We start from the raw sequence: 115,343 nt of genomic DNA, 5'->3' as shown, positions 1-115,343 counted from the left end.
ATATTGACGGCACCTTTGGTCGTGGCGGTCACTCACGCTTGATTCTGGCGCAGCTTGGCGCCAACGGAAAGCTCATCGCCATTGACCGTGATCCGCAAGCTATCGCCGCGGCCGCTGAAATAACGGATCCGCGTTTTTCCATTGTTCATGGCCCCTTTTCCGCGCTGGCGGAGTATGTGGTAGAGCGTGAACTGGCAGGTCAGATTGACGGCATATTACTGGATCTGGGAGTGTCATCCCCGCAGTTGGATGATGCCGAACGCGGGTTTTCATTTATGCGCGACGGGCCGCTGGATATGCGCATGGATCCCACGCGCGGCCACTCTGCCGCCGAATGGTTGATGCAGGCAGAAGAGGCCGATATCGCCTTTGTGCTGAAAACCTATGGTGAAGAACGATTTGCGAAGCGGATTGCGCGGGCGATTGTGGAACGCAACCGGGATGAACCGATGACGCGCACGAAAGAACTGGCAGAGGTGATTGCCGCAGCAACACCGGTTAAAGACAAGTTCAAACACCCGGCGACCCGTAGTTTCCAGGCCATTCGCATCTGGATCAACAGCGAACTGGAAGAGATCGACACCGCATTAAAAGGTGCAGTCGATGTGCTGGCTCCGCAAGGGCGTTTATCTGTCATCAGCTTCCATTCGCTGGAAGACCGGTTAGTGAAGCGGTTTATGCGCGATCAGAGCCGCGGGCCGCAGGTGCCCCATGGCTTACCCATGACCGAGCAGCAACTGAATGCACTGGGTGGGCGTCAGTTGAAGCTGCTGGGCAAAATGGTACCTGGCGACACGGAGGTGAAAGAGAACCCCCGTGCGCGCAGTTCCGTTTTACGAATTGCGGAGCGAACTGACGCATGATTGGCAACGAACGGCACAGCTTACCCGCGGTCATCGCGGGCGACATTATGCGTAAAGGGAAACTCCCTTTTCTGTTGCTGATTGCTGTGCTGGTTTCTGCCGTGCTGGTCGTGACAACGACGCACAAAACACGCTTGCTGACTGCCCAGCGAGAGCAACTGGTGCTTGAGCGTGATGCGCTGGACATTGAGTGGCGCAACTTAATTCTGGAAGAGAATGCCCTTGGCGATCACAGCCGCGTTGAGCGGATCGCCACCGAGAAGCTGCAGATGCAGCACGTTGATCCTTCGCAGGAAAACATCGTGGTGCAAAAATAAGGACCTGTTACTGCTAATGAGCGGCGTAAAAAGAACGCTGAAGTTAAAAAAACCAGAAGATAAAGCCAGCTTTGTAAGCTGGCGTTTTGCGTTGTTATGCGGTTGCATTTTACTGGCCTTAGGTGGGCTGTTATCACGCGTGGCCTGGCTGCAGGTGATTAATCCGGACAAACTGGTTAAAGAGGGCGATTTACGTTCACTGCGCGTTCAGGCCGTGCCCACCTCGCGGGGGATGATCAGCGACCGCGGCGGGCGTCCGCTGGCGGTCAGCGTGCCGGTTAACGCCATCTGGGCCGATCCCAAAGAGCTGCATGATGCGGGCGGTGTCACGCTCGACAGTCGCTGGCGTGCGCTCTCAGATGCGCTTTCTGTTCCCATTGATCAACTGGCCGCCCGCGTGAATGCCAATCCTAAAGGCCGGTTCATCTATCTGGCCCGCCAGGTCAATCCCGCCATTGGTGAATACGTCAAAAAACTCAAGCTGCCCGGTATCCATCTGCGCGAAGAATCACGTCGTTATTACCCTGCCGGACAGGTCACCTCACATCTGATTGGCTTCACCAATATCGATGGTCAGGGAATCGAAGGCATCGAAAAGAGCTTTGACAAATGGCTGACGGGTGAGCCCGGCGAGCGTACCGTGCGTAAAGATCGCTATGGGCGCGTTATCGAAGACATTTCATCGGTGGACAGTCGTGCGGCACATAACCTCACGCTGAGCATTGACGAGCGTTTACAGGCGCTGGTGTACCGTGAGCTGAATAATGCGGTCGCCTTTAACAAAGCCGAATCGGGAACGGCGGTTCTGGTGGATGTGAATACCGGTGAGGTCCTGGCGATGGCGAACAGCCCTGCCTATAACCCCAATAACCTCAGCGACACGCCAAAAGATCTGATGCGCAACCGGGCCATCACCGACATTTTCGAACCCGGCTCGACGGTAAAACCGATGGTGGTGATGACCGCGCTGCAACGCGGCGTGGTGAAAGAGAACAGCGTTTTGAACACCGTGCCGTATCGCGTAAATGGTCATGAGATTAAAGACGTAGCGCGCTATAACGAACTCACGCTGACTGGCGTACTACAGAAATCGAGTAACGTCGGTGTTTCCCGACTGGCGTTAGCGATGCCCTCCTCAGCGCTGGTAGAAACTTACTCGCGCTTTGGTCTGGGTAAACCGACCAATTTGGGGCTGGTCGGGGAAAGCAGTGGCTTATACCCTAAAAAACAACGGTGGTCTGACATAGAGAGGGCCACCTTCTCTTTCGGCTACGGGCTAATGGTAACGCCGTTACAGTTAGCGCGAGTCTACGCAACGATTGGCAGCTTTGGTATCGCCCGCCCGCTCTCAATCACCAAAGTGGATCCGCCGGTGGGCGGTGAGCGCGTATTTCCTGAAGCTCTGGTGAAAACCGTGGTGCATATGATGGAAAGCGTTGCATTGCCGGGCGGGGGCGGCGTGAAAGCCGCCATTAAAGGTTATCGCGTCGCCATTAAAACCGGTACGGCGAAAAAAGTCGGACCGGACGGGCGTTATGTGAACAAATACATCGCCTATACCGCAGGCGTGGCACCTGCCAGCCGTCCTCGTTTTGCGCTTGTTGTGGTCATCAACGATCCTCAGGCCGGTAAATATTATGGTGGTGCGGTTTCTGCACCGGTGTTTGGTGCCATCATGGGCGGCGTACTGCGCACCATGAACATCGAGCCGGATGCGCTGCCGACCAATGACAAGAACGAGTTGGTGACAAACAGAAGTGAGGAAACAAGTGACAGATCGTAACCTGCGCGACTTACTCGGACCGTGGGTGCCCGGTGCACCTGCGCGCCCGTTGCGTGACATGACGCTGGACAGTCGGGTGGCGGCTGCGGGTGATCTGTTTGTCGCTATCGCCGGCCATCAGGTTGATGGACGCCGCTTCATTCCTCAGGCCATTGCCCAGGGCGTGGCCGCCGTGATTGCGGAAGCCGAAGGGGAAGCGAGCGACGGTGAAATACGCGAAATGCACGGCGTGCCGGTTATCTATCTTGCACAGTTACCCCAGCGTCTTTCCGCTCTGGCGGGGCGTTTTTACCAACAGCCGGGCGAAAGACAAAAACTGATTGGCATCACCGGCACTAATGGCAAAACGACCACGAGTCAGCTGCTGGCCCAGTGGGCTGAGCTGATGGGTGAAACCAGCGCGGTGATGGGGACGGTGGGAAATGGTCTGGTCGGCCAGCTCGTGCCTGCCGAAAACACCACCGGCTCCGCTGTGGACGTCCAGCATACTCTGGATGAACTGGCCAGGAAGGGCGCGTCGCTGACCGCCATGGAAATCTCCTCCCACGGTCTGGTGCAGCATCGTGTTGCAGCCTTGCCGTTCGCTGCCGCTGTCTTTACCAACCTCAGTCGTGATCACCTGGATTATCACGGCGATATGCAACAGTACGAGTCAGCTAAATGGCTGCTCTTCTCTGAACATCAGGTGGGCGTGGCCATCCTGAATGCCGACGATGAAGTCGGACGCCGCTGGCTGGCAAACCTGCCTGATGCGGTTGCTGTCTCGATGGAAAATAACCTGCAGCCTGGCTGCCACGGTCGCTGGCTTCGCGCAACCGAGGTGAACTATCACGACAATGGTGCCCACATTCGTTTCCGCTCCAGTTGGGGCGATGGTGAACTGGACAGTCGTCTGATGGGGGCTTTTAACGTCAGTAACGTGTTGCTGGCGCTGGCCACACTGCTGGCGCTGGGTTATGCACTGGATGATTTACTGCGCGTTGCCGCAAAACTGCAGCCGGTTACCGGGCGTATGGAAGTCTTCTCCGCGCCGGGCAAACCCACTGTCGTGGTGGATTATGCCCACACGCCCGACGCATTAGAGAAAGCACTGGCCGCCGCCCGCCTGCATTGTAAAGGTAAACTATGGTGTCTGTTCGGCTGTGGCGGCGATCGCGATAAAGGTAAGCGCCCACTTATGGGTGCCATTGCGGAACAGTTTGCCGATGTGGTCGTGATTACTGACGATAATCCGCGCAGCGAAGATCCTGCGGCAATTGTGCAGGACATTCTGAGCGGCCTCCTTGATCCGGGCCGCGCTCGCGTTGTCGCGGGCCGTGCACAGGCAGTCACCAGCACTATTATGCAGGCTCAGCCCGACGACATTGTGTTAGTCGCCGGTAAAGGCCATGAAGATTATCAAATTATTGGTCATCAGCGGCTGGACTACTCCGATCGTGCTACGGTCGCCACGCTGTTAGGAGGCATTGCATGATTCCGGTTTCATTACGCACCTTAGCGCAGGTCACCAGCGGTACGCTGCACGGCGACGATTTGACGTTCAACACCGTCACGACAGACACCCGCAAGGTCACCGCAGACAGTCTGTTTGTTGCCATTGTGGGTGAGCGCTTCGATGCACATGACTTTGCCGAGGATGCGATTGCCAAGGGCGCGAAAGCCTTGCTGGTAAGTAAGCATTTACCTGTGTCGGTGCCGCAGGTCGTTGTCAAAGACACGCGCATCGCCTTTGGTAAGCTGGCGTCCTGGGTGCGTCAGCAGGTCAGTGCCCGCGTTGTTGCGCTGACCGGCTCATCCGGTAAAACGTCAGTGAAAGAAATGACCGCGGCGATTTTACGCCAGTGCGGCGAAACGCTGCATACCGCCGGTAACCTGAATAACGATTTTGGCGTGCCCATGACCCTGCTGCGTCTCACGCCAGAACATCAGTATGCCGTGATTGAGCTTGGCGCTAATCATCAGGGTGAAATCGCCTATACCACCGACCTGGTTCGTCCGGAAGCGGCGCTGGTCAATAATCTGGCTGCCGCGCACCTTGAGGGTTTCGGATCGCTTGAAGGTGTCGCAAAAGCGAAGGGTGAAATTTTTTACGGCCTGCCCGCAAAGGGAACGGCGATTTTAAATGCTGACAGCAATGACTGGCCACGCTGGCAGGAGAACCTGCACGGTAAAACGGTATGGCGCTTCTCGCCGCAGGCCGCAGACTGCGACTTTGGTGCGCGCGATATCCGTATTCGCCAGGATGGCACCCATTTTGTCATGCATACGCCCCGTGGTGACATCGACATCATTCTGCCTCTGCCCGGTCGGCACAATATCGCCAATGCTCTGGCGGCGGCGGCGCTTGCGTTGTCAGTCGATGCACCGCTTAGCGCGGTGCAGACCGGGCTGAAAAGCCTGCAGTCCGTTCCTGGTCGCTTATTTCCTGTCCGGCTCTCAGATCATCAACTGCTCCTGGATGACAGCTATAACGCCAATGTAGGATCGATGGTTGCGGCGGCACAGGTGCTGTCTGAAATGCCTGGCTACCGTGTGATGGTGGTGGGCGATATGGCTGAATTAGGGGATGAAAGTGAACAACTTCATCGCGAAGTTGGTCTGGCGGCCAAAGCTGCGGGCGTTGACCGGGTATTAAGCACCGGGCAGTTCAGCCACTTTATGAGTGAAAGTAGCGAAGTTGGCGAACATTTCAGCGATAAAACGGCGCTGACTGAACGATTACGCCAGTTGCTGTCCGAACACAAAGAAATGACCGTATTGATTAAAGGTTCGCGTAGTGCCGCCATGGAGCAGGTAGTACAGAGCTTACAGGAGAAAGGAACATGTTAGTTTGGCTGGCCGAGCATCTGGTCGCATTTTATTCCGGTTTTAACGTCTTTTCGTATTTGACGTTTCGCGCCATTGTCAGCCTGCTGACCGCACTGTTTATTTCGCTGTGGATGGGGCCGCGTCTGATTGCCTGGCTGCAAAAGCTGCAGATCGGGCAGGTTGTCCGTAATGATGGTCCCGAATCGCACTTCAGCAAGCGGGGAACGCCGACGATGGGCGGCATCATGATTCTGACGTCGATTACGTTGTCGGTGCTGATGTGGGCTTATCCTTCTAATCCCTACGTCTGGTGCGTGCTGGTGGTGCTGGTGGGCTTTGGCGTCATTGGCTTTGTTGATGATTACCGTAAAGTGGTTCGCAAGGATACCAGGGGGCTGATTGCCCGCTGGAAATACTTCTGGATGTCGGTGATTTCGCTCGGTGTCGCCTTTGCGCTCTATCTGGCTGGTAAAGATACGCCTGCGACGGAACTCGTGGTGCCGTTTTTCAAAGATGTGATGCCACAGCTTGGCCTGTTTTACATTGTGCTGGCCTATTTCGTCATCGTCGGTACCGGCAATGCCGTCAACCTGACTGATGGGCTGGATGGTCTGGCCATTATGCCGACAGTGTTTGTTGCGGCCGGTTTCGCCCTGGTCGCCTGGGCGACCGGTAACGTGAAGTTTGCCGATTACCTGCACATTCCTTATCTGCGTCACGCAGGTGAGCTGGTTATCGTCTGTACGGCGATTGTTGGGGCAGGATTGGGCTTCCTCTGGTTTAACACTTATCCGGCTCAGGTCTTTATGGGCGATGTCGGCTCGCTGGCACTGGGCGGCGCGCTCGGTACCATCGCTGTCCTGCTGCGCCAGGAATTTTTATTAGTGATTATGGGCGGCGTGTTTGTGGTTGAAACGCTGTCGGTGATCCTGCAGGTGGGATCGTTCAAGCTGCGTGGCCAGCGTATTTTCCGCATGGCACCGATCCATCACCATTACGAACTGAAAGGCTGGCCAGAGCCGCGCGTGATTGTGCGCTTCTGGATTATTTCGCTCATGCTGGTGCTGATTGGCCTGGCGACGCTGAAGGTACGTTAATCATGGCTGATTACCGCGGGAGAAAAGTCGTCATCATTGGATTAGGCCTGACCGGCCTGTCCTGTGTTGATTTCTTTATAGCGCAGGGCGTAACGCCCCGCGTGATGGATACCCGTGTATCACCGCCCGGGCTGGATAAACTGCCTGAGCAGGTGGAACGTTATGTGGGCGGTCTCAATCGCGACTGGCTGCTGGCTGCGGATCTCATCGTGGCCAGCCCCGGCATTGCCCTGGCCCATCCCGCATTGTGTGAAGCGGCAGACGCGGGCATTGAAATCGTCGGCGACATTGAGCTGTTTTGCCGGGAAGCACAGGCACCGATCGTGGCGATCACCGGTTCAAACGGAAAGAGTACGGTCACTACGTTAGTCGGCGAAATGGCGAAAGCCGCCGGTTGGCAGGTAGGCGTCGGCGGTAACATTGGGTTGCCCGCGCTGAGCCTGCTGAAAGCGCCCGCTCAGCTCTATGTTCTGGAGCTTTCCAGCTTCCAGTTAGAAACCACCTACAGCCTGAAGGCCGCAGCGGCCACGATCCTGAACGTGACCGAAGATCATATGGATCGCTATCCGTTAGGTATGCAGCAGTATCGCGCGGCAAAACTGCGGATTTACGAGAACGCTCAGGTTTGCGTGGTGAATGCCGACGATGGCATGACCATGCCGGTACGCGGCGCCGACGCACGCTGTGTCAGTTTCGGTATTGATATCGGCGATTATCACCTGAACAAACAGCAGGGCAGTGTCTGGCTGCGGGCGAAAGGCGAAAAAGTCTTGAACACAGACGAGATGACGCTGGTCGGACAGCATAACTACACCAATGCGCTCGCCGCGCTGGCGCTGGCCGATGCGGTTGGTCTGCCACGCTCGACCAGTCTGTCCGCACTGGCGGCTTATTCAGGTCTGGCGCACCGTTTCCAACTGGTTCATGAAAGCCGCGGTGTGCGCTGGATCAATGATTCAAAAGCAACCAATGTGGGCAGTACGGAAGCGGCTCTGAAGGGATTACAGGTTGACGGTACGCTCTGGTTACTGCTGGGAGGCGATGGCAAATCTGCGGATTTCTCTCCACTGCAACCGTATCTGCAGGGCGATCGTATCCGGCTGTTTTGCTTTGGGCGCGATGGTGATGCACTGGCCGCGCTCCGCCCTGACGTGGCGGTCAGGACCGAAACGTTACAGGAGGCAATGACGCAGATTGCAAAACAGGTACAGCCAGGCGACATGGTCCTGCTTTCCCCGGCCTGCGCCAGCCTTGACCAGTTCCGCAATTTTGAACAGCGCGGCGATGTCTTCGCGCAACTGGCCAGGGAGTTAAGCTGATGCGTATTCCTGGAGCGGGCATTGTGAATTATCTGTCAGGTCGCCTGAGTAACTGGGTGATGGGCGCGCGTGAGAGCGACGATACCTCGCAGGTGCTCTATGACCGGACTTTGCTCTGGCTGACCCTGGGGCTGGCTGCAATCGGGTTTGTGATGGTCACATCGGCTTCAATGCCGGTGGGACAGCGTCTGAATGACGATCCGTTCTACTTTGCCAAGCGTGATGCGTTCTATATTGCGCTGGCGTTTGGTATTGCCCTGGTCACGCTGCGCGTACCCATGGATTTCTGGCAGCGCTACAGCAACGTGATGTTGATGGCGTCGGTCGTCATGCTGCTGATTGTGCTGGTCGTAGGAAGCTCCGTAAACGGGGCATCACGCTGGATTGCACTGGGTCCACTGCGTATTCAGCCAGCGGAACTGTCTAAGCTCACGCTCTTCTGTTATCTCGCCAGTTATCTGGTGCGTAAGGTTGAGGAAGTCCGAAATAACTTCTGGGGCTTCTGTAAGCCGATGGGGGTGATGGTCGTGCTGGCGGTGCTGCTGCTCGCTCAGCCCGATCTGGGTACGGTGGTGGTGCTGTTTGTCACGACGCTCGCGATGCTCTTCCTGGCGGGGGCGAAGCTGTGGCAGTTCCTGGCGATTATCGGTTCCGGCATCTTCGCGGTGGTGTTGTTAATCATCGCCGAGCCTTATCGTATGCGCCGTGTGACCTCTTTCTGGAATCCGTGGGAAGATCCGTTCGGCAGCGGCTACCAGCTTACTCAGTCACTGATGGCGTTTGGCCGCGGCGAATTCTGGGGCCAGGGACTGGGCAATTCGGTACAGAAACTGGAATACCTGCCGGAAGCACATACCGACTTTATTTTCTCGATTATCGGAGAAGAACTGGGTTACATCGGTGTGGTTTTAGCCCTGTTAATGGTATTCTTCGTGGCTTTTCGCGCCATGTCGATTGGCCGCCGCGCACTTGAACTTGACCAACGTTTCTCCGGCTTTCTGGCCTGCTCAATCGGCGTCTGGTTCAGCTTTCAGGCGCTGGTCAACGTGGGTGCGGCGGCGGGGATGTTGCCGACAAAAGGTCTGACATTACCGCTGATTAGTTACGGTGGCTCGAGCCTGCTCATTATGTCGACGGCCATCGTATTTTTGTTACGTATTGATTATGAAACGCGTCTGGCTAAAGCGCAGGCGTTTACCCGGGGTGGTCGATGAGCGGTAAACGATTGATGGTCATGGCAGGAGGAACCGGTGGGCATGTTTTCCCGGGGCTGGCTGTGGCCCATCATCTTGAGGCGCAGGGCTGGCAGGTGCGCTGGTTAGGCACGGCCGATCGTATGGAAGCCGACCTGGTACCGAAGCACGGTATCGACATTGATTTTATCCGCATCAGTGGATTACGCGGTAAAGGCAGTAAAGCGCTGTTGTTAGCGCCGGTACGCATCTTCAACGCCTGGCGTCAGGCGCGCAAGATTATCAAAGCCTGGAAGCCCGATGTGGTGCTGGGCATGGGCGGTTATGTATCGGGGCCCGGTGGTCTGGCCGCCTGGAGTTGCGGGGTGCCAGTGGTACTCCATGAGCAGAACGGTATTGCCGGGCTCACCAATAAATGGCTGGCTAAAATTGCCACCAAGGTCATGCAGGCCTTTCCGGGTGCCTTTCCGCACGCGGAAGTTGTGGGTAATCCGGTGCGTACTGATGTGCTGGCGCTGCCGTCACCGGCTCAACGGCTGGCTGGCCGCAGTGGACCGATTCGTATTCTGGTTATCGGGGGCAGTCAGGGCGCGCGCATTCTGAACCAGACGTTGCCTCAGATTGCCGCCAGGCTGGGCGAGACCATTACCCTCTGGCATCAGACGGGTAAGGGCGCCTTGCAAGAAGTCCAACAGGCCTATCACCAAGCCGGTCAGCCGCAGCATAAAGTGACCGAGTTTATTGATGATATGGCCGCTGCGTATGCCTGGGCCGACGTGGTGATTTGCCGCTCTGGCGCATTAACGGTAAGCGAAATCGCTGCCGCAGGCTTACCGGCGATTTTCGTGCCGTTTCAGCACAAAGATCGCCAGCAGTACTGGAATGCCCTGCCGCTTGAAGGCGCAGGGGCAGCCAAAATTTTTGAGCAGCCGCAGTTTACTGCGGAGGCGGTAGCGGAAACGTTGCGTCACTGGGACCGTCCAACATTACTCGCGATGGCAGAAAAGGCCCACGCGGTAGCGGTACCTGATGCCACCGAACGGGTTGCACAGGAAGTGGCTCGCGCCGCACGTTAAAGAATCAGGTCAGCCTGGCTGGCCCGTGCTCAACAACCTGAGCACAAACTGAATGAGTAGGTATAAGAAAGCGTAATGAATACACAACAACTGGCAAAACTGCGTTCAATCGTGCCCGAGATGCGTCGCGTCCGGCACATTCACTTTGTCGGCATCGGCGGTGCTGGCATGGGCGGTATTGCCGAAGTGTTAGCGAATGAAGGCTACCATATTAGCGGTTCTGATCTGGCGCCTAACCCGGTAACCCAAAATCTGATCAATCTGGGCGCAACGATTTACTTCAACCACCGCCCGGAAAACGTGACGGATGCCAGTGTCGTCGTGGTCTCCAGTGCGGTTTCTCAGGATAACCCTGAGCTGGTTGCGGCACGCGAGCAACGTATCCCGGTGATTCGTCGCGCTGAGATGCTGGCAGAACTGATGCGCTTTCGTCATGGCATTGCGATCGCCGGAACGCACGGCAAAACCACGACAACGGCGATGGTCTCCAGCATTTATGCCGAAGGTGGCCTGGATCCGACCTTCGTTAACGGTGGATTGGTGAAAGCGGCGGGCACGCATGCGCGTCTGGGCAGCAGCCGTTATCTGATCGCCGAGGCGGATGAGAGCGATGCGTCCTTCCTGCATCTGCAGCCGATGGTTGCCGTCGTGACCAATATCGAAGCCGATCATATGGACACGTATCAGGGTGATTTCGAAAACCTGAAGCAGACGTTTATCAATTTTCTGCACAACCTGCCCTTCTATGGCCGTGCGGTGATGTGCGTTGATGATGCGGTGATTCGCGACTTGTTACCGCGTGTAGGACGTCAGATTACGACCTATGGTTTCAGCGAGGATGCGGACTTCCGCATTGAAGATTTTGAACAGCGTGGCGCTCAGGTGCATTTCAACCTGATTCGTCAGGACAAGGCACCACTCGCGATCACGCTGAATGCGCCGGGACGGCATAACGCGTTGAATGCGGCGGCAGCGGTTGCGGTTGCCAGCGAAGAAGGCATTGAAGACAGCGCGATTCTGGCTGCGCTGGAGAGCTTCCAGGGAACCGGCCGTCGTTTCGATCAGTTGGGCGAGTTTGCTACCGAACCGGTCAACGGCACACCTGGCACGGCTATGCTGGTTGATGATTATGGCCATCACCCAACGGAAGTGGATGCCACCATTAAAGCGGCGCGCGCAGGCTGGCCGGATAAAAAACTGGCGATGGTCTTTCAGCCGCACCGGTATACCCGCACGCGCGACCTGTTTGACGATTTTGCTAACGTGCTGTCACAGGTCGACGTTTTACTGATGCTGGATGTGTATGCCGCCGGCGAAACGCCGATTCCGGGTGCTGACAGCCGTGCGCTGTGTCGTGCAATCCGCAACCGCGGTAAAGTCGACCCCATTCTGGTGCCGGAGCATGATGCGTTAGTCGAGATGCTGGCGCCGTTATTATCAGGTAACGATCTGATTCTGGTTCAGGGCGCAGGCAACGTCGGGAAAGTGGCGCGTAAACTGGCGGAATGCAAACTGCAGCCAGAGCGCAAAGTGGAGGGCCGTCATGTCTAAAGTGGCTGTTTTGATGGGTGGCACCTCAGCCGAACGCGAGGTCTCCCTGATGTCCGGGGCTGCCGTACTGGCCGGTTTACGTGAAGCGGGCATTGATGCGCACGGTATTGATACACGCGAGCAGTCTGTACTGGATCTGAAAGCGCAGGGCTTCGACAAAGCCTTTATCGCGCTGCATGGTCGCGGTGGCGAAGACGGCACGCTTCAGGCCGTGCTTGAATTCCTGCAACTGCCTTATACCGGCAGCGGGGTCATGGCGTCGGCGGTGACCATGGATAAGCTGCGTACCAAATTACTGTGGCAGGGCAGGGGACTGCCGGCAGGTAAGTTTGTCTGGATGACCCGTGCACAGATGCAGTCGGGTCTGGACGCCGCGACAGCGGCGGCGATTGCCGCACTGGGCTTCCCTCTGTTTGTTAAACCGAGCAGTGAAGGATCCAGCGTTGGCATCAGCCGGGTTAATCAGCAGGGTGATCTGCTGGCCGCGCTGGAAGAGGCATTTCGTCACGACGATAACGTGCTTATCGAGGCGTTTCTGAGTGGTGAAGAATATACCGTGGGCATTCTGGGCGATCAGATTCTGCCAGCGATAAAAATAAAGACTGCCAGCGAGTTCTATGACTATGAAGCTAAATACATTTCTGACGATACTCAGTACTTCTGTCCCGCAGGGCTGAGTGCAGAGCGTGAAGCAGAATTACAACAGCTGGTGTGGTCTGCCTGGCAGGCGCTGGGATGTCAGGGTTGGGGTCGTGTCGATGTGATGACCGATGGTGAGGGCCGCTTTCAGTTACTGGAAGCCAATACTTCCCCGGGCATGACCAGCCACAGCTTAGTGCCGATGGCAGCAAAGCAGGCGGGACTGACCTTTTCTCAACTGGTCGTACGCATTCTGGAACTGGCCGACTGATATGTCACAGGCGGCGATGAATGTACGCAATCGTGAGGCGCAGGAGCGGGCACGCACCGGCCGCAGTAACGGTGCCCGGCTGTTTGGCATCGTCTTTCTGCTGATGGTAATGGGCATAATGATTGCGGGTGGATTAGTGGTGCTGAAGTGGATGAATGATGCATCCCGCTTACCCCTGTCGAAACTGGTGGTCACCGGTGAGTTGCATTACACCACCCACGACGACATCCGCCAGGCGATTTTATCCCTGGGGCCACCCGGCACCTTTATGTCGCAGGATGTGAACATTATCCAGCAGCAGATTGAACGGTTGCCGTGGATTAAACAGGTCAGTGTGCGCAAACAGTGGCCTGATGAACTGAAGATTCATCTGGTTGAGTACACGCCGGTGGCACGCTGGAACGACGCGCATATGGTGGACAGCGACGGCGTGTCATTTAGCGTACCGGCCAATCATATGGGCAAAGAAACGTTGCCCATGTTGTATGGGCCAGAAGGCAGTGAAAAAGAGGTCCTGGCAGGCTATCACAGTATGGATGATGTGCTGAAGGCCAGGAAGTTTACCCTGAAGGTGGCGTCGATGACGGCACGACGTTCATGGCAGCTGGTGACCAGTGACGATGTACGTATCGAACTGGGCCGTACCGATACCATGAAGCGTCTGAATCGTTTTATTGAGCTTTATCCGGTGTTGCAGCAACAAGGCGAGAATGAACACAAGCGCATCAACTCCGTTGATTTACGCTATGACTCTGGCGCCTCCGTTGGCTGGACACCGATAGTGATGGAGCCACAGGACAGTAATCAGCAACAAAACCAGGCACAGGCTAAACAACAATGATCAAGGCAACGGACAGAAAACTGGTAGTTGGACTCGAAATCGGCACTGCGAAAGTCGCCGCCCTGGTTGGGGAAATTCTGCCCGATGGTATGGTCAATATTATTGGGGTCGGCAGTTGTCCGTCCCGCGGTATGGATAAAGGTGGCGTTAACGATCTTGAGTCGGTGGTGAAATGCGTACAGCGCGCCATTGATCAGGCTGAGTTGATGGCGGATTGCCAGATTTCCTCCGTCTACCTTGCATTATCGGGCAAACATATCAGCTGCCAGAACGAAATCGGGATGGTTCCGATTTCAGAAGAGGAAGTGACTCAGGATGATGTAGAGAATGTGGTGCACACGGCAAAGTCTGTGCGCGTTCGTGACGAGCATCGCATTCTGCACGTTATTCCTCAGGAATATGCCATCGATTACCAGGAAGGCATTAAGAACCCGGTCGGCCTTTCCGGTGTACGTATGCAGGCGAAAGTCCATTTGATCACCTGTCACAATGATATGGCGAAAAATATTGTTAAAGCCGTTGAACGTTGTGGCCTCAAAGTTGACCAACTGATTTTTGCCGGTCTGGCGTCCAGCTTTGCTGTACTGACCGAAGACGAACGCGAACTGGGTGTTTGCGTGGTGGATATCGGGGGCGGCACAATGGATATCGCCGTCTATACTGGCGGTGCACTGCGCCACACGAAGGTCATTCCCTATGCGGGCAATGTAGTTACCAGCGATATTGCGTACGCCTTTGGCACGCCGCCTACCGATGCGGAAGCGATTAAAGTCCGGCATGGTTGCGCGCTGGGATCGATTGTTGGAAAAGATGAGAACGTTGAAGTGCCGAGCGTTGGCGGACGTCCGCCACGGAGCTTACAGCGTCAGACGCTGGCTGAGGTAATTGAGCCGCGTTACACCGAACTTTTAAATCTGGTCAATGACGAGATTTTGCAGCTGCAAGAGCAGCTTCGCCAGCAGGGAGTGAAACACCATCTTGCTGCGGGGATTGTATTAACCGGCGGCGCGGCGCAGATTGAAGGTCTGGCCGCCTGCGCGCAGCGCGTATTCCATACGCAGGTGCGCATTGGACAGCCGCTGAACATTACTGGCCTGACGGACTACGCGCAGGAGTCTTACTATTCCACGGCGGTAGGGCTGTTGCATTACGGCAAAGAGTCACACATGAACGGTGACGCAGAGGCGGAAAAGCGGGTTTCAGTCGGCAACTGGTTTAAACGAATCAATAGTTGGTTAAAAAAAGAGTTTTAATTTTTGTAAAAGGGGATCATGCTGTTTTCTTTTGTGATCTCCAGGCGACAGGCACATAACGGAGAGAAATCATGTTTGAACCTATGGAATTAACCAATGACGCGGTGATTAAAGTCATCGGCGTCGGCGGTGGCGGCGGCAACGCCGTAGAGCACATGGTACGCGAGCGTATCGAAGGTGTGGAATTCTTCGCTGTTAACACCGACGCCCAGGCGTTGCGTAAAACAGCGGTCGGCCAGACCATCCAGATTGGTAATAACATTACCAAAGGGCTGGGTGCGGGTGCGAACCCGGAAGTGGGCCGTAACTCTGCAGAGGAAGATCGCGAAGCACTGCGTTCTGCGCTGGAAGGGGCAGACATGGTGTTCATCGCAGCGGGAATGGGTGGCGGTACCGGTACCGGTGCAGCGCCTGTTGTAGCTGAAGTGGCGAAAGATTTAGGTATTCTGACCGTTGCGGTCGTGACCAAGCCTTTCAACTTCGAAGGCAAGAAGCGCATGGCGTTTGCCGAGCAGGGGATCGCAGAGCTGTCTAAGCACGTCGATTCACTGATCACCATTCCTAACGACAAGCTGTTAAAAGTGCTTGGGCGCGGCATTTCGCTGCTCGACGCTTTTGGCGCAGCCAACGACGTACTGAAAGGCGCAGTGCAGGGTATCGCTGAACTGATTACCCGCCCTGGCCTGATGAACGTCGACTTTGCTGACGTGCGTACCGTCATGTCAGAAATGGGTTATGCCATGATGGGCTCTGGCGTGGCATGCGGTGAAGATCGTGCGGAAGAAGCTGCTGAGATGGCGATTTCCAGCCCACTGCTGGAAGATATCGACCTGTCTGGTGCGCGTGGCGTGCTGGTCAACATCACGGCGGGCTTTGACCTGCGTCTGGATGAGTTCGAAACCGTGGGTAATACCATCCGCGCCTTCGCCTCAGACAACGCCACCGTGGTTATCGGTACCTCTCTGGATCCAGAAATGAACGATGAACTGCGCGTCACCGTGGTGGCAACCGGTATTGGTATGGACAAGCGTCCTGAAATCACGCTGGTCACCAACAAACCGGCCAGCCAGCCAGTGATGGATCACCGTTACCAGCAGCACGGTATGTCGCCGCTGCCGCAGGAGCAGAAACCTGCAGCGAAAGTGGTGAACGATCAGAATGCGCAATCGAACAAAGAGCCAGATTACCTTGATATCCCGGCGTTTTTGCGTAAGCAGGCCGACTAGGAATAACCTTATAATTGGGTTTTCCCGCTCTTTGTGCTAAAGTGTTCGCCCGCTGGTAACGTATACTGGCGGTCGGAAAGTAATATTGCGAGATAATTACGATGATCAAACAAAGGACATTAAAACGTATTGTTCAGGCGACAGGTGTCGGTTTACATACCGGCAAGAAAGTCAGCCTGACGTTGCGCCCTGCACCGGCTAATACCGGGGTCATCTATCGTCGCACCGACTTGAATCCCCCGGTTGATTTTCCGGCTGATGCAAAATACGTGCGCGACACCATGCTGAGTACCTGCCTGGTGAATGATGAAGGCGTGCGTATTTCGACAGTTGAACACTTAAATGCCGCACTGGCGGGCCTGGGCATCGACAACATTATTGTGGAAGTCGATGCACCTGAAATCCCGATTATGGATGGCAGCGCAGCGCCTTTTATCTATCTGCTGATGGATGCAGGTATCGAGCAGCTCAGTAGCGCCAAGAAGTTTGTGCGCGTTAAGCAAACCGTGCGTGTTGAAGATGGTGATAAATGGGCGGAAATTAAACCGTATAACGGTTTTTCGCTTGATTTCACTATTGATTTCAAACACCCGGCTATCGATGCCAGCTCTCAGCGTTACCAGATGAAATTTTCTGCCGAAGCGTTTGTTCGTCAGATTAGCCGTGCACGCACCTTTGGCTTCATGCATGAAATCGAATATCTGCAGTCTAAAGGCCTGTGCCTGGGCGGTAGTTTAGATTGTGCGATAGGCCTTGATGATTTCCGCGTGCTTAATGAAGAAGGTCTGCGTTTTGAAGACGAGTTTGTCCGTCACAAAATGCTGGACGCTATCGGCGATCTGTTTATGTGTGGCCATAACATTATCGGCGCGTTTACCGCGTACAAATCGGGCCATGCATTGAACAACAAACTGCTGCAGGCCGTTTTGGCTAAGCAGGAAGCCTGGGAATGGGCGACCTTCGAAGACGAAGCTGAATTGCCACTGGCGTTTAAAGCACCAAATCTGGTTCTGGCTTAATTCCTGATCAGAACGTAAAAACGGCTGGTTGCGCTGACACTCTCTCCGGTCAGTCGCTCCGGCCGTTTTTTATTGCCCCGCCCTCGCTCTCTGTGTGTTGCGACACTCTTCACATGCTAAAGCAAACAATTGCTGAATTGCTGCACAATCAGGTGCGATTTCTTCCGTTGTCGCTTTAAACGCAGGTGTCGGCACGCCACATTAGTGTTACTATCTCTGGCGCTTTTACAGGCTGCATGCTGCTGAAAACAGCAGTGAATAATGAAATTGTTATGCGCAATGGAACAATTGTGATCGGAATCCTTCTACGCTGGCGACAAATAGGTAGACGCTATTTCTGGCCTCATTTCCTGCTAGGAATGGTGGCGGCCAGTCTCGGCTTGCCGGCGTGTGCGCAAACAGCGGAACTTAACACCGGATCCGAATCCTCAGCCAGCAGCCTGTTCATCGGCAATGCCGTTCGTTTCGATCATCTTATTCGTCTTCAGGAAGCCTCGCGACGTCCCAGTTTTACGGTTGACTACTGGCACCAGCATGCCATTCGCACGGTTATCCGCCACCTCTCTTTCACGCTGACGCCGCAGTCTCAGGCGGAAGAGCAGGTACATCCGCTGGCCGCGCAAAAGCTGGCGTTAATCGATTCACTTCATGCCTTATTGACCTCCCAGACAGCACAGACATACGACGCCTTTGGTTTGTCTCTGCTGCCTGTGTCTGACGCGCCTGCCCTGACGCGAGCAGCCTGGCATGGCAAAGTGCACGGTATCCGTGCTGGCCCCGCTTCATTGTTCTGCTAATCACTTTCATTACACCCTTTTAGATTTCGCAGTCCGACGATTCGGCTGAATTGAGAATATATTTATTATGTTAATCAAAATGTTAACCAAGGTTTTTGGTAGCAGCAATGATCGTACTTTGCGCCGCATGCGTAAAACCGTTGATATCATCAACAAGATGGAACCGGATTTTGAAAAGCTCTCTGATGAAGAACTGAAAGCGAAAACGGAACTGTTCCGTGAGCGCCTGAAAAAAGGCGAGTCGCTGGAGAGTTTACTTCCGGAAGCCTTTGCAACCGTGCGTGAAGCCAGTAAACGCGTCTTTGGCATGCGTCACTTTGATGTCCAGCTGATTGGCGGTATGGTACTCAACAACCGCTGTATTGCTGAGATGCGTACCGGTGAAGGTAAAACGCTTACGGCAACGCTGCCAGCCTACCTGAATGCCCTGACCGGTAAAGGCGTTCATGTTGTTACCGTCAACGATTACCTGGCCCAGCGTGATGCGGAAAATAACCGCCCGTTGTTTGAATTTCTTGGTCTGAGTGTCGGTATCAACATGTCAGGTCTGCCTTCCGTTGCCAAACGTGAAGCCTATGCAGCGGACATCACTTACGGTACGAACAACGAATATGGCTTCGACTATCTGCGCGACAACATGGCGTTCAGCCCTGAAGAGCGCGTACAGCGTAAACTGCACTATGCGCTGGTGGATGAGGTCGACTCCATCCTCATTGACGAAGCGCGAACGCCACTGATCATCTCAGGTCCGGCAGAAGACAGCTCTGAACTCTATACCAAAGTGAACAAAATCATTCCTCACCTGATCCGTCAGGAAAAAGAAGATTCTGACCACTTCCAGGGTGAAGGCGATTTCTGGGTTGACGAGAAAGCGCGTCAGGCGCACATGACCGAGCGCGGCCTGGTGAAAGTCGAAGAGCTGCTGGTGAGCCAGGGCATTATGGTGGAAGGTGAATCCCTCTATTCACCGACGAATATCATGCTGATGCATCACGTGACGGCTGCGCTGCGTGCACATGCGCTGTTCACGCGCGATGTTGATTACATCGTTAAAGATGGCGAAGTCATCATTGTCGATGAGCATACCGGTCGTACCATGCAAGGACGTCGCTGGTCTGATGGTCTGCATCAGGCCGTTGAAGCCAAAGAAGGCGTTGAAATCCAGAACGAAAACCAGACGCTGGCATCGATCACCTTCCAGAACTACTTCCGCCTCTATGAAAAGCTGGCCGGTATGACGGGTACGGCTGATACAGAAGCGTTTGAGTTCAGCTCCATCTACAAGCTCGATACCATCGTTGTGCCAACCAACCGTCCGATGGTGCGTAAAGATCTGGCCGATCTGGTCTACATGACAGAGAAAGAGAAGATCGATGCCATTATTGAGGATATTCGCGAACGTACCGCGAAAGGGCAACCGGTACTGGTAGGTACGATTTCGATCGAGAAGTCAGAAGTTGTATCAAACGAGCTGACACGCGCAGGCATTAAGCACAATGTTCTGAACGCCAAATTCCACGCCCGCGAAGCGGATATTGTTGCTCAGGCTGGTCAGCCGGGTGCCGTGACCATCGCCACCAACATGGCGGGCCGTGGTACCGATATTATGCTGGGCGGTAGCTGGCATGCCGAAGTCGCTGAGCTGCAGGATCCGACTGAAGAGCAGATCGAGGCGATTAAAGCGGCCTGGCAGGTTCGTCACGATGCCGTGCTGGCGTCAGGTGGCTTACATATCGTCGGTACGGAACGCCATGAATCGCGTCGTATTGACAACCAGCTGCGCGGTCGTGCGGGTCGTCAGGGGGACGCGGGTTCTTCACGTTTCTACCTGTCAATGGAAGATGCGCTGATGCGTATTTTTGCCTCTGATCGTGTTTCTAACATGATGCGCAAGCTGGGAATGAAGCCGGGCGAGGCCATTGAGCACCCGTGGGTAACCAAAGCGATTGCCAACGCACAGCGTAAAGTGGAAAGCCGTAACTTCGATATTCGTAAGCAACTGCTGGAATACGATGATGTGGCGAATGACCAACGCCGCGCGATCTATAGCCAGCGTAATGAGCTGCTGGATGTTTCTGATGTCTCCGATACCATCAACAGTATTCGCGAAGACGTCTATAAATCGATTATCGACAGCTACATTCCACCGCAGTCACTGGAAGAAATGTGGGATGTACCGGGACTGGAAGAGCGCCTGCGTAACGATTTCGATCTGGATCTGCCAATCAGTGAATGGCTGGATAAAGAACCGGACCTGCATGAAGAGACGCTGCGTGAGCGCATTATGAAACACGCTGCCGATAGCTATGCGGCGAAAGAAGAGATCGTGGGCGCGGAGATGATGCGTAACTTTGAGAAAGGCGTGATGCTGCAAACGCTGGACTCCCTGTGGAAAGAGCACCTGGCGGCAATGGATTATCTGCGTCAGGGCATCCACTTACGTGGCTACGCGCAGAAAGATCCGAAGCAGGAATATAAACGTGAATCGTTTGCCATGTTTGCCGCCATGCTTGAAACGCTGAAGTATGAAGTCATCAGCACACTGAGCAAGGTGCAGGTGCGAATGCCAGAAGAAGTGGAAGCGATGGAGCAGCAACGTCGCGAAGAGGCAGAGCGTCTGGCGCAGCAGCAGCATCTCAGCCATGTCAGCGAAGATGTGCTGGCGGCCGAGTCGCTTGCCCAGCAGGGCGGCGAGCGTAAAGTCGGACGTAACGATCCTTGCCCATGCGGTTCAGGTAAGAAATACAAACAGTGTCATGGTCGCCTGGCCTGATAACGTATTGACTGAAAAGGAGCCTCTGGCTCCTTTTTTTTGGCTTTTTGTCCGCTGAACGATGGCGCGGTTAACAACCCGCTTAACATGTTTTAGAATCAGCGCTCATTCACCCACTCTTCAGGATACCTTCATGAAGCACCTGCAGGTTGCCGTCGGCATTATCCGCAATGCCGATAAACACATTTTTCTTGCCCAGCGTGCGGCTTCCTCCTACATGGCCAATAAGTGGGAATTTCCCGGCGGTAAAATTGAAGCGGGTGAAAGCCCTGAGCAGGGTTTAGTGCGCGAACTGCTCGAAGAAACCGGCATTGAGGTGACTGATGCCCGCGCCATTAGCATCAAAGATCATACCTATGACGATCTGCGTGTGACGCTGCATTTTTTCCTGGTCGAAGGCTGGAAAGGTGAACCCTGGGGCAAAGAGGGGCAGCCACAGCGTTGGGTCGAACAGCGGGCGCTGATCGCTGAAGAATTTCCGGCGGCAAATCATGAACTGATAGCGCGTCTGGTGGCGGGCGAACTGTAACAGGGTGGGGCATTATGCCCCACCGCGTGACTTAGCGTTCTTCTTCACTCCAGTTGTCACTGTCGTTCAACTCATCGCTGCTGGGTATGCGCTTTTCTTCCGCAGCCCATTCGCCAAGGTCAATTAACTGACAACGTTTGCTGCAAAACGGCCGCCACGGGCTCAGTTCATCCCAGATAACCGTTTTACCGCACTGCGGACAGTTAACGGTCATAATTTCTTCCTGCATGTTCACCTCTAACAACAGGCCAGTTGGAAGTTGAGGCGCGCAGGGACTTCACCGCGCTCACTGTCCAGTGGCATAAAACGTATCGCAAAACGGCTCTTATGACCGGATACCTGAGGATAAAGTGCGTCCTCTATGTCCAGTTGCAGACGCAGAAGATCGGCGCCTTCGGCATTATCCTGATAAAAACCGTTCAGACTGGTTTGTAAACGGTAAGTGCCCGACTGACGGATTAAATCGAGCAACATGGCCAGTGTGCTGTGCAGCGGTATCAGGGTTTCCATCCAGCTTGTCACCTGCGCATCACGTGTTGTCTGCGGCAGATGCAGCCAGATGTGCAGACCAGGCAGATCGAAACTGCAGCACCCGCCCGGAATACTGAGCCGCTGACGAACCAGAGCAATCAGACGATCTTCCCTCAGTTGCTGCCCCATACGTGGCGCACTGTTAAGCAGAACAGATTGTGCTTTTAGTTTGTCGCGCAATGCATCCACCACGGACATATCGACGCCGGGCACATCTGCCCACGCGCGCAGTTTGGTTTGCTGACGCTCAAGCTCTTTCAGCAATTCGGTGCGCATGTCGCCGCGTTCAAAGATATCCAGCAGTTCGCCGATCAGACGAAAAAAAGTCAGTGCCGTGGCGGTATTTTCCAATGGCGTAACCTGATGCAACTGATCGATCAGGAATTCGACACGCAGCCAGGTGCGCATTTTTTCATTCAGTGGATGTTCAAACAGAACGACTGTACTCATGGATTAATCCTGTTTCGCTGCCGCAAGCTTCAGATAACGCTGATGAAGTCTGGCAACCTGGGGTAGCGCATTTTCAGGCGCGCCACTGTTATCAATAATATCATCGGCACAGGCGAGGCGCTGTTGGCGCGTCGCCTGTGCCGCAAGAATGCGTTTAGCCTGCTCAGGAGAAACGTTGTCGCGTGCGAGCGTACGTTTCAGCTGTGTTTCTTCATCGGTGTCGATAACCAAAACCCGATCGGCCTGATGCTGGAGCTGGTTTTCAACCAGCAACGGCACGACCCACAGGACATAAGGTGAGGTCGCCTGCGCTTTAAGCTGCTGTGTGCGGGCGTTAATCAGGGGATGAAGCAGCGCGTTTAGCCAGTTTTTTTCATCAGGTGCCGCAAAAATAATCTCTCTTAATCGCGCACGTTGCAGTGTTCCCTGATCGGTCAGAATACTGTCACCATAGCGTGCAACAATCGCCTGCAGAGCAGGCGTGCCCGGCTCGACGACCTCGCGGGCAATGACATCAGCGTCAATGATCGTCACGCCTTCTGCAGCAAAGTACGCGGCAATAGTGCTCTTGCCGCTGCCAATGCCACCGGTCAGCGCCACCGTGTAGGGCGTATCTCTCACTCTCACTCTCATAGTCGTTCAGTCACAGGTAAGCCAAAGCGTTACGACACGATCATGTTGCGCGTCCGATTTCGTTAGAAAGACGCCGTCGAATCTGATGGATTGTAGCGTAAATAAAGTGAAATTCGCACTCTTGTTGCGGTGCAAATGGCGCGTATCATGAGGTGACTGGCTTTGTGATAACGCCCTTCATGGCGATGAATAACCTCTTACCAGGACACTATGTATGCGCATTGAAGAAGATTTGAAACTGGGCTTTAAAGACGTACTGATTCGTCCAAAGCGCTCCACGCTGAAAAGCCGATCTCAGGTCGAACTGGATCGCAGCTTTACGTTCAAACACTCCGGCCTGGACTGGCGCGGCGTACCTGTTATCGCGGCCAACATGGATACGGTGGGGACTTTTTCAATGGCCGAGGCGCTGGCCAGTTTCAATGTCTTAACAGCCGTACACAAACACTACAGTGTGGAAGACTGGCGGGCGTTTGTTCAACGCGTACCGGCATCAGTACTGAAATATGTGATGGTATCTACCGGCACCTCAGACGCCGATCTCACCAAACTTATCGCGGTCATGGCCATTTGCGATGACCTGCAGTTCATCTGTATTGACGTTGCCAATGGTTATTCTGAGCACTTTGTCGATTTCCTGAAGCGTGCGCGTGAGATCTTCCCGGGCAAAACGATTTGTGCGGGTAACGTCGTCACGGGGGAAATGGTCGAAGAGCTAATCCTGTCCGGAGCCGATATCGTGAAGGTGGGGATTGGACCGGGCTCAGTCTGCACCACGCGCGTCAAAACCGGCGTGGGATATCCGCAGCTCTCTGCCGTGATTGAGTGCGCCGATGCGGCGCACGGCCTGAGTGGGCAAATCGTCAGCGATGGCGGATGCGCTGTGCCGGGTGATATCGCCAAAGCGTTTGGTGGCGGCGCGGATTTTGTCATGCTGGGCGGTATGCTGGCGGCACATGATGAGTGCGAAGGCCGAATTACAGAAGAAAACGGCGAGCGGTTTATGCTGTTTTACGGCATGAGCTCAGAATCCGCAATGAAACGTCATGCGGGAAGCGTGGCGGAATATCGTGCGGCAGAAGGGAAAACAGTGAAACTCCCCTTGCGCGGGCCGGTAGAAGAAACCCTTCGCGATATTCTCGGCGGGCTTCGTTCTGCCTGCACCTATGTGGGAGCTGAGCGGCTAAAAGAGTTAACCAAGCGCACCACGTTTATTCGGGTGGCCGAGCAGGAAAACCGCATCTTTTCCCGTTAACCCCGCCTGCTCAGCATGCAGTAAAGGAACGGAGCACCTTTACTGCATGGCCTCACCTAGCCCAAACACAGGCAGATACATGGCGATCACCAGTGTGCCGACAATGCCGCCAATCACCACCATCATCACGGGCTCCAGCGAGGCGGCCAGATTATCAGCCCGCGTCAGCGTTTCTCTTTCATGCCATTCAGCCAGACGCGCCAGCATCACATCCAGTGCGCCTGACTCTTCGCCCACACGAATCAACTGACGACAAAGTGGCGTAAACAGGGGATGCGCGTGCAACGCCTGATGCAGAGGATTGCCTTGCGCAATGTGCTGCTGAATAGCCTTGATGGCATCCTGCCACAGCCGCGATGACAACGTGACACAGGCCGCATCAAGACCCTGGAGCAGGGTTAATCCTGCCTGCTGGGTCAGTTGCAACACACTGTAGATTTGCGTCAGTTGACTGCCCTGCCATAGCCCGGCGATAACCGGCACACGCAGCAGGGCGCGTTGCTCACAGCGCTGCCAGTTTTCAGAGCACCGCCGCGCGTGGTACCAGCCCGTCGCCAGCAGGGCAATGCCCCCGATTAACGGCAATCCGCCCGCCTGTAATGCGTCGGACAGGGTGATAACGGCGGCGGTGAAGGCGGGTAAAGGCGCGTCAAACGAGGCATAGACGGAAACAAACTCCGGCAACACAAACAGCAACATACCGCAGGTGACTGCCAACGCCACGAACAGAATAAACAGGGGATAACGCAGGGCTTTCAGAACCTTAGCGCGCAAATGCTGCTGACGTGTTTGTTGCTGCGCCAGTTGTTCGCAGCAGATATCCAACTGACCGGTCAGCTCGCCGACCGCCATCAGCGCAGCAAAAAGTGGCGGAAAAACCTCTGGCCACTGGCGTAATGCCTGCGAAAATGGCTCGCCACGCAAGACGTGATGCTGTAAGGCCTGCATCAACGCCCGCCAGGCGGCATGCGGGTGACCTGATGCCAGCAGATCAAGGCTTTGCGACAAAGGAAGGCCCGCCTTTAGCAGGGTGGCGAGCTGGCGAATGAAATCAATTTTATGCTGTGACCGCCAGTCACGTCGGCGCATCATTTTTTCCCGCTTCTCGCTCACCGGCACTAAGTGCCGGCGCGAAAGGTCGTCAGACAGCGTCTCACTGTCGGGGGCCAGATGATAACCCGTTTGCAGTCTGCCCTGTGTATCTACAGCATACCAGCGATAAAGAAAAAGGTGCGTCATGATTCGAGCCCAATAACGCGCTGCATCTCCTCCAGAGAGGTTTCGCCGCGGCTGACAGCGTCCAGCCCCGAAGCCTGTAGCGTGCGCATCCCTTGCTGTTTTGCCAGCGCCAATACCTCCTCCAGAGGCATTTCGGCGGCGATAGCATTTTGCAGTTTGGCTGTAACGGGCAGGAGTTCGAATAAAGCCAGACGGCCAAAATAACCCGAAAAGCAGTGATCGCAACCCGGTGCCCGCCAGGTTTGTAACGTGCCTGGCCAGACTGACGTCGGGAGATGTGCCACGGCCTGTGCAGGTTCACGACAGTGCGGACACAGGCGTCTGACCAGGCGCTGAGCAATAATCAGGCGCAACGCTGAGCCCAGTAAATAACCAGGAATGCCCATCTGGCGTAAGCGCGTTAGCGTTTCAGCCGTTGAGTTAGTGTGCAAAGTCGAGAGGACAAGATGACCGGTTTGCGCGGCTTTTACGGCAATTTCAGCGGTCTCGCCGTCACGTATTTCGCCTATCATGATGACATCCGGATCCTGGCGAAGCAGCGCGCGTAACACACGATTAAAATCGAGCCCATACTTTGGATTAATTTGCGTCTGATTGATGCCCGGCAAAGGGATCTCAATGGGATCTTCCACACTGCAAATGTTCTTTCCGGGCTGATTAATCGCGCTCAGTCCGCTGTAAAGGGTAAACGTTTTTCCACTGCCGGTTGGGCCCGTGACCAGAATCAGGCCCTGGGGCTGTGCCAGCGCAGCCTTGAGCAGGCGCAGCGGTGCCGCGGGTAAGCCCAGCGAGTCCAGGGACAGTGTAGCGCCTTCCCGCTGCAGCAAACGTACGACGGCTTTCTCTCCGCCCTGCGTCAGCAACGTTGAGAGCCGAAAGGAAGCGACCTGACCGTCAATCTCATGGCTGAACTGACCGTCCTGTGGCAGACGACGTTCGGCAATATCCAGCCCGGCCAAAATTTTAAGCCGCGCCAGCAGAGCCGCTGGCTGTATGTCCCGTTGCAGGGGCAGGGGATGCAACACGCCGTCAATGCGCAGACGAATACGCAGGCTGTGCTGATAAGGCTCAATATGGATGTCTGAGGCCCGCCGCTGTGCTGCCTGATGCAGAAGCTGGCTGGCGGTATCGATTGCCGATTCTGTGGCGGCACCCTCTTTAGCACACAAGGGGCTATGCATCGCTTCAGCCTGTTCGAGCCGGGCCTGCGGCCAGCACTCAATAGCGATCTGACACGGGCTGGCAAATTGCAGGGCTTCGGCCAGTCCTGGCGGAACCTGCTCAGCGACAGCAAGACGTAAATGCGTCGCGTTGTGGTCGAGGATGATGGCGCGATAGCGCTGACAGATCAGCGCTATCGCATCGTCGGGTTTACTCATTTGTGCCCCCACGACTGTCAAAGCGGAATTGTTCCTGACAGTTGTCACGTAACGTGGTGTTAGTGCTGGTACAGGTACGCTGCCAGACGAGCGTGCCTTCGTTACTGTCCCAGACGGGCAGCATTTCTACGCTTAATCCATTCAGGCTCTCCTGCCCGGTCAGGGTAATCATGCCGTTGACCACGGTGATCGCCGACACGTAACGTGATGTTGTGCCCTGCGGAATACCGCGTTGCCCGGCCTGACACTGTTCAGGCCCGCCGCGTTCAATCGCGCAAAGCTCAACGGCCGTCTTAAAGGGCACCATGGTTTGCAGCATGTCGGTCAGCGCGGCGCGCTGCAGATAATTTTGATAGGCAGGCAGCCCGATAGCGCTGAGGATCGCCACGATGCCGACCACAATCATTAATTCAACTAACGTGAATCCTTGTTGATAGTGCATATTTGCCTCCTGAGTAAGAAGGCCGCAGTCTAGGAAGACGCTGTGGGTAATAACAGCAGGAAACCCGGAGAGTGGAAAAGGGCAGGCAATAAATCTGGAGGGTTACAGGAACAGGACTACGTCACTGGATGCTGGTGCACAAAACAGGCCGTGCCGGCGGCACGGCAACAGAGATTATTGCGCCTGAAAGCGCATCGACAGATCCAGAGCACGCACATGCTTAGTCAGCGCGCCGACAGAGACATAATCCACACCGGTCTCGGCGATGTCCCGAATCGTCGTTTCGGTGACGTTGCCTGACACCTCCAGTAGCGCACGACCAGCCGTGATCTTCACCGCCTCGCGCATCGCCTGAAGGGAAAAATTATCCAGCATGATGATGTCGGCCGCCGCAGCCAGTGCCTCTTCCAACTCTTTCAGCGATTCAACTTCGACTTCCACAGGGACATCCGGATAAAGCCAAAAGGCTTTTTCGACGGCCTGACGAATTGAGCCGCTGGCAATAATATGGTTTTCTTTAATCAGAAACGCATCGGACAGGCCGAGGCGATGATTACTGCCGCCACCGCACAGCACGGCGTATTTCAGCGCTGTTCGCAGGCCTGGCAATGTTTTGCGTGTATCCAGAAGCTGTGTCTGTGTGCCTTCCAGCAGCGCGACATAGCGGCTGACTTCCGTGGCGACGCCGGACAAGGTTTGCACAAAATTCAATGCGGTGCGTTCGGCCGTCAGCAACAGGCGGGCTGGCCCGTCAACCTCAAACAGGGGTTGATCCGGGATAACATGTTGTCCATCTTCCACATGCCATGTCAGGGCGGTGTGCGCGCCTAGCTGGTTAAACACCTCTTCGACCCAGCGTTTACCACAAAAAACACCGGCTTCACGGGTAATAACCTGAGCATGTGCCCGACTGTCGGCTGGCAGGAGCTGCGCGGTAATGTCGCGGTCGCTCTCTGTCTCACCGCCGAGATCTTCCTTTAATGAGCGTTCAACGGCCTCGGGGATATCATTTTCAATACGTTCAAGCAGCGCCTGATGGCGACTGTCAGGATCATAGCGACGCACAGACATACGCGTTCCGCTCCAGTAAATGTCAGGTAACAGAGGCGATTACCATAGCCTGAATAGCGCGAAGGCACCAGTCCTTAGTCACTTTTTGTTTAGTATACTTAACATGTGCGTTTATCAGCCCGATAGTGCAACGCATTTTGACGCAATAATCCCTTAAAATTCATGCTATTCTCAAACCGGTCCTGCGAAGAGAATCCAGCATGAAAGTAGAAAAAGGTTGGCTGTCCGGTGTGCGACAGGTGCCGTCCCCCCATTGTAATGATCGGCCGCATAATGAAGCGCCATCCCTTCTGGTCATTCACAATATCAGCCTGCCGCCCGGCGAATTCGGCGGCCCGTGGATTGATAAACTGTTCACCGGCACGCTGCCTGCCGACGCGCATCCCTACTTTGCTGAGATTGCTCATCTGCGCGTTGCGGCGCACTGCCTTATCCGACGTGATGGCGAAATCGTGCAATATGTTCCCTTTGATAAACGTGCCTGGCACGCTGGCATCTCGCAGTTTGAGGGGCGGGAAAACTGCAACGACTTTTCAATTGGCATTGAACTGGAGGGCACGGATATTGAACCTTATACCGAGGCACAATACGCCGCTCTGCATCAGGTCACGCAGACGTTGTTAGCCCATTATCCGTTAACGCCTGCGCGCATTACCGGCCACAGTGATATTGCACCGGGACGGAAAACCGATCCCGGCCCGGCGTTTGACTGGGACGATTTTAAACAGCGGTTACAGCAACAAAAATTGGAGTAACTATGACGTTATTTACCTTGTTACTGGTTTTAGGTTGGGAACGGCTGTTTAAGCTGGGGGAGCACTGGCAACTGGATCACCGGCTGGAGCCTGTGTTTCGTCGCCGTCAGCACTTTTCGGTGATGCGCACACTGCTGATGCTGATTATCGCGATGGGCCTGACCGCGCTGGTGGTCGGGAGCCTGAAAGGCATTTTGTTCGGTGTTCCTCAGCTTCTGTTCTGGATCGTGGTGGGGTTACTGTGCATCGGAGCGGGTGTGGTGCGTCAGCACTATCATACGTATTTGCAGGCGGCGAGTCGTGATGACGCCGCGGCACATCAGGCCATGGCGGCAGAGTTAACCCTGATCCACGGTGTGCCTGTTGAGTGCAGCGAACGCGAATTCCTTCGTGAGCTTCAGAATGCGCTCATCTGGATTAACTTCCGTTTCTATCTGGCACCGATGTTTTGGTTCGTGGTGGGCGGTGCCTGGGGACCGGTGTTACTCGTGGGGTATGCGTTTTTACGCGCCTGGCAAAGCTGGCTGGCAAAACACTGCACGCCCATGGCCCGCTCTCAGTCTGGCGTGGACAGCATTCTGCATGTGGTTGACTGGCTCCCGGTGCGGCTGGCGGGCGTTGCCTATGCGCTGCTGGGGCACGGTGAGAAAGCCTTGCCTGCCTGGTTTGCCTCGCTGACGGACAGGCACCACTCGCAGTACCAGGTTTTAACCACGCTGGCGCAGTTTTCGCTGGCTCGCGATCCGCACAGCGATAAGGTCGCAACGCCACGTGTCGCAGTGGCGCTGGCGAAGCGCATTTCGCTGGTGCTGGTGGTGGTTGTGGCGTTGCTGACCATTTACGGCACGTTGGTGTAGTCGGCAGGGGGAACCCCGAAGTCGGGTATGCCATCCTCACGCCAGTGAAAATATTTCAGACGCGTATGGCGATTACCGTCCCAAAGGGGATCGCCCTCAATTTCTGTATAATTGCGTGCGTGATAGACCAGCAGATCGCGCCCGTCCTCATCCTGAGTAAAACAACTGTGTCCCGGTCCATACTGGCGGTTTTCCCAACTGGTTGCAAAGACCGGACGCGCTGATTTCTGCCAGGCCATCGCGTTCAGCGGATCGGCATCACGCGGAATGGAAAGCAGGCCCATGCAGTAGTTTTCATCCGTTGCGCTGGCAGAATAGGTAATAAACAGCCAGTCACCATGCACTATCGCTGCCGCGCCTTCGTTGACGCTAAACCCCGCGCACTCCCATTCATATTCCGGACGGCTCAGCATCACCGGTTTGCCTTTGAGCGTCCATGGATTACGCAATTCAGCCAGATAGAGGTTGGAATTCCCTGGAATTGCAGGATCTTTCTGCGCCCATAAGTACCAGTTTTTCCCCTGGTGAACAAAGTGGGTGGCATCCAGCGCAAAACTGTCGAGATGACTTAACACCTGGCGCGGGGGCTGCCAGTGGCCACTGAGCGGGTCGTCATCGTTGCACACCAGCGCGTACATCCGGTGCTGAAACAAGCCATCTTTGATATCGCGCGAAGGCGCTGCGGCAAAATAGATAACCCAGTGTTCTCCAATACGATGCAACTCCGGTGCCCAGATCAGCTCACTGAACGGCCCAATATCGGGTTTACGCCAGACCACGACGGGTGTCGCGGTGCGTAAGGCCGTTAGCGTGCTGGCACGACGTAGCTCAAGACGATCATATTCCGGTACGGAAGCAATAAAGTAATAGTGTTCTCCGTAGCGCAGGATAAACGGATCGGCGCGCCGTTCAATAAAGGGGTTGGGCCAGTTTTCGCTCATTTCAACTCTCCAGTCGGAAGCTCGGTAGGGTGTTTTTCGTGCGCCTGAATCTGGCGGAGGGCAAGATCGCGTTGAATGGTTTGCATTAATGTGCGATCCACTTTCATCAGTCGCACCACGCCCGCGGTAATCAAATAGCCAGCCCCGGGGATAACGGTAAACAGCAGGACAATGCCGTTAAGCACGTGAGCCGATTGCTGTTTCGCACCTGCATCATAACCGTAAGCCGAGAGCAGAAAACCGACCATCGCCCCCGCGACGGCCAGTCCGACCTTGAGAAAGAACAGATTGCCTGAAAAGCTGATGCCGGTAATACGCTTACCGGTTTTCCATTCACCGTAATCGTCCACATCCGCCATCAAAGACCAGTGTAAAGGGGAGGGAATTTGATGAAGGACATTCAGCAGAAAGTAAGCGATAACGACTGTCACGGTGGCGTGGGGATCAAGCCAGTAGAAACCGCAGGAGAACAGGGCAAGGGCGATATTGGTCCAGAAAAAGACTTTCAACTTACACCAGCGCTCGGTGAGGACTTTTGCCAGCGTGCTACCCAGCATCATGCCAACCACGCCCAGGCTGATAAACAGCGTGGCAAAGTGCGCCGTTTGTCCCATGACCCAGGTCACGTAATACAGGGTTGCTGCCATACGAATAAAACCCGGGCAGACATTGCAAAGTGTCAACAGCAAGATGCGCACCCACTGATCGTTCTTCCACACATCACGCAAATCGTTTTTCAGCTCATCATGAGTAGGGACGGCAGGCTGAATACGTTCCCGCACGGTGGCGAAGCAGAACAGAAACATTGCCAGTCCCACCAGGGCCAGCACAGCCATCGCCATCTGATAACCCCGCGCCTTGTTCTCACCGCCAAACCATTCCGCCATCGGCAGCAACGACAGTGACAGAATCAGGGTGGCAATGCCGACCATGACAAACCGGTACGACTGGCAGGAGACACGCTCACCGGGATCGTTAGTCATGACGCCACCCAGCGAGCAGTAGGGGATATTAATGGCGGTATAGGCCAGGGACATGAAAAAGTAGGTGGTAAAGGCCCAGACGACCTTGCTGGGATAGCTCCAGTCTGGCGTGGTAAACATCAGTACACTGAATATAACGTAGGGCACTGACACCCACAGTAACCAGGGACGGAAACGTCCCCAGCGGCTTTTGGTACGGTCAGCTATCGCGCCCATTATCGGGTCGGTGATGGCATCCAGAATGCGCACCGAGAGTAACAGCACGCCCACTAAGGCCGGTGCTAAGCCAAAAACGTCGGTATAGAAATAGCTGAGGAACAGCATGACAGCGCCACCGATCATGTTGCACCCCGCATCACCCATGCCATAGCCCAGCTTTTCTCTGAATGAGAGGGGGTTATCTGTCATTGTTGTAACCTGCAGAGGAATTAAACATAAAAGGATTATTAATGTTTAATCCACAGACGACGCGGCAAGAAATTGTTGGGATGATGGACAAAACAGCCGTGCAAGGAGAAGTGTGAGCAGGGTCGGGTTTACCGAGCCAGCCCGCCGCTTTCTGTCGGCGGGCTGGCAATGCCGTCAGGCTTTTTGCGTCTTATTCTTGATGAAATAGCCAATAGCCAGGATGATCAGCCAGACAGGAATGAGCCATACGGAAATGGCCATGCCTGGCGTCATCGCCATCAGGACCAGGATGCCAGCCAGGAAGATCAGGCAAACCCAGTTACCCAGAGGGTACAGTACCGCTTTGAAACGGGTGGTAACGCCCTGCTGGTTTTTCTTTTTACGGAATTTCAGGTGCGCCAGGCTAATCATCGCCCAGTTGATGACCAGCGCAGACACGACCAGCGACATCAGCAGACCAAACGCCTCACCCGGCATCAGGAAGTTCAGCAGCACGCACAACGCGGTGGCGACGGCTGACACCAGAATACTCATCACGGGCACACCGCGGCGGTCCACGCTCAGCAGCGCTTTTGGCGCATTGCCCTGCTGTGCCAGACCAAACAACATGCGGCTGTTACAGTAAACGCAGCTGTTATAGACCGACAGTGCGGCGGTGAGGATCACCACGTTCAGCGCATTGGCAACCATGGCATCGCCCAGTTCGTGGAAGATAAACACAAAGGGGCTGGTATCTTCAGTCACGCGCGTCCACGGCATTAATGACAGCAGCACTGCCAGCGAGCCGATATAGAAAATCAGGATACGCCACAGCACCTGGTTGGTGGCTTTTGGAATCGTGGTTTCAGGATTGTCCGCTTCTGCCGCCGTAATCCCGACCAGCTCCAGACCGCCAAAGGAGAACATGATAATCGCCATAACCATCACCAGCCCACCGAGGCCATTCGGCATAAAGCCGCCGTGTTCCCACAGGTTACGCACGGTTGCCTGCGGCCCACCGGTACCACTGAACAGTAACCAGCCGCCAAACAGGATCATCGCAATCACCGCGATAACTTTAATAATGGCAAACCAGAACTCCATTTCACCAAACACCTTAACGTTCGTCAGGTTAATGGCATTAATCAGCACGAAGAAGATAGCGGCTGATGCCCAGGTGGGAAAATCGGGCGCCCAGAACTGAATGTATTTACCGACGGCACTCAGCTCCGCCATGGCGACCAGCACATACAGCACCCAGTAGTTCCAGCCAGAGGCGAAACCGGCAAAATTTCCCCAGTATTTATAGGCAAAGTGGCTGAAGCTCCCGGCAACGGGCTCCTCGACCACCATTTCACCCAGCTGACGCATGATAAGAAAGGCGATAAACCCGGCAATCGCATAGCCTAAAATAACGGCGGGACCTGCGGATTTGATGACCGACGCGCTGCCCAGAAACAGGCCGGTTCCCACTGCACCGCCCAAGGCGATCAACTGTATATGGCGATTTTTTAAACCGCGCTTCAGCGACTCACCGTGCTGTTGTTCCATACACACCTCATGATGTTGTTATTCTTCGCTTCAGAATGTGCTGACTGTAAAGAATTAAATACACTTAAGACTGATGTTTTTAAGGTGTCAGACTTGCGTAATGCCGCCAGCTGTAACCTGACCAACAGAATAGTGATAAGCGCAGGGCTTTGCACCTGCTTTCGCCAGCCCCGGTACGAGTTGGCTTAAAAAGAATCAAACGGTCTGCCGTCTTATCAACCCCCGATGAGAAAAACGGCAGCAAACCGCGCTGACCAGGCGCTGATGGCTAAATCGGTTTAGTCATACATGCTGTGTAATTTTTGGTAAAGGTTAAAAAAATTAACGTCCAGGTATGGCCTGATTCTCCACTTTTATCTCTGGATTTAACGCGCGCATCCCGCATTCCTTCACTGAAGTGTCACAGATGCCGTATAGACACAAGGTGAATACTTTGTTACTTTACGGGCACCTTTTTTGAATTGGTATTACCAATTTACTTTGTTTGACCGGCATACTTTAAGAAGGGAAGATGGCTTATAGCAAGATTCGTCAACCCAAACTCTCCGATGCGATTGAGCAGCAACTGGAATCCCTCATTATGGAAGGGACGCTGCAGCCGGGAGAGAAGTTGCTCCCCGAGCGCGAACTCGCCAAACAATTCGATGTTTCACGTCCGTCTCTCCGTGAGGCAATCCAGCGATTAGAAGCGAAAGGATTGTTACTACGCCGTCAGGGCGGCGGAACATTCGTACAAAAACATCTCTGGCAGAGCATGAGCGATCCACTCGTAGAGCTACTCGCCGAACATCCGGAATCTCAGTTTGATCTGCTGGAAACGCGCCACGCTTTAGAAGGCATTGCGGCTTACTATGCGGCATTGCGTGGCACAGAAGAAGATTTGCAGCGTATTCGCGACTGTCATCTTCATATCCAACAGGCGCAGGACAGCGGCGATCTCGACGCTGAAGCAGACGCAGTGATGAAGTATCAGATCGCTGTCACAGAAGCGGCCCATAATGTCGTGCTTTTGCATTTGCTACGATCAATGGGCCCTATGCTGGAACAGAATGTCCGACAGAATTTTGAATTGCTCTACTCTCGCCGGGAAATGCTGGCGAAAGTGAGCGGTCACCGCGCCAGAATTTTTGAGGCGATTGTGGCTCGTGAGCCAGAACAAGCACGCGAGGCATCACACCGTCACCTGGCGTTCATTGAGGAAATCTTGCTGGACAGAAGTCGGGAGCAGAGCCGTCGAGAACGCTCCCTACGTCGTTTACAGCAACGTAAGGAATAACGCGCGGCAAAGATCGTGCGGACATGTGCGACGAGCCTGTCTCCCTGACGTTAACAGGCTCCCGATTTTTCAACGTATTAGACACAGATAAGGAATACCCCCATGTCAGAACGTTTACACAATGACGTGGATCCGATTGAAACTCGTGACTGGCTACAGGCGATCGAATCGGTCATCCGTGAAGAAGGTGTTGAACGTGCACAGTATCTGATTGATCAGGTGCTGAGTGCAGCCCGTAAAGGCGGTGTGAAAGTTGCTGGCGGTGCTGCCGCTATCAGTAACTATATCAACTCTATTGCCGTTGAAGATGAACCGGAATATCCGGGCAACACCTCACTTGAACGTCGTATCCGATCCGCTATCCGCTGGAATGCCATCATGTCGGTGTTGCGCGCATCGAAGAAAGATCTGGAGCTTGGCGGCCACATGTCCTCCTTCCAGTCTTCTGCCACTATCTATGAAGTGTGTTTTAACCACTTCTTCCGCGCGCGCAGTGAGAAAGATGGCGGCGATCTGGTGTACTTCCAGGGCCACATTTCTCCGGGTATCTATGCCCGTGCTTTCCTGGAAGGCCGTCTGACCGAAGAGCAGATGAATAACTTCCGTCAGGAAGTCGATGGCAAAGGCCTGTCTTCTTATCCGCATCCAAAACTGATGCCGGAGTTCTGGCAGTTCCCGACCGTTTCAATGGGCCTGGGCCCACTCAACGCTATCTATCAGGCTAAGTTCCTGAAGTACCTGGAACACCGTGGTCTGAAAGACACCTCTGGCCAGACCGTTTACGCGTTCCTGGGCGACGGCGAGATGGATGAACCAGAATCCAAAGGTGCGATCACTATCGCGACCCGTGAAAAACTGGATAACCTGGTCTTTATCATCAACTGTAACCTGCAGCGTCTGGATGGACCGGTCACCGGTAACGGTAAGATCATCAACGAGCTGGAAGGCATTTTTGCCGGTGCTGGCTGGGAAGTGATCAAGGTTATCTGGGGCGGTCGTTGGGATGAACTGCTGCGCAATGACACCAGCGGTAAACTGATCCAGCTGATGAACGAAACCGTCGACGGCGACTACCAGACGTTTAAATCGCGTGATGGTGCCTACGTGCGTGAGCACTTCTTCGGTAAATATCCGGAAACCGCTGCGCTGGTGAAAGACTGGTCAGACGATGAGATTTGGTCACTGAACCGTGGTGGTCACGATCCGAAGAAAATTTACGCGGCACTGAAAAAAGCGCAGGACACCAAAGGCAAGCCGGTTCTGATTCTGGCTCATACCATCAAAGGTTACGGTATGGGTGACACCGCAGAAGGCAAGAACATCGCGCACCAGGTGAAGAAGATGAACATGGATGGCGTACGCTATATCCGTGATCGTTTCAACGTGCCGGTCGAAGACGACAAAATTGAGTCGCTGCCTTACATCACCTTTGAGAAAGGCTCCGAAGAGTACAACTACCTGCATGGTCAGCGCGAGAAGTTAGGCGGTTACCTGCCTTCACGTCAGCCTAACTTCACGGAAAAGCTGGAAATGCCGGCGCTGGAAGAGTTCAGTGCGCTGCTGGAAGAGCAGAACAAAGAGATCTCTACCACCATCGCGTTTGTGCGTGCGCTGAATGTGATGCTGAAGAACAAGTCGATTAAAGATCGTCTGGTGCCGATTCTTGCCGATGAAGCCCGTACCTTTGGTATGGAGGGCCTGTTCCGTCAGATTGGTATCTACAGCCCGAACGGTCAGCAGTACACGCCGCAGGACCGCGAGCAGGTGGCTTACTATAAAGAAGACGAGAAAGGTCAGATTCTGCAGGAAGGGATCAACGAGCTGGGCGCAGGATCGTCCTGGCTGGCGGCGGCGACCTCTTACAGCACTAACAACCTGCCGATGATTCCGTTCTACATCTATTATTCGATGTTTGGCTTCCAGCGCATTGGTGATTTGATGTGGCTGGCGGGTGACCAGCAGGCGCGCGGCTTCCTGGTCGGCGGTACCTCAGGCCGTACTACGCTAAATGGTGAAGGTCTGCAGCATGAAGATGGTCACAGCCATATCCAGTCACTGACCATTCCAAACTGTATCTCCTACGATCCAGCGTATGCCTACGAAGTGGCTGTCATCATGCACGACGGTCTGGTACGCATGTACGGTGAAGCGCAGGAAAACATTTATTACTACATCACTACGCTGAACGAAAACTACCACATGCCAGCGATGCCGAAAGGTGCCGAAGAAGGTATCCGTAAAGGTATCTACAAGCTGGAAACCGTAGACGGTAGCAAAGGTAAAGTTCAGCTGTTGGGTTCAGGTTCTATCCTGCGCCATGTGCGTGAAGCCGCGCAGATCCTGTCGGCTGATTACGGCATCGGTTCGGACGTTTACAGCGTCACCTCGTTCACCGAACTGGCCCGCGATGGTCAGGATTGTGAGCGCTGGAACATGCTGCATCCGACAGAAGCGCCGCGTGTGCCTTACATCGCTCAGGTGATGAACGAAGCACCCGCTGTCGCATCAACTGACTACATGAAGCTGTTTGCTGAGCAGGTTCGCAGCTACGTGCCTTCAAGCGATTACCGTGTGCTGGGCACCGACGGCTTTGGCCGCTCTGACAGCCGTGAAAATCTGCGTCACCACTTTGAAGTGGATGCAGCATACGTTGTGGTAGCCGCGCTGGGTGAACTGGCTAAACGTGGCGAAATCGATAAGAAAGTCGTGGCGGATGCGATCGTGAAGTTCAAGATCGATGCCGATAAAGTTAACCCGCGTCTGGCTTAAGAGGTAACAGAGTAATGGCTATTGAAATCAAGGTACCGGATATCGGGTCAGACGAAGTTGAAGTCACCGAAATTCTGGTCAAGGTTGGCGATAAGGTGGAAGCCGAGCAGTCGCTGATCACTGTAGAAGGCGATAAAGCTTCTATGGAAGTGCCTTCGCCGCAGGCCGGCGTAGTAAAAGAGATCAAAATCGCAACCGGTGACAAAGTGGAAACCGGCTCGCTGATCATGATGTTTGACGCAGAAGGTGCTGCTGAAGCGGCACCGGCGCCAGCTCAAGAGAAAAAAGCTGAGGCCGCCCCTGCCGCCGCTGCGTCTGCCAGCGCCAGCAAAGACGTTAACGTACCGGATATCGGTGGTGACGAAGTCGAAGTCACCGAAATTCTGGTGAAAGTGGGCGACAAAGTTGAAGCTGAACAATCGCTGATCGTCGTTGAAGGCGACAAAGCCTCAATGGAAGTCCCGGCACCGTTCGCGGGCGTGGTGAAAGCGATTAAAATCGCCACCGGCGATAAAGTGAATACCGGCTCTCACATCATGGTCTTTGAAACAGAGGGTGCTGCACCGGCTGCTGATGCGAAGCCAGAAGTGAAAGAAGAGGCTGCGACGGCACCCGCTGCGGCCGCAGGGGCAAAAGACGTTAACGTACCTGACATCGGCGGCGACGAAGTTGAAGTCACCGAAGTGCTGGTGAAGGTCGGCGATAAAGTCGAGGCTGAGCAGTCACTGATTGTAGTGGAAGGCGATAAGGCGTCGATGGAAGTTCCGGCACCGTTCGCGGGCACCGTCAAAGAACTGAAAGTCGCGACGGGCGATAAAGTCAGCACCGGTTCGCTGATCATGGTGTTTGAAGTGGAAGGCGCTGCCCCTGCCGCGGCACCGGCGGCTAAGAAAGAGTCGGCCCCTGCACCTGCGGCGGCGGAATCTAAGCCTGCCGCTGCCCCTGCACCAAAAGCAGACAGCAAAGGCGAGTTTGCTGAGAATGAAGCCTATGTGCACGCCACGCCGGTGATTCGTCGCCTGGCGCGTGAATTTGGCGTTAACCTGGCGAAGGTGAAAGGCACAGGACGCAAAGGCCGTATCCTGAAAGAAGACGTTCAGGCTTACGTGAAAGATGCAGTGAAACGCGCAGAGGCTGCGCCAGCCGCAGCCAGCGGTGGCGGATTGCCGGGCATGCTGCCATGGCCGAAAGTTGACTTCAGTAAGTTCGGTGAAGTTGAAGAAGTGGAACTGGGCCGTATCCAGAAAATCTCGGGTGCCAACCTGAGCCGTAACTGGGTGATGATCCCACACGTAACCCACTTTGATAAAACCGATATTACCGATCTGGAAGCTTTCCGAAAGCAGCAGAACGCCGAAGCCGAGAAGCGCAAACTGGACGTGAAATACACGCCAGTGGTTTTCATCATGAAAGCTGTCGCTGCAGCGCTTGAGCAGATGCCACGTTTCAACAGCTCCCTGTCTGAAGACGCGCAGAAGCTGACGTTGAAAAAATACATCAACATCGGCGTGGCGGTCGATACGCCAAATGGTCTGGTCGTTCCGGTCTTTAAAGACGTGAACAAGAAGGGCATCACCGAGCTGTCTCGTGAGCTGATGGCGGTCTCTAAAAAGGCGCGCGATGGCAAACTGACCGCAGGCGATATGCAGGGCGGTTGTTTCACCATCTCCAGCCTGGGCGGCCTGGGCACCACGCACTTTGCGCCTATTGTTAACGCGCCGGAAGTGGCCATCCTTGGCGTGTCCAAATCCGCAATGGAGCCTGTATGGAACGGTAAAGAGTTTGCACCACGTCTGATGATGCCGATCTCTCTGTCCTTCGATCACCGTGTTATCGACGGTGCGGATGGTGCACGTTTCATTACTATTATTGGCAATATGCTGTCAGACATTCGTCGTCTGGTTATGTAAAAAGCGCAAAAGGCCGGCAAATGCCGGCCTTTTTGTAACATTCAGGGCACCGCTGTTGGCAGTTTATTAACAATTCTGTAAACTCTTGCGGTGAACATGTCCCGGTGGAATAAGGACATTATGAGCCTATTCCATTAGGCATAATTGGCGCAGTCAGATTGAGTCACGGCAGGCAAATCCGATAGGGGAATGTTTGCAGCAGCAGACGCAATATGGCCAGTTAACTAGCCTAATGGGATAGGCTCAGCGTCTGACCCGCCGGAAATCCAATAAGAGGTCATGATGAGTACAGAGATTAAAACTCAGGTCGTGGTACTTGGGGCAGGTCCTGCAGGTTACTCTGCAGCTTTTCGTTGCGCTGACTTAGGTCTGGAAACCGTACTGGTTGAGCGCTACAGCACCCTCGGTGGTGTCTGTCTTAACGTAGGCTGTATCCCGTCTAAAGCGCTGCTGCACGTTGCTAAAGTGATTGAAGAAGCGAAAGCGCTCGAAGAACACGGCATTGTGTTTGGTCAGCCGCAAACGGATATCAACAAAATCCGTAGCTGGAAAGAGAAGGTGATTAACCAACTGACCGGTGGCCTGTCTGGCATGGCGAAAGGGCGTAAAGTGAAAGTGGTTAATGGCCTGGGCAAATTTACCGGTGCCAATACGCTGGTGGTCGAAGGTGAAGGTGGCGCAACCACTATTAACTTCGATAACGCCATTATCGCTGCAGGTTCACGTCCTATCGAACTGCCATTCATTCCTCATGAAGATCCTCGTGTATGGGATTCCACTGACGCACTGGAACTGAAAGAAGTGCCTAAGCGTCTGCTGGTTATGGGTGGCGGAATCATCGGTCTGGAAATGGCTACCGTTTACCATGCACTGGGTTCAGAGATCGACGTGGTCGAGATGTTTGACCAGGTTATCCCGGCGGCCGATAAAGACGTGGTTAAAGTCTTTACCAAACGTATCAGCAAGAAATTTAACCTGATGCTGGAAACCAAGGTGACCGCCGTAGAAGCCAAGGACGACGGTATCTATGTTTCGATGGAAGGCAAAAAAGCGCCGGGCGAAGCTCAGCGTTATGATGCGGTTCTGGTTGCGATTGGTCGTGTACCGAACGGTAAAGGCCTGGATGCTGACAAAGCCGGTGTCGAAGTTGACGATCGCGGCTTCATCCGCGTTGACAAGCAGATGCGCACCAATGTGCCACACATTTATGCGATCGGCGACATTGTAGGTCAGCCAATGCTGGCACACAAAGGCGTGCATGAAGGCCATGTTGCGGCAGAAGTCATTTCAGGTCTGAAACACTACTTCGATCCGAAAGTGATTCCTTCCATTGCCTATACTGAGCCAGAAGTTGCCTGGGTCGGTCTGACTGAGAAAGAAGCGAAAGAGAAAGGCATCAGCTATGAAACCGCCACGTTCCCGTGGGCGGCATCAGGCCGTGCGATTGCTTCTGACTGTGCAGATGGCATCACCAAACTGATTTTCGACAAAGAGACCCATCGTGTTATCGGTGGTGCCATTGTCGGAACGAACGGCGGTGAACTGCTGGGTGAAATCGGTCTGGCCATTGAAATGGGCTGTGACGCAGAAGATATTGCGCTGACCATTCATGCGCACCCAACCCTGCATGAATCCGTAGGACTGGCGGCTGAAATTTTTGAAGGCAGCATCACCGATCTGCCTAACGCGAAAGCGAAGAAGAAATAAGTCTCAGGACAGTCATAGCGGCCCCTTATGGGGCCGTTTTTTTATGCTGATTATTATGGAATAAGAAAATCAATAAAGGAAAGGGCGCCTGCGCTAACACATTTACACTGGCATATAGGGCGGAGTAAACTCCGCCACTAACGAAGTTTTACTGCCTGGTTTCGTAATTGAAGACAGCCGAAAGTTCAGCACTCATTATTCTGAGGCGAAGCTCACATAATGAACCTCGGTTTGATAAACTCAATCCTAAGAGAATTAACCCGCTAATAACAAGTAAACCGTATTTCGACTTCATGGTGGCACCTCTCTTGATTTTCATCGAGCGAGGAGCTACCCTGACAGTGTTGAGGTGTTAGGGTAGTGACCTCCGCTCGCATTAGTTGACTGATTAATGTGAGCGGTTCCTTCCTCTTTCCACCTCAGGTTCTTACCCAAAGCAGAAAGCTTCAGGCGCCCAACCGCAGTCTACGCATTTATTATTTTACTGTCCCCTGGTTTTTTATTTTTTCATAATGCTAATTAATAAAAATTTCTGTCTTTTATATTTTAAATGTTATTTATGCTGATTCTTTCATGACTATTTTAAAATAATTATTTCTCGGTTCTTATGTTGCTGTTAATTTTGATGGTTGATCACTTCGTTATTATTAACACGTAACCAGTCAATAAAATGACGTAATGGTGCAGAGACATAACGCCTGCCGGGATAGTAGAGCCAGAAGCCATCGGCATTCTCCGTATAGTGACTTAACAGCTCAACGAGTGAGCCACTTCGCAGACTGGCACTGACCACGGCCTCCTGCAGAAAAGCAATCCCTGCTCCCGCAAGGGCGGCCTGCAATATTCGTTCGTTGTTGTCCAGCACCAGAGAGCCACTGACGGCGACTTCCCGCTTTTTCCCTGCGTGCATGAATTCCCAGCGATAGCGTTGCCCGCTCGGGAAACGCCGCTCAATGCAGGGAAACTGCAGCAGATCGTCCGGTGTTTGCGGGGCACCATGACGTTCGATAAACGCCGGGCTTGCGACAACCAGTGTACGCATTGCCGGGCCAAAGGGCAGGGCGATCATATCCTGCGCCAGCACATCACCGTAGCGAATGCCTGCATCAAAACCGGCTTCAAGGATATCCACCAGCGCATCGTTGCTGTCAATTTCCAGCGTAATGTCCGGATAGCGCTGGAGGAATGGCAGGATCAGGCTGTCAAAAAACAGCGCTTCTGCAGAGCGGGGCATATTGAGTTTCAGCGTACCGTGAGGCCGGGCTCGCCAGTCGTTAAGTTCATCCACGGCCTGCGATAAATCGAGTAAGGCAGGCTGAATGCGCTGCAGAAAATGTTGTCCAGCCTGGGTCAGTGAGACACTGCGCGTCGTGCGGTTGAGTAATCTCACCCCTAGCCGTTGTTCGAAATGACGCATGGCGTGGCTCAGCGCAGACGGCGTCACGTTGCGTGCCTGTGCGGCTTTGCGGAAGCTCCGGTGGTGCGCAATGGCGCTGAACATTTCCAGTTCCTGCAGGGTGGCCCGCGAAAGTGTCATTGATGAATTTTCCTCACTGAATGGGCAAGAATAGCGCAATTGTTGTTGGTATTGATGAGGATTATAACAATAACACCGCAACAAAGAGGAAAACATCATGCAACAACGTCAATTGGGTAATCAGGGATTACGCGTTTCAGCACTGGGACTCGGCTGTATGGGCATGACCTTCGCCTATGGCAATCATGATGAGCAGCAGGCATTAAATACGCTGTCGCGCGCGTTTGAACTGGGCATCAACTTTCTGGATACCGCCGAAATCTACGGTCCCTTTACCAACGAGGTGCTCATCGCTAAAGCCCTTAAAGGCCGCCGCGACAATATCACGGTGGCCACAAAATTTGGTTTTGCGATTACTGGCGAAGGTCAGGGCTGGGAAAAGATGACGGGCGTTAACAGCCAGCCTCAGCATATTCGCCGCGCAGTCGAAGGATCGTTAACCCGTTTGGGGACCGATCATATCGATCTGCTTTACCAGCACCGTTTTGATCCGAGCGTACCGATTGAAGACGTGATTGGCACGATGGCGGATCTGATTAAAGAGGGAAAAGCCCGCTATATTGGGTTGTCTGAAGTCTCATCTGCTACGCTGCGGCGCGCCTGTGCCGTCCATCCCGTCTCTGCCTTACAAAGCGAATACTCACTCTGGACCCGCGATCCCGAGCAGGACATTCTGGCGACCTGTCGTGAACTGAATGTCGGTTTTGTGCCTTACAGTCCGTTGGGCCGGGGCTTCCTGACGGGCAAACTGACGTCCGTGGACGCGCTGGATCCGCATGACTTCCGCCGCAGTTTGCCCCGTTTTCAGGAGCAGGCACAGGAACATAACCAAAAGTTAGTCGCGCAGCTCACTGAGATAGCACAGAGTTATGGTATTACTGCGGCACAACTGGCGCTGGCATGGGTCATGGCGAAGGGGGAAGATATTGTGCCGATTCCGGGAGCGAGCAAGGTCCATCATCTGGAAGAAAACTGTGCCGCAGCGAATGTCGTCCTGACAGGGGCGGACAGTGACACGCTGGACAGGCTCTTTGCGCCGCAAAACGTGCGGGGTGAACGCTATGCGGGTGCAGAATATGGCATGATCGATCGTTAAGCTTACAGCGAAATGACTGGGTTAACCGGCAGGGCATTAAGCCCTGCGTTTTTTTCGTTTATCTCTGTTCAGGTAGCGCATTCTGCTGCAGAAAACCGCAATGTTGCTTTTTTGTAAACAGATTAACAAGCTGTTGAAATCCTGCTATGCTGCCCCACGCGGAACCGGGCACCTTACCCTACTCATGGAATGCGTTGTCATCAGGGTGCACCGGAAACCCATACAATGAGAGCGAGGAGAACGTCGTGCTAGAAGAATACCGTAAGCACGTTGCCGAGCGTGCTGCCCAAGGGATCGTACCTAAGCCATTAGATGCTTCCCAGATGGCCGCGCTGGTTGAACTGCTAAAAAATCCACCTGCGGGTGAAGAAGAATTTTTGACCGATTTGTTGGTCAACCGCGTACCACCCGGCGTCGATGAAGCGGCGTATGTCAAAGCAGGTTTCCTGGCTGCTGTCGCCAAAGGCGAAACAACCTCTCCTCTGGTATCTCCTGAAAAAGCCGTTGAACTGCTCGGTACCATGCAGGGCGGTTACAACATCCATCCTCTGATTGAAGCATTAGATGATGCGAAACTCGCGCCGATTGCGGCAAAAGCGCTTTCCCACACGTTGCTGATGTTTGACAGCTTTTACGACGTTGAAGAAAAAGCCAAAGCAGGCAACGCGCATGCGAAACAGGTGATGCAGTCATGGGCGGATGCCGAATGGTATCTGTCACGTCCAGAGCTGGCTGAAAAAATTACCGTAACGGTTTTCAAAGTCACTGGCGAAACCAATACAGACGATCTGTCTCCGGCACCGGATGCCTGGTCACGTCCTGATATCCCTCTGCATGCGCTGGCAATGCTGAAAAATGCCCGCGAAGGCATTGAGCCAGATGAGCCAGGCAACATCGGACCGATCAAACAAATTGAAGCGCTGCAGGCCAAAGGTTTCCCGCTGGCCTACGTCGGTGACGTTGTAGGCACCGGTTCATCACGTAAATCGGCGACCAACTCGGTGCTGTGGTTTATGGGCGATGACATTCCGAACGTGCCAAACAAAAAAGGCGGTGGCGTTGTGCTGGGTGGCAAGATTGCCCCTATCTTCTTCAACACCATGGAAGATGCAGGCGCGCTGCCGATTGAAGTGGATGTGAACAACCTGAATATGGGCGATGTCATTGATATCTACCCCTTCAAAGGTGAAGTCCGCAACCACGAAACCGGCGACCTGCTGGCCAGTTTTGAACTGAAAACCGACGTCCTGATCGATGAAGTCCGTGCTGGTGGTCGTATTCCCCTGATCATTGGCCGTGGCCTGACGACCAAAGCGCGCGAATCGCTGGGGCTGCCTGCCAGTACCGTGTTCCGTATCGCGAAAGACGTGGCTGAAAGCACACGTGGCTACTCGCTGGCACAGAAAATGGTGGGCCGTGCCTGTGGTGTTGACGGCATCCGTCCCGGTGCGTACTGCGAACCTAAGATGACCTCTGTGGGCTCACAGGATACTACCGGTCCAATGACCCGAGACGAACTGAAAGACCTGGCCTGCCTGGGCTTTTCGGCTGACCTGGTCATGCAGTCGTTCTGTCACACGGCGGCTTATCCTAAGCCGGTGGATGTGAACACGCACCATACGTTACCTGACTTCATCATGAACCGCGGCGGGGTTTCTCTGCGTCCGGGTGACGGGGTTATTCACTCCTGGCTGAACCGTATGCTGCTGCCGGATACCGTCGGAACAGGTGGCGATTCTCATACGCGTTTCCCTATCGGGATTTCGTTCCCGGCAGGCTCGGGCCTGGTCGCCTTTGCTGCGGCAACGGGCGTTATGCCGCTCGATATGCCGGAATCGGTGCTGGTACGTTTCAAAGGTAAAATGCAGCCTGGCATTACGCTGCGCGATCTGGTTCACGCCATTCCGCTGTATGCCATTAAGCAGGGCCTGCTGACCGTCGAGAAGAAAGGCAAGAAGAACATCTTCTCTGGCCGCATCCTTGAAATTGAAGGTCTGCCCGATCTGAAAGTTGAGCAGGCGTTCGAACTGACCGATGCGTCTGCAGAACGTTCTGCTGCGGGCTGTACCATTAAGCTGGATCAGGCGCCGATCAAAGAGTACCTGACCTCTAACATTGTCCTCTTGAAATGGATGATCTCTGAAGGCTACGGCGATCGTCGTACGCTGGAGCGCCGTATCGAAGGCATGGAGAAATGGCTGGCGGATCCACAGTTGCTTGAAGCCGACGCCGATGCGGAATATGCCGCGGTGATTGACATCGATCTGGCTGAGATCAAAGAGCCGATTCTGTGTGCGCCAAACGATCCGGACGATGCGCGTCTGCTGTCTGATGTGCAGGGCGAGAAGATTGATGAAGTCTTTATCGGCTCGTGCATGACCAATATCGGTCACTTCCGTGCGGCAGGTAAGTTGCTGGACAGCCATAAAGGCCAGTTACCAACCCGTCTGTGGGTTGCACCACCGACCAAAATGGACGCGGCTCAGCTGACAGAAGAAGGTTACTACAGCGTATTTGGTAAGAGCGGTGCGCGTATTGAGATCCCGGGCTGTTCACTGTGCATGGGTAACCAGGCACGTGTGGCTGACGGCGCAACGGTGGTCTCGACGTCAACCCGTAACTTCCCGAACCGTCTGGGTACAGGGGCTAATGTCTATCTGGCCTCTGCGGAGCTGGCTGCCGTCTCATCGCTGTTAGGTAAACTGCCTACGCCAGATGAGTATCAGCAGTTCATGGCACAGGTTGATAAAACAGCCACTGACACCTATCGCTATCTCAACTTTGACCAGTTGAGTCAGTACACGGAAAAAGCAGACGGCGTGATTTTCCAGACTGCCGTCTGACAGGTGACGATCGTTCTGTTTGAGAGGAGCGCCCCGGCGCTCCTCTTTTTTTATGCCTGAAAAGGGGCGTCCAGGGAATCTGGATAGGCGCGCTAAGCAGGTGCACGGCAATAAAAATAGCGGTATAACAGCGCGAGTAACTGACAAAGAGATAAGATCATGGAGTATGAATTTTTACGCGACATCACGGGCAAGGTAAAAGTGCGCATGTCGATGGGCCATGAAGCATTAGGCCACTGGTTTAATGAAGAAGTCGGGCATGACGCCAGCGTGCTGGATGAGGTTGAAGCCGAAGCCCAAAAACTTACAGGCAGTGAGCGCCAGTGGCAGCGCATCGGGCGCGAATATACGCTCTGGATGGATGATGAAGAGGTCATTGTCCGCGCGAATACATTGAATTTCGAAGGCGATGAGATGGAAGAGGGCATGAATTACTACGATGAAGAAAGCCTGTGCTTCTGCGGTAAGGAAGATTTCCTGGCCGTGATTGCCGCCTGGCGGCGATTTATGTCGGGCAAATGATTGAAAGCTTGCACACCGATCGCCATCTACCTCCTTTATTGATTGATAATGCTCAATTATCAGCGTTTTAATCTGAGATTCTCGCCGCATATTTTATTCTTGTGATTTAATATCATCATTGTGATTACAATTAATCATAAAGGTGGTGGTATGAAGATTAAGGAAACAATCGAAAAAGTGCCTGGCGGAATGATGATTATCCCGTTGGTGCAGGGGGCCGCCGCTAACACGCTGGCTCCCGACGCCTCAGGGACAGGGGGCTTTACGCCGGCACCGTTTAAAGAGGACGTGCCTGCGCTTATCGGTGTTTTTTTGTTATGCATGAGATCGGTTAAAGCGCTGCCCCAGGCGCGGGTTACGGGCGGCGGTATCACCGTGACGAAGTGTCTTGCTGCTGTCGCGCTGGGTCTGTCTGTCGATACGTTGTCTGGCCCTGAAGGCCGGTGGGGATTGTCATCCGTTGCGGTCATTGCGGCGATGGAGAACAGCAACGGCGGTCTTCATACGGTCCCGGCAGGGGCCGCGGCCAGGACAACTGCCGTCACGCCGGCTGCGCTGGCGCAGGCCGATCCGGCTCTGTCTTGTGTGGTCGCCGCGGCAACGCCGCTGATTGCGACATCGGTGATTGTCACCGCCCTTTTAACGCCGATGCTGACCTTCCTGGGTGGCAAAAGGTAATCAGCGACGGGTTGTCGCTTCATCTACGGAAAAATCACGATGAAAATGATCGTTATTGCCGACGACTTTACCGGTGCGAATGATACGGGCGTGCAACTGGCTAAAAAAGGGGCACGTACGGAAGTGATGCTGACGTCACAGCAAAAGCCCTCACGTCGCGCTGATGTGCTGGTGATTAACACAGACAGCCGGGCACTCAACGCTGAGCAGGCGGCGGTTGCGGTGAAACAGGCGCTGTCTCCCTGGGTGCGCCCTGGGCAAAACAGCGTGCTGATCTATAAAAAAATCGACTCTACCTTTCGTGGCAATCCCGGCGCAGAGATTGCTGCAGCTATGGCCGCCAGCGGAACCACGCTGGCGATTGTCGCCGCAGCCATTCCGTCTGCGGGGCGCATGACGCGCAATGGTGAATGCTGGGTTCACCAGCGCCCGCTGCTGGAAACCGAGTTTGCCAGCGATCCGCGCACACCGATTATCTCCTCGCGTATCCGCACGCTGATCGGCTTACAGACCGATCTGCCTGTCAGGGAGATGACGCTGGACGACGTCAGGCGTGGCGACCTCGCAGGCCGGCTTGAAAACCTGCGCCAACAGCCCGCCAGCATCGTCATTATTGATGCAGAAAGCGATAACGATCTGGTCCTGATTGCCCGGGCTGCTCTCTCAATGGCTGCGCGCCCTTTGCTGGTTGGGGCGGCGGGACTGGCCAACGCGCTTCCGACCGACAGCTATATGGACAGCGATCAAACGCTTCCGGTTCTGGTGGTGGCGGGCTCGATGAGTGAAATGACCCGGCGTCAGGTAGCCCAGGCACAACGTCTGGGGCGGGTTGACGTGGTCAGAATCGTGGTTGAAACCCTGCTTGCTCCTGAGAAAGAGCAAAAAGAGATCGTAGAGCAGGCGTGCCAGATCCTTGCACAGAACAGGCACTGTGTTCTGCAGACCAGCAGCCACGGGGACGACCGTAACCAGATTGCAGCGCTGACCGGAAAATATGCATTGAGTCGCGAGGCGTTGGGCGAAACGCTGAGTCGGCGAATGGGGGATATCACCTTAGCGATCCTGGATCGTGCCCGTACGGGTGGGCTGTTCCTGACGGGCGGTGACATCGCGATCGCGGTGGCGAATGCTCTCGGCGCAGAAGGTTACCGCATCCACGGTGAAGTGGCGCCCTGTATCCCGTGTGGCACCTTCGTAAACAGTGACATCGATGATTTGCCCATTATCACTAAAGCAGGGGGATTCGGGACGGATGATACGCTCTGTGATGCGCTGCATTATATTGAGGAGCTGTATCTGAATGCGTAAATCTGAGCCTGCAGATGTGCAGGCCAGAATTGCGTTTCGACAGGATAAGTCAGGGGAAATTTGGAGGAATGATGAGAATAGCTGTGCCCTGTTTAATAAAGGGCGCGATATTCTCCATTATTAAAATATAATAAATCCTTACGCTCCCTGTTCGATGTGTAATGCTGTACTCCCCAATGGTGCTGTTACATTTCGTTACCTGAATGCAACTGCTCGCTTAAGTCAAATTTACTGTTCGGTAAAACGAAACAGGCTTCACTGTCCTTTTTGAATGCTTAATCTGTTTGATTTTTCAGTTATTTATGACCACGCTCACCGTGAAAACAGGGCGATAACAGGAATTATCCTCCTCCCTGTTTTATCATTATTTCCGCTAACGCTAATTTAAATTGTAACGCAGTGGAAATTTCCGCGAGAGCGCTAATAATCAACTTAACATTGATGCGTTCACTTCTACGTCACTCACCGATCGGTTGAGTGGTCAGGCTTTTCATTAAATTTATATGCCTGATTTATTAATGTGCCTTGCCATTATTCTCGTGAATTAATGGAATTTAATTATTCTCTTTCCACTCGCGGAGATATTATGTTCAGCAATACATCTATCAGAACCCGCCTTTATATGGCGTTTGGTGCCATGACGCTTGTTATGATTGTGGTATGCAGTCTGTTTTATATGGGGTTTAATCGCGTCACGCAGGCCAGCAAACTTAACGTTCATACCTATCAGGTGGTTGAAGGCCTGAATAAGGTGACTGAGAGTCTGCTGAATATGGAAACCGGCCTTCGGGGTTATGCACTTAGCGGTCAGACACAAATGCTGGCACCCTTTAATCAGGGTAAACAGGCCTTTAGCGACTACACCGCGAGTACACACCAGCTGACGCAGGACAATCCGGTGCAGCAGCAACGCTTAGTCGATCTGGAAAGCAGACAGAAGAACTGGCTGGAAAGCTATGCCCGTAACGTAATGGCGGCGCGTGAGCGTCTGAATCAGGGGAACCTCGACCAGCAACACTTTTTAGACATCTTTGCGACTGATGAAGGTAAAGTGCAAATGGATGCGATGCGTAACGTGATTGAATCCATGATTGTCACGGAGAAATCGTTACTCAAATCGCGTGAAGATGAACTGACTAGCGAGCGGACCAAAACGCGCGTGATCCTGGTGGCCGGACTGCTACTGTCAGCGGGAATATCCCTGATTCTGGGCCTGCTGATTTCCCGCAGTATTTCTCGTCCTCTGGCTGTCGCGGTGCACACGGCCGATACCATTGCCCGGGGCGATCTGACCTCTGTGATTACCGTAAACCGTCAGGATGAAACCGGAAAGCTGCTGACGGCCCTGTCGAACATGCAAAATCATTTGCGGAACCTGGTGACCCAGATCAAAGATTCTGCGGCATCGGTTGAACTGGCGGCCAGTGAAATTGCGCAGGGCAATACCGAGCTGTCCTCCCGTACGGAAGAGCAGGCTGCGGCATTGCAACAGACGGCGGCAAGCATGGAACAAATTACTGCGACGGTTCGCAATAACACCTCTGTCGCTGAATCTACAGCGTCTTCGGCCCGGGAGACGGAATCACTGACGCGCGCCAGCGAAAAAGCCGTCAATGACATGAGCCACACGATGCACAGCATTTCGGTGAGCGCGGCGAAAGTGAAAGAGATTACTGCGGTTATTCAAAGTATCGCTTTTCAGACCAACATTCTGGCGCTGAATGCGGCGGTAGAAGCGGCAAGAGCGGGTGAGCACGGTCGTGGCTTTGCCGTTGTCGCAACGGAAGTCCGTACGCTGGCACAGCGCAGCGCATCATCGTCGCGTGAAATCGGTAACCTGATTGAAGAAGCGGTCACCGGCGTGGCGAAAGGCGTACAGGCGGCCGATCATACCGCCCAGAGTATTCTTAAAGCGGCAAGTGAAGTCGCGTCACTGGCACAGTATATGGATGGTCTGGCGCTGGCATCAGTGGAACAAATGCAGGGCGTTTCGCAGGTCAGCATTGCCGTCACGCAGATGGACAGCGTCACACAAAGCAATGCCGCGCTGGTGGAGCAGTCGGCTTCGGCATCGCAATCCTTAACTGAACAGGCGCGCAGTCTGCGCATGTTAACCGCGGCGTTCCAGGTCTGATGCCTTCAGGCCAGGCATGCACCCCGATGCCTGGCCTGAAGACGCGTTTAACGGGTCAGAAAGCGTTCCAGCTCAAGACCTCTGTGGGTTTGATTAGCCAGTTGCACAGCATAAAAGTCGCAGTTGTGTTTCTTCTGACGTGCAAGAGCCGCCATTTTTCTGATTTCCCTGATCCCTTTTCCCTTGAGGCCGCAGGCCAGTCGTTCAAGGGCGCGGGCATTTTCAAACTGATCAAATGCGCACGGATAAATCAGTTGAGGCACCCCGTTCTTGAGCAACTGCGCGGTGGTGCCAATACCGCCATGATGAATGGCAAATAAGCAGGTTTCAGTCAGGGCAATATTGAGATGCGGCAGCGTCATCACATCATCGTATACCGCTAACGCGGCTGCGGTTGGCGTAACAAGCACGCACTTCAGTCCTTCTGTTTTTAAGTCCTGTAAAACGCGTGTCACGGATGATTGTTCAGCCAGGGCCCAACTGGTAAAAAAGACCACCGTACGGGAGTCAATAAAATCGGTAATACGATCGTCATCCAGCGACGCCCGGCTCTTGTTCAGTAAAAAACCGGCATAAAATCCCTCGCGCGCTTTCTTTTGATAAAACCAGGGTTCGTATAATACAATCGACTGCGGTTCGTTATTGACCCAGTCAGCGTAAATATTGCGAGAGGCGGGCAGATTATGGTCGCGTCGCAGCGTGTCGATGGTACGCTGGAGTGCAGGCGAAACCAGGGCCCGTTGAAATAAAGCCAGTTTCCAGTTCAGACTGACACGCAGGCTTTTTTCCAGCGCATGGATAACACGCCCGGGCTGCAATTTTAAATTTGAATTGGTCAGGCTGATAGCATATTTCTTTAACCGGTATTTCTCGCTGACGGCTTTCGCCGCAAAACACCATAAAGAGTGAATGATGATGGCGTCATCTTCGGCAAGAGCGCTCATGGCATCGAACATCGCCTCCTGCTGTTCCGCCATATAATGTGAAATCCGTTTCAGGGCGTGCTTTTTGTCCCATAACGCCCGATCCTGGACGGCTTTCACATAAGTCTCTTTGTCGCCGACCGCCACAAAGGACAGGCCGCGATCTACTGCCTCAGATCTGAAATAGTCGTTAGCGAGCAGGTAAACATCATGATTCTTTTCTTTTAACAGCGAGCCAATCTCAATACAGGGAAAGACATCGCCTGCTGAGCCCAGTGCGCCAATAATCACTTTCATCTCAGACACCAATCTGACTAAAAATAGTATTGAAGGCGGCTGCGGTCCTTTCCCGGCTGCGCTTGCCTTCCAGATCCAGAAAATGTCCCGCATCCCTGATTTGATAAAAGCGCGTTTTATCCGACTCGCCGCATATCTCTTCGATGTTTTTTTGCGGCGTATGAATATCCAGGTCGCCGTTGATAAAGTGAAACTGGCAGGCCGAGTTATCAATAATGTTTTTGTAGTCGTGGTTGCGCAGCGTGGCAATCTGCTCAAGATGGAAACGCCCCTGACGGTATTCAATCTCATCCAGCGACGTCAGATGCCTGAAGTTGCAGAACTTCATTTTATTCGGCAGATATGCACCCACTTCGTCATTCATCAAATGCGCAAGCTCGACAAAGTTCTTCTCTTTTGAAAACAGATTGGCTTGCTTCACGTAAGTCCGCATACGGTCATTAAATTCAAAGGAATAGGACGCGATGATGGCATGTTCCAGGCCCTCTTCACCGTGATTCAAGAGCTTGAGAGTCGATGCACCGCCCCAGGAGGCTGAGGCAATAATATTGGGCTTATAAATTGAAATCAGCTCGCGAATAATCGTGACTTCATCATCAAGCGTGACGATATGGCAGCCCTGTTCGTTGAAGGGTTTTGATTTGCCTGAGAACGGAAGATCAAACGTAATGACATCTGATTTATCCGCCAGGAAGCGTTTCCAGTTGCGGAAAGAAGACGAGGTTGCCAGTGCACCGTTAATCAGGATGGTCCTGTTACGGGTCGGGACACTGCATTTTGTTAACTCCACATAAATGTTAAGTTCATTTATGTTTACTACAGAATAACCGTGACTCATATCACTCTCCCCACCAAGAAACATCATCAAATATTAAAGTTTTCTAATGTATATCACAGCAAATGGTAATCATTAAGTTATTTTTATGTTTTATCGCTGTTTTTAATCCGCAATCTTTCATCTTATTGATTTAAAGGTGTTTATAAATTAAATGCTCCTGGTTTTTCTCCATCATCTTAGTTTTCATGGAAAATTAAGTAACTTAGCAGGTCGTTAAAGTGTGATTTTCCTCATAAAATCCAGGCGAGGAAAGGGAGGCTGGTCTTTTTTATAGTGTCATAAAACTTTATTATCCTTACTGTATTCATGGTAAATTTAATTAATGTTTTATCATGGGACGAACGGCTCGGCAGGGATTACTGTGGTGAGTTTGTGTTAGTGCCACACTGTGGCCTGTTACTGGCAGGCGTTACGGGACGATCTCAGAAATAGCGTCTGCACAACAGAACGCAGGGGGCGGCTGATTTATTTCACGGAAGAACGTCGTAACGGGTCTGCCAGTCTCACCATCGCAAGACCACATGCCGCGAAAGAAAGGCAGTCGGGGCTACCCTGGTTCGCAGGGCGCAATAAGTGGCCCTGAACGGGCTGTGACAGATAACAGGCAGACGAAAGAGAGAATGCCCCGCAAAGGGGGCATAACTTAGTAGGTTTTTAATCCCACAGACGGAATATTGCGACCGTAATAAATCTCACGCATCTCTTTCCACAGCAGGTCAGTAATGCGTTTGTGCTCCTGCGGTGTCAGATCTTCCGGGCGGGTATTAAAGAGATAATGTTTTAAATCGAATTCTTTCAGCAACATCTTGGTATGGAAGATGTTTTCCTGGTAAACATTCACATCAACCATATCGTACATCCGCTTCATATCGTCGGACATGAAGTTTTGGATGGAGTTAATTTCATGGTCGATAAAGTGTTTAACGCCGTTCACATCACGTGTAAAACCCCGTACGCGGTAATCCACAGTGACAATGTCAGATTCCAGCTGGTGAATCAGGTAATTGAGCGCCTTAAGCGGTGAGATCACGCCGCAGGTTGAGACCTCAATGTCTGCACGGAAGGTACAGAGGCCGCCTTCAGGATGGCTTTCCGGATACGTGTGCACACAAATATGGCTTTTATCAAGATGCGCGACCACGGAATTAGGCAACGGGCCGGGATGCTCAGACGTATCAATATCTTTAGGATCAACAGGTTCTTCACTGACCAAAATCGTGACGCTGGCACCCTGTGGCTCATAATCCTGGCGCGCAATGTTCAGCACATTCGCACCAATAATCGAACAGGTTTCGGTCAAAATTTCCGTCAGGCGATTGGCATTGTATTGCTCATCGATATAAGCAATATAACCATCGCGCTCGGCTTCGGTATTCGCATAGCAAATATCGTAGATACAAAAACTCAGGCTTTTGGTCAGATTATTGAAGCCATGCAGTTTTAGCTTTTGCAATTTTATTCACCCCCTTATAAATGATCGATCAGCGCGTCTCTGACAGAGCATTCAACAGATATTGTGGCAGAGCAAAGCTGCCCGTGTGGATCGCCGGTGTGTAGTAACGGCAGTTCAGGCCCGAGGCCGCAAAGCGCGCCTGCAGAAGGGCGGGATCAAGCTGGCGCAGGGCCGGATTATCGCTTGCCCAGGCAAAGGTCATGATGCCGCCGTAGTAGGTTGGGATGGCCGCCTGATAAAAACTGACATCGGCAAAGTAATGGCTGAGTTTACGATGGCTGTTAACCGCTTCATCCTGCTGCAGGAAGCAAACGCCGTTCTGGGCAACAAAGATCCCATTTTCATTCAGCGCATTTTTACAGCCCGCATAAAAGTCGGACGTAAACAGGCTTTCGCCAGGCCCAATGGGATCGGTACAGTCAGAGATGATAACGTCAAACTTTTCGGTGGTGCGGTTGACGAAATTCACACCATCATCGATGACCAGATTAAAACGCGGATCGTCGTACGCACCGGCGCTGTGGTTCGGCAGATACTGACGACAGAAGGTCACCACGCCGGCGTCGATCTCGACCATGGTGATTTTCTCAATGCCGGTATGGCGGGACACTTCGCGCAACATCGCGCCATCGCCCCCTCCAATAATCAGTACGCTTTTGGCGGCACCATGCGCCAGCAACGGCACATGCGTCATCATTTCGTGATAGATAAATTCATCACGTTCGGTCGTTTGCACCACGCCATCCAGCGCCATAACGCGGCCCATCGCCGCATTTTCAAAGATGATTAAATCCTGGTGGGCCGTTTTATCACGATAAAGCTCTTTATCGACGGTAAAATACTGGCCAAAGCCGGTATGAAGTGTTTCATACCACATCTCGTTTTGGGCCATGATGGGGCTCTCCTTCGTGACATTGCCATAAAAATCGGCGAAACATCATAGCTAACTATGATAGTCGTTGCACGGTCAAATGTCTGACGGGAGAGCGGGCTGGGGCGCTACTTTACATAGGCAAGCAAGCTGAGAGAATCTCTGGCCAGCGACTTACATTTTTTGTCGTTGGCAATCGCGATACCGCTTAAATCACGGTAACTGTCTTCACCCAGGGCTTTCATGTTGTAGTTGTTGTAATTGCTTAAATCCCAGCGGTTTTGCTGGGCAAAAAACACCAACGCCTTGCGGATCTGCGCATCGGGCAAATCCTGATAGCCACAGTCGTTCTTGAGATAAACGAATACCGCAGTCAGATCGGCAAGATCTTCTGCTTCGGATTCGCTCAGGGCAAAGCTGGTGGAGGAGAAGCCGAAGAGTCCTGCCAGTAGCAGGATCCTGATGCTCTTCTTCATAGATATTCTCATGTAATAGTCGTCTGAAAGACGTTAGCACAGTTGTGTAAAGATTTTCGATCAATTTACGATTTTTGGGGCATTCTGCCTGCTGATGCTTGACCTTGCCATAAGGGCAGGGTTTAGGCTTGAGGTCATTTCGTTACAAGGATGCGGATTATGCAACGTCGTCACTTTCTGAAACTGAGCGCGGCACTGGGTGCTGCAGGGGCGCTGCCGCTCTGGAGCCGATCCCTGATGGCGGCCAGTCGGCCACTGCTGCCGGTTCCTTCCCTGCTGGACGCGGATGCGAAAGGAGAGTACAGCCTGACGGCGATGCCGGGCATCAGCCAGTGGCAGGGCAAAGACGTACCCACCTGGGGCTACAATGGCAGCCTGTTGGGGCCCGCAATTCGGCTCCAGCGTGGCAAGGCGGCCACCATCAATATTCATAACCGGCTTAGTGAAGCGACGACCCTGCACTGGCACGGTCTGGAAATCCCCGGCGAGGTGGACGGTGGACCGCAGGGAATCATTGCGCCGGGCGCCACGCGTCAGGTGACGTTTACGCCGGACCAGCCTGCCGCCACCTGCTGGTATCATCCTCATCTGCATGGCAAAACGGGTCATCAGGTTGCCCAGGGGCTGGCCGGCATGATTGTGTTAGAGGATCAGCCGTCAGGGACGCTTCGTCTGCCTAATCAATGGGGCACCGACGATGTTCCACTGATTTTTCAGGACAAACAGCTCACCTCATCCGGTGACCGCATCGATTATGAGCTTGATATTATGCGGGCCGCAGTGGGCTGGTTCGGCGACATGATGCTGACCAACGGTGCACAGTATCCTCAGCATGCCGTACCGCGTGGATGGTTACGTCTGCGTTTGCTTAATGGCTGCAATGCCCGTTCGCTGCATCTGGCTGCCAGCGATAAACGCCCACTGTATGTGATTGCCAGTGACGGCGGTCTGCTGCCTGAGCCGGTAAAGGTCGATTCCCTTCCGCTCCTGCCGGGCGAGCGCTTTGAAGTCATGGTCGATACGTCCGATGGCAAGGCTTTTGATATCGTGACGCTACCTGTTTCGCAAATGGGCATGACGCTGGCTCCCTTTGATCGGCCCCTGCCGCTGGTCAATATCATTCCGCTGCGGATCATGGCCAGCGCGACTTTACCGGATCAGCTAGCCACATTACCGGCCATACCGAAAACGGACGGTCTGTCATCGCGCTGGTTACAACTCAGTATGGATCCCCAACTGGATCAGCAAGGTATGCAGGCGCTGATGGCACGCTATGGCGCAAAAGCGATGGGGAACGGTGCGCACCATGATATGGCTATGGGCGGTAACGATCATGCGATGCAGCACGACAGCGCGTCCCAGGGAATGGATCATCAGAAGATGGACCATGACGGGATGGCCGCGACTGCCTACGATTTTCACAATGGCAATAAAATCAATGGCCAGCCATTTAATATGACGCGGCCAGCCTTTGATGTGAAGCAGGGCACCGTTGAAAAATGGACCATTTCCGGTGAAGGCGACAGCATGCTGCATCCTTTCCATATTCACGGCACCCAGTTCCGTATTCTTTCTGAAAATGGCAAGCCACCTGCGCCACACCGTCAGGGCTGGAAAGACATGGTCAATGTCGACGGCTGGCGTAGCGAAGTGCTGGTGCGCTTCAACCACCTTGCCGCCGCCGATCATGCGTATATGGCGCATTGCCATTTACTGGAGCATGAAGACACCGGCATGATGCTGGGCTTCACCGTGACCTGATATCAGGCCTGCGCCAGCGCCAGACGGATATCCTCCACCAGATCCCCGGCGTTCTCGATACCGATGGATAAGCGTATCGTCGCGTCGGTGATCCCGATGCGCTGACGCACTGTATCCGGCACGCCAGAATGGGTGGTGGTGGCAGGATGGCTGGCAAGCGATTCTGTCCCGCCCAGACTGACGGCCTGTTTAAACAGCGTCAGGGCATTCAGGAAACGAAACGCTGCAGGTTGTCCGCCGACAATGTCAAAAGAGAAGGTTGAACCGGCCCCGGTGCATTGTTCCCGATAGGTTCTGCCTGCCGGGCTGTCTGCATCCAGATACGGTAACCAGTGCAGGGCGGCGACATCAGGATGTGTACGTAAAAAGGCGGCGACGGTTTCAGCGTTGTGGCAGGCTTTTTCCATGCGCAGCGACAGCGTTTCCAGCGAACGGCCAATCATCCAGCTTGAATGCGGATCAAGCTGAGTGCCAATAGCGCTACGCAGAGCGCGGATCGGCGACATAAGTGTTTTGTTTCCCATCACCGCACCCGCAATCAGGTCAGAGTGACCGCCCACATATTTCGTCAGGGAATACAGCGATAAATCCGCGCCCAACGTGAGCGGTTGCTGAAAAATCGGCCCCAGTAAGGTGTTATCACAGGCGACGACCGGGCGTGAACCCTGCTGACGATCGATGTCGTCCGCAATACGGGCCATCAGCGCGATATTCACAAGGCTGTTCGTCGGGTTTGCCGGCGTTTCCACCAGGATCATGGCGACGCGTCCCTGCGCCATTGCACGCTGGGCGGCCTCGCGCACTTTGGCTTCATCATGCCCGTCAGTGAAACCCACCGCACGAATATCAAGGTTGTGCAGGGTTTTACTGAGCAGCGTTTCCGTACCGCCGTACAGGGGCTGGGAATGCAAAATCACTTCCCCTGGTCGCGTAAAGGTCAGCAACGCCGTCGAAATGGCCGCCATGCCGGAGGCAAACAGCGCGCAACTTTCGGCCTGTTCGTAGAGAGCGAGGCGGTCCTCAACAATCTCACTGTTGGGATGATTAAAGCGGGAATACACCAGTCCGCCACTTTTACCTTCGGGAGGCTGACGGCGGCCGGAAACATAATCAAAAAAATCGCGGCCTTCTTCTGCACTGTCAAACACAAAGGTGGAGGTCAAAAAGACGGGCGGTTTCACGGCCCCTTCAGACAGGCGCGGATCATAACCGTAGTTCAGCATTTGTGTTTCGGGATGCAGTGGGCGGTCGCCGACGTGCGTTTTTTTACTTGAGGGTGAAGTCATTGAGATCTCCCAATAAGGTCGCTAACTGCATAACGATATGTCGATAAAATCGTATCATGCAGCTATTAATGCGGCTAAATGCCGGGTTGTTCTAAGGTAATGCTGTTTGTGCAACTGCCTGCGCACAGGTGAAGATTTTTAGTGCACGTAAACGTTTGCGTTCTCTGCGCGGCGTCAGTAGGGACTTCTGTTATGGTAGACTGCGTGGCTTTGTGAGAGACCGGGCTGAAGGCAATGAAACACACTGTTGACGTAATGATCCCTGAGCAGGCAATCGCCGCGCGCATCGCGGAACTGGGCAAAGAAATTACCGACCACTACCGCGACAGCGGCAGCGATATGGTGCTGGTAGGGCTACTTCGTGGCTCATTTATGTTTATGGCGGATTTATGCCGCGTGATTGACGTTCCGCACGAAGTGGATTTTATGACCGCCTCCAGTTACGGCAGCGGGATGTCCAGCAGTCGCGATGTCAAAATTCTCAAAGATCTGGATGAGGATATCCGCGGTAAAGACGTGTTAATCGTTGAAGACATCATTGATTCAGGCAATACGCTCAGCAAAGTGCGGGAAATCCTGCGTCTGCGGGAGCCAAAATCTCTGGCCATCTGTACGCTGCTGGATAAGCCTGAACGCCGTGAAGTCGACGTTCAGGTTGAATTCGTGGGCTTTGCTATCCCTGATGAATTCGTGGTGGGCTTTGGCATCGATTATGCGCAGCGTTATCGCCATCTGTCTTACATTGGCAAAGTGGTTCCCCTCGAATCCTCAGGCGAGTGACCGCACATTCTTCCAAGGCTCTGACCTCTGGATTCGTGTAGGCTTGTCGCGCGCGTGCGTCAGGGGCGGTGAAAATCGCCACTGACTAACAGGTTAGCCATGCCGTGACGATAGCGTTGCTCCAGATTTTCGCGGCTGTTCGCGGTAACATTCAGGTTACGCAGGCAGCCATCCTGAATACCGTAGACCCAGCCATGTAGCGAGACTTTACGTCCACGCTTCCAGGCCGATTGCAAGATGGTGGAATGCCCCAGATTGTAGACCTGCTCAACAACGTTGATTTCGCAGAGTTTATCCAGACGTTTATCGGGCGGCAGTTCACCCAGCAACACGCTATGCTTGTACCAGAGATCGCGAATGTGCAGCAGCCAGTTATCAATGAGCCCTAACTCCGGGTTATCCATGGCAGCCTGCACGCCACCGCAGCCATAGTGGCCGCACACGATGATGTGTTCAACTTCCAGCACTTCAACCGCGTACTGCACCACAGAAAGGCAGTTAAGATCGGTATGGATAACCAGATTGGCAACGTTACGGTGGACAAACAGTTCACCTGGCTCAAGACCGGTCAGACGTTCTGCGGGGACGCGACTGTCTGAACAGCCAATCCAAAGGAAACGTGGTTTTTGCGCCTGAGCCAGTCGCTCAAAAAAACCAGGATCTTCTTTGACCAGTAATCTGGACCACTCGCGGTTATTACTGATCAGGGTATCAATGTCTGTCATGGCGTTAAGCAACCTGTTACTGCGCATTTGCGTGCGCGTACTATAGGCGAAGGCTTCCTAAATTCAAACGGCATTACAATGCCATAAAACAGGGTATGTATTCAGAATGACCTATGCACTGGAACTTTCCCGGCTGACCAAGACCTATCCCGGCGGCGTACAGGCGCTCAAGGGCATCGATCTTAACGTTGAAGCCGGTGATTTTTATGCGCTACTGGGACCCAACGGCGCGGGCAAATCGACCACCATCGGGATTATCAGTTCGCTGGTGAATAAGTCGGAAGGCAGTGTCCGCGTCTTTGGTTACGATCTGGAAAAAGATGTCGTCAATGCCAAACGCCAGCTGGGCCTGGTGCCGCAGGAGTTCAATTTCAACCCGTTCGAGACGGTCATGCAGATCGTGGTGAACCAGGCCGGTTACTATGGTGTCGAGCGCCGTGAGGCCCTTCAGCGGGCCGAAAAGTACCTTAAACAGCTCGACCTGTGGGAGAAACGTCACGAAAGGGCGCGTATGTTGTCTGGCGGGATGAAGCGCCGTCTGATGATCGCCCGTGCTCTGATGCACGCGCCCAAACTGTTGATTCTGGATGAACCTACCGCCGGGGTGGATATTGAACTGCGTCGGTCGATGTGGGTTTTCCTGAAAGATTTGAATGCGCAGGGGACGACCATCATTTTGACGACTCACTATCTTGAAGAAGCGGAAATGCTGTGCCGCAATATCGGCATTATTCAAAATGGTGAACTGGTTGAAAACACCTCAATGAAATCCCTGCTGTCGAAGCTCAAATCCGAAACCTTCATTCTGGATCTGGCCCCGCGCAGCCCGTTACCGTCGCTGGAAGGTTTCCAGTACCGGTTAGTGGATACCTCGACGCTCGAAGTTGAAGTCCTGCGTGAGCAGGGGCTGAACAGCGTGTTTAGCCAGCTCAGCGCACAGGGCGTTCAGGTTCTCAGTATGCGTAATAAAGCGAATCGTCTGGAAGAGCTGTTCGTCGGCCTGACGCAAGGAAAAACAGGAGCAAAAGCATGACACATTTGTACTGGGTGGCGTTAAAAAGCATCTGGGCCAAAGAGGTGAACCGGTTCGCCCGCATCTGGATCCAGACGCTGGTGCCGCCCGTGATCACCATGACGCTGTATTTTATCATCTTCGGTAACCTCATCGGTGCGCGCATCGGCGATATGAACGGCTTCAGCTATATGCAGTTCATTGTGCCAGGGCTCATTATGATGTCGGTGATCACCAATGCGTATGCCAACGTGGCATCGTCGTTCTTTAGCGCCAAGTTTCAGCGCAATATTGAAGAGTTGCTGGTGGCACCGGTACCGACGCACATTATTATCGCTGGCTATGTCGGCGGCGGCGTTGCGCGCGGGATCTGTGTCGGTGTGCTGGTGACCGCCGTTTCGCTGTTCTTTGTGCCGTTTCATGTGCATTCATGGCTGATGGTGGCCATTACGCTGCTGCTAACCGCGGTACTGTTCTCGCTGGCGGGACTGATTAATGCGGTGTTTGCCCGCACGTTTGACGATATCAGCCTGATCCCCACGTTTGTGCTGACGCCGCTAACGTATCTGGGCGGCGTGTTTTATTCGCTGACGCTGTTACCGCCCTTCTGGCAGGCAGTATCAAAACTTAATCCGGTGGTTTATATGATCAGCGGTTTCCGCTTTGGCTTTCTGGGCATTCACGATGTTCCTCTGACCTTGACCATGTCGGTACTGATTGCCTTTATCGTGGTGTTTTATATCGCCGTGTATTTTCTGATTCAGCGGGGCCGCGGATTGCGGACCTGATACCGGCGAAAAAAAAGCAGCGTTAGCGCTGCTTTTTTTTATGCGACCAGACTCAGGCCAGCTGCACCGGCAGCGCTTTCGCCAGACGCTTCATCTGGTTATCACCTTCAAAGTAGGCCACTTTAGGCTGCCACTGGCGCGCTTCTGCATCATCGACCTGGACATACGAGCAGATAATCAGGATGTCGCCTTCACAGGCACAGCGCGCGGCCGCACCGTTGACCGAAATGATTTTCGATCCGCGTTCAGCGGCAATGGCATAAGTAGAGAAACGCTGACCGTTGGTCACGTTATAAATATCGATAGCTTCATATTGCAGGATGCCAGAAGCATCAAGGAAATCCTGATCGATGGCGCAGGAGCCTTCATAGTTGAGGTCCGCCTGCGTGACTTTAACGCGATGCAGTTTGCCTTGTAAAACCGTGCGAATCATAGTCAGAAACCTTGTTATACAGCCAAAAAGAGTGACCCTCAGCCTGCAAGACTACTGCGTGAGGTCTACCTGTTGATTATCGATCAGCCGTGCATTCCCCAGCCAGGCGGCCATTAACACGACGGCTCGCTGACTGTCCACCGTCAGAGGCTGCAGCGTTTCCGCATCACAGATGGCCAGGCCATCCGGACGCAATCCTTTTTCCTGCAGCGACCGCGTTGCGTCTTCAATAATATCGTCAATCTGCCGTTCACCATTAGCCAGTCGGGCGGCCATCGCATTCATCACCTGGCTCAGGCCAGGTGCCAGCTTACGCTCATCTTCAGTGAGGTAGCCGTTACGTGAACTCAGGGCCAGACCGTCCCTGGCTCGCACCGTAGGCACGCCGACAATCTCGATATCGAACCCCATGTCTGCCACCATTTTACGAATGATGGCTAACTGCTGGAAATCTTTCTCGCCGAAGCAGGCGATATCGGGCTGAACCAGATTAAACAACTTGCTGACGATGGTCGCCACGCCGCGAAAATGGCCGGGACGACTGGCGCCTTCCAGTAAAGATGAAAGCACCGGCACTTCGACAAAGGTCTGATTAGCCAGCCCGTGTGGATACACCTCAGCAGGCGAGGGCGCAAAGACGACATCCACCGCATGGCGGTTCAGTTTCTCACAGTCTTCCTGCAGCGTGCGCGGGTAGCGCGCCAGATCGTCAGGCCGATCAAACTGCATCGGGTTAACGAAAACCGACACGATCACAATATCGGCCCGCTCACGCGCTTCATCTACCAGCGTTAAATGCCCTTCGTGCAGATTGCCCATCGTGGGCACTAACGCAATACGTTTACCTTGCTGACGCCAGCGGCGCACTTCACGGCGCAGCATGGGCAGAGTGTCGATGATCAGCACTGCCATTCTCCTGAATTACTGGAAACTGTGTTCCGCTGCGGGGTAGCTTCCTGCTTCAACCTCAGCAATATAGCGGCGAATGGCGGCACGGATGTCGCCTGTCTCCGCCAGGAAATTTTTTGCAAATTTAGGGATATGTCCACCGGTAATGCCAAACGCATCGTGCATCACCAGAATTTGTCCATCGGTCACGTTGCCTGCGCCAATACCAATCACCGGAATCGCCAGTGCCTGCGTTACGCGCTGGGCCAGGGCAACCGGTACGCATTCCAGCACCATCAACTGTGCGCCTGCGGCCTCAAGCGCCAGCGCGTCAGCCATAAGCTGCTCTGCACCGGCTTCATCACGTCCCTGCACTTTATAGCCGCCAAAAATATTTACGGACTGTGGCGTTAAGCCCAGATGACCACACACGGGCACGGCGCGTTCGGTCAGCATGCGCACGCTGTCGGCCAGCCATGCGCCGCCTTCCAGCTTCACCATATTGGCCCCGGCGCGCATGAGCTGCGCCGCGTTATCAAAAGTTTGCTGTGGTGTGGCATAACTCATGAAAGGCAAATCGGCTAACAGGAGCGAGTGAGGCGCACCACGACGGACGGCGGCGGTATGGTAAGCAATATCACTTACCGTGACGGGCAGCGTGGAATCATGACCCTGCACCGTCATGCCAAGCGAGTCACCAACCAGCAGAACCTGAATGCCTTCGTCAGCAAACAGGCGGGCAAAACTAAAATCGTAAGCGGTCAGCGTCGCGAATTTTTTACCGCTCGCTTTGCACTGACGCAGATGAGAAAGGGTGGTGGGTTTCATGACGATCTCAGCTCAGAAATTCAGATGAACGCATTTTACTGTATCGCGTTGCTGAGCGGAATCTGTGACGCGCGAATAGATGGTCAGCTGTGCCAGGGACGGATGCTGGCGCAGTCAAGCGTTGCCATAATCGGCTGGAGCGGACGGCCATCAGGCAGGCGCAGATCGGGCGCAATTTCCAGCAGCGGCACCAGCATAAACGCACGGTTCAGCATATCGTAATGGGGGACGATCAGGCGTTCGCTGTGAATCTGCTCTGAACCAAACAGCATAATATCAATATCCAGCGTGCGTGGCCCCCAGCGCTCGGCTTTGCGCACCCGGCCATGTTCCCGCTCGATGCGCTGCGTCTCATCCAGTAAGGCCTCAGCCGACAAGGTGGTCTCGAGGGCCACCGCCGCATTGAGATAGTCGGGTTGATCGGGTGGGCCATAAGGTGGCGTGCGGTAAAAGGACGAGGTGGCGATGCGCTGAACACCGGTGAGCGCATCCAGCGCTGACAACGCTGCATCAATCTGATGCAGCGGATCGGCAAGGTTACTGCCTAATGCCAGATAAACGCGCGTCATGACGCGTTAGAGTTATCACGACGGGGCGCGGAAGAACGACGACGCGGGCGGCGCGTACGGCTGCGCGGTGCCGGATCGTCTCCCAGCGTGTTGAGCATGGTTTTCTGCTGCGGCGGCGCAGCGACCTGGAACTCTCCCCACCACTTACTCAGGCGCAGCAGCTCCGGGTTATTTTCCACTTCAGCCCGCAGGGCCAGCAGATCATAAGCCGCACGGAACTTCGGATGCTCCATCAGCTTCCAGGCGCGTTTACCGTGACGACGGGACATGCGTAACTGCAACTGCCAGATATCACGAATCAGCGACGTAATGCGCTTAGGAATGGCCAGCGCGCGGCAGGCTTCATCCAGCGTATCATTCATCGCCAGGGCAAACGCATCGTAATAAGTCAGGCCGCTTTCCTGCGCAATGCGCTCGGCGGCTTCAAGCTGCGGATACCAGAACATGGCCGCGAACAGAAACGCCGGATTGACGCGCATATCATTTTGAATGCGGTTGTCCGTATTCTTCAGCACCTGGGCGAGCATGCGCTCCATATGGCTGTCGCCCTGTTCGGTAAAGTTGCGTGCCAGCGTAGGGAACAGCGGCTGGAATAACTGATATTCACACAGTTTTAGCCAGGTGCTGTAGCCATAACCGGCCTGAAGCAGCTTTAGCGACTCTTCAAACAGGCGCGCAGCAGGTACATCGCGTAACAGCGATGCCAGGCGGGGAATGGGCTCTGCCGTTTCAGGAGCAATGCGCATATTCAGTTTGGCCGCGAAGCGCGCGACGCGCAGCATGCGCACCGGATCTTCGCGATAGCGTGTTTCCGGATCGCCGATCAACCGAATGATGCCTTGTTGCAGATCGTTCAGGCCGCCAACATAATCCCGCACCGAAAAATCGGCCACGCTGTAATACAGGCTGTTAATGGTTAAATCACGCCGTTGGGCATCATCTTCAATACTGCCGAAAATATTGTCCCGTAGCAGCATACCGCTCTGGGCACGCTGGGAATTGTTGTGATCTTCGCTGTTCTCTTCAATCTGATGATGACCGCGGAACGTAGCCACTTCGATCACTTCCGGACCAAACATCACATGTGCCAGACGAAAACGGCGGCCAACCAGACGGCAGTTGCGGAACAGTTTACGCATCTGCTCCGGCGTGGCGTTTGTGGTCACGTCGAAGTCTTTAGGCTTCTGCCCCAGCAGTAAATCGCGAACGCCACCGCCCACCAGGTAGGCCTCATAACCGGCTTTATTCAGACGATACAGCACCTTGAGGGCATTTTCGCTGATGTCTTTACGTGAGATGGTGTGGCTTTCACGAGGAATGATGGTCATATGACTCTCAGGTTCAACCTCTGCTGGTGCTTCCTCGTCATCACGCTTCAGGACTTTCCGGCAAAAATTAGCGACTCGGGTAAAAATGGGACACCTCGACAGTGACAATTAGGGTGTAGGTAAAATCAGCGGCTAATCATAGCCTGTTGTGAATCATTTGAGAATGCTGTTGTCTATGCATCCGCTCTCAGGGCGTTATCATGCGGTATCAAAGCGATATTCCACTGCTTCACAGCATCAGACAGCAGTTTCTCCTGAGAATCGTCCTGCCAGCCTTCGCTGACCGGCTGTCCCAGAAACCGTAAGGCCTGCACCAGGCACGGGCGCGGATCGCCATCCGGCAGCGCGGGCGCATGATTTTGCTTAGAAAGTTTGTGTCCGTCAGCAGTGATGGCCAACGGCAAATGCAGATAATCCGGAACGGCCCAGCCAAACTGTCGATAAAGGGCAATCTGCCGCACCGTCGGCTCGATTAAGTCTGCGCCACGCACGATCTCGGTGACGCCCTGATGATGGTCATCAACCACCACGGCCAGATTGTAGGCAAACAGGCCGTCGCGACGATGAATAATAAAATCCTCTTCAGCCAGCCGCCGATCGGCCACAAGCGTGCCCCGTAACCGGTCTTCAAACTGGAAAACTGGCGCATGCTGACGCAACCGCAGTGCCGCATTCTCCGGACCTGAACCTGCATCCCGACAGTGCCCGTCGTAAAAACCACCCAGCTGCTGAATGCGGCTTCGGCTGCAGGTGCAGTAATAACTCTGCCGGTGCGCTCTTAACCACTGCAGGGCGTCCCGATAAGCGTCATGGCGCTGTGACTGCCACATGACTTCACCGTCCCAGTGCAAACCGTACTGTTCTAACTGGTGCAGAATACGCGTGGCGGCCCCTGCGACTTCACGGGGAGGATCAATATCCTCAATGCGCACCAGCCAGCGGCCATGCTGCGCGCGTGCGCTAAGGTAACTGCCTAAGGCAGCGATCAGCGATCCAAAGTGGAGTTCACCAGAGGGAGACGGCGCAAAGCGCCCGATACAGGATGAGAATGCCATAGGTTTCATGAACCAGACGGCGGAAAAAGAGGGCCTTTTCCCGCCGCATGGCTGCAGTCAGACGGCAACATTAGCCCGCCATTTGCTTCTCACGAATTTCTGCCAGTGTCTTACAGTCGATGCACAGATCGGCCGTCGGACGCGCTTCAAGACGGCGGATACCGATCTCAACGCCACAGGAATCGCAATAGCCAAAGTCGTCATCTTCAACTTTCTTCAGCGTTTTTTCGATCTTTTTAATGAGCTTGCGCTCGCGATCGCGGTTACGCAGTTCCAGGCTGAATTCCTCTTCCTGAGCGGCACGGTCAACCGGGTCCGGAAAGTTAGCGGCTTCATCCTGCATGTGTGTAACGGTGCGATCAACTTCGTCCCGCAATTGATTACGCCAGGCTTCCAGAATCTTGCGAAAATGGTCCAGTTGCGCGTCATTCATATACTCTTCGCCCGGCTTCTCCTGATAAGGCTCCACCCCAGCGATGGCGAGAATACTCAGGGACGATGTTTTACGGTTTTGCCCTTCTTGCATGTTGTTTCTCCTGGATAACACGCACTATACCCTTCGATTGCCATCGGCCAGTATATTCACACTAACCTTCATTGATGACGCACTCTTGGGTACATCGATCCCCCAACGGGGAAAAACAGGCCGCTATAAATAACAGAAGCTGTCAAGGTTGGCAATTATTCCTGCGCCCATCTTGACAAGCCTGTGAGGAACAGCGTAGTTGGCCCCTGACAGAAGATAGTCCTATCACAGAAGGATGCCACTGATATTACAACGTTACGTCAACAGCCGTTGTAATAAACATGCCTTCTGATGACAGTTCTGCCCGGTACGCCAAAATTTCCACGCCACTCAGCCGCGCCTGTACCAGTTGTTCTGCGTAAGCCGCATCGATGTGACGCGCCGGGGAAACGTCCTCAATCCCCGAGTGCAGAACGGCAAACAACAAAACGGCCCGATGACCTTCTGCCGCAGCCTGACTCAGCTCGCGCAGGTGTTTTTGTCCTCGAATCGTCACCGCATCCGGAAAATAGCCTTTACCTTCCTGTAAAAGCGTTACGGATTTCACCTCAATATAGCACTCAGGTCGGTCCTGTGCTGTAAGCAGGAAATCAATTCGACTTTTTTCGCTGCCGTATTTTACTTCAGCCCGACACGCTTCGTAGCCCGACAGCGGCAGAATTCGGTTTTCGCTTAACGCCTCCTTTACCAGTTGATTCGCGCGCAACGTATTCACGCAAATCCAGTGGCCTTGCTGCGTCTCGGTCATCTCCCAACTGTGCGGGTACTTGCGTGTCAGGCTGTCGGACGTGGAGTACCACACGGTATCACCCGGCGTAGCACAACCGGTCATGGCGCCGGTGTTGGCACAATGGATGGTGAGCGTCTCGCCTTCCGGCGTAATGACATCCGCCAGAAAGCGTTTGTAACGGGTAATCAGACGTGCCGGTTTGAGGGCGGGAGAAAAAAGCATAGGGCTCCTGATTATGACTGTAACGGCCAGGTGGCCAGTGTCCGGTAGCGCGTCCGCCCTTTTACGTACTCTGAGGCAAAAAGCGAAAACTGACTGGCCGTAAAGCGCCAGAGAAAGCCGCGAGGGGGCAGGGCAACGGGTTGCGTCGCCGAGCGCAGCAGGGTGATGTGTGGATGAAAAGGCTGAGCGGGCTGCTCACAGCCGTGCCGGGCGGCCTGGGCACGCAGCAGACTTGCCAGCTGCAGCAATCCCCGGGGTGGGCGCTGACAGCCCAGCCAGACCACGCCGGGGCGCGGCCAGTGCCCCGCATCATCTAACGTCACATCAAAAGCAGGCTGATGGATGCGCGAGGCCAGGGTTTGCAGCTGTTTTGAGGTCTCCGCTGAGACCTCGCCCAAAAAAGCCAGCGTCAGATGAAGGTTCGCGGCCGCAATCGGGCGACCTGCCTCCTCACTGAAGGTATCAGCTCGCCACTGCACCAGTTGCTGTTGCAGGTCTTCGGGTGGGGCAATAGCAAAAAATAAGCGCTGTAACGCCATGGCGGTCTCCGGTAATCCTCACGGATGAGTGCTACAATGCGCGCCATCTTAACACAGCCATTAGCGGAGTTTTTGGTGAGTGATCTCCCCATCAGCGCGGTGTTGCCTGACCTACTGAGCGCCCTTGATCAGGCCTCGAACGTCCTGCTGGCTGCGCCTACCGGCGCAGGTAAATCCACCTGGTTACCCCTTCAGCTGTTACAGCACAAGGCGCTGTCAGGGCGCATTATCATGCTGGAGCCACGCCGACTGGCCGCACGCAACGTGGCGCAACGGCTGGCTGAGCTACTGGGCGAACAGCCCGGCGCCACGGTGGGTTACCGCATGCGCGGCGAAAACTGCAGCGGACCCATGACCCGGCTTGAGGTAGTGACCGAAGGTATTCTGACGCGCATGTTGCAGCAGGATCCGATGCTGGATGGCGTGTCGCTGGTGATTCTGGATGAATTTCATGAGCGCAGCCTGCAGGCGGATCTGGCGCTGGCGCTGTTACTGGATGTTCAGCAGGGATTGCGTGACGATCTGAAAATTTTGCTGATGTCAGCCACGCTCGATAATACTCGCCTGGCGACGCTGCTACCGGACGCGCCGCTGATTGCCTCAGAAGGGCGTAGCTATCCGGTCGAACGGCGTTATGCTCCGTTGAGTCCGAGCCTGCGTTTTGACGAGGCGGTAGCGCGTGAAGTCGCGCAGTTGCTTCGACAGGAAAGCGGCTCGCTGCTGCTTTTTCTGCCCGGCGTGGCAGAGATAGCGCGCGTAAAACGCGAGCTGGAAACCCGTGTCGATGAGGATGTCGATTTAACGCCGCTTTATGGCGCGCTTCCGCTGGCCGCTCAGCAGCAGGCTATTTTGCCTGCCGCCCCCGGACGCCGCAAAGTGGTGCTGGCGACCAATATTGCCGAAACCAGCTTAACGATCGAAGGTATTCGTCTGGTCGTGGACAGTGCCCAGGAGCGGCGCGCGCTGTTTGATGCACGCAGCGGCGTGACGCGGTTGCAGACTCAGCGCATCAGCCAGGCGTCGATGACGCAGCGCGCCGGACGTGCCGGACGACTGATGCCGGGCATCTGCCTGCACCTGACTTCACAGGAGCAGGCGGAACGGGCGCCTGCACAGGGCGAAGCCGAAATCCTGCACAGCGATCTCGCGTCATTGTGGCTGGAACTGCTGCAGTGGGGCTGTACAGACATCGACCAGCTACAGTGGATCGATCGCCCTCCCGAAAAGCACTTACGGGCAGCGCAGCAGCAGCTGATGCGCCTTGGAGCGCTGGATGAATCAGGACGACTGAACACACAGGGCAGACGCATGGCGCAGCTCGGCAGTGATGCCAGGCTGAGCGCTATGTTATGTGCCGCAGGGCGTGATGCCGATGCGGTGGCCAGCGCGGCACTACTCGTCGCCGTGCTGGAGGATCCGCCCCGCGCGGGCAGTGTTGATCTACGTGATGTTCTCTGTCGGCCTTTACCGCACTGGTTGCGGCGCGCGCAGCACTGGCAAAAACGCCTTGGCCTCACAGGCGGACGGGTCGATGACGCGCATTTTCCCGCGTTGTTAACGGCGGGATTTCGCGATCGTCTGGCGCGCCGACGCGATAACAGCGGACGCTATCAGTTAGCCAACGGACTGGGGGCAGTGCTGGACGAACAGCAGGCGCTCACGCGTTACGAATGGCTCATTGCGCCTGTCTTATTACAGGGCAGCAGCGCCCCCGATGCACGTATCCTGCTGGCCCTTCCCGTCGAGCTTGCGGCATTGACGCAGGCCTGTCCACAGCTTGTCGAACAGCGTACCGACGTGGAATGGGATGACGAGAAGGGCACGTTGCGCACCTTACGCCGTGAGCAGATCGGCGAACTGATACTGAAGACTCAGCCGCTTGCCCGACCGGATGCCGAGGCGTTACAGGCCGCGCTGCTACGCTGGGTCGCTAAAAAGGGGTTATCGGTACTGGGATGGACGCCGGAGGCTGAGCAACTGCGGTTACGTATCCAGTGTGCTGCCCAGTGGCTGCCCGAAGAGAACTGGCCCGCCGTCGATGAGGCCAGCCTGCTTGACTCGCTGGATCGCTGGCTGCAACCGCAGATGAGCGCCGTGCGGGATCTGAAGAGTCTGCAGTCGGTCAATCTGGTCACTGCGCTCTTACATTTGCTCACATGGTCACAACGTCAGCGGCTGGATACTGTGCTGCCAACTCATTACACTGTGCCCACCGGAAGTCGGCTGCCGATTCGCTATGATGCAGATAAACCGCCTGCGCTGGCGGTGCGTATTCAGGAAATGTTTGGCGAAGCCAGTAATCCTGCCGTCGCAGAAGGTCGCGTGCCGCTGGTGCTGGAACTGTTATCGCCCGCCCAGCGTCCCTTACAGATCACCCGCGATCTGGCGGCGTTCTGGCGCGGTGCCTATAAAGATGTGCAAAAAGAAATGAAAGGGCGTTATCCCAAACATCCCTGGCCCGACGATCCGGCCTCCGCAATACCGACCCGGCGGACGAAAAAGAATACGTCACAGGGCGGGCCCGCTGTTTAATTCAGAGGGTTCTGCCATGCGACAGTGAAGAAAGCAGTTAGAGTAGCGGCGCAGCCGTAAGCTATGCCTGGAGAATGAAACCAATGTCTGGGAACGATCGCGAACCTATTGGGCGCAAAGGAAAACCGTTGCCACCGCGCAACAGCGCCCGCCGTGGGCGGCGCAGAGACATCGATAGTGATGTCTCTCAGGACGATTTTGATGATGATTACGAGGAGGAAGCGCCGGTGCCACGTAAAGGTAAAGGTGGAAAACCGCCGCGCGGCAAACGCCGTTGGCTGGGATGGTTTATTAAGCTGTTCCTGGTATTTGTAGTGGTCATGGCCGCGTGGGGCGTATACCTCGATTCGGAAATTCGCAGCCGCATTGACGGTAAAGTGTGGCAACTGCCCGCTGCTGTCTACGGTCGTATGGTCAGCCTCGAACCTGGCATGGCCTACAATAAAAGCGAAATGATTGCCCTGCTGGAAGGCACGCAGTACCGCGAAGTCTCGCGCATTACGCGTCCGGGAGAATTCTCGGTCAAAGGCAACACCATTGAACTGCTGCGTCGCCCGTTTGATTTCCCGGACAGCAAAGAAGGGCAGATTCATGCCCGAATGACATTCAGCAAAGATGAGCTGAGTGAGATTAAGAACGTCGAAACCGGGCGTGATTTTGGTTTCTTCCGGCTTGATCCTCGTCTGATTACGATGCTGCAGTCACCTAATGGTGAACAGCGCTTGTTCGTTCCCCGTGCCGGTTTCCCTGATCTGTTGGTGGATACCTTAATCGCAACGGAAGATCGCCACTTTTATGAGCACGACGGCATCAGCCCGTACTCCATTGGCCGTGCCTTCCTGGCGAACATCACCGCCGGAAAAGCGGTGCAGGGCGGCAGTACGCTTACCCAGCAACTGGTCAAAAACCTGTTCCTGACTAATGAGCGTTCGCTGTGGCGTAAAGCCCGTGAAGCCTATATGGCCGTGATCATGGATGCCCGTTACAGCAAAGATCGTATTCTGGAGCTTTACCTGAACGAGGTGTATCTCGGTCAGGCAGGTAACGATCAGATCCGCGGTTTCCCTCTGGCCAGCCTCTACTATTTTGGCCGCCCGGTTGACGAGCTGAGTCTCGATCAGCAGGCGATGCTGGTGGGCATGGTGAAAGGGGCGTCGCTCTATAACCCATGGCGTAACCCGAAACTGGCCCTGGAACGACGTAATCTGGTGCTGCGCCTGCTGCAGCAGCAGAAAGTGATCGATCAGGAACTGTACGACATGCTGTCGGCCCGTCCGTTGGGCGTGCAGCCGAAAGGCGGTGTGATTACGCCACAGCCTGCCTTTATGCAGATGGTGCGTAATGAGCTTCAGGCAAAACTGGGCGACAAAGTCAAAGATCTGTCGGGCGTGAAAATTTTCACCACCCTGGATCCGGTTTCTCAGGATGCGGCCGAAAAAGCCGTTGTAGACGGTATTCCCACCCTGAAAAAACAGCGCGGTCTGAAAGATCTGGAAACCGCAATGGTGGTCGTTGACCGCTTTACGGGTGAAGTTCGCGCGATGGTCGGTGGGGCCGATCCGCAGTTTGCCGGGTATAACCGCGCGTTGCAGGCGCGCCGATCCATCGGCTCGCTGGCGAAACCGGCCACCTATCTGACCGCGCTGAGCCAACCCAACACTTACCGCCTGAACAGCTGGATTGCGGATGAGCCTATTGCGCTGAAACAGCCGAATGGCAGCATCTGGAAACCCATGAACGACGACCGGCGCTTTAGTGGCAAAGTGATGCTGGTCGATGCGCTGACGAACTCCATGAACGTGCCAACGGTTAACCTGGGCATGACGCTGGGACTGAATGCGGTGGTGGACACCTGGACGAAGCTGGGTGTGCCTAAAGATCAGCTGAATCCGGTTCCGGCGATGTTACTGGGCGCACTCAACCTGACGCCTGTGGAAGTGGCTCAGGCCTTCCAGTCCATTTCCAGCGGCGGGAATCATGCAGAGCTGTCAGCCGTGCGTTCGGTCATCGCGGAAGACGGTACCGTGCTGTACCAGAGCTTCCCGCAGGCTCAGCGCGTTGAACCGGCACAGGCGGCTTATTTAACGCTGTATACCATGCAACAGGTCGTCGATCGCGGTACCGCCCGGGCGCTGGGGGCACGTTTCCCGAATGCGCACCTGGCAGGGAAAACCGGCACCACGAACGATCTGGTCGACAGCTGGTTTGCCGGGATTGATGGTAAAGAAGTGGCGATCACCTGGGTTGGCCGTGATAACAACCAGCCGACCAAACTCTACGGTGCCAGCGGGGCGATGCAGATTTACCGCCGCTACCTGGACAATCAGGCTCCGATGCCGCTGCAGCTTACGCCGCCGGAAGATGTGACGATGATGAACATTGATACTGCGGGTAACTTTGTTTGCGGTTCAGGAAGCAGCACATGGCGCACGCTGCCTGTCTGGACGCTGGATCCGAATGCGCTCTGCCAGCAACAGCAACAGCAGGTTCAGCAAATGCAGCAACAGCAGCAGATGCAGGACCAGCAACAACAGCAGTTACAGCAGCAGCAACAGCAGGAACAAAAAGACAGCAACGGCGTTGCCGGCTGGATAAAAGATATGTTCGGCAAATAACCCGTCAAACGCGGATGAAAAAGGCACTTCGGTGCCTTTTTTTATTCCACATCAAAACCCCTTGCCATCGTCCGTGACACGACGCCACGCCGGGGAATTCTGCTTGCAGAAATTGCGAGACTTCGCATATTATCCAATCGTTATAATAATCATTATCGTTTCGATTCGCTTAATCATCCCCATTTGAGAGACACCTTCATGACAGCGCGTTCTATCCCTTTTGCTTCTCCATCCGGCGTATTTACGCGTCGGCCTCTGGCTTTGATCATTGCCCTGGTGACCAGCGGCGCAAGCGTAATGGCTTACGCTGAACAAACGGTGGTGGTATCTGCAAATGGCGGTGGTGCGGTGGCGCAGGAAAACGCGTGGGGCCCGGCGCCCACCATCGCCGCAAAACACAGCGCCACCGGCACCAAAACGGACACGCCGATTGAAAAGAATCCGCAGTCGGTTTCTGTGGTGACGCGAGAAGAGATGGAGATGCGCAGCGTCACCAGCGTGAAGCAGGCCTTTAATTACACGCCGGGTGTGCTTACCGGTAACCGCGGCAGTTCAGGCGTCTATGATGCGTTGTCAATTCGCGGTTTTAGCGAAACCAACACCAACCAGTATCTCGATGGGTTGAAGCTGCAGGGCGACAACTACTCGGAATTCGCTATTGATCCCTATTTCCTGGAGCGGGCTGAGCTGCTGCGCGGGCCGGTGTCGGTGCTGTACGGTAAGAGCAACCCGGGCGGTGTGGTCGCGCTGGTCAGTAAACGTCCCACCCAGGAAACGCTGCGTGAAGTGCAGTTTCAGATGGGCAATCACAATCTTTACTCCACCGGCTTTGATTTTGGCGGTGCGATCGATGACGCAGGCGTTTACAGCTACCGTCTGACAGGCCTGGCGAGCAGCCAGGATGCCCAGCAGGCGAACAACAAGCAAAAGCGCTACACCATCGCGCCGTCCTTCAGCTGGCGACCAGACGAAAACACCCGTCTGGATCTGCTGACCTACTTCCAGAATGAACCGGACACGGGTTATTACGGCTGGTTACCGCGTGAAGGCACTGTCGTGCCCATTACGCGTCCTGATGGCAGTCAGTACAAACTGCCCACCAACTTTGATGAAGGGGAGAAGAGCAATCGCATCTCCCGTAACACCAAAATGGTCGGCTACAGCTTTGAACACCGTTTTGATGAGACCTGGACGGTACGCCAGAACCTGCGTTATGCCGAGTTAACGACGGATTACCGCAGCATTTATGGCAATGGATTTAACGCCGCCACCCAGGAAATCACGCGAGGTTATGCCACTTCAGACGAAAAACTGAATGAGTTCGCCGTCGATAACCAGGCACAGGCAAAATTTGCAACCGGTCAACTCGACCATACGCTTTTGCTTGGTGTGGATTATCAACGCATGCGTAATGATATCAACGCAGCGTTTGGTTCAGCATTTCCTTTGAATGCGGTTGCTCCTCAGTACGGTAATGATTCGCTTAACGGCACGCCTTTCCCCTATCGTTATCTGAACAAACAGGAACAAACCGGCCTTTACGCGCAGGATCAAATGGCGTGGGATCGTTGGGTGCTGACGTTAGGCAGCCGTTATGATTACGCGATGACATCTGCGTTAAATCGCGACACCAATACCGAAGTCAAAAATCATGATCAGGCCTTCACCTGGCGTGGCGGCGTAAACTACGTTTTCGATAACGGTATCGCGCCTTATTTCAGTTATAGCGAATCCTTTATCCCAACGGCCGGGACGACAGTGAGCGGGCAACCTTTCGACCCATCGCGCGCTAAGCAGTACGAAACGGGGGTGAAATATGTGCCGAAAGATCGTCCTGTCGTGGTTACGGCTGCGATGTATGAACTGACTAAGTCCAAAAATTTAACAGCCGATCCTGACCATACCCTTTTCCGCATCCAGAGCGGCGAAATCCGTTCTCGCGGTGTCGAACTGGAAGCCAAGGCGGCCCTCAATGCCAACGTCAACCTGACCGCGTCTTATACCTACACCGATGCTGAATATACGGAAGATACACAGCTCAAAGGCAAAACCCCGGTGCAGGTGCCTAAGCACATGGCCTCGCTGTGGAGCGACTATACCTTCCATGAAACGGCGCTGTCCGGCGTAACGTTGGGCGCGGGCATCCGTTATGTGGGCGAAACACAGGGATTATACAGTGCGGGTCCCGACGTGAACCAAAACTTCACCGTCGCGGGTTACACTACCGTCGATGCCGCGTTGAAATATGATTTAGGCCGTTTTGGTTTGCCTGGCTCAACGGTTGGCGTTAACGTTAACAACCTGTTTAACCGTGACTACGTTGCCAGTTGCTACCGTGAATACGCGTGCTACTGGGGCGCAGAGCGACAAATTGTCGGCACCGCCACGTTCCGGTTCTGATCGATGAGGGCGCTTCGGCGCCCGTTTACAGGGATAACCATGCAGCTTCCGCAGTACCAACAGACCGCCTTCCGACTGGATAACGCCAGCTTTCGCGTACCGGGCCGTACGCTCCTTCATCCCGTTTCTCTCGCTTTTACGCCAGGTAAAGTCACCGCGCTGATTGGGCACAATGGTTCAGGGAAATCCACGCTGTTAAAAATGCTGGGGCGGCATCACGCGGCCAGTGAAGGGCGGGTTCTGCTCAACGAACAGCCTGTTGATCGCTGGAGTAGCAAAGCGTTTGCCCGTGAGGTCGCCTATTTGCCGCAGCAGTTACCGGCTGCGGAAGGCATGACGGTACGTGAGTTGGTGGCCATTGGGCGTTATCCCTGGCATGGTGCGCTGGGGCGCTTTACGCAGGACGATCGCGAGCGGGTCGCGCAGGCAATCGCGCGGGTTGGACTAACGCCATTCGCCTCGCGGCTGGTCGACAGCCTCTCTGGTGGTGAGCGCCAGCGTGCATGGCTGGCAATGATGGTCGCTCAGAACAGCCGCTGCCTGTTGCTGGATGAACCTACCTCTGCGCTGGATATTGCCCACCAGGTGGATGTGCTGGCGCTGATTCAGACGCTGAGCCATGAACATGGCTTAACGGTCATTACCGTCTTACACGATATTAATATGGCGGCTCGCTATTGTGACCATCTGGTCGCCTTGCGCGGCGGCAAACTGATTGCAGAAGGTGGACCAGAACACATTATGCAGGCAGATGTGTTGCAGGCGATTTACGGTATCCCAATGGGCATCTTCCCCCATCCTGGCGGCGGCGCGCCGGTGAGTTTTGTGTGTTAAGGATACGATAATGCCGGATTTATATCGCCGTCGCCTGCTGATGGCAATGGCGTTGTCGCCTCTCATCCCGTCTTTCCCATCGCCTGCGGCACAGCCTGACAGCGACCGCGTTATTGCGCTGGAGTGGCTGCCCACCGAGTTACTCCTGGCGCTGGGCGTGAACCCGTTGGGTGTGGCGGACGTGCATAACTACAACGTCTGGGTCGGACAGCCGCCATTGCCTGCGGGCGTGGTGGATGTCGGGTTACGTACCGAGCCAAATCTTGAGCTGATGACCCAGATGCATCCCTCGCTGATTCTCTGCTCGAACGGTTACGGTCCACCGAAAGATAAGCTGCGGCGCATTGCGCCGATCATGGGGTTTGACCTGCACAATGGCGATGGCAAACCGCTGAGTCGCGCACGGGCCTCATTGCGGGCGTTGGCGGCCCGACTGGGACGTGAGGCGCAGGCTGAGGCGCATCTGCAACAGGTGGATGCGGAGATTGCGGCGGCGCGTCAGCGTCTGGCGCCGCACGCCGGTCGGGCCATTTTGCTGATGTCGCTACTCGACAGCCGCCACGCTATTACCTTCGGTAAAAACAGCTTATTCCTGGAAGTGATGGCGCTTTTGAATCTGAAAAATGCCTGGCAGGGCGAAACCAGTTTTTGGGGCAGCGCCGTGATTGGACTGGAACGGCTGGCCGTTTTCCATGACGTAGAGGCGATCTGCTTCGATCATGACAATGATGCTGTGATGCAGCAACTGTCGCGAAGTCCGTTATGGCAGTCCATGCCGTTTGTTCACAGCGGCCATTTCCAGCGCGTTCCGGCGGTGTGGTACTACGGTGCGACCTTGTCAGCCCTGAACTTTATTCGCGTGCTGGAACGTGCGCTGGAGAAATCGTAATGCGTCATCGTTTTTTCCCGTTAGCCGTGACAGGTACGCTGTTCTTCCTGGCGTTGATGTTAACCGCGATCAATCTGCAACAGGCGCTGCCCACGAACCAGTGGTTGCAGGCGCTGTGGACACCGGACAGCAGCAACATTGAGCAAATGGTCTTTCACTACAGCTTACTGCCGCGCTGGTCACTGGCGCTGCTGGTGGGGGCAGGGCTGGGGTTAGCCGGATTACTGTTTCAGCAGGTGTTGCGCAATCCGCTGGCCGAACCGGGCACGTTAGGCGTTTCATCCGGCGCGCAGTTAGGAATGACCGTCGCGACCTTATGGCACCTGCCGGGTGGGGCGCTGGCTCATCAGTTCGCCGCGTCGGGTGGCGCGCTGTTGGTCGGTGCGCTGGTGTTCAGCGTGGCCTGGCGCAAACGTCTGTCGCCCGTTACGCTGATTCTGGCAGGGCTGGTTCTCAGCCTGTACAGCGGCGCAGTGAACCAAATATTTGCCATCTTTAACCACGATCAACTGCAGAATATGTTCCTGTGGAGCACCGGCACGTTGAATCAGATGAGCTGGGACAGCGTTACCCAACTCTGGCCACGTCTGGTGCTGGCGCTGGTGCTGTCTCTGGCACTACTGAGACCGCTTACGCTGATGGGGCTGGACGATGGCGTCGCCAAAAATCTTGGGTTAGCGCTGTCTGCTATGCGGCTGGCCGTCCTGGTTCTGGCCATCTTGCTGAGCGCTCAGTTGGTGAGCGTAGCGGGGATCATTGGCTTTATTGGTTTATTTGCACCGCTGCTGGCAAGGCTGCTGGGTGGACGGCGGTTACTGAGCCGCATGCTGCTGGCACCCCTGATTGGTGCACTGCTGCTCTGGCTGGCGGATGCCTGCGTACTCTGGCTCACGGCGCACTGGCGCGAGATCTCCACCGGAACCGTGACGGCGCTGCTGGGCGTGCCCATTCTGTTGGCGCTGTTACCTCGCCTGCGAACCGGATCCGTTCCGCCTGCGCTGGATCAGGGGGACAACGTGCCGGTCGAGCGATACCGTTACGGGCGCTGGACGCTGGTGGGATTGCTGATGCTGGGCGGACTGACATGGCTTTGCCTGGCCTTTGGGCGTGATGCGCATGGCTGGATTTGGACGTCTGGCGACATGCTGCAACAGTTGTTACCCTGGCGCGCGCCGCGTGTGCTGGCGGCACTGGAGGTCGGCCTGATGCTCGGTGTGGCGGGCAGCCTGATCCAGCGCCTCACCGGTAATCCCATGGCCAGTCCTGAAGTGCTGGGCATCAGTTCCGGCGCGGCCTGCGGTGTGGTCGTGATGCTGTTCTTTGTTCCCGGCAACGCGCTGGCATTTCTGTTGCCGGCAGGTGCGCTGGGGGCGGCGATAACGCTGGCGGTTATTATGCTGGTCGCCAGTCGTGGTGGTTTCTCACCGGAACGTATGCTACTGGCGGGTATGGCACTCAACAGCGCCTTTGTCACCATTCTGATGCTGTTGATGGCAAGTGGCGATCCGCGCATGGCGGGGTTACTGACCTGGATATCCGGATCAACTTACAACATCAGTGCTACGCAGGCGCTGCAAAGTGCAGGCTTTGCGGCTGTTTTAGTGGCATTAGCGCCACTGGCCAGCCGCTGGTTAACCATTCTGCCACTTGGCAGCATGACCGCACGGTCTGTCGGTATGGCACTGACGGGTTCACGACTCGCCCTGTTGCTGTTAGCGGCGGCCTTAACGGCTTGCGCCACGCTGACGATTGGGCCGCTGAGCTTTGTCGGCTTAATGGCACCCCATATGGCCCGTATGTTGGGCTTTCGCCGCGCGCTGCCACAGGTGTTACTGTCTGGCGTGCTGGGGGCCGGGTTAATGGTGGCCGCAGACTGGTGCGGGCGCATGCTGGCCTTTCCCAGTCAGATTCCGGCGGGCCTGATGGCGACCTTTTTGGGCGCACCTTATTTTATCTGGCTACTGCGCCGTTCACGTTAAAAAAAAAGACCGGCTCAGCCGGTCTTTTCTCATCAGAGCTTCGCGAAACAGCGCCGGGCCGCCTCGATGGTGTGCTGAATATCCTCATCAGTATGTGCCAGCGACATAAACCCGGCCTCAAAGGCGGACGGCGCAAAATACACGCCTTCTTCGAGCATCAGGTGGAAGAAGCGCTTGAAGCGTTCCACGTCGCACTGTGTCACGTCCTGATAGCAGGTGACGCTGTCGGCATCGGTAAAAAACAGGCCAAACATGCCGCCAACCTGATTCACCACCACGGGAATATTTTCCTGTCTGGCTGCCTCAACCAGCCCCTGAGCCAGTTGTTCAGTCAGACGGTTCAGCCTGTCATGCATACCTGGCTGCGCAATCTGCGTCAGGCAGGCATAACCGGCGGCCATGGCTACGGGATTACCGGACAACGTACCGGCCTGGTAAACCGGCCCGGTCGGTGCCAGCGCGGACATGACCTCGCGACGGCCACCGAACGCACCCACTGGCATGCCACCGCCGATGATTTTGCCCAGGCAGGTGAGATCCGGCTTCACGTTATAGTGTGCCTGTGCGCCGCCCAGCGCCACACGGAAGCCTGTCATCACTTCATCAATAATCAGCAGTGCACCGAACTCATCGCACAGGGCACGCAGGCCCGGCAGGAAGTCAGGCTGCGGAGGGATACAGTTCATATTGCCGGCAACAGGCTCAACGATAATGGCAGCGACAGCCGCGGGATACTGTTCAAAGGCCGCACGAACAGAGTCCAGATCGTTATAGGTGCAGGTCAGCGTATGCTTAGCAAAATCGGCGGGTACGCCCGGCGAGTTGGGTTGGCCCAGCGTCAGCGCACCTGATCCGGCTTTCACCAGCAGGTGGTCGGCATGGCCGTGATAGCACCCTTCGAACTTGATGATCTTATCGCGTCCGGTAAACCCGCGCGCCAGACGAATCGCACTCATGGTCGCTTCGGTGCCGGAGTTGACCATGCGCACCATTTCCATACTCGGTACCAGGTCACATACCAGCTGCGCCATGGTGACTTCCATCTCGGTCGGCGCACCAAAGCTCAGGCCGCGCTGGGCTGCCTCAATCACAGCCTGACGAATGCCTTCGTTGTTATGTCCCAGTACCATTGGCCCCCATGAGCCAACATAGTCGATATAGGCTTTGCCATCGGCGTCATACAGACAGGCGCCATCAGCATGCTCAATGAACAGCGGAACGCCGCCGACACCGGTAAACGCACGGACCGGCGAGTTCACACCGCCGGGGATCAGGCGTTGTGCTTCGGCGAACAGTTTTTCAGACTTACTCATTTTCGGCTCCAGCAGTTCATATAATTTCGGGCTATTCTACGGAAGAGGGGCGGCCGACGAAAGCCAGATATCCCTGCGTACGACTTCTCCGCGTCAATCCGGCACAGAGTGCGAAGCTGAGCGCTTGATTGCGGCGGGTCGCTGGCAGATAATAGCAACATTGAGGTCGTTTTCTGACCCGGACGTTTACGGAGTAACTCATGAGTGATGAAGTAGTAGCACTGCCGTTGCAGTTTACCGACGCAGCAGCCAACAAAGTGAAAAATCTGATTGCTGACGAAGATAACCCGGCGCTGAAGCTGCGTGTGTATATCACTGGTGGTGGTTGCAGCGGCTTTCAGTATGGTTTCACCTTCGACGATCAAATGAACGACGGTGATATGACCATTGAAAAGCAGGGCGTTTCGCTGGTGGTTGATCCAATGAGTCTGCAGTATCTGGTAGGCGGTTCGGTGGATTACACCGAAGGTCTGGAAGGGTCGCGCTTTATCGTAACCAACCCGAACGCCAAAACCACCTGCGGTTGCGGGTCTTCCTTCAGCATCTGATCATCAGGCCGCTCTCTCCGGGCGGCCGCTTACCATTCTATTGTCACCAGTCTGTCGTTCGTTGTGCGGCTTCCCTGACGCTTCAGCACCGTTTGCGTCACGCGCGGCTGTGCGCTGCTCTGGCGACCGCAGTCAACCTGTGGCGAAGACGGGCTTCGCACGCTGTTGACTTCGCAACGTGAATAGATAACAAGTCTGGCATTGATAGAGCCGGTCGTGGATCCCGCGAACGCCTGCTGCGCGATCACAAGCCCTATGGCCAGAAGCAGGGCTTTAGTCATAGTGAATTCCTGGTGTAGTCAAAAGCGCATCGCGCAGAAGGACGGCGGGCTTACATGGCACGCGTCTCTTAAATAACGTTAACGGCAGTGAAAATGATTACTTTAATTGGCAGGGCAATATTCAGTAGCCTGAAGATGCCTTTGGGGCGGGATGCAGTGCCTCACAGAGCTGCTCTGCGGCTAACAGGATACGCGGGCCCGGACGGCTGAGCCAGTCCTCGTTAATGGCAATGATGCGTACGTTGAGCTGCGGCCGCCAGAACTGCGCAAGCGTTTCAGCCTGTTGCGAACCGCCCGTTGTCACAATGACCTGAGGGTGGCGCATCAGGACCTGCTCCCGGCTCACCTGAGGCCAGCTCACCGGACTTGCGGCAAAAATATTTTGCCCGCCACACAGGCCGATAATGTCATTTTGCAGCGTCGCTTTAGCCGCCGTATACAGGGGGGAAAGACCAAACTGCACAAAAACGCGTACGGGGGGTTGCGGACGGTAGCGTTGGCGCAAGGCTGCGACCTGCTGGCGTAGTTGCGTAGCGGCCTGTGTAGCACGCTGGGGGGACGGGCTCCATCGGGCTAATCCAGCTAGCGAATGAATCATGTCATCCAGTGTCGAGGTGGCGACCCATTCCACATGAATCCCTGAGTGCACTAACTGCGCCACCTGACGGGATGAGGTGCCGCCGGGCCATGCCAGCACAACATCGGGCTTAAGCTGTAAAATGCGCTCAAGGTTCATCCCCTGCCAGGTCGCGACCTGCTCAATCTTTTGTGCTTCAGCGGGATAACCCGACCAGGCACTGACCGCAACCGGCGTGATGCCGGCGGCAAAAGCCAGTTCAGTCAGGTGAGGAGCCAGGGTGATGACGCGGGGCGGTGCAGCAGGCAGGCTGCTGCAAAACAGCAGCAGCCAGCAAAACAGCAGGGATTTAGCCATGTGCCAGGCGGGCCAGCAGATTTTCCACCATCAGGGAGGACTGCTTAGCGGCAACGCTCAGGAACTCATCGAAACTCAGGTGCGATTCCTGATCGGCCACATCGGAGATCGCGCGGACGACCACAAACGGCACGTTAAACTGGTGGCAGACATGGCCGATAGCGGTGGCTTCCATCTCAACGGCAATCGCCTGTGGGAACGTCGCGCGAATGCGGGCCAGAGGGGCTGCGCCATTGATAAACGCGTCACCGCTGACCACCAGGCCGCGAACCGCGTTGAGATTCAACTGCTGAATACAGGCTTCTGCGGCGGCGATCAGCTTACTGTCTGCGGTAAAGGCCGCGGGGCAGCCCGCCATCTGGCCCGGTTCATAACCAAAGGCTGTGACATCGGCATCGTGATAGCGCACTTCATCGGACACCACAATATCGCCTACCTTTAACGAAGAGGCTAAGCCGCCCGCTGAGCCGGTGTTAATCACCAAATCGGGTTTGCACAATTGCAGTAACAATGTGGTGCCCATAGCGGCCGAGGTCTTACCAATGCCGGATTTCAGCAACGCAACGTCCACACCATTCAGTGTGCCAGTGTAAATTTCACAACCAGCCAGAGACAGGGTCTGGCGATTTTCAATTTTGTCTCGCAGCAGGGTAACTTCCTGCTCCATTGCGCCAATGATGCCTGCTTTCATTTTACGTCTCGCTAATGTAATGGATGTCAATATCAGGCATAGTCTATCATGGCAGTGACGGGATTATTTCACGAAAAAATAAGGGGACAGCTATGGCGACGATCAATTTCAGGAAGAAGATCAGCTTCACTCGCCCTTATAGCAACCGTAAAGATCCACAGGGGGAATATTTTATTACCCGCCATTTCGAAAGCGATCGTGGGCGGATCATTAATTCAGCGGCAATTCGTCGACTGCAACAAAAAACCCAGGTATTCCCGCTTGAGCGCAACGCCGCCGTACGTTCCCGTCTGACGCATTCGCTTGAAGTGCAACAAACTGGCCGGTATATCAGCAAAGAAATTCTGCAGACGCTAAAGATGCAGGGTGGACTGGCAAAATATGGTCTGGATGACATGGAAGGGGCGTTCGAAAGCCTCGTCGAAATGGCCTGCCTGTTACATGACGTAGGTAACCCACCGTTTGGGCATTTTGGCGAAGCCGCCATTAATGACTGGTTTGAAGATAACCTGCCCGCTGAACTGGTCGATCCGCTGGTTGCGGGTGTTGAAAACGAGGCGCAGCGCGCGGACTTTGATCGCATGAACGCCATGATTCGTCAGGATTTGTGCCACTTCGAAGGGAATGCTCAGGCTATTCGCATGGTGCATTCGCTGCTGCAACTCAACCTGAGCTATTCTCAGGTAGCCTGCATCCTGAAATATACCGCGCCCGCCTGGTGGCAGGGGGAAAAACCGGCTCAGTTTAGCGTATTAATGAAAAAGCCGGGCTTCTATTTATCTGAGCGGGAATATATCGATGAGCTCCGCACCGCCACAAATTTGACGGAACACCATCGCTTTCCGCTGACCTATATCATGGAAGCCGCTGACGACATCTCCTATTGTATTGCCGATTTAGACGATGCCGTTGAAAAAGCCATATTTAACGTGGACAGTCTGTATGAATATCTCAGCAAGGCCTGGGGAACAATAAATAATAACGATGCCTTCAGTCGTACAGTGGGGGAAGCGTGGCGCGAAGCGGGCAGTAAAAAACGCCGTAGCCGTAGCGATCAGTTTTTTATGTCGCTGCGGGTCAATGTTCAGAATGTTTTGGTCACCTACGCGGTGAAACGTTTTATTGATAATCTGCCTGCCATATTCGAGGGACACTTCAACCATGCTTTATTAGAAGACGAAGGTGAAGAGGGCCGTTTATTACAGATTTTTAAAACCGTGGCGCGCCAGCAGGTGTTTAATCATTCCGAAGTTGAGCAACTGGAACTGCAGGGTTATCGGGTAATTAAAGGCTTGCTGGAAATATATCAGCCGCTGATGTCGCTCAATTATGAAGCGTTTACCACACTGATAAATGAAGACTTTTTACGCCATCATCCCATAGAGACCCGACTGTTCCATAAACTGTCTGGAAAACACCGAAAAGCCTATTTGTATAAAATGCGTACATTGGTTGTTGAGCATAAATATGAGCGTTTGTTATGGGAACGTTATTATCGTTTTCGCCTGATTCAGGATTACATTAGTGGCATGACGGATCTCTATGCCTGGGATGAGTATCGTCGCTTAATGGCGGTGGAATAACCCGAGAATTGTAAAGAGCGCGAATAAATTTTTACTTTTGCCTAAAACTTTTAGAGGAACTTCGCGCTAAAACATTTATCTCAACATTCGACCACAGCAATGGTCAGTATATCCATCATTGTGAGATACCAAAATGAAAAAAACCTCGTTAATGTTAAGCGCCCTGGCGCTTAGTCTTGGCATGGCACTGACCCCTGTGAGTGCTTTCGCTGCGGAAACATCCTCTTCCGTGTCATCCACCAACAGCCAGCAGTTGCCGAGCCTTGCGCCAATGCTGGAAAAGGTTATGCCTTCAGTCGTGAGTATCAGCGTTGAAGGAAGTACGACTGTCAAAACGCCACGGATGCCGCAGCAGTTTCAGCAATTTTTTGGCGATAATTCGCCTTTCTGCCAGGACGGTTCGCCGTTCATGGGCTCACCGCTTTGCCAGGGCGGTGACGGTGGCGGTGCCCCTGCCGCGCCAGATACGCAGCAGCAAAAATTTAGAGCGCTGGGCTCTGGTGTCATCATTAACGCTGAAAAAGGCTATGTGGTCACCAATAACCATGTGGTAAACGACGCGACGAAAATTCAGGTAAAACTGAGCGATGGTCGCAGTTACGATGCCAAAGTGATTGGTAAAGATCCCAGCTCGGATATCGCATTAATTCAGCTGGAAGGTGCTAAAAATCTTACCGCGATTAAGATGGCCGACTCTGACAATTTACGGGTGGGCGATTACGCCGTGGCGATTGGTAACCCGTATGGTCTGGGTGAAACCGTTACGTCTGGTATCGTGTCCGCGCTGGGACGCAGTGGCCTGAATGTTGAAAACTATGAGAACTTTATTCAAACCGATGCGGCCATCAACCGGGGTAACTCGGGTGGCGCTCTGGTAAATCTCAACGGCGAGCTGATTGGCATCAACACCGCTATCCTGGCACCGGACGGCGGCAATATTGGTATTGGCTTCGCCATCCCGAGCAACATGGTGAAAAACCTGACGGCACAAATGGTGGAATACGGTCAGGTTAAACGCGGCGAGCTGGGCATTATGGGGACCGAGCTTAACTCTGAGCTGGCGAAGGCGATGAAAGTCGATGCGCAACGCGGTGCATTCGTCAGTCAGGTCGTACCGAACTCCGCGGCGGCGAAGGGCGGTATTAAAGCGGGTGACGTCATTGTGTCGATGAACGGTAAGCCGTTAACCAGCTTTGCTTCACTGCGTGCCGAAGTCGGCTCGTTGCCGGTAGGAACCACGCTGAAACTTGGCATACTGCGTGACGGTAAACCGCTGGATGTGACGGTTCAGCTGCAGCAGAGCACGCAGGACAAGGTGCAGTCCGCCACCATTTACACCGGTATTGAAGGCGCGGATCTGAGCAATAATTCAGGTAAAGAGAAAGGCGTTCGGGTTGACAGCGTGAAAGGGGGCAGCGCGGCGGCCAGAATTGGCCTGAAAAAAGGCGACCTGATTCTTGGCGTCAACCAGCAGGCCGTCAGCAATCTGGGCGAACTGCGTAAAATCCTCGATACCAAGCCACCGGTACTGGCGTTGAACGTGCAGCGCGGAGACAGTTCACTGTATCTGCTGGCGCAGTAATCACAGGCAGCGGTTTATCAGGCGGACTTCGGTCCGCCTTTTTTATGGCGACGCGCACAAATGTGATGGTCGCCGCATTTCTGTTAATGCCTGCCGGGCCTTGTGCAGATGCACAATGTTCTCCCGGTATCGCGCGTCTATGCTGTTTTTCCCCTTTTTATGACTCAGGAGTACAGGATGGCAACCTGTCATCTCGACGCACGACTGGCGCAGGAAATTGTCGCGCGCACTATGAAAATCATTGATGGCAATGTCAACGTTATGGATGCAAGAGGACGGATTATTGGAAGCGGTGACCGGGAGCGCATCGGCGAATTACATGAGGGTGCATTGTTAGTGCTGTCTCAGGGACGTATTGTGGATATTGACGATGCGGTGGCCCGGCATCTGCATGGAGTCAGGCCGGGAATTAATCTGCCGTTGCGTATCGACGGGATGATTGTTGGAGTGATTGGTCTGACGGGCGAGCCGGGTGCGCTGCGTCACTATGGTGAATTAGTCTGTATGGCCGCAGAGATGATGCTGGAGCAGGCGCGGCTGTTGCACATGCTGGCGCAGGACAGCCGTCTGCGGGAAGAGTTGGTGCTCAATCTCATTCGCAGTGACGCGATCTCCCCGCAACTCACCGAATGGGCGCAGCGCCTCGGCATCGATCTTAATCAGCCCCGAATCGTGGCGGTGATCGAAGTGGACAGTGGGCAGCTTGGCGTTGACAGCGCGATGTCAGAATTACAGCAGTTGCAGACGTTATTGACGACACCGGCGCGGGATAACCTGATTGCCATCGTCTCACTAACCGAAATGGTCGTGCTGAAACCGGCATTAAATGCACACGGACGTTATGATCAACACGATCACCGCAGGCGGATCGAACAGCTCATGCAGCGCATGAAGGAAAGTGGTCATCTGCGCATGCGTATCGCGCTGGGCAATTTCTTTACGGGCATGGGCAGCATTGCACGTTCATATCGTACTGCGCGAACAACGATGGCGGTGGGAAAGCAGCGTATGCCCGAGGTTCGCAGCTATTTTTATCAGGATTTGATGCTGCCGGTCCTGCTCGACAGCTTACGGGGTGGCTGGCAGTCAAATGAACTGGCGCGTCCGCTGGAAAAGCTAAAAAGCATGGACAGCAACGGTTTGCTGCGACGCACGCTGAGTGCCTGGTTCAGCAACAACGTGCAGCCCGGCGCGACGTCGCGTGCGCTTTTTATTCATCGAAATACCCTGGAATACCGTTTAAATCGTATTGCTGAATTGACGGGACTCAACCTGGGCAAGGTCGACGATCGCCTGCTGTTGTACATCGCGATCCAACTGGATGAGCAGGGCTGACAGGGCCCGAAAAAACGAAGAGGACAGACTGATGCGCGCACTGAGTTGGGGATGTGGCTTACTGATACTTGCGTTCACCTGCCAGGCGGCGGCGGCGGACACACTGATTTTTCTCTCGACAAAGACTTTGCTCACTACACGGCAGACCATCCAGAATCAGCAGGCAAGCCCACGTACGCAGCAAGCCTGGCAACAGCTGAAACAGCAGGCGGATAAGGCGCTTAAGCAGCCCGATCCCAGCGTCATGGACAAAGGTCTGGTGCCCCCCAGCGGCTCGCGACACGATTATCTCAGCCTGAGCGCGTACTGGTGGCCGGACGCCCGGCAGAAAACGGGGCTTCCGTGGAGCCGTCGGGATGGCGAGGTGAATCCCGACACAAAAAACAACCAAACAGACGGGCTGCGTTTTGCGCGTTTTAGTGCCGATGTGCAGGCACTGACGCTGGCCTGGTTCTTTTCGGGCGATGTACGCTATGCCAGTAAAGCCCAATCGATGATCCGTCACTGGTTTATCGATCCTGCCAGCCGCATGAACCCCAACCTTAACTTTGCGCAAGGCGTGCCGGGCATCAGCACGGGTCGGCATGATGGCGTACTGGATGGGCGTTATTTTGCCACCCGCATTGTTGATGCGTTGATATTGCTGCGTCAGTCACCTGGCTGGCGTGCAGGCGACGAGGCCGCGCTACAGCGCTGGTTCCACGACTACCTTACCTGGCTGCAAACCAGTAAGCTGGCGCGCCAGGAGCGGCATGCGGCCAACAATCACGGTAGCTGGTATTGTGTTCAGGTGGCCGGGATTGCCGCTTACCTGCATAACGACGCCGTTATGAGGGACATGATGGCGCTGGCTAAAACGAAGATCGGTGGGCAGATAGCGCGTGATGGCACGCAGCCGCTTGAACTGGCCCGCACCCGCTCTTTTCACTACAGTTTTTTTAATTTACAGGCGCTGACTGCGATAGCGGCCTTGTCGTCTCAGCGCGGTGAGGACGATCTCTGGCACTACTCTGACAAACAGGGCGGCTCGCTGCTGGCTGCGTTGGATTATATGGCACCGTTTAGTGATTCTGCGCGCCGCTGGCCGTGGAAGACGCGCGACCGTAACAGCGGGCGCGTCATTCCCCTGCTTATGCTGGCGGATAATGCGCTGGGTTCTGCACGCTATCAATCCTGGATTGACCGGTTTGACTGGCGTGAGGCGACTGAAGATGTCTTGCGTGAAGGGGCGTTGCTGCGGCAGGAGTAGCAGGGCATAAAAAAGGCCCGCCGCACAAAGTGACGCTCACTCAGGACGGCAGGCCGTAGTACGTTTGAAGGGATTAACGGCCGCTGCGGGTCAGTTTTTCCAGATCGGATTCAATTTCCGCGATCTTGTGTGACACCACGCCTTCCAGATGACGCAGATCGTCCAGAATTTTACGTTTCAGATCGACTTCAACCTGATCGCGCTGGCAAATTTGATCCAACTCATCGATGACATAGCGCAGGTTAGGGCTGATTTCCTGCACTTCACGGTAGCCCTGCGACGCATTATCGGCGACGACCGTTTTACGCTGACGAGGGTATTTAAATTTCACGCTTTTAGCGAAAAATTCGCCTTTATCTTTGCGGAAATAAATTTTCAAAATATCGTTATTCGCTTCCTGACGCAGGCTGTAGCGATCGATATCGTCGGGGTTACTAATGCCTAAGCTCTTAATATTGTCATACATAACGTTTTTTCCACCAAATGATAAGCGCGCAGAATTGTTCATGACTTAATGACTGTAGACATAAATAACATGAATCAGTGCGCAACAGGATTTAACTGGCGCGAATTATGACCTGGATGAAAAGTAAACGCACCCGTTGGTTCGCGTTGAAAAACAACATTACCCGTAACAGCTGTAAACAAAAGATGACGGGCTGTCAGGCAGCCCGTCCACAAGCTTAGTCGATCGTGCGCAGCAATTCATTAATGCCGGTTTTGGCCAGTGTTTTGGCATCCACTTTTTTCACGATAACCGCGCAATACAGGCTGTAGCTGCCATCTTTTGACGGCAGATTACCCGAGACGACGACCGATCCGGCAGGTACGCGTCCGTAATGAATTTCACCGGTTTCGCGGTCATAAATTTTGGTGCTTTGACCAATATAAACGCCCATTGAAATAACGGAACCTTCTTCAACAATCACGCCTTCAACAATTTCAGAACGTGCGCCGATGAAGCAGTTATCTTCAATAATGGTCGGATTAGCCTGCAGTGGCTCAAGCACCCCACCGATGCCTACGCCACCAGATAAGTGGACATTTTTACCAATTTGCGCACAGGAGCCCACGGTGGCCCAGGTGTCCACCATCGTTCCTTCGTCAACAAAGGCACCGATGTTCACATAGGAAGGCATCAGCACGGTATTACGTGCAATAAAGGCACCTTTACGCACGGCGGCAGGCGGTACGACGCGGAAACCGGCGGCCTTAAAGCGCGCATCGTCCCAGTCAGCGAATTTCATTGGCACTTTGTCGTAAAAGCGTGTTTCTGCGCCTTCCATGACCTGATTGTCATTGATGCGGAAAGAGAGCAGAACGGCTTTTTTCAGCCACTGATGCGTTACCCATTCACCGTCGATTTTTTCAGAAACGCGCAGCTCACCGCTGTCCAGTTTGGCGATAACCTGATTAATCGCGTCGCGGGTTTCAGTATCCACACTGGTCGGGGTGATATCAACGCGACGTTCGAAGGCAGATTCAATAACACTCTGTAACTGTTGCATATTTTTTCCTGATCTGTCATTTGTGGTGCCGGTCAGCGACCAGCACAGGTAAAAAGTGAAAGTTCACAAATTGAAGCGGGTCACACTTTATCGTTTGGATTAAGGGCCTCTGTCAACCGTTGTTGCAGGGTCTGGCGCATTTCCTCATCCAGTGCCCGGCGTTCGCTATTGGCCAGAATAAACAAATCTTCGACACGTTCTCCAATGGTACTGATGCGCGCGCCATGCAGTGATACGCCGAGATCGGCAAACACCTCGCCGACGCGCGCCAGCAAGCCCGGCTGATCGAGCGCCACCAGTTCCAGATAACTCCGGCGATCGGTATGCGTCGGCAGAAAGTTTACTTCGGTATCCACGCTGAAATGGCGGAGTCGGGCAGCCTGACGGCGGGTACGTGGCGGCACCCAGTCTGACTGCGTAATCGCCTGTTCCAGCGCCTGAATGATCAGCGCATGACGATCGGGAGCCAGCGGGCTGCCATCCGGCTCCAGCACGATAAACGTATCCATCGCCATACCATCGCGGCTGGTAAAAATCTGCGCATCATGCACGCTGAGATTGCGGCGATCCAGCTCACCGGCCACGGCGGCAAACAGGTGGGGCCGGTCCGGGCTCCAGATAAAAATTTCTGTACCGCCTCGTGTAGCCTGTGGGCTTACCAGCACCAATGGTTTACGCAGATCGTGTTCCAGTAAATGGCGCGCATGCCAGGCGATCTGATTCGGCGTGTGACGCAGGAAATAGTCGGCACGGCACCGGTTCCAGATGTGGTGCAGGCGGGCTTCATCGATGTTGTCCATGCGCAACAGTGCCAGCGCCTGTAAACGGTGATGACGGACACGCTCACGGAGATCCGGGCTGTTCTCCATGCCGCGGCGCAGCTGTTTTTCAGTGGCAAAGAACAGTTCTCGCAGCAGGCTTTGCTTCCAGCTGTTCCACAAGCTTTCATTAGTGGCGCAGATGTCGGCAACGGTCAGGCAAACCAGATAACGCAGCCGGTTCTCGTTCTGCATGACTTCGGCGAACTGTTGAATGACCGTAGGATCCTGAATGTCGCGGCGCTGCGCGGTAACTGACATCAGCAGATGATGACGAACCAGCCAGGCCACTAACTGGGTTTCACGTGAGTTAAGACCGTGCATCTCCGCAAACGCCAGCGCGTCCTGCGCACCCAGCACGGAGTGATCGCCGTTACGCCCTTTCGCGATGTCGTGTAACAGCGCAGCCATTAACAGTAATTCCTGTTGTGGCAGGCGAGGCCAGAGTTCAACGCACAACGGATGTTGCGGGCGCGTTGCTTCATTGGCAAAGCTCTCCAGTTTCTGCAACACCCGGATAGTGTGCTCATCGACGGTATAAGCATGAAATAAATCAAACTGCATCTGCCCGACAATGTGGCCCCAGAGCGGCGTATAAGCCCAGAGCACGCTGTGGCGATGCATCGGGACCAGCGCGCGACTGACCGCACCGGGATGACGCAGAATCGACATAAACAGGCGACGCGCTTCAGGCAACTGGCATAAGGGTTGCTCAAGATGACGTCGTGTATGACGCAGGCGGCGCAGTGTAGTGGAGTAGATCCCTTTGATGTTTTCATTGCGTACCATGACATAGAACATACGCAAGATCGCCTGGGGTTCCCGATCAAACAGGGTTTCATCACGCAGATCGATCAGGTTACCGCGCAGCTGGAAATCGTCATCAATGGCATAGGGTTTTTCATTGGTGGAGAGCGCCAGAATGGCCTCATCGAACAGTTGCAACAGCATCTGGTTAAGCTCACCGATGCGCCGCGTGACGCGGTAAAAATCTTTCATCATGCGTTCGACCGGTTCGTTGCCTTCTCCCTCATAATTCAGGCGCCGGGCAACGCTGAGCTGGCGGTCAAACAGCAGGCGGTTATCGTACCGTGGCAGAGACAGGTGCAGGGCAAAGCGAATGCGCCAGAGAAACGCCTGGCACTCATTCAGCTCGCTGCGCTCTGCGTCCGTCAGGAAACCAAAGCCTGACATCTCATCCAGCGTGGTCGCGCCAAAGTGGCGACGGGCAACCCATTGTAAGGTATGAATGTCACGTAACCCGCCGGGGCTGCTTTTGATATCCGGTTCCAGGTTATAGCTGGTACCGTGATAACGTGTATGGCGTTCCTGCTGCTCGTCGATTTTGGCGGCAAAAAAGCGGGATGATGGCCAGAAGCCATCGCTGAAGACATTTTTTTGTAATTCCAGAAACAGCGCGACATCGCCGGTCAGCATTCGGGCTTCAATCAGATTGGTTGCCACGGTCAGATCGGACAGCCCTTCCAGCAGGCACTCTTCGAGGCTACGTACACTGTGGCCGACCTCCAGCTTGAGATCCCACATCAGCGTCAGTAGCGCGCTGGCGCTCTGCGCCGCCTGCTCATCCAGCGGCTGACGGCTGAGAATTAAGATATCGATATCGGAAAGGGGATGCAGTTCACCGCGACCGTAACCGCCGACGGCGACAAGCGTGATGGCTTTCATGCTGTCGAAGCCAAAAAAACGCCACAAACGGCGCAGCAGGCGATCGATAAACAGCGTTCGGGTGTGAATCAGATCTTCGACAGGCTCACCGGCATCAAACGCCGCCGCCAGGTGCTGCTGGAAGCCCTCCAGACGTTGCTTTAAGACGTCGCGTGTCAGCGTATCGTCTTGCCACTCGCCAGGGGAATCATTCAGGCCGTTTTTCACTGCTTGCGACAGGCTCATGCAACGCTCTCATCATTAACCATAAAAAAACCGGCAGAGCGCCGGCTTTTTTATTCGTGGTGGAATTACTCCTGGTTAACTAACACCGCAGGCAGGGTGTCGTCTTTTCGCAGGGTTAAAATCTCACAGCCGTTATCCGTCACCACAATAGTATGCTCGTACTGCGCCGACAAGCTGCGATCTTTGGTTTTCACCGTCCAGCCGTCTTTCATGGTACGAATGCGGTAATCACCGGCGTTCACCATCGGTTCAACGGTAAAGGTCATTCCTGCCTGCAGGACCACTCCGCCGTCATCCGCGTCGTAATGCAGCACCTGAGGCTCTTCATGGAAACCTTTGCCAATGCCGTGACCGCAGTATTCCCGCACGACAGAGAAGTCATTCGCTTCGACGTATTTTTGAATCGCGCGGCCCAGCTCGCGCAGCCGAATGCCCGGCTTAACTAAACGCAGTGACAGATAAAGGCTTTCCTGCGTCACGCGGCACAGACGTTCGCCCTGAATGGTGGGTTTACCCACGATAAACATTTTGGACGTATCGCCATGGTAATCGTCTTTAATCACGGTCACGTCAATGTTAACGATATCCCCGTCTTTTAACGGGCGATCGTCACTGGGAATGCCATGGCAAACCACTTCATTCACTGAGATACAGACAGATTTAGGGAAACCGTGGTAACCCAGGCAGGCAGACACCGCCTGCTGCTTCTCGGTAATGTGCGCATGACAAAGGCGATCCAGTTCGCCCGTCGTCACGCCAGGCTGCACGTGCGGTTCGATCATTTCAAGCACTTCCGCAGCCAGCCGACCTGCGACGCGCATTTTTTCGATTTCTTCGGGAGTTTTTATTGAGATTGCCATTAAATTATTCCGCTGTTGCTGAAATTTTCAGCAATAATGAACGCTGTGCTGTCATGTTAACAGCAAGCCAAAAGGGCTGCCAAACGGAGAACGCATCGCGCGCCATAAGCGAACAATTATTGGCGTCCAGAGCCTGGTTGTGGTATAAAGCGCGCCGACGATTCTCTGTGGGCTGCAAGGTCAACGGGAACCGCAATAATCTCACTATGTGTACTAAAACACACATGTATCGACACATACGCCGGGGTGCCTTGAAAGAGGTCGGTTGTATGGGATACATGGAGGCCCAACCCCAATTAAACTAGAGGTAGTAATCATGGCAACTGTTTCCATGCGCGATATGCTCAAGGCTGGTGTTCACTTCGGTCACCAGACCCGTTACTGGTGCCCAAAAATGAAGCCATTCATTTTCGGTGCGCGTAACAAAGTTCACATCATCAACCTTGAGAAAACCGTACCAATGTTCAACGAAGCTCTGGCTGAGTTGACCAAAATCTCTTCCCGTAAAGGTAAGATTCTGTTCGTTGGTACCAAGCGCGCTGCTGCCGAAGCGGTAAAAGAGTCTGCACTGAGCTGCGACCAGTTCTTCGTAAACCACCGCTGGTTGGGTGGTATGCTGACTAACTGGAAAACCGTTCGTCAGTCTATCAAACGTCTGAAAGAGCTTGAGACCCAGTCTCAGGACGGCACTTTCGACAAACTGACCAAGAAAGAAGCGCTGATGCGCGCTCGTGAGCTGGCCAAGCTGGAAAACAGCCTGGGCGGTATCAAAGACATGGGCGGTTTGCCGGATGCACTGTTTGTTGTCGATGCTGACCACGAACACATCGCAATCAAAGAAGCAAACAACCTGGGCATCCCAGTATTTGCTATCGTTGATACTAACTCTGATCCGGATGGCGTTGATTACGTTATCCCAGGTAACGACGATGCGATCCGTGCTATCAACCTGTACCTGACTGCCGTTGCGACTACCGTTCGCGAAGGCCGTTCTCAGGATCTGGCTGAGCAGGCTGAAGAAGCGTCTTTAGAAAACGCTTAATTAAGGTTTGCTCTGTAGAAGAGCCCTTAGCATTCAGATGTGATCTGTAAGGGGCCAAACATGGCCCCTTTATTTTATCCAAGTCTGTAACGCCCCTGTTCAGGCTGGCGGGACAGAGTAAATTTTCCGCAAATAAGTACCTGTTGATGCACCCGTGCTCAGGTACGAACCGAGGATTCTGGAATGGCTGAAATTACCGCTGCACTGGTAAAAGAACTGCGTGAGCGTACTGGCGCAGGCATGATGGACTGCAAAAAAGCGCTGACTGAAGCGAGCGGCGACATCGAGCTGGCGATTGAAAACATGCGTAAGTCTGGCGCAATCAAAGCAGCGAAAAAAGCAGGTAACGTTGCTGCTGACGGCGTGATCAAAACCAAAATCGTTGGTAACTACGGTGTGATTCTGGAAGTAAACTGCCAGACTGACTTCGTTGCAAAAGATGGTGGCTTCCAGGCATTTGCTGACAAAGTGCTGGACGCGGCTGCGGCTAACCGCATCACCGACGTTGAAGCGCTGAAAGCACAGTTTGAAGAAGAGCGCGTTGCACTGGTTGCCAAAATCGGTGAAAACATCAACATTCGTCGCGTTGCAGTGCTGGAAGGCGAAGAGCTGGGCAGCTACCTGCACGGCGCACGTATCGGCGTTCTGGTTTCAGCGAAAGGCGCTAACGAAGATCTGATCAAACAGATCGCGATGCACGTTGCGGCAAGCAAGCCTGAGTTTGTTAAGCCAGAAGACGTTTCTGCCGAAGTGGTTGAGAAAGAGTACCAGGTTCAGCTGGATATCGCGATGCAGTCTGGCAAGCCAAAAGAAATCGCAGAGAAAATGGTTGAAGGCCGCATGAAGAAATTCACCGGTGAAGTTTCTCTGACCGGTCAGGCATTCGTTATCGATCCAGCCAAAACCGTTGGCCAGGCGCTGAAAGAGCAGGGCGCTGACGTGATCAACTTCATCCGCTTCGAAGTGGGCGAAGGCATCGAGAAAGTTGAGACTGATTTTGCTGCTGAAGTTGCAGCGATGTCCAAACAGTCTTAATGATCTGAAAGAACCGCCAGATGGCGGTTCTTTTTTGTCTGCCACAGGCAAAAGATACGTTTTCAGTTTCATCCCAATAGCAATTCTTTTGCTGTAAGCGGATGATTGATCGGAATTACTTCTCACTCATCATATCTTCCAGGAAGAACTGACCATGGCGACCAACGCAAAACCTGTTTATCAACGTATCCTGCTAAAACTCAGCGGTGAAGCACTGCAAGGTGCAGAAGGTTTTGGTATCGACGCGAGTGTGCTTGACCGCATGGCTCAGGAAGTTAAAGAGCTGGTCGAACTGGGTATCCAGGTGGGCGTTGTGATTGGCGGGGGCAACCTGTTCCGTGGAGCGGGTCTGGCACAGGCGGGCATGAACCGCGTTGTCGGCGACCACATGGGGATGCTGGCCACCGTAATGAATGGCCTGGCAATGCGTGATGCGCTGCATCGTGCCTATGTTAACGCCCGTCTGATGTCGGCCATTCCCCTGAACGGCGTGTGCGACAACTACAGCTGGGCAGAAGCCATCAGCCTGTTACGCAATAACCGCGTTGTCATCTTCTCCGCAGGTACCGGTAACCCCTTCTTTACGACGGATTCTGCCGCCTGTCTGCGCGGTATCGAAATCGAAGCCGATGTGGTGTTGAAAGCCACCAAAGTTGACGGCGTTTATTCTGCGGACCCCGTGAAGCACCCCGATGCAACACTGTACGAAAAACTGACCTATGCGGAAGTGCTGGATCAAGAGCTAAAAGTGATGGATCTCGCCGCGTTTACGCTGGCGCGCGATCACAAACTGCCTATCCGCGTTTTCAACATGAACAAGCCTGGCGCATTGCGTCGCGTAGTGATGGGTGAAAAAGAAGGCACCCTGATTACGCATTAATACCCGAGGCGAGATAAAATAGGGTATATTCTGTCAGTGCGGCGCGGTATTGCCGCACGCCATTCAGGATTATCGATGCTTATCGATCCCGCTTCCGGTAATGCCGGAACTGGCCAGGTCAAACCGAATCCAAGGGTTTTAACGTGATTAACGACATTAAAAAAGATGCTGATACGCGCATGGATAAATGCGTGGAAGCATTCAAAACCACTATCAGCAAGGTGCGCACAGGTCGTGCTTCACCTTCACTGCTCGACGGCATCATCGTTGAATATTACGGCACGCCGACGCCACTGCGTCAGCTGGCTTCCGTCACTGTTGAAGATTCCCGCACGCTGAAAATCAACGTGTTTGATCGCTCTCTCGGCCCGGCCGTTGAAAAAGCGATTATGGCGTCTGATCTTGGGCTGAATCCCAGCTCTGCCGGTTCGGACATTCGTGTTCCGCTGCCTGCACTGACCGAAGAACGTCGTAAAGACCTGATTAAAATCGTGCGCGGCGAAGCCGAGCAGGGCCGTGTGTCGGTACGTAACGTCCGTCGCGATGCCAACGATAAGATCAAAGCGCTGCTGAAAGATAAAGAGATCAGCGAAGACGACGAACGTCGCGCGCAGGATGAAATCCAGAAAATGACCGATGCGCACATCAAGAAAGTCGATGCAGCATTGGCCGAAAAAGAAACGGAGCTGATGGATTTCTAATTCCATCTTCGCCGACGAAAACGCCGTACAGGGAGGCCTTCTGACTGAATGCCATCTCTGGCGGCGTTTTACGTTGTGCCCCACGCTTTTACCGATACAGGGACAGCATTATGAAGCGATTAACTCTGCTGGGTTCGACCGGATCAATCGGCACCAGCACGCTGGCCGTTGTTAAAGCCAATCCGGCGCTTTACCAGGTCACGGCGCTGGTGGCGGGCAAAAATGTAGCCCTGATGGCAGAACAGTGTGCACAGTTTCAACCGCGCTACGCCGCCATGGCAGATGAAGACGCTGCCGCCGCGCTACGTGAGCGACTGAGAGCATTGAAGATCAGGACTGAAGTGCTCTCCGGCGTTCAGGCAGCCTGTGAACTGGCCGCGCTGGATGAGGTTGACCAGGTGATGGCCGCAATTGTGGGTGCATCGGGGTTATTACCCACGCTGGCCGCCATTCGCGCCGGCAAAACGGTCTTGCTGGCGAACAAAGAATCGCTGGTCACCTGCGGCCGTTTATTTATGGAGGCGGTACGTCAACATAACGCGCAGTTGTTGCCGGTCGATAGCGAGCACAATGCCATTTTTCAGAGTTTGCCCGCTTCCATCCAGCATCAGTTAGGTTACGCTGACCTGCAGAATAACGGCATTGAGTCGATTATTCTTACGGGATCGGGTGGCCCTTTTCGTGACACAAATTTAGCGGATCTGAGCAATATGTCGCCAGATCAGGCTTGTGCACATCCGAACTGGACAATGGGGCGTAAAATCTCTGTTGATTCGGCCACCATGATGAATAAAGGTCTTGAATACATTGAAGCGCGCTGGCTGTTTAATGCCAGCGCAGCGCAGATGGAAGTGATTTTGCACCCACAATCGGTGATCCACTCCATGGTGCGGTATTGCGATGGCAGCGTGCTGGCCCAGTTAGGTTCGCCTGACATGCGGACACCAATCGCCCACAGTATGGCCTGGCCCGCACGTATTGAGGCTGGGGTCACACCGCTGGACTTTACCCGCATGTCGGCACTGACCTTCTCGGCACCTGATTTTGGTCGTTACCCCTGTCTCAAACTCGCGATTGATGCCTGCGAAGCCGGACAGGCAGCGACCACCACGCTCAATGCGGCCAATGAGATTGCCGTGGCGGCTTTCCTGGATAAGCAGATCCGTTTTACGGATATTGCCGCGTTGAACAGCGCAGTGCTGTCGGCGCATCACTGTCAGGAGCCGGACTCCGTGGATGCGGTCATTGACATTGACCGAAGCGCACGCGCGGCGGCAACAGAAATGTTGTCCCATTTCACGTCGTAATAACGATTACGCTGAGGCTATTTGTTCGCTTCGGGTGAAAATGTTATAGTCGCTGGCTCGCGTTTAACGGTCTGTCACCGAATTCGGTGTGGCCCGGCAGGCAATGTCGGGATTTGTACCGGGCGCAATGTATTCAGAAACCACAGCATTTCTGATGAAAGGAATTGATTACGCGTTATGTCGTCTGAAAATCACAACAACACCGATGACCAACAGGGTACCGGTCCGCGCCACGTCGCTATCATCATGGATGGCAATGGCCGCTGGGCTAAAAACCAGGGAAAACTGCGTATTTCCGGCCATAAAGCGGGCGTGAAATCAGTACGCCGCGCCGTTAGCTTTGCTGTCAATAATAATCTGGAAGCGTTAACGCTTTACGCCTTTAGCAGCGAAAACTGGAGCCGTCCTGCGCAGGAAGTGACAGCCTTAATGGAACTGTTTGTCTGGGCGCTGGATAGCGAAGTGAAGAGCCTGCATAAACACAATGTCCGCTTACGCATTATTGGCGATATCAGTCGATTCAGCCCGCGTATTCAGGAACGTGTCCGTCGGGCCGAGGCGCTGACGGAAAATAACGATCGCCTGACGTTAAACATCGCCGCTAACTACGGCGGACGTTGGGATATCATCGAAGGTGTTAAAAAGTTGGCTGAACAGGTACAGGAAGGCTTGTTACGCCCTGATCAGATAACCGAAGAGAGTCTGACGTCGCAGCTGTGTATGAACCAGCTGGCGCCAGTGGATTTAGTGATAAGGACCGGGGGAGAGCATCGGATTAGCAACTTCCTGTTGTGGCAGATTGCCTATGCGGAATTCTATTTTACTGATGTGCTCTGGCCGGATTTTGATGAACACGTTTTTGAAGGTGCACTGAATGCATTCTCTCTGCGGGAGCGACGCTTTGGCGGCGCTGCACCAGGCGGCGCCTGAGCAATCTGGGGGTAACCTTTGCTGAAGTCTCGTCTGATCACCGCGCTGATCCTTATTCCGCTGGTGATCGCTGCATTGTTCTGGTTACCGCCTGTTGGCTTTGCAATTGTTACGATTATCATCTGTATGCTTGCCGCCTGGGAATGGGGGCAGCTGTCCGGTATGGCATCGCGTCAGCAACGTATCTGGCTGGCCGTGATCTGTGGCCTTGTGCTGACGCTTATGCTCCTTACCCTCCCCCCTTACGAACATAACGCCTATCTGCCGCAGGTTACAGGCTGGCTGTGGGCTTCGCTGGCCTGGTGGACGGGCGCGCTGCTGTTGGTTCTGTTTTATCCGGCCTCTGCGACACTCTGGCGTCATTCCCGGCTTCTCCGCCTGCTGTTCGGTGTCTTAACCATTATTCCTTTCTTCTGGGGCATGATGGCGCTCCGCCAGTATCACTACGAATCTGATCATTTTGCCGGTGCATGGTGGCTGTTGTTTGTCATGTTTCTGGTCTGGGGGGCCGATTCAGGTGCCTATATGTTCGGTAAGCTGTTTGGCAGGCATAAGCTGGCCCCCAAAGTGTCACCCGGTAAAACCTGGGAAGGATTTTTGGGCGGACTGGTCTCTTCCGCGCTTATTGCTGTGCTGTTTGCCAGCTTTGCGCCGCTGACCATCCCGACGGGCACGCTGGTCATGTGTGCGGTGATGTCGACGCTCGCATCAGTCCTGGGCGATCTCACGGAAAGCATGTTTAAACGTGAAGCCGGTATCAAAGACAGCGGTAACCTGATCCCGGGACATGGCGGCATCCTCGACCGCATTGACAGCCTGACAGCAGCCGTACCGGTCTTTGCCTGCCTGTTACTGTTGGTGTTTCAGACACTCTAAGGGCAAACGACGATGTTAAGCGTAATCTGGAGTTTTGCCGCATTCATCATTGCACTGGGCATATTAATTACGGTGCATGAATTTGGCCATTTTTGGGTGGCGCGGCGTTGCGGGGTCAGAGTCGAACGTTTTTCAATCGGTTTTGGTAAAGCGTTATGGCAACGCCGTGACCGACATGGGACCGAATTTGTTCTTGCCCTCATTCCACTTGGCGGTTACGTCAAAATGCTGGATGAGCGGGTCGAAAGCGTCCCTGCGGAACTCCGGCACCAGGCGTTTAACAATAAAGCCATCTGGCAGCGCGCCTCCATTATCGCTGCTGGTCCTGTCGCCAATTTCCTGTTCGCCATCTTTGCCTACTGGGTCGTCTTCATTCATGGCGTGCCGGGTGTGAAACCTGTGGTTGGTGAAATTCTGAACGGTTCGGTAGCGGCGGAAGCGCAAATTACACCCGGAACGGAACTTAAGGCCGTCGACGGTATCGAAACGCCTGACTGGGAAGCTGTGCGCATGGCGCTGGTCGGTAAAATCGGTGACAGCAGCACGACGCTGACAGTGGGTCGCTTTGGCGAACAAGGGACGCAGCAAAAGCACGTTGATTTGCGGAACTGGCAGTTTGAGCCTGATAAGCAGGATCCGGTGGTGGCGCTGGGGATACGTCCTCGCGGTCCACAGATCGAAACGACACTGGCTGAAGTGCAAAAGAATTCACCCGCCAGTGAAGCCGGTTTGCAAGCGGGCGACAGGATCGTTAAAGTCGATGGTCAGTTATTAACGCAATGGCAGCTTTTTGCGACTCAGGTTCGGGATAACCCCGGAAAAAGTATGGCCCTTGAGGTCGATCGCAACGGTGAAGCGGTGAAGTTGACCCTGACGCCGGAAGCGAAACCTGGAAATAAAGCGGAAGGGTTTGCGGGCGTCATTCCGCGAGTTGTTCCTCTGCCAGACGAGTACAAAACGGTAAGACAATATGGCGCGTTCCCGGCCATTGGTGAGGCCAGTGTAAAAACCTGGCAACTGATGAAGCTGACCGTCTCCATGTTGGGCAAGTTAATAACCGGTGATGTGAAGTTGAACAACCTGAGCGGCCCAATCTCGATTGCGCAAGGTGCAGGTTTGTCAGCCGAGTACGGAATGATTTACTACCTGATGTTCCTGGCGTTGATTAGCGTCAACTTAGGAATCATCAATCTGTTCCCGCTGCCGGTTTTAGATGGTGGGCACTTGCTCTTCCTGGCGATCGAAAAGATCAAAGGGGGACCGGTGTCCGATCGAGTTCAAGACTTTAGTTATCGCATCGGCTCAATACTGCTGGTGATGTTAATGGGGCTTGCACTTTTCAATGATTTCTCACGCCTGTAACCGCTGGAACGCGAGCTTGCGTGGGATGTGTTAGGAAAACGCATAATAACGATGGCGATGAAAAAGTTGCTCATAGCGTCGCTGCTGTTTAGCAGCGCCACCGTTTACGGTGCAGACGATTTCGTGGTGAAGGACATTCATTTCGAAGGGCTGCAGCGAGTCGCCGTCGGCGCGGCTCTGCTGAGCATGCCAGTTCGGGTTGGCGATACGGTGAATGACGATGACGTCAGAAATACCATTCGCTCCCTGTTCGCGACTGGCAACTTTGAGGATGTTCAGGTCCTGCGAGATGGTAATACGCTGATTGTTCAGGTTAAAGAACGTCCTACCATCGCCAGCATTACCTTCAGCGGTAACAAAGCGGTTAAGGACGATCAGCTCAAACAGAACCTTGAAGCCTCAGGTGTGCGCGTCGGCGAAGCGCTGGACCGCACCACAATCTCTTCAATCGAGAAGGGACTGGAAGACTTCTACTACAGCGTGGGTAAATATACCGCCAGCGTAAAAGCCGTTGTCACACCGCTGCCGCGTAACCGCGTCGATCTGAAACTGGTCTTTACCGAAGGTGTTTCTGCCAAAATTCAGCAGATCAACATTGTAGGTAATAAAGCCTTCAGCTCAGACGAACTCATTTCCCGTTTCCAGCTGCGTGACGAAGTGCCGTGGTGGAACGTGGTGGCTGACCGTAAATACCAGAAACAGAAACTGGCGGGTGACCTTGAAACCCTGCGCAGCTTCTATCTGGATCGCGGTTATGCCCGTTTCAATATTGATTCGACGCAGGTGAGCCTGACGCCGGATAAGAAAGGCATCTACATCACCGTTAACATCACCGAAGGCGATCAGTACAAGATTGCCGGCGTTATTGTTAACGGCAGCATGGCCGGCCATTCGGCGGAAATCGAACACCTGACCAAAATCCCGGCGGGCGAGCTGTATAACGGCGCAAAAGTCACGTCGATGGAAGATGATATCAAGAAGCTGTTAGGCCGCTACGGTTATGCCTATCCGCGCGTCGTGACGCAGCCTGAAATTAACGATGCCGATAAAACCGTTAAGTTGCATATCAACGTGGATGCGGGCAACCGCTACTACGTGCGTAAAGTGCGCTTTGAAGGTAACGACACCTCGAAAGATGCCGTACTGCGTCGCGAAATGCGCCAGATGGAAGGTGCCTGGCTGGGCAGCGATCTGGTCGATCAGGGTAAAGAGCGCCTGAATCGTACAGGTTACTTCGAAACCGTTGACGTGGATACGCAGCGTGTACCGGGCTCACCGGACCAGGTTGACGTGGTTTACAAAGTTAAAGAGCGTAACACCGGTACCTTTAACTTCGGCGTCGGCTACGGTACGGAAAGTGGCGTCAGCTTCCAGGTCGGCGTGACCCAGGATAACTGGCTGGGTACCGGGAATACCGTCGGTATCAGCGGAACCAAAAACGACTACCAGACCTATGCAGAGTTCTCCCTGACCGATCCTTACTTTACCGTTGATGGTGTGAGTCTGGGCGGCCGGGTGTTCTACAACAACTTTAAGGCCAGCGACGCCGATCTCTCCGGCTATACCAACAGAAGTTACGGTACAGACGGGACATTGGGCTTCCCAATCAATGAGAACAACTCGCTGCGCGTCGGTCTGGGTTATGTACACAACGACCTGTCGGATATGCGTCCTCAGGTTGCGATGTGGCGCTATCTGGACTCGGTTGGTAAGCCACAGCAGTTAAACCGCAATGGCGATTTCTCGGCTGACGACTTCACCTTTAACTATGGCTGGACGTATAACACGCTGGACCGCGGTTTCTTCGCGACTTCGGGTAACCGTACCAACCTGAACGGTAAGGTGACGATCCCGGGTTCCGATAATGAGTTCTACAAAGTCACCCTGGACAGCCAACAGTATGTGCCGATCAATAAAGATCACACCTGGGTTGTGCTGGGCCGTGGCCGTGTCGGCTATGGTGACGGGCTGGGCGGTAAAGAGATGCCGTTCTATGAGAACTTCTACGCCGGTGGTTCCAGTACCGTGCGTGGCTTCCAGTCCAACACCATCGGTCCGAAAGCGGCCTACCTGAATGATGGCTCGTCGTACTGTAACCTGAGCGATCCTAACGGTATCTGTAAATCGAGTGATGCGGTGGGCGGTAACGCGATGGCGATTGCCAGCCTTGAGCTGATTACGCCCACGCCGTTCCTGAGTGAGAAATATTCGAACTCGGTGCGTACATCGCTGTTTGTCGACGCCGGTACCGTCTGGGATACTAAATGGCAGAACACCGCTGAAACGCGCGCTGCCGGTATTCCTGACTACAGCGATCCAAACAACATTCGCGTCTCGACCGGTGTGTCTTTACAGTGGATGTCACCGCTGGGGCCGTTAGTGTTCTCCTACGCCCAGCCAGTTAAGAAAGTGGATGGAGATAAGTCAGAGCAGTTCCAGTTTAACATTGGTAAAACCTGGTAACGTTCTGTACAGGGATGTGAAAAAAATAGCTTGCAGCTGTGGAGTATTGTTATGCTCCGCACTGCAAACATACATGTTGAGGGTAAGGAGTTTATAGTGAAAAAGTTGTTATGTGCAGTTACTCTGGGTGTTGCATTGGCTGCTTCTGCTGGCGCACAGGCGGCCGATAAAGTCGCAACTGTTGATCTGAGCCAGGTTTTCCAGAAATCACCTCAGCGCGCTGCTATCTCCAAACAGCTTGAGAGTGAGTTCCAGGGCCGCGCCACTGAACTCCGTTCTCAGCACGACAAAATTCAGCAGGAAATGCAGGATCTGCAGCGCAATGCGCCGACCATGAAGGCGAGCGAGCGCAACAAGAAAGAGAAGCAGATCGAATCTGAGCGCAATGCCTTCCAGGCGAAAGCAGACGCGTTTGAGAAAGACAACCAGACTCGTCAGGTTCAGGAACGTAACAAGCTGCTGGAAAAAATCCAGACTGCCGTTCAGTCAGTTGCCAAAAGCGGCGGATATGACCTGGTCCTGAATTCTCAGGCTGTGCTTTATTCTGGTTCTGATGTGAAAGACATCACTGATGAAGTTGCGAAGCAGGTTAAATAATCGATGTCATCAATTCGACTGGCTGATTTAGCCCAGCAGTTGGATGCAGAATTGCACGGAGATGGCGATATCGCCATCTCCGGCATTGCTTCTATGCAATCCGCCACAACTGGTCAAATCACATTTCTTGCCAACAGCCGCTACCGCGAGCAGCTCGCGCTGGTCCAGGCATCAGCCGTGGTGCTGACGGAAGCGGATCTGGAATGGTGTAAAACCGCCGCGCTGGTGGTGAAAAATCCTTATCTCACCTATGCGAGAATGGCGCAGCTGCTCGACACTACGCCACAGCCCGCGCAGGATATTGCGCCAAGTGCTGTGATTGATCCCAGCGCGAGACTCGGTGCCAATGTCTCTGTCGGGGCCAATGCGGTTATTGAATCTGACGTTGAGCTCGGTGATAACGTTGTCATTGGCGCAGGCTGTTTTGTGGGTAAAAAAACCCGTATCGGCAGCGGTACGCGTTTGTGGGCTAACGTCTCGGTTTACCATGAAGTAGTCATTGGTCAGCATTGCCTGATTCAGTCCGGCACCGTCATCGGTTCTGATGGCTTCGGCTACGCGAACGATCGGGGTAACTGGGTGAAAATACCGCAGTTGGGCTCGGTGATTATTGGCGATCGGGTAGAAATTGGTGCCTGTACGACCATTGATCGTGGTGCGCTGGATAACACTCTGATCGGCAATGGTGTTATCATAGATAACCAATGTCAGATTGCCCACAACGTAGTGATTGGCGACAATACTGCGGTTGCTGGCGGTGTGATCATGGCGGGTAGTTTAAAAATTGGTCGTTATTGTATGATTGGCGGTGCCAGCGTCATCAACGGCCATATGGAAATCTGTGACAAAGTAACCGTAACCGGTATGGGCATGGTTATGCGTCCGATAACAGAACCTGGTGTATACTCCTCAGGAATTCCATTACAGCCCAACAAAACCTGGCGCAAAACTGCAGCGTTGGTGATGAATATCGACGACATGAGCAAACGCTTAAAAGCAATCGAGCGCAAAGTCGGCAAAGACGACTAAACGCCATCCCATGACTGACCGGCTTTCATAATAACAGTGTAAGCAGGGAAGCCAGGCGCCACGGAAACTATTTGCGGCCTGCCAACGATCATGATGATCGGTGCAGGCCGTGTTATTGATGTCATCAGATTTTTAGGACAGGAAGAGTATTTTGACTACTGAAACTCATACTCTGCAAATTGAAGAGATTTTAGAGCTGCTGCCGCACCGTTATCCGTTTCTGCTGGTAGACCGCGTGCTGGATTTTGAAGAAAACAAATATCTGCGCGCGGTAAAGAACGTCTCCTTTAACGAACCGTTTTTCCAGGGGCATTTCCCTGGTAAACCGATTTTTCCCGGCGTTCTGATTCTGGAAGCGATGGCGCAGGCCACCGGTATTCTGGCATTCAAAAGCGTGGGTAAACTGGAGCCAGGCGAGCTCTATTATTTTGCAGGCATTGATAATGCCCGTTTCAAGCGTCCGGTCGTACCGGGCGATCAAATGATTATGGAAGTGACTTTCGAGAAAACCCGCCGTGGTCTGACGCGCTTTAACGGCGTAGCGACCGTGGACGGTAAAATCGTTTGTGAAGCGACCATGATGTGTGCCCGTAGCCGGGAGGCATAATTCGTGATTGATCCAACCGCCAACATCCATCCCAGTTCTGTCATTGAAGACGGGGCCATCATCGGCCCTGGCGTTCATATCGGCCCGTTCTGCTTTATCGGGGCGAATGTTGAAATTGGTGAAGGAACCGTACTCAAGTCACACGTTGTGGTGAATGGCCATACACGTATCGGTAAAGACAATCAGATCTATCAGTTCGCCTCCATTGGTGAAGTGAATCAGGATTTAAAATACGCGGGCGAACCTACCCGGGTTGAGATTGGCGATCGTAACCGAATCCGTGAAAGCGTCACCATTCATCGCGGCACGACGCAGGGCACGAATGTCACGGTTGTCGGCAGCGACAACCTGCTGATGGTTAACGTCCACATTGCCCATGACTGTGTGATCGGCAACCGCTGCATCATGGCCAACAACGCCACGCTGGGCGGCCATGTCACGGTGGATGATTTCGCCATCATTGGCGGCATGACCGCTGTGCACCAGTGGTGCACCATTGGCGCGCATGTGATGGTTGGCGGGTGTTCAGGCGTTGCTCAGGATGTGCCGCCCTATGTTATTGCACAGGGGAATCACGCGACGCCATTCGGAATCAATATTGAAGGCCTGAAGCGTCGCGGCTTCAGCAAAGAGTCGCTGCATGCGATTCGTAATGCCTATAAGTTGCTTTACCGCAGCGGCAGAACGCTGGATGAGGTTAAGCCAGAAATCGAAGCGATTGCTCAGCAACACAGTGAAGTGCAGCCTTTCTATGACTTTTTTGCCCGTTCAACTCGTGGATTAATTCGCTAATTCATGTCAGCGCGTCCCCTTACGATAGCCGTCGTCGCCGGAGAAACCTCTGGCGACATCCTTGGTGCAGGCCTGATTCGTGCCTTAAAAGCGCGTCATCCTGATGCCCGGTTTGTTGGCGTCGCAGGCCCATTGATGCAGGCCGAAGGCTGTGAAGCCTGGTACGAAATGGAAGAACTGGCGGTGATGGGCATTGTGGAAGTGCTGGGACGATTGCGCCGCTTGCTGGCTATTCGTCGCGATCTGACACAGCGCTTTATCTCGCTGAAACCCGATGTGTTCGTCGGTATTGACGCACCGGATTTCAATATCACGCTGGAAGGTAATCTTAAGCGCGCAGGCATTCGCACGATTCATTACGTCAGTCCCTCTGTCTGGGCCTGGCGGCAAAAACGGGTGTTCAAAATCGGTCGCAACACCGATCTGGTGCTGGCATTTCTGCCGTTTGAAAAAGCCTTTTACGACCGTTTCGGTGTCCCGTGCCGTTTTATCGGCCACACCATGGCGGATGCTATGCCGCTACAGCCCGACAAAGCCGCCGCCCGTCGCCATCTGGGCATTGACGACAATGCCCAGTGTCTGGCGTTATTGCCCGGCAGTCGCGGTGCCGAAGTTGACATGCTGAGTGCTGACTTTCTTAAAACGGCGCAGATACTGCGTAAGCGCTATCCGGCGCTGGAAATTGTGGTACCGCTGGTTAACCCGAAGCGCCGCGAGCAGTTTGAGCAAATCAAAGCGCAGGTTGCGCCGGAGCTGCCCGTGCATCTGCTGGACGGGCAGGGCCGTGAAGCGATGGTGGCCAGTGATGCTGCGCTGCTGGCGTCCGGCACCGCGGCGCTTGAATGCATGCTGGCGAAATGCCCCATGGTCGTGGGCTACCGCATGAAGCCGTTTACCTTCTGGCTGGCAAAACGCCTGGTCAAAACCGACTACGTTTCGTTGCCAAACCTGCTGGCCGGGCGAGAGCTGGTCAAAGAACTGCTGCAGGATGAGTGCCAACCTGAAGCGCTGGCTGCGGCGCTGGATCCGCTGTTACATGCCAGTCATGAACGCGAAACGTTATTGCAGACCTTCCACGAACTGCACCAGCAGATTCGCTGGAATGCGGACGAACAAGCCGCAAATGCGGTACTGGAGCTCGCCAATGGCTGATTTTATCTATCCCAACGCCCGACTGATTGCCGGTGTGGATGAAGTGGGGCGCGGCCCGCTGGTTGGTGCGGTGGTGACTGCGGCGGTAATTCTCGATCCGGCGAAACCCATTCCGGGCCTGGCCGATTCGAAAAAGCTCTCAGAGAAACGTCGCCTGGCGCTGTTTGATCAGATTAAAGAGCATGCGCTGGCCTGGAGTCTGGGCCGTGCCGAACCGGAAGAGATCGACAGCCTGAATATTCTGCATGCCACGATGCTGGCGATGCAGCGCGCGGTGGCCGGCCTGGCGATCACGCCTGATTATGTGCTGATTGACGGCAATCGCTGTCCGGCCTTGCCTGTGCCATCACTGGCCGTAGTAAAAGGCGACAGCCTGGTTGCTGAAATCAGTGCGGCCTCGATCATCGCCAAAGTCACGCGCGATCGTGAAATGGCAGAGCTGGATTTGTTGTTTCCGCAGTATGGTTTTGCGCAACATAAAGGTTATCCTACGGCGTTACATATGGAAAAGTTAACGCAGTATGGCGCAACACCACATCACCGCCGCAGCTTTGCGCCGGTGCGTAATGCGCTCATCGATGCCGAAGTGCTGGCGAGCAGCGCCTCCACGCTGCGCTAATCCGCCCCTGTTTTAACCGGAAACTGATATGGCCGAACCCCGTTTTATACATCTGCATGTTCACAGCGACTATTCCATGATCGACGGCCTGGCGAAAACCGGCCCGCTGATTAAGAAAGCGGCTGCGTTAGGCATGCCAGCCATGGCGATTACCGACTTCACCAACCTGTGTGGTCTGGTGAAATTTTACGGTGGTGCGCATGGGGCGGGGATCAAACCGATTATCGGGGCGGATTTTAACGTTGCCAGTGAGCTGATGGGGGATGAACTGACCCAGATTACGGTGCTGGCGGCCAACAACACCGGCTATCAAAACCTCACGTTACTCATTTCCCGCGCGTATCAACGCGGTTACGGTGTGGCCGGTCCGATAATCGATCGTGACTGGCTGGCTGAATTACAGGAAGGCCTGATCCTGTTGTCAGGTGGCCGTCGTGGAGATGTGGGGCGCAGCCTGCTGCGCGGTAACAGCGCACTGGTTTCAGAGTGCCTGGCATTTTATCAGCAACATTTTGCCGATCGCTATTACCTGGAACTGGTACGTACCGGACGACCCGACGAAGAGACCTATCTGCACGCCGCCGTTGAGCTGGCGATTGCCGAAGGGATCCCGGTTGTGGCCACGAACGAGGTCTGCTTCCTGAATGAAGAGGACTTTGATGCGCATGAAATTCGCGTCGCCATTCATGATGGTTATACGCTGGACGATCCTAAACGGCCCCGTAATTACAGTCCTCAGCAATATATGCGCAGCGAAGACGAGATGTGCGAGTTGTTCGCAGACATCCCTGAAGCGCTCGAAAACAGCGTAGAGATTGCTAAGCGTTGTAACGTCACCGTCAGACTGGGTGAGTACTTTCTGCCGCAGTTCCCGACGGGCGACATGACCACCGAGGATTTCCTGGTAATGAAATCCCGTGAGGGGCTGGAAGAACGTCTGGCGATGCTGTTCCCGGATGAAGCCGTGCGGGCGGAAAAACGGCCGGAATACGATGAACGTCTGGACGTTGAACTGAACGTAATCAACCAGATGGGATTCCCCGGCTACTTCCTGATCGTAATGGAGTTTATACAGTGGTCGAAAGATAACGGCGTACCGGTAGGGCCGGGACGCGGTTCGGGGGCCGGTTCGCTGGTGGCCTATGCGCTCAAAATTACCGATCTCGATCCCCTTGAGTTCGACCTGCTGTTCGAACGTTTTCTTAACCCTGAACGCGTTTCCATGCCCGATTTCGACGTCGATTTCTGTATGGAAAAACGTGACCAGGTGATTGAACACGTGGCCGATATGTACGGCCGCGAAGCGGTATCCCAGATTATTACCTTCGGTACGATGGCGGCCAAGGCGGTCATTCGTGACGTGGGCCGCGTGCTGGGCCATCCCTATGGTTTTGTCGATCGTATTTCAAAACTGGTGCCGCCCGATCCGGGCATGACGCTGGACAAAGCCTTTGCCGCGGAACCGCAGCTGCCTGAAATTTATGAGGCGGATGAAGAGGTTAAAGCGCTTATCGATATGGCGCGGAAGCTGGAAGGGGTAACCCGAAACGCCGGTAAACATGCGGGTGGCGTGGTGATCGCGCCAACCAAGATCACCGATTTTGCACCGCTGTATTGTGATGAAAACGGTCAGTATCCGGTAACCCAGTTCGATAAAAATGATGTGGAATATGCGGGCCTGGTGAAGTTTGACTTCCTGGGGTTGCGAACGCTCACCATCATTGACTGGGCGCTGAAAATGATTAACCCGCGCCGCGAAAAGCAGGGCTTACCGCCGATCGATATCGCAACCATTCCGCTTGAAGACAAAAAGAGCTTCGACATGCTGCAGCGCGCGGAAACCACCGCGGTTTTCCAGCTTGAATCGCGCGGCATGAAAGATCTGATTAAGCGCCTGAAGCCTGACTGTTTTGAAGATATGATCGCGCTTGTGGCCCTGTTCCGTCCGGGGCCCTTACAGTCGGGCATGGTTGATAACTTCATTGACCGTAAGCACGGTCGGGAAGCCATCTCTTACCCGGATATTCAGTGGCAACACGAAAGCCTGAAGCCGGTACTGGAGCCGACCTACGGCATTATCCTCTACCAGGAACAGGTCATGCAGATTGCCCAGGTCCTGTCCGGCTATACGCTGGGCGGGGCGGACATGCTGCGTCGCGCCATGGGTAAGAAGAAGCCTGAAGAGATGGCCAAACAGCGCTCTGTTTTTAAAGAGGGCGCGGAAAAGATGGGCATCGATGGCGAACTGTCGATGAAAATCTTCGATCTGGTAGAGAAATTCGCGGGTTATGGCTTTAACAAGTCGCACTCCGCCGCTTACGCGCTGGTGTCTTATCAGACCTTATGGCTGAAAGCGCACTATCCAGCGGAATTCATGGCGGCTGTGATGACGGCGGATATGGACAACACAGAAAAAGTGGTGGGTCTGGTAGATGAATGCTGGCGCATGGGGCTGAAAGTCCTGCCGCCGGACATTAACTCGGGTCTGTATCAGTTCCACGTTAATGATGAGGGCGAGATCGTTTACGGTATCGGCGCCATCAAAGGTGTGGGTGAAGGGCCGATCGAGGCGATCATCGATGCGCGTAACGAAGGCGGTTACTTCCGCGAACTGTTCGATCTCTGCGCGCGAACGGATACCAAAAAGATCAATCGCCGCGTGATGGAAAAGTTGATCATGTCCGGTGCCTTTGATCGTCTGGGCCCACATCGTGCCGCCCTGATGAGCGCACTGAACGATGCGCTGAAAGCGGCAGATCAGCATGCTAAAGCGGAAGCGATCGGTCAGGCTGACATGTTTGGCGTGCTGGCCGATGAGCCTGAGCAGGTCGAACAGTCTTACGCCAGCGTCACGCCATGGCCGGAACAGGTGCAACTGGACGGTGAACGGGAAACCCTGGGTTTGTATCTGACCGGCCACCCGATTAACCAGTATCTGAAAGAAATTGAGCGTTACGTGGGTGGGATGCGTTTGAAAGATATGCATCCGACCGATCGTGGTAAGATTACCGTCGCGGCAGGCCTGGTGATTGCTGCGCGTGTAATGGTGACCAAACGCGGCAACCGAATTGGTATTTGTACACTGGACGACCGCTCTGGCCGTCTTGAAGTCATGTTATTTACCGATGCGTTAGATAAATACCAGCAACTGCTGGAGAAAGACCGTATCCTGATCGTCAGCGGACAGGTCAGCTTTGATGACTTTAGTGGTGGCCTTAAAATGACCGCCCGTGAAGTCATGGACATAGATGAAGCGCGTGAAAAATACGCGCGCGGACTTGCTATCTCGCTGACAGACAGGCAAATTGATGACCAGCTATTAAACCGACTCCGTCAGTCCCTTGAGCCTCATCGTTCAGGGACAATTCCGGTGCATCTCTACTATCAGAGAGCCGACGCGCGAGCGAAGCTACGCTTTGGTGCAGCGTGGCGAATATCGCCCAGCGATCGTTTACTCAACGATTTGCGGTCGTTAATTGGATCGGAGCAGGTAGAACTGGAGTTTGACTAAAACAGGAACATTATGAGTCTTAATTACCTGGATTTTGAACAGCCAATCGCAGAACTGGAAGCAAAAATTGATTCGCTTACCTCGATTGGTCGTCAGGACGATAAACACGTCAATCTCGACGAAGAAGTTAAGCGTCTGCGCGAGAAAAGCGTTGAGCTGACACGTAAAATCTTCGCCGATTTGGGCGCATGGCAAATCGCCCAACTGGCGCGACATCCATTACGTCCTTATACCTTTGATTATGTGCGCAATGCGTTTGACGATTTCGATGAGCTTGCGGGTGACCGCGCTTATGCGGATGACAAAGCGATTGTCGGCGGGATTGCCCGCCTCGACGGCCGTCCTGTGATGATCATCGGTCACCAGAAAGGGCGCGAAACTAAAGAGAAGATTCGCCGTAATTTTGGTATGCCGGCACCGGAAGGCTATCGCAAAGCGTTGCGCCTGATGGAAATGGCCGAACGCTTTAAAATGCCTATCATCACCTTTATCGACACGCCGGGTGCGTATCCGGGCGTGGGCGCGGAAGAGCGCGGTCAGTCTGAAGCTATCGCACGCAACCTGCGCGAAATGTCAGGCCTGAAAGTACCGGTTATCTGTACCGTTATCGGTGAGGGCGGTTCGGGTGGCGCACTGGCTAT

General features: G+C 54.3%; 97 protein-coding genes and 1 pseudogene (2 of these 98 running past the window's edge). 63 read left to right on the top strand and 35 right to left on the bottom strand.

Going from position 1 to position 115,343, the window contains the following annotated elements; translation table 11 throughout:
- From rsmH to mutT, 18 genes are all read left to right on the top strand, one after another.
- A protein-coding gene (gene rsmH, locus GC087_RS19190) for a 16S rRNA (cytosine(1402)-N(4))-methyltransferase RsmH (RefSeq protein WP_324029062.1) crosses the window boundary here: on the top strand, nt 1–863 show its 3' portion. The gene continues 79 nt to the left of window position 1, outside the view; the window shows 863 of its 942 coding nt (coding positions 80–942); the start codon falls outside the window, past its left edge; the stop codon is at nt 861–863.
- Nucleotides 860–1,180, top strand: coding sequence for a cell division protein FtsL (gene ftsL / locus GC087_RS19185; RefSeq protein ID WP_006117670.1), 321 nt, complete (start codon nt 860–862; stop codon nt 1,178–1,180). The genes rsmH and ftsL overlap by 4 nt, the downstream gene beginning before the upstream one ends.
- 16 nt (nt 1,181–1,196) lie before the next feature.
- On the top strand, nt 1,197–2,963 hold the full coding sequence (locus GC087_RS19180) for a peptidoglycan DD-transpeptidase PBP3 (RefSeq protein WP_006117671.1): 1,767 nt from the start codon (nt 1,197–1,199) through the stop codon (nt 2,961–2,963).
- On the top strand, nt 2,950–4,437 hold the full coding sequence (murE, locus tag GC087_RS19175; RefSeq protein WP_324029060.1) for a UDP-N-acetylmuramoyl-L-alanyl-D-glutamate--2,6-diaminopimelate ligase: 1,488 nt from the start codon (nt 2,950–2,952) through the stop codon (nt 4,435–4,437). Before GC087_RS19180 ends, murE begins: the two co-directional genes overlap by 14 nt.
- Nucleotides 4,434–5,792, top strand: a complete 1,359-nt coding sequence (murF, locus tag GC087_RS19170) for a UDP-N-acetylmuramoyl-tripeptide--D-alanyl-D-alanine ligase (RefSeq protein WP_006117673.1) — start codon at nt 4,434–4,436, stop codon at nt 5,790–5,792. Before murE ends, murF begins: the two co-directional genes overlap by 4 nt.
- A complete protein-coding gene (gene mraY, locus GC087_RS19165) occupies nt 5,786–6,868 on the top strand; it encodes a phospho-N-acetylmuramoyl-pentapeptide-transferase (protein ID WP_033740254.1) in 1,083 nt (360 codons plus the stop codon). Before murF ends, mraY begins: the two co-directional genes overlap by 7 nt.
- A 2-nt stretch (nt 6,869–6,870) precedes the next feature.
- Entirely contained in the window at nt 6,871–8,187 is a 1,317-nt protein-coding gene (gene murD, locus GC087_RS19160) for a UDP-N-acetylmuramoyl-L-alanine--D-glutamate ligase (protein WP_185199916.1), read from the top strand.
- The gene (ftsW, locus tag GC087_RS19155; protein WP_033740255.1) at nt 8,187–9,401 is read left to right on the top strand and encodes a cell division protein FtsW; all 1,215 of its coding nucleotides are present in this window, start codon (nt 8,187–8,189) and stop codon (nt 9,399–9,401) included. Before murD ends, ftsW begins: the two co-directional genes overlap by 1 nt.
- Nucleotides 9,398–10,456, top strand: a complete 1,059-nt coding sequence (murG, locus tag GC087_RS19150) for an undecaprenyldiphospho-muramoylpentapeptide beta-N-acetylglucosaminyltransferase (RefSeq protein WP_324029059.1) — start codon at nt 9,398–9,400, stop codon at nt 10,454–10,456. Before ftsW ends, murG begins: the two co-directional genes overlap by 4 nt.
- A gap of 75 nt (nt 10,457–10,531) precedes the next feature.
- Entirely contained in the window at nt 10,532–12,007 is a 1,476-nt protein-coding gene (gene murC, locus GC087_RS19145) for a UDP-N-acetylmuramate--L-alanine ligase (RefSeq protein WP_006117678.1), read from the top strand.
- A complete protein-coding gene (locus GC087_RS19140) occupies nt 12,000–12,917 on the top strand; it encodes a D-alanine--D-alanine ligase (RefSeq protein ID WP_133745529.1) in 918 nt (305 codons plus the stop codon). Before murC ends, GC087_RS19140 begins: the two co-directional genes overlap by 8 nt.
- A gap of 1 nt (nt 12,918) precedes the next feature.
- Nucleotides 12,919–13,758 carry a cell division protein FtsQ gene (ftsQ, locus tag GC087_RS19135; protein WP_054634500.1) on the top strand — a complete coding sequence of 280 codons (840 nt, stop codon included), beginning with the start codon at nt 12,919–12,921 and terminating at the stop codon, nt 13,756–13,758.
- Entirely contained in the window at nt 13,755–15,011 is a 1,257-nt protein-coding gene (gene ftsA, locus GC087_RS19130; protein ID WP_006117681.1) for a cell division protein FtsA, read from the top strand. The genes ftsQ and ftsA overlap by 4 nt, the downstream gene beginning before the upstream one ends.
- A 71-nt stretch (nt 15,012–15,082) precedes the next feature.
- Nucleotides 15,083–16,237: a cell division protein FtsZ gene (gene ftsZ / locus GC087_RS19125; RefSeq protein ID WP_006117682.1), complete on the top strand. Its 1,155-nt coding sequence runs from the start codon at nt 15,083–15,085 to the stop codon at nt 16,235–16,237.
- A 101-nt stretch (nt 16,238–16,338) separates the two neighbouring features.
- Nucleotides 16,339–17,256 carry a UDP-3-O-acyl-N-acetylglucosamine deacetylase gene (lpxC, locus tag GC087_RS19120; protein ID WP_033740259.1) on the top strand — a complete coding sequence of 306 codons (918 nt, stop codon included), beginning with the start codon at nt 16,339–16,341 and terminating at the stop codon, nt 17,254–17,256.
- A gap of 290 nt (nt 17,257–17,546) precedes the next feature.
- Entirely contained in the window at nt 17,547–18,053 is a 507-nt protein-coding gene (gene secM / locus GC087_RS19115) for a secA translation cis-regulator SecM (RefSeq protein ID WP_233255760.1), read from the top strand.
- 67 nt (nt 18,054–18,120) lie between these two features.
- Nucleotides 18,121–20,826 carry a preprotein translocase subunit SecA gene (gene secA / locus GC087_RS19110; protein WP_033740260.1) on the top strand — a complete coding sequence of 902 codons (2,706 nt, stop codon included), beginning with the start codon at nt 18,121–18,123 and terminating at the stop codon, nt 20,824–20,826.
- A 133-nt stretch (nt 20,827–20,959) separates the two neighbouring features.
- Nucleotides 20,960–21,355 (top strand): 8-oxo-dGTP diphosphatase MutT, encoded by a 396-nt coding sequence (mutT, locus tag GC087_RS19105; RefSeq protein ID WP_324029058.1) that lies wholly within the window; start codon nt 20,960–20,962, stop codon nt 21,353–21,355.
- A gap of 31 nt (nt 21,356–21,386) precedes the next feature.
- Here mutT and yacG read toward each other — a convergent pair whose 3' ends face one another.
- Genes yacG through coaE form a run of 3 tightly spaced genes read right to left on the bottom strand, consistent with a single transcriptional unit; the run spans nt 21,387 to nt 22,969 of the window.
- On the bottom strand, nt 21,387–21,584 hold the full coding sequence (gene yacG / locus GC087_RS19100; RefSeq protein WP_006117687.1) for a DNA gyrase inhibitor YacG: 198 nt from the start codon (nt 21,582–21,584) through the stop codon (nt 21,387–21,389).
- A gap of 8 nt (nt 21,585–21,592) precedes the next feature.
- The gene (zapD, locus tag GC087_RS19095; protein ID WP_006117688.1) at nt 21,593–22,336 is read right to left on the bottom strand and encodes a cell division protein ZapD; all 744 of its coding nucleotides are present in this window, start codon (nt 22,334–22,336) and stop codon (nt 21,593–21,595) included.
- Nucleotides 22,337–22,339: 3 nt separating this feature from the next.
- Nucleotides 22,340–22,969: a dephospho-CoA kinase gene (coaE, locus tag GC087_RS19090; RefSeq protein ID WP_324029056.1), complete on the bottom strand. Its 630-nt coding sequence runs from the start codon at nt 22,967–22,969 to the stop codon at nt 22,340–22,342.
- Nucleotides 22,970–23,183: 214 nt separating this feature from the next.
- Between coaE and GC087_RS19085 the strand changes: the two genes are divergently transcribed.
- Entirely contained in the window at nt 23,184–24,224 is a 1,041-nt protein-coding gene (locus tag GC087_RS19085) for a GMP reductase (RefSeq protein WP_033740262.1), read from the top strand.
- A 39-nt stretch (nt 24,225–24,263) separates the two neighbouring features.
- Here GC087_RS19085 and hofC read toward each other — a convergent pair whose 3' ends face one another.
- From hofC to nadC, 4 genes are all read right to left on the bottom strand, one after another.
- Nucleotides 24,264–25,463 carry a protein transport protein HofC gene (hofC, locus tag GC087_RS19080; protein ID WP_324029054.1) on the bottom strand — a complete coding sequence of 400 codons (1,200 nt, stop codon included), beginning with the start codon at nt 25,461–25,463 and terminating at the stop codon, nt 24,264–24,266.
- Nucleotides 25,460–26,842 (bottom strand): type II secretion system protein GspE, encoded by a 1,383-nt coding sequence (gene gspE, locus GC087_RS19075; RefSeq protein WP_324029052.1) that lies wholly within the window; start codon nt 26,840–26,842, stop codon nt 25,460–25,462. The genes hofC and gspE overlap by 4 nt, the downstream gene beginning before the upstream one ends.
- Nucleotides 26,835–27,284 carry a prepilin peptidase-dependent pilin gene (gene ppdD, locus GC087_RS19070; protein WP_006117693.1) on the bottom strand — a complete coding sequence of 150 codons (450 nt, stop codon included), beginning with the start codon at nt 27,282–27,284 and terminating at the stop codon, nt 26,835–26,837. The genes gspE and ppdD overlap by 8 nt, the downstream gene beginning before the upstream one ends.
- Before the next feature lie 174 nt (nt 27,285–27,458).
- Nucleotides 27,459–28,355: a carboxylating nicotinate-nucleotide diphosphorylase gene (gene nadC, locus GC087_RS19065; protein WP_324029050.1), complete on the bottom strand. Its 897-nt coding sequence runs from the start codon at nt 28,353–28,355 to the stop codon at nt 27,459–27,461.
- Nucleotides 28,356–28,555: 200 nt separating this feature from the next.
- Here nadC and ampD point away from each other — a divergent pair, with 200 nt between their 5' ends.
- Together ampD and ampE are read left to right on the top strand one after the other, a co-directional pair.
- The gene (gene ampD / locus GC087_RS19060) at nt 28,556–29,110 is read left to right on the top strand and encodes a 1,6-anhydro-N-acetylmuramyl-L-alanine amidase AmpD (RefSeq protein ID WP_006117696.1); all 555 of its coding nucleotides are present in this window, start codon (nt 28,556–28,558) and stop codon (nt 29,108–29,110) included.
- Between the two features lie 2 nt (nt 29,111–29,112).
- Complete coding sequence (ampE, locus tag GC087_RS19055) at nt 29,113–29,967, top strand: beta-lactamase regulator AmpE (RefSeq protein ID WP_172913143.1); 855 nt, start codon at nt 29,113–29,115, stop codon at nt 29,965–29,967.
- Here the strand turns inward: ampE and GC087_RS19050 are convergent.
- The 3 genes from GC087_RS19050 to aroP form a co-directional block, all read right to left on the bottom strand.
- Complete coding sequence (locus tag GC087_RS19050) at nt 29,949–30,908, bottom strand: glycoside hydrolase family 43 protein (protein ID WP_324029048.1); 960 nt, start codon at nt 30,906–30,908, stop codon at nt 29,949–29,951. The two genes, ampE and GC087_RS19050, sit on opposite strands and share 19 nt — an antisense overlap.
- The gene (locus GC087_RS19045) at nt 30,905–32,299 is read right to left on the bottom strand and encodes a glycoside-pentoside-hexuronide (GPH):cation symporter (protein WP_324029046.1); all 1,395 of its coding nucleotides are present in this window, start codon (nt 32,297–32,299) and stop codon (nt 30,905–30,907) included. The genes GC087_RS19050 and GC087_RS19045 overlap by 4 nt, the downstream gene beginning before the upstream one ends.
- Nucleotides 32,300–32,473: 174 nt before the next feature.
- Nucleotides 32,474–33,829 (bottom strand): aromatic amino acid transporter AroP, encoded by a 1,356-nt coding sequence (aroP, locus tag GC087_RS19040; protein ID WP_324029044.1) that lies wholly within the window; start codon nt 33,827–33,829, stop codon nt 32,474–32,476.
- A 511-nt stretch (nt 33,830–34,340) separates the two neighbouring features.
- Here aroP and pdhR point away from each other — a divergent pair.
- The 4 genes from pdhR (at nt 34,341) to lpdA (ending at nt 41,491) form a co-directional block, all read left to right on the top strand.
- Nucleotides 34,341–35,105: a pyruvate dehydrogenase complex transcriptional repressor PdhR gene (pdhR, locus tag GC087_RS19035; RefSeq protein WP_033740273.1), complete on the top strand. Its 765-nt coding sequence runs from the start codon at nt 34,341–34,343 to the stop codon at nt 35,103–35,105.
- 102 nt (nt 35,106–35,207) lie between these two features.
- Nucleotides 35,208–37,874: a pyruvate dehydrogenase (acetyl-transferring), homodimeric type gene (gene aceE / locus GC087_RS19030; RefSeq protein ID WP_033740274.1), complete on the top strand. Its 2,667-nt coding sequence runs from the start codon at nt 35,208–35,210 to the stop codon at nt 37,872–37,874.
- A gap of 14 nt (nt 37,875–37,888) precedes the next feature.
- Complete coding sequence (gene aceF, locus GC087_RS19025; RefSeq protein ID WP_033740275.1) at nt 37,889–39,784, top strand: pyruvate dehydrogenase complex dihydrolipoyllysine-residue acetyltransferase; 1,896 nt, start codon at nt 37,889–37,891, stop codon at nt 39,782–39,784.
- Between the two features lie 282 nt (nt 39,785–40,066).
- Entirely contained in the window at nt 40,067–41,491 is a 1,425-nt protein-coding gene (lpdA, locus tag GC087_RS19020) for a dihydrolipoyl dehydrogenase (RefSeq protein ID WP_028724707.1), read from the top strand.
- Nucleotides 41,492–42,107: 616 nt separating this feature from the next.
- On the opposite strand, the gene GC087_RS19015 is transcribed toward lpdA, so the two are convergent.
- Nucleotides 42,108–43,028, bottom strand: a complete 921-nt coding sequence (locus tag GC087_RS19015) for a LysR family transcriptional regulator (RefSeq protein ID WP_006117705.1) — start codon at nt 43,026–43,028, stop codon at nt 42,108–42,110.
- A 97-nt stretch (nt 43,029–43,125) separates the two neighbouring features.
- Between GC087_RS19015 and GC087_RS19010 the strand changes: the two genes are divergently transcribed.
- The 6 genes and pseudogenes from GC087_RS19010 to GC087_RS18985 all read left to right on the top strand — a co-directional run bounded on the left by GC087_RS19010 (nt 43,126) and on the right by GC087_RS18985 (nt 51,609).
- Nucleotides 43,126–44,124 carry an aldo/keto reductase gene (locus GC087_RS19010; RefSeq protein ID WP_324029042.1) on the top strand — a complete coding sequence of 333 codons (999 nt, stop codon included), beginning with the start codon at nt 43,126–43,128 and terminating at the stop codon, nt 44,122–44,124.
- 245 nt (nt 44,125–44,369) lie between these two features.
- The gene (gene acnB / locus GC087_RS19005) at nt 44,370–46,967 is read left to right on the top strand and encodes a bifunctional aconitate hydratase 2/2-methylisocitrate dehydratase (RefSeq protein WP_072021701.1); all 2,598 of its coding nucleotides are present in this window, start codon (nt 44,370–44,372) and stop codon (nt 46,965–46,967) included.
- Nucleotides 46,968–47,126: 159 nt separating this feature from the next.
- The gene (gene yacL / locus GC087_RS19000) at nt 47,127–47,489 is read left to right on the top strand and encodes a protein YacL (protein ID WP_006117708.1); all 363 of its coding nucleotides are present in this window, start codon (nt 47,127–47,129) and stop codon (nt 47,487–47,489) included.
- A 150-nt stretch (nt 47,490–47,639) separates the two neighbouring features.
- Nucleotides 47,640–48,210, top strand: a pseudogene (locus GC087_RS18995) (2-keto-3-deoxygluconate permease).
- Complete coding sequence (gene dtnK, locus GC087_RS18990; RefSeq protein WP_324029040.1) at nt 48,207–49,475, top strand: D-threonate kinase; 1,269 nt, start codon at nt 48,207–48,209, stop codon at nt 49,473–49,475. Before GC087_RS18995 ends, dtnK begins: the two are co-directional and overlap by 4 nt.
- Nucleotides 49,476–50,061: 586 nt before the next feature.
- Nucleotides 50,062–51,609, top strand: a complete 1,548-nt coding sequence (locus tag GC087_RS18985) for a methyl-accepting chemotaxis protein (protein ID WP_324029038.1) — start codon at nt 50,062–50,064, stop codon at nt 51,607–51,609.
- 47 nt (nt 51,610–51,656) lie between these two features.
- Here GC087_RS18985 and GC087_RS18980 read toward each other — a convergent pair whose 3' ends face one another.
- The 5 genes from GC087_RS18980 to GC087_RS18960 form a co-directional block, all read right to left on the bottom strand.
- Nucleotides 51,657–52,829, bottom strand: a complete 1,173-nt coding sequence (locus GC087_RS18980; RefSeq protein ID WP_324029036.1) for a nucleotide disphospho-sugar-binding domain-containing protein — start codon at nt 52,827–52,829, stop codon at nt 51,657–51,659.
- 1 nt (nt 52,830) lies between these two features.
- Entirely contained in the window at nt 52,831–53,667 is an 837-nt protein-coding gene (locus GC087_RS18975) for an alpha/beta fold hydrolase (protein WP_033740283.1), read from the bottom strand.
- Nucleotides 53,668–54,310: 643 nt separating this feature from the next.
- Nucleotides 54,311–55,120, bottom strand: a complete 810-nt coding sequence (gene speD / locus GC087_RS18970) for an adenosylmethionine decarboxylase (protein WP_033740284.1) — start codon at nt 55,118–55,120, stop codon at nt 54,311–54,313.
- A gap of 28 nt (nt 55,121–55,148) precedes the next feature.
- The gene (gene speE, locus GC087_RS18965; RefSeq protein WP_006117716.1) at nt 55,149–56,012 is read right to left on the bottom strand and encodes a polyamine aminopropyltransferase; all 864 of its coding nucleotides are present in this window, start codon (nt 56,010–56,012) and stop codon (nt 55,149–55,151) included.
- A gap of 107 nt (nt 56,013–56,119) precedes the next feature.
- Nucleotides 56,120–56,467: a YacC family pilotin-like protein gene (locus GC087_RS18960; RefSeq protein WP_006117717.1), complete on the bottom strand. Its 348-nt coding sequence runs from the start codon at nt 56,465–56,467 to the stop codon at nt 56,120–56,122.
- Nucleotides 56,468–56,626: 159 nt separating this feature from the next.
- Here GC087_RS18960 and cueO point away from each other — a divergent pair, with 159 nt between their 5' ends.
- Nucleotides 56,627–58,228, top strand: coding sequence for a multicopper oxidase CueO (cueO, locus tag GC087_RS18955; RefSeq protein ID WP_324029034.1), 1,602 nt, complete (start codon nt 56,627–56,629; stop codon nt 58,226–58,228).
- Between the two features lie 2 nt (nt 58,229–58,230).
- Here cueO and GC087_RS18950 read toward each other — a convergent pair whose 3' ends face one another.
- Complete coding sequence (locus GC087_RS18950) at nt 58,231–59,514, bottom strand: cystathionine gamma-synthase family protein (protein WP_324029032.1); 1,284 nt, start codon at nt 59,512–59,514, stop codon at nt 58,231–58,233.
- Between the two features lie 234 nt (nt 59,515–59,748).
- On the opposite strand from GC087_RS18950, the gene hpt reads away from it, so the two are divergent.
- Nucleotides 59,749–60,294, top strand: a complete 546-nt coding sequence (hpt, locus tag GC087_RS18945) for a hypoxanthine phosphoribosyltransferase (RefSeq protein WP_324029030.1) — start codon at nt 59,749–59,751, stop codon at nt 60,292–60,294.
- Between the two features lie 59 nt (nt 60,295–60,353).
- Here hpt and can read toward each other — a convergent pair whose 3' ends face one another.
- Nucleotides 60,354–61,019: a carbonate dehydratase gene (gene can, locus GC087_RS18940; RefSeq protein ID WP_033740288.1), complete on the bottom strand. Its 666-nt coding sequence runs from the start codon at nt 61,017–61,019 to the stop codon at nt 60,354–60,356.
- Nucleotides 61,020–61,125: 106 nt separating this feature from the next.
- Here can and GC087_RS18935 point away from each other — a divergent pair, with 106 nt between their 5' ends.
- Complete coding sequence (locus GC087_RS18935; protein ID WP_006117721.1) at nt 61,126–62,052, top strand: ABC transporter ATP-binding protein; 927 nt, start codon at nt 61,126–61,128, stop codon at nt 62,050–62,052.
- Nucleotides 62,049–62,819, top strand: coding sequence for an ABC transporter permease (locus GC087_RS18930; RefSeq protein ID WP_006117722.1), 771 nt, complete (start codon nt 62,049–62,051; stop codon nt 62,817–62,819). The genes GC087_RS18935 and GC087_RS18930 overlap by 4 nt, the downstream gene beginning before the upstream one ends.
- 52 nt (nt 62,820–62,871) lie before the next feature.
- Here the strand turns inward: GC087_RS18930 and panD are convergent, their stop codons facing one another.
- From panD to thpR, 9 genes are all read right to left on the bottom strand, one after another.
- A complete protein-coding gene (gene panD, locus GC087_RS18925) occupies nt 62,872–63,252 on the bottom strand; it encodes an aspartate 1-decarboxylase (RefSeq protein WP_033740289.1) in 381 nt (126 codons plus the stop codon).
- 51 nt (nt 63,253–63,303) lie between these two features.
- Nucleotides 63,304–64,158 carry a pantoate--beta-alanine ligase gene (gene panC / locus GC087_RS18920; RefSeq protein ID WP_006117725.1) on the bottom strand — a complete coding sequence of 285 codons (855 nt, stop codon included), beginning with the start codon at nt 64,156–64,158 and terminating at the stop codon, nt 63,304–63,306.
- Between the two features lie 15 nt (nt 64,159–64,173).
- Nucleotides 64,174–64,968, bottom strand: coding sequence for a 3-methyl-2-oxobutanoate hydroxymethyltransferase (gene panB / locus GC087_RS18915; protein ID WP_324029029.1), 795 nt, complete (start codon nt 64,966–64,968; stop codon nt 64,174–64,176).
- Nucleotides 64,969–65,051: 83 nt separating this feature from the next.
- Nucleotides 65,052–65,537: a 2-amino-4-hydroxy-6-hydroxymethyldihydropteridine diphosphokinase gene (gene folK, locus GC087_RS18910; protein ID WP_185199901.1), complete on the bottom strand. Its 486-nt coding sequence runs from the start codon at nt 65,535–65,537 to the stop codon at nt 65,052–65,054.
- Entirely contained in the window at nt 65,534–66,952 is a 1,419-nt protein-coding gene (gene pcnB, locus GC087_RS18905) for a polynucleotide adenylyltransferase PcnB (RefSeq protein WP_203232196.1), read from the bottom strand. The genes folK and pcnB overlap by 4 nt, the downstream gene beginning before the upstream one ends.
- A gap of 86 nt (nt 66,953–67,038) precedes the next feature.
- Entirely contained in the window at nt 67,039–67,920 is an 882-nt protein-coding gene (gene gluQRS, locus GC087_RS18900) for a tRNA glutamyl-Q(34) synthetase GluQRS (RefSeq protein WP_058708999.1), read from the bottom strand.
- Between the two features lie 70 nt (nt 67,921–67,990).
- Nucleotides 67,991–68,446, bottom strand: a complete 456-nt coding sequence (gene dksA / locus GC087_RS18895; protein WP_006117731.1) for an RNA polymerase-binding protein DksA — start codon at nt 68,444–68,446, stop codon at nt 67,991–67,993.
- A gap of 247 nt (nt 68,447–68,693) precedes the next feature.
- The gene (sfsA, locus tag GC087_RS18890; protein ID WP_033740294.1) at nt 68,694–69,398 is read right to left on the bottom strand and encodes a DNA/RNA nuclease SfsA; all 705 of its coding nucleotides are present in this window, start codon (nt 69,396–69,398) and stop codon (nt 68,694–68,696) included.
- A gap of 11 nt (nt 69,399–69,409) precedes the next feature.
- Nucleotides 69,410–69,937 carry an RNA 2',3'-cyclic phosphodiesterase gene (thpR, locus tag GC087_RS18885; protein WP_033740295.1) on the bottom strand — a complete coding sequence of 176 codons (528 nt, stop codon included), beginning with the start codon at nt 69,935–69,937 and terminating at the stop codon, nt 69,410–69,412.
- A gap of 36 nt (nt 69,938–69,973) precedes the next feature.
- Between thpR and hrpB the strand changes: the two genes are divergently transcribed.
- The 6 genes from hrpB to fhuB all read left to right on the top strand — a co-directional run bounded on the left by hrpB (nt 69,974) and on the right by fhuB (nt 81,186).
- Nucleotides 69,974–72,469, top strand: a complete 2,496-nt coding sequence (hrpB, locus tag GC087_RS18880) for an ATP-dependent helicase HrpB (protein WP_324029027.1) — start codon at nt 69,974–69,976, stop codon at nt 72,467–72,469.
- 83 nt (nt 72,470–72,552) lie between these two features.
- Nucleotides 72,553–75,084: a bifunctional glycosyl transferase/transpeptidase gene (gene mrcB, locus GC087_RS18875; protein WP_324029025.1), complete on the top strand. Its 2,532-nt coding sequence runs from the start codon at nt 72,553–72,555 to the stop codon at nt 75,082–75,084.
- A 198-nt stretch (nt 75,085–75,282) separates the two neighbouring features.
- Nucleotides 75,283–77,484, top strand: coding sequence for a ferrichrome porin FhuA (gene fhuA / locus GC087_RS18870; protein ID WP_324029024.1), 2,202 nt, complete (start codon nt 75,283–75,285; stop codon nt 77,482–77,484).
- Between the two features lie 39 nt (nt 77,485–77,523).
- The gene (fhuC, locus tag GC087_RS18865; RefSeq protein WP_039338691.1) at nt 77,524–78,318 is read left to right on the top strand and encodes a Fe3+-hydroxamate ABC transporter ATP-binding protein FhuC; all 795 of its coding nucleotides are present in this window, start codon (nt 77,524–77,526) and stop codon (nt 78,316–78,318) included.
- Between the two features lie 10 nt (nt 78,319–78,328).
- Nucleotides 78,329–79,207, top strand: a complete 879-nt coding sequence (fhuD, locus tag GC087_RS18860) for a Fe(3+)-hydroxamate ABC transporter substrate-binding protein FhuD (RefSeq protein WP_324029022.1) — start codon at nt 78,329–78,331, stop codon at nt 79,205–79,207.
- The gene (gene fhuB, locus GC087_RS18855; protein ID WP_324029020.1) at nt 79,207–81,186 is read left to right on the top strand and encodes a Fe(3+)-hydroxamate ABC transporter permease FhuB; all 1,980 of its coding nucleotides are present in this window, start codon (nt 79,207–79,209) and stop codon (nt 81,184–81,186) included. The genes fhuD and fhuB overlap by 1 nt, the downstream gene beginning before the upstream one ends.
- A 32-nt stretch (nt 81,187–81,218) precedes the next feature.
- On the opposite strand, the gene hemL is transcribed toward fhuB, so the two are convergent.
- On the bottom strand, nt 81,219–82,499 hold the full coding sequence (gene hemL / locus GC087_RS18850; RefSeq protein ID WP_033740299.1) for a glutamate-1-semialdehyde 2,1-aminomutase: 1,281 nt from the start codon (nt 82,497–82,499) through the stop codon (nt 81,219–81,221).
- Between the two features lie 200 nt (nt 82,500–82,699).
- Here hemL and erpA point away from each other — a divergent pair, with 200 nt between their 5' ends.
- A complete protein-coding gene (gene erpA / locus GC087_RS18845; RefSeq protein ID WP_006117744.1) occupies nt 82,700–83,047 on the top strand; it encodes an iron-sulfur cluster insertion protein ErpA in 348 nt (115 codons plus the stop codon).
- A 29-nt stretch (nt 83,048–83,076) separates the two neighbouring features.
- Here erpA and GC087_RS18840 read toward each other — a convergent pair whose 3' ends face one another.
- The 3 genes from GC087_RS18840 to mtnN all read right to left on the bottom strand — a co-directional run bounded on the left by GC087_RS18840 (nt 83,077) and on the right by mtnN (nt 84,953).
- Nucleotides 83,077–83,328, bottom strand: a complete 252-nt coding sequence (locus GC087_RS18840) for a hypothetical protein (RefSeq protein ID WP_006117745.1) — start codon at nt 83,326–83,328, stop codon at nt 83,077–83,079.
- A gap of 121 nt (nt 83,329–83,449) precedes the next feature.
- On the bottom strand, nt 83,450–84,262 hold the full coding sequence (btuF, locus tag GC087_RS18835) for a vitamin B12 ABC transporter substrate-binding protein BtuF (RefSeq protein ID WP_039338684.1): 813 nt from the start codon (nt 84,260–84,262) through the stop codon (nt 83,450–83,452).
- Nucleotides 84,255–84,953, bottom strand: a complete 699-nt coding sequence (gene mtnN / locus GC087_RS18830; RefSeq protein WP_006117747.1) for a 5'-methylthioadenosine/S-adenosylhomocysteine nucleosidase — start codon at nt 84,951–84,953, stop codon at nt 84,255–84,257. Before mtnN ends, btuF begins: the two co-directional genes overlap by 8 nt.
- Nucleotides 84,954–85,045: 92 nt before the next feature.
- Here mtnN and dgt point away from each other — a divergent pair, with 92 nt between their 5' ends.
- The 4 genes from dgt to GC087_RS18810 all read left to right on the top strand — a co-directional run bounded on the left by dgt (nt 85,046) and on the right by GC087_RS18810 (nt 90,702).
- Nucleotides 85,046–86,536 carry a dGTPase gene (gene dgt / locus GC087_RS18825; RefSeq protein ID WP_006117749.1) on the top strand — a complete coding sequence of 497 codons (1,491 nt, stop codon included), beginning with the start codon at nt 85,046–85,048 and terminating at the stop codon, nt 86,534–86,536.
- 133 nt (nt 86,537–86,669) lie between these two features.
- The gene (gene degP, locus GC087_RS18820; protein ID WP_324029018.1) at nt 86,670–88,118 is read left to right on the top strand and encodes a serine endoprotease DegP; all 1,449 of its coding nucleotides are present in this window, start codon (nt 86,670–86,672) and stop codon (nt 88,116–88,118) included.
- Nucleotides 88,119–88,295: 177 nt separating this feature from the next.
- Nucleotides 88,296–89,453: a CdaR family transcriptional regulator gene (locus GC087_RS18815; RefSeq protein ID WP_058702035.1), complete on the top strand. Its 1,158-nt coding sequence runs from the start codon at nt 88,296–88,298 to the stop codon at nt 89,451–89,453.
- A 31-nt stretch (nt 89,454–89,484) separates the two neighbouring features.
- Nucleotides 89,485–90,702, top strand: a complete 1,218-nt coding sequence (locus tag GC087_RS18810; protein WP_324029017.1) for an alginate lyase family protein — start codon at nt 89,485–89,487, stop codon at nt 90,700–90,702.
- A gap of 73 nt (nt 90,703–90,775) precedes the next feature.
- Here GC087_RS18810 and GC087_RS18805 read toward each other — a convergent pair whose 3' ends face one another.
- From GC087_RS18805 to map, 4 genes are all read right to left on the bottom strand, one after another.
- Nucleotides 90,776–91,168, bottom strand: a complete 393-nt coding sequence (locus tag GC087_RS18805) for a DUF3461 family protein (protein ID WP_006117754.1) — start codon at nt 91,166–91,168, stop codon at nt 90,776–90,778.
- 217 nt (nt 91,169–91,385) lie between these two features.
- On the bottom strand, nt 91,386–92,210 hold the full coding sequence (gene dapD / locus GC087_RS18800) for a 2,3,4,5-tetrahydropyridine-2,6-dicarboxylate N-succinyltransferase (protein WP_324029015.1): 825 nt from the start codon (nt 92,208–92,210) through the stop codon (nt 91,386–91,388).
- Between the two features lie 80 nt (nt 92,211–92,290).
- The gene (glnD, locus tag GC087_RS18795; protein ID WP_324029013.1) at nt 92,291–94,939 is read right to left on the bottom strand and encodes a bifunctional uridylyltransferase/uridylyl-removing protein GlnD; all 2,649 of its coding nucleotides are present in this window, start codon (nt 94,937–94,939) and stop codon (nt 92,291–92,293) included.
- Between the two features lie 65 nt (nt 94,940–95,004).
- Entirely contained in the window at nt 95,005–95,799 is a 795-nt protein-coding gene (gene map / locus GC087_RS18790; protein WP_033740309.1) for a type I methionyl aminopeptidase, read from the bottom strand.
- A gap of 316 nt (nt 95,800–96,115) precedes the next feature.
- Here map and rpsB point away from each other — a divergent pair, with 316 nt between their 5' ends.
- From rpsB to accA, 17 genes are all read left to right on the top strand, one after another.
- Nucleotides 96,116–96,841, top strand: coding sequence for a 30S ribosomal protein S2 (rpsB, locus tag GC087_RS18785; protein WP_006117758.1), 726 nt, complete (start codon nt 96,116–96,118; stop codon nt 96,839–96,841).
- A gap of 183 nt (nt 96,842–97,024) precedes the next feature.
- Nucleotides 97,025–97,876, top strand: a complete 852-nt coding sequence (gene tsf, locus GC087_RS18780) for a translation elongation factor Ts (protein ID WP_006117759.1) — start codon at nt 97,025–97,027, stop codon at nt 97,874–97,876.
- Nucleotides 97,877–98,030: 154 nt separating this feature from the next.
- Nucleotides 98,031–98,756, top strand: coding sequence for a UMP kinase (gene pyrH / locus GC087_RS18775; RefSeq protein ID WP_006117760.1), 726 nt, complete (start codon nt 98,031–98,033; stop codon nt 98,754–98,756).
- Between the two features lie 143 nt (nt 98,757–98,899).
- Complete coding sequence (gene frr, locus GC087_RS18770; protein ID WP_006117761.1) at nt 98,900–99,457, top strand: ribosome recycling factor; 558 nt, start codon at nt 98,900–98,902, stop codon at nt 99,455–99,457.
- A 110-nt stretch (nt 99,458–99,567) separates the two neighbouring features.
- Nucleotides 99,568–100,764, top strand: a complete 1,197-nt coding sequence (gene ispC, locus GC087_RS18765) for a 1-deoxy-D-xylulose-5-phosphate reductoisomerase (protein ID WP_006117762.1) — start codon at nt 99,568–99,570, stop codon at nt 100,762–100,764.
- 177 nt (nt 100,765–100,941) lie between these two features.
- Nucleotides 100,942–101,694: a (2E,6E)-farnesyl-diphosphate-specific ditrans,polycis-undecaprenyl-diphosphate synthase gene (gene ispU / locus GC087_RS18760; RefSeq protein ID WP_006117763.1), complete on the top strand. Its 753-nt coding sequence runs from the start codon at nt 100,942–100,944 to the stop codon at nt 101,692–101,694.
- Between the two features lie 18 nt (nt 101,695–101,712).
- Nucleotides 101,713–102,570: a phosphatidate cytidylyltransferase gene (gene cdsA, locus GC087_RS18755; RefSeq protein WP_054634468.1), complete on the top strand. Its 858-nt coding sequence runs from the start codon at nt 101,713–101,715 to the stop codon at nt 102,568–102,570.
- 12 nt (nt 102,571–102,582) lie between these two features.
- Nucleotides 102,583–103,932, top strand: coding sequence for a sigma E protease regulator RseP (gene rseP / locus GC087_RS18750; protein ID WP_033740312.1), 1,350 nt, complete (start codon nt 102,583–102,585; stop codon nt 103,930–103,932).
- 51 nt (nt 103,933–103,983) lie between these two features.
- The gene (gene bamA / locus GC087_RS18745) at nt 103,984–106,395 is read left to right on the top strand and encodes an outer membrane protein assembly factor BamA (RefSeq protein ID WP_033740313.1); all 2,412 of its coding nucleotides are present in this window, start codon (nt 103,984–103,986) and stop codon (nt 106,393–106,395) included.
- Between the two features lie 51 nt (nt 106,396–106,446).
- A complete protein-coding gene (locus GC087_RS18740; RefSeq protein ID WP_191091151.1) occupies nt 106,447–106,992 on the top strand; it encodes an OmpH family outer membrane protein in 546 nt (181 codons plus the stop codon).
- 3 nt (nt 106,993–106,995) lie between these two features.
- Nucleotides 106,996–108,021: a UDP-3-O-(3-hydroxymyristoyl)glucosamine N-acyltransferase gene (gene lpxD / locus GC087_RS18735; RefSeq protein WP_033740314.1), complete on the top strand. Its 1,026-nt coding sequence runs from the start codon at nt 106,996–106,998 to the stop codon at nt 108,019–108,021.
- 151 nt (nt 108,022–108,172) lie between these two features.
- A complete protein-coding gene (gene fabZ, locus GC087_RS18730) occupies nt 108,173–108,628 on the top strand; it encodes a 3-hydroxyacyl-ACP dehydratase FabZ (RefSeq protein WP_006117769.1) in 456 nt (151 codons plus the stop codon).
- A gap of 3 nt (nt 108,629–108,631) precedes the next feature.
- Complete coding sequence (lpxA, locus tag GC087_RS18725) at nt 108,632–109,420, top strand: acyl-ACP--UDP-N-acetylglucosamine O-acyltransferase (protein ID WP_006117770.1); 789 nt, start codon at nt 108,632–108,634, stop codon at nt 109,418–109,420.
- 3 nt (nt 109,421–109,423) lie between these two features.
- Nucleotides 109,424–110,572, top strand: a complete 1,149-nt coding sequence (gene lpxB / locus GC087_RS18720) for a lipid-A-disaccharide synthase (protein ID WP_054688129.1) — start codon at nt 109,424–109,426, stop codon at nt 110,570–110,572.
- Nucleotides 110,565–111,191, top strand: a complete 627-nt coding sequence (gene rnhB, locus GC087_RS18715) for a ribonuclease HII (RefSeq protein ID WP_033740315.1) — start codon at nt 110,565–110,567, stop codon at nt 111,189–111,191. The genes lpxB and rnhB overlap by 8 nt, the downstream gene beginning before the upstream one ends.
- A gap of 28 nt (nt 111,192–111,219) precedes the next feature.
- Entirely contained in the window at nt 111,220–114,702 is a 3,483-nt protein-coding gene (gene dnaE / locus GC087_RS18710) for a DNA polymerase III subunit alpha (RefSeq protein ID WP_033740316.1), read from the top strand.
- A 12-nt stretch (nt 114,703–114,714) separates the two neighbouring features.
- On the top strand, nt 114,715–115,343 hold the 5' portion of the coding sequence (gene accA / locus GC087_RS18705; RefSeq protein WP_033740317.1) for an acetyl-CoA carboxylase carboxyl transferase subunit alpha. Its footprint extends 328 nt past the window's final position; the window shows 629 of its 957 coding nt (coding positions 1–629); it begins with the start codon at nt 114,715–114,717; its stop codon lies beyond the right edge, outside the window.

The sequence above is a fragment of the Pantoea sp. JZ2 genome, from assembly GCF_035191405.1.
In the GTDB taxonomy this organism is placed as follows: Bacteria; Pseudomonadota; Gammaproteobacteria; order Enterobacterales; family Enterobacteriaceae; genus Pantoea; species Pantoea stewartii.
This window is presented reverse-complemented; position numbering and strand designations above follow the sequence as displayed.

Bases quoted from the DNA above. Each gene is read 5' to 3' on its own strand.
- ftsL (WP_006117670.1), top strand. From the start codon at position 860: ATGATTGGCAACGAACGGCACAGCTTACCCGCGGTCATCGCGGGCGAC.
- GC087_RS19180 (WP_006117671.1), top strand. From the start codon at position 1,197: ATGAGCGGCGTAAAAAGAACGCTGAAGTTAAAAAAACCAGAAGATAAA.
- murF (WP_006117673.1), top strand. From the start codon at position 4,434: ATGATTCCGGTTTCATTACGCACCTTAGCGCAGGTCACCAGCGGTACG.
- mraY (WP_033740254.1), top strand. From the start codon at position 5,786: ATGTTAGTTTGGCTGGCCGAGCATCTGGTCGCATTTTATTCCGGTTTT.
- murD (WP_185199916.1), top strand. From the start codon at position 6,871: ATGGCTGATTACCGCGGGAGAAAAGTCGTCATCATTGGATTAGGCCTG.
- ftsW (WP_033740255.1), top strand. From the start codon at position 8,187: ATGCGTATTCCTGGAGCGGGCATTGTGAATTATCTGTCAGGTCGCCTG.
- murG (WP_324029059.1), top strand. From the start codon at position 9,398: ATGAGCGGTAAACGATTGATGGTCATGGCAGGAGGAACCGGTGGGCAT.
- murC (WP_006117678.1), top strand. From the start codon at position 10,532: ATGAATACACAACAACTGGCAAAACTGCGTTCAATCGTGCCCGAGATG.
- GC087_RS19140 (WP_133745529.1), top strand. From the start codon at position 12,000: ATGTCTAAAGTGGCTGTTTTGATGGGTGGCACCTCAGCCGAACGCGAG.
- ftsQ (WP_054634500.1), top strand. From the start codon at position 12,919: ATGTCACAGGCGGCGATGAATGTACGCAATCGTGAGGCGCAGGAGCGG.
- ftsA (WP_006117681.1), top strand. From the start codon at position 13,755: ATGATCAAGGCAACGGACAGAAAACTGGTAGTTGGACTCGAAATCGGC.
- ftsZ (WP_006117682.1), top strand. From the start codon at position 15,083: ATGTTTGAACCTATGGAATTAACCAATGACGCGGTGATTAAAGTCATC.
- lpxC (WP_033740259.1), top strand. From the start codon at position 16,339: ATGATCAAACAAAGGACATTAAAACGTATTGTTCAGGCGACAGGTGTC.
- secA (WP_033740260.1), top strand. From the start codon at position 18,121: ATGTTAATCAAAATGTTAACCAAGGTTTTTGGTAGCAGCAATGATCGT.
- mutT (WP_324029058.1), top strand. From the start codon at position 20,960: ATGAAGCACCTGCAGGTTGCCGTCGGCATTATCCGCAATGCCGATAAA.
- yacG (WP_006117687.1), bottom strand. From the start codon at position 21,584: ATGCAGGAAGAAATTATGACCGTTAACTGTCCGCAGTGCGGTAAAACG.
- zapD (WP_006117688.1), bottom strand. From the start codon at position 22,336: ATGAGTACAGTCGTTCTGTTTGAACATCCACTGAATGAAAAAATGCGC.
- coaE (WP_324029056.1), bottom strand. From the start codon at position 22,969: ATGAGAGTGAGAGTGAGAGATACGCCCTACACGGTGGCGCTGACCGGT.
- GC087_RS19085 (WP_033740262.1), top strand. From the start codon at position 23,184: ATGCGCATTGAAGAAGATTTGAAACTGGGCTTTAAAGACGTACTGATT.
- hofC (WP_324029054.1), bottom strand. From the start codon at position 25,463: ATGACGCACCTTTTTCTTTATCGCTGGTATGCTGTAGATACACAGGGC.
- gspE (WP_324029052.1), bottom strand. From the start codon at position 26,842: ATGAGTAAACCCGACGATGCGATAGCGCTGATCTGTCAGCGCTATCGC.
- ppdD (WP_006117693.1), bottom strand. From the start codon at position 27,284: ATGCACTATCAACAAGGATTCACGTTAGTTGAATTAATGATTGTGGTC.
- nadC (WP_324029050.1), bottom strand. From the start codon at position 28,355: ATGTCTGTGCGTCGCTATGATCCTGACAGTCGCCATCAGGCGCTGCTT.
- ampD (WP_006117696.1), top strand. From the start codon at position 28,556: ATGAAAGTAGAAAAAGGTTGGCTGTCCGGTGTGCGACAGGTGCCGTCC.
- ampE (WP_172913143.1), top strand. From the start codon at position 29,113: ATGACGTTATTTACCTTGTTACTGGTTTTAGGTTGGGAACGGCTGTTT.
- GC087_RS19050 (WP_324029048.1), bottom strand. From the start codon at position 30,908: ATGAGCGAAAACTGGCCCAACCCCTTTATTGAACGGCGCGCCGATCCG.
- GC087_RS19045 (WP_324029046.1), bottom strand. From the start codon at position 32,299: ATGACAGATAACCCCCTCTCATTCAGAGAAAAGCTGGGCTATGGCATG.
- aroP (WP_324029044.1), bottom strand. From the start codon at position 33,829: ATGGAACAACAGCACGGTGAGTCGCTGAAGCGCGGTTTAAAAAATCGC.
- pdhR (WP_033740273.1), top strand. From the start codon at position 34,341: ATGGCTTATAGCAAGATTCGTCAACCCAAACTCTCCGATGCGATTGAG.
- aceE (WP_033740274.1), top strand. From the start codon at position 35,208: ATGTCAGAACGTTTACACAATGACGTGGATCCGATTGAAACTCGTGAC.
- aceF (WP_033740275.1), top strand. From the start codon at position 37,889: ATGGCTATTGAAATCAAGGTACCGGATATCGGGTCAGACGAAGTTGAA.
- lpdA (WP_028724707.1), top strand. From the start codon at position 40,067: ATGAGTACAGAGATTAAAACTCAGGTCGTGGTACTTGGGGCAGGTCCT.
- GC087_RS19015 (WP_006117705.1), bottom strand. From the start codon at position 43,028: ATGACACTTTCGCGGGCCACCCTGCAGGAACTGGAAATGTTCAGCGCC.
- GC087_RS19010 (WP_324029042.1), top strand. From the start codon at position 43,126: ATGCAACAACGTCAATTGGGTAATCAGGGATTACGCGTTTCAGCACTG.
- yacL (WP_006117708.1), top strand. From the start codon at position 47,127: ATGGAGTATGAATTTTTACGCGACATCACGGGCAAGGTAAAAGTGCGC.
- dtnK (WP_324029040.1), top strand. From the start codon at position 48,207: ATGAAAATGATCGTTATTGCCGACGACTTTACCGGTGCGAATGATACG.
- GC087_RS18985 (WP_324029038.1), top strand. From the start codon at position 50,062: ATGTTCAGCAATACATCTATCAGAACCCGCCTTTATATGGCGTTTGGT.
- GC087_RS18980 (WP_324029036.1), bottom strand. From the start codon at position 52,829: ATGAAAGTGATTATTGGCGCACTGGGCTCAGCAGGCGATGTCTTTCCC.
- GC087_RS18975 (WP_033740283.1), bottom strand. From the start codon at position 53,667: ATGAGTCACGGTTATTCTGTAGTAAACATAAATGAACTTAACATTTAT.
- speE (WP_006117716.1), bottom strand. From the start codon at position 56,012: ATGGCCCAAAACGAGATGTGGTATGAAACACTTCATACCGGCTTTGGC.
- GC087_RS18960 (WP_006117717.1), bottom strand. From the start codon at position 56,467: ATGAAGAAGAGCATCAGGATCCTGCTACTGGCAGGACTCTTCGGCTTC.
- cueO (WP_324029034.1), top strand. From the start codon at position 56,627: ATGCAACGTCGTCACTTTCTGAAACTGAGCGCGGCACTGGGTGCTGCA.
- GC087_RS18950 (WP_324029032.1), bottom strand. From the start codon at position 59,514: ATGACTTCACCCTCAAGTAAAAAAACGCACGTCGGCGACCGCCCACTG.
- hpt (WP_324029030.1), top strand. From the start codon at position 59,749: ATGAAACACACTGTTGACGTAATGATCCCTGAGCAGGCAATCGCCGCG.
- can (WP_033740288.1), bottom strand. From the start codon at position 61,019: ATGACAGACATTGATACCCTGATCAGTAATAACCGCGAGTGGTCCAGA.
- GC087_RS18935 (WP_006117721.1), top strand. From the start codon at position 61,126: ATGACCTATGCACTGGAACTTTCCCGGCTGACCAAGACCTATCCCGGC.
- GC087_RS18930 (WP_006117722.1), top strand. From the start codon at position 62,049: ATGACACATTTGTACTGGGTGGCGTTAAAAAGCATCTGGGCCAAAGAG.
- panD (WP_033740289.1), bottom strand. From the start codon at position 63,252: ATGATTCGCACGGTTTTACAAGGCAAACTGCATCGCGTTAAAGTCACG.
- panB (WP_324029029.1), bottom strand. From the start codon at position 64,968: ATGAAACCCACCACCCTTTCTCATCTGCGTCAGTGCAAAGCGAGCGGT.
- folK (WP_185199901.1), bottom strand. From the start codon at position 65,537: ATGACGCGCGTTTATCTGGCATTAGGCAGTAACCTTGCCGATCCGCTG.
- gluQRS (WP_058708999.1), bottom strand. From the start codon at position 67,920: ATGGCATTCTCATCCTGTATCGGGCGCTTTGCGCCGTCTCCCTCTGGT.
- dksA (WP_006117731.1), bottom strand. From the start codon at position 68,446: ATGCAAGAAGGGCAAAACCGTAAAACATCGTCCCTGAGTATTCTCGCC.
- sfsA (WP_033740294.1), bottom strand. From the start codon at position 69,398: ATGCTTTTTTCTCCCGCCCTCAAACCGGCACGTCTGATTACCCGTTAC.
- thpR (WP_033740295.1), bottom strand. From the start codon at position 69,937: ATGGCGTTACAGCGCTTATTTTTTGCTATTGCCCCACCCGAAGACCTG.
- hrpB (WP_324029027.1), top strand. From the start codon at position 69,974: ATGCGCGCCATCTTAACACAGCCATTAGCGGAGTTTTTGGTGAGTGAT.
- mrcB (WP_324029025.1), top strand. From the start codon at position 72,553: ATGTCTGGGAACGATCGCGAACCTATTGGGCGCAAAGGAAAACCGTTG.
- fhuA (WP_324029024.1), top strand. From the start codon at position 75,283: ATGACAGCGCGTTCTATCCCTTTTGCTTCTCCATCCGGCGTATTTACG.
- fhuC (WP_039338691.1), top strand. From the start codon at position 77,524: ATGCAGCTTCCGCAGTACCAACAGACCGCCTTCCGACTGGATAACGCC.
- fhuD (WP_324029022.1), top strand. From the start codon at position 78,329: ATGCCGGATTTATATCGCCGTCGCCTGCTGATGGCAATGGCGTTGTCG.
- fhuB (WP_324029020.1), top strand. From the start codon at position 79,207: ATGCGTCATCGTTTTTTCCCGTTAGCCGTGACAGGTACGCTGTTCTTC.
- hemL (WP_033740299.1), bottom strand. From the start codon at position 82,499: ATGAGTAAGTCTGAAAAACTGTTCGCCGAAGCACAACGCCTGATCCCC.
- erpA (WP_006117744.1), top strand. From the start codon at position 82,700: ATGAGTGATGAAGTAGTAGCACTGCCGTTGCAGTTTACCGACGCAGCA.
- GC087_RS18840 (WP_006117745.1), bottom strand. From the start codon at position 83,328: ATGACTAAAGCCCTGCTTCTGGCCATAGGGCTTGTGATCGCGCAGCAG.
- btuF (WP_039338684.1), bottom strand. From the start codon at position 84,262: ATGGCTAAATCCCTGCTGTTTTGCTGGCTGCTGCTGTTTTGCAGCAGC.
- mtnN (WP_006117747.1), bottom strand. From the start codon at position 84,953: ATGAAAGCAGGCATCATTGGCGCAATGGAGCAGGAAGTTACCCTGCTG.
- dgt (WP_006117749.1), top strand. From the start codon at position 85,046: ATGGCGACGATCAATTTCAGGAAGAAGATCAGCTTCACTCGCCCTTAT.
- degP (WP_324029018.1), top strand. From the start codon at position 86,670: ATGAAAAAAACCTCGTTAATGTTAAGCGCCCTGGCGCTTAGTCTTGGC.
- GC087_RS18815 (WP_058702035.1), top strand. From the start codon at position 88,296: ATGGCAACCTGTCATCTCGACGCACGACTGGCGCAGGAAATTGTCGCG.
- GC087_RS18810 (WP_324029017.1), top strand. From the start codon at position 89,485: ATGCGCGCACTGAGTTGGGGATGTGGCTTACTGATACTTGCGTTCACC.
- GC087_RS18805 (WP_006117754.1), bottom strand. From the start codon at position 91,168: ATGTATGACAATATTAAGAGCTTAGGCATTAGTAACCCCGACGATATC.
- dapD (WP_324029015.1), bottom strand. From the start codon at position 92,210: ATGCAACAGTTACAGAGTGTTATTGAATCTGCCTTCGAACGTCGCGTT.
- glnD (WP_324029013.1), bottom strand. From the start codon at position 94,939: ATGAGCCTGTCGCAAGCAGTGAAAAACGGCCTGAATGATTCCCCTGGC.
- map (WP_033740309.1), bottom strand. From the start codon at position 95,799: ATGGCAATCTCAATAAAAACTCCCGAAGAAATCGAAAAAATGCGCGTC.
- rpsB (WP_006117758.1), top strand. From the start codon at position 96,116: ATGGCAACTGTTTCCATGCGCGATATGCTCAAGGCTGGTGTTCACTTC.
- tsf (WP_006117759.1), top strand. From the start codon at position 97,025: ATGGCTGAAATTACCGCTGCACTGGTAAAAGAACTGCGTGAGCGTACT.
- pyrH (WP_006117760.1), top strand. From the start codon at position 98,031: ATGGCGACCAACGCAAAACCTGTTTATCAACGTATCCTGCTAAAACTC.
- ispC (WP_006117762.1), top strand. From the start codon at position 99,568: ATGAAGCGATTAACTCTGCTGGGTTCGACCGGATCAATCGGCACCAGC.
- ispU (WP_006117763.1), top strand. From the start codon at position 100,942: ATGTCGTCTGAAAATCACAACAACACCGATGACCAACAGGGTACCGGT.
- rseP (WP_033740312.1), top strand. From the start codon at position 102,583: ATGTTAAGCGTAATCTGGAGTTTTGCCGCATTCATCATTGCACTGGGC.
- bamA (WP_033740313.1), top strand. From the start codon at position 103,984: ATGGCGATGAAAAAGTTGCTCATAGCGTCGCTGCTGTTTAGCAGCGCC.
- GC087_RS18740 (WP_191091151.1), top strand. From the start codon at position 106,447: ATGCTCCGCACTGCAAACATACATGTTGAGGGTAAGGAGTTTATAGTG.
- lpxD (WP_033740314.1), top strand. From the start codon at position 106,996: ATGTCATCAATTCGACTGGCTGATTTAGCCCAGCAGTTGGATGCAGAA.
- lpxB (WP_054688129.1), top strand. From the start codon at position 109,424: ATGTCAGCGCGTCCCCTTACGATAGCCGTCGTCGCCGGAGAAACCTCT.
- rnhB (WP_033740315.1), top strand. From the start codon at position 110,565: ATGGCTGATTTTATCTATCCCAACGCCCGACTGATTGCCGGTGTGGAT.
- dnaE (WP_033740316.1), top strand. From the start codon at position 111,220: ATGGCCGAACCCCGTTTTATACATCTGCATGTTCACAGCGACTATTCC.